Source organism: Saccharopolyspora phatthalungensis, from assembly GCF_014203395.1.
GTDB classification, from domain to species: Bacteria; Actinomycetota; Actinomycetes; order Mycobacteriales; family Pseudonocardiaceae; genus Saccharopolyspora; species Saccharopolyspora phatthalungensis.
Genome location: NZ_JACHIW010000002.1, coordinates 511,235 through 626,577, shown reverse-complemented (window position 1 = coordinate 626,577; position 115,343 = coordinate 511,235). Strand labels below are relative to the sequence as shown.

The 115,343-nt window shown below is 68.2% G+C and carries 71 protein-coding genes and 1 pseudogene (2 of these 72 running past the window's edge); 34 read left to right on the top strand and 38 right to left on the bottom strand.

Annotated features, from left to right (window positions below; translation table 11 throughout):
• The 4 genes from BJ970_RS29695 to BJ970_RS29680 form a co-directional block, all read right to left on the bottom strand.
• Positions 1-515 carry the 5' portion of an MIP/aquaporin family protein gene (locus BJ970_RS29695; RefSeq protein ID WP_184730367.1) on the bottom strand. The gene continues 379 nt to the left of window position 1, outside the view, so 515 of the gene's 894 nt are visible here — the first part of the coding sequence; it begins with the start codon at positions 513-515; its stop codon lies off the left edge, out of view.
• Between the two features lie 192 nt (positions 516-707).
• The gene (locus BJ970_RS29690; protein ID WP_184730365.1) at positions 708-2,294 is read right to left on the bottom strand and encodes a Na+/H+ antiporter; all 1,587 of its coding nucleotides are present in this window, start codon (positions 2,292-2,294) and stop codon (positions 708-710) included.
• 89 nt (positions 2,295-2,383) lie between these two features.
• Complete coding sequence (locus BJ970_RS29685) at positions 2,384-2,635, bottom strand: Smr/MutS family protein (protein ID WP_184730363.1); 252 nt, start codon at positions 2,633-2,635, stop codon at positions 2,384-2,386.
• Positions 2,636-2,763: 128 nt separating this feature from the next.
• On the bottom strand, positions 2,764-3,447 hold the full coding sequence (locus BJ970_RS29680; protein WP_184730361.1) for a M15 family metallopeptidase: 684 nt from the start codon (positions 3,445-3,447) through the stop codon (positions 2,764-2,766).
• Positions 3,448-3,718: 271 nt separating this feature from the next.
• On the opposite strand from BJ970_RS29680, the gene BJ970_RS29675 reads away from it, so the two are divergent.
• Complete coding sequence (locus tag BJ970_RS29675; RefSeq protein ID WP_246471890.1) at positions 3,719-4,165, top strand: cupredoxin domain-containing protein; 447 nt, start codon at positions 3,719-3,721, stop codon at positions 4,163-4,165.
• A gap of 28 nt (positions 4,166-4,193) precedes the next feature.
• On the opposite strand, the gene BJ970_RS29670 is transcribed toward BJ970_RS29675, so the two are convergent.
• A complete protein-coding gene (locus BJ970_RS29670) occupies positions 4,194-5,198 on the bottom strand; it encodes a LacI family DNA-binding transcriptional regulator (protein WP_184730359.1) in 1,005 nt (334 codons plus the stop codon).
• 120 nt (positions 5,199-5,318) lie between these two features.
• Between BJ970_RS29670 and BJ970_RS29665 the strand changes: the two genes are divergently transcribed.
• The 3 genes from BJ970_RS29665 (at position 5,319) to BJ970_RS29655 (ending at position 8,368) form a co-directional block, all read left to right on the top strand.
• A complete protein-coding gene (locus BJ970_RS29665) occupies positions 5,319-6,221 on the top strand; it encodes an amidohydrolase family protein (protein ID WP_312864539.1) in 903 nt (300 codons plus the stop codon).
• An 83-nt stretch (positions 6,222-6,304) separates the two neighbouring features.
• Complete coding sequence (locus tag BJ970_RS29660) at positions 6,305-6,817, top strand: cupin domain-containing protein (RefSeq protein WP_312864538.1); 513 nt, start codon at positions 6,305-6,307, stop codon at positions 6,815-6,817.
• A gap of 45 nt (positions 6,818-6,862) precedes the next feature.
• A complete protein-coding gene (locus BJ970_RS29655; RefSeq protein WP_184730357.1) occupies positions 6,863-8,368 on the top strand; it encodes an aromatic amino acid ammonia-lyase in 1,506 nt (501 codons plus the stop codon).
• A 12-nt stretch (positions 8,369-8,380) separates the two neighbouring features.
• Here BJ970_RS29655 and BJ970_RS29650 read toward each other — a convergent pair whose 3' ends face one another.
• Positions 8,381-9,778, bottom strand: a complete 1,398-nt coding sequence (locus tag BJ970_RS29650; protein WP_246471889.1) for a sensor domain-containing diguanylate cyclase — start codon at positions 9,776-9,778, stop codon at positions 8,381-8,383.
• A 23-nt stretch (positions 9,779-9,801) separates the two neighbouring features.
• Between BJ970_RS29650 and BJ970_RS39130 the strand changes: the two genes are divergently transcribed.
• Positions 9,802-9,927 (top strand): hypothetical protein, encoded by a 126-nt coding sequence (locus BJ970_RS39130; protein ID WP_281399646.1) that lies wholly within the window; start codon positions 9,802-9,804, stop codon positions 9,925-9,927.
• Between the two features lie 328 nt (positions 9,928-10,255).
• Here the strand turns inward: BJ970_RS39130 and BJ970_RS29645 are convergent, their stop codons facing one another.
• From BJ970_RS29645 to BJ970_RS29635, 4 genes are all read right to left on the bottom strand, one after another.
• Positions 10,256-11,029: an FHA domain-containing protein gene (locus BJ970_RS29645; RefSeq protein ID WP_312864537.1), complete on the bottom strand. Its 774-nt coding sequence runs from the start codon at positions 11,027-11,029 to the stop codon at positions 10,256-10,258.
• 126 nt (positions 11,030-11,155) lie between these two features.
• The gene (locus BJ970_RS29640; protein WP_184730354.1) at positions 11,156-12,949 is read right to left on the bottom strand and encodes a serine/threonine-protein kinase; all 1,794 of its coding nucleotides are present in this window, start codon (positions 12,947-12,949) and stop codon (positions 11,156-11,158) included.
• A gap of 353 nt (positions 12,950-13,302) precedes the next feature.
• Positions 13,303-13,437, bottom strand: a complete 135-nt coding sequence (locus BJ970_RS39125) for a hypothetical protein (protein ID WP_281399645.1) — start codon at positions 13,435-13,437, stop codon at positions 13,303-13,305.
• 351 nt (positions 13,438-13,788) lie between these two features.
• On the bottom strand, positions 13,789-14,814 hold the full coding sequence (locus BJ970_RS29635) for an Acg family FMN-binding oxidoreductase (protein ID WP_184730352.1): 1,026 nt from the start codon (positions 14,812-14,814) through the stop codon (positions 13,789-13,791).
• Positions 14,815-15,037: 223 nt separating this feature from the next.
• Here BJ970_RS29635 and BJ970_RS29630 point away from each other — a divergent pair, with 223 nt between their 5' ends.
• On the top strand, positions 15,038-15,646 hold the full coding sequence (locus BJ970_RS29630; protein ID WP_246471888.1) for an HdeD family acid-resistance protein: 609 nt from the start codon (positions 15,038-15,040) through the stop codon (positions 15,644-15,646).
• A 188-nt stretch (positions 15,647-15,834) separates the two neighbouring features.
• Complete coding sequence (locus tag BJ970_RS29625) at positions 15,835-16,788, top strand: nitroreductase family protein (RefSeq protein WP_221468312.1); 954 nt, start codon at positions 15,835-15,837, stop codon at positions 16,786-16,788.
• A 32-nt stretch (positions 16,789-16,820) separates the two neighbouring features.
• Here the strand turns inward: BJ970_RS29625 and BJ970_RS29620 are convergent, their stop codons facing one another.
• The 4 genes from BJ970_RS29620 to BJ970_RS29605 all read right to left on the bottom strand — a co-directional run bounded on the left by BJ970_RS29620 (position 16,821) and on the right by BJ970_RS29605 (position 19,902).
• Positions 16,821-18,014 (bottom strand): site-2 protease family protein, encoded by a 1,194-nt coding sequence (locus tag BJ970_RS29620; protein WP_184730350.1) that lies wholly within the window; start codon positions 18,012-18,014, stop codon positions 16,821-16,823.
• Positions 18,015-18,101: 87 nt separating this feature from the next.
• On the bottom strand, positions 18,102-18,545 hold the full coding sequence (locus tag BJ970_RS29615; protein ID WP_184730348.1) for a universal stress protein: 444 nt from the start codon (positions 18,543-18,545) through the stop codon (positions 18,102-18,104).
• A complete protein-coding gene (gene otsB / locus BJ970_RS29610; protein ID WP_312864536.1) occupies positions 18,542-19,402 on the bottom strand; it encodes a trehalose-phosphatase in 861 nt (286 codons plus the stop codon). Before otsB ends, BJ970_RS29615 begins: the two co-directional genes overlap by 4 nt.
• 92 nt (positions 19,403-19,494) lie before the next feature.
• Positions 19,495-19,902, bottom strand: coding sequence for an Hsp20/alpha crystallin family protein (locus tag BJ970_RS29605; protein ID WP_184730344.1), 408 nt, complete (start codon positions 19,900-19,902; stop codon positions 19,495-19,497).
• Between the two features lie 226 nt (positions 19,903-20,128).
• Between BJ970_RS29605 and BJ970_RS29600 the strand changes: the two genes are divergently transcribed.
• Both BJ970_RS29600 and BJ970_RS29595 read left to right on the top strand, forming a co-directional pair.
• Entirely contained in the window at positions 20,129-20,980 is an 852-nt protein-coding gene (locus tag BJ970_RS29600) for a universal stress protein (protein WP_184730342.1), read from the top strand.
• Positions 20,981-21,158: 178 nt separating this feature from the next.
• On the top strand, positions 21,159-21,779 hold the full coding sequence (locus BJ970_RS29595; protein WP_184730339.1) for a DedA family protein: 621 nt from the start codon (positions 21,159-21,161) through the stop codon (positions 21,777-21,779).
• Positions 21,780-21,819: 40 nt separating this feature from the next.
• On the opposite strand, the gene BJ970_RS29590 is transcribed toward BJ970_RS29595, so the two are convergent.
• Both BJ970_RS29590 and BJ970_RS29585 read right to left on the bottom strand, forming a co-directional pair.
• Positions 21,820-23,148 (bottom strand): MFS transporter, encoded by a 1,329-nt coding sequence (locus BJ970_RS29590; protein ID WP_312864535.1) that lies wholly within the window; start codon positions 23,146-23,148, stop codon positions 21,820-21,822.
• A gap of 183 nt (positions 23,149-23,331) precedes the next feature.
• The gene (locus tag BJ970_RS29585) at positions 23,332-26,100 is read right to left on the bottom strand and encodes a sensor domain-containing protein (RefSeq protein ID WP_184730334.1); all 2,769 of its coding nucleotides are present in this window, start codon (positions 26,098-26,100) and stop codon (positions 23,332-23,334) included.
• A gap of 473 nt (positions 26,101-26,573) precedes the next feature.
• Here BJ970_RS29585 and BJ970_RS29580 point away from each other — a divergent pair, with 473 nt between their 5' ends.
• The gene (locus BJ970_RS29580) at positions 26,574-27,761 is read left to right on the top strand and encodes a beta-ketoacyl synthase N-terminal-like domain-containing protein (RefSeq protein WP_184730332.1); all 1,188 of its coding nucleotides are present in this window, start codon (positions 26,574-26,576) and stop codon (positions 27,759-27,761) included.
• A 219-nt stretch (positions 27,762-27,980) separates the two neighbouring features.
• On the opposite strand, the gene BJ970_RS29575 is transcribed toward BJ970_RS29580, so the two are convergent.
• Positions 27,981-28,244: a GlsB/YeaQ/YmgE family stress response membrane protein gene (locus BJ970_RS29575; protein WP_184730330.1), complete on the bottom strand. Its 264-nt coding sequence runs from the start codon at positions 28,242-28,244 to the stop codon at positions 27,981-27,983.
• A gap of 189 nt (positions 28,245-28,433) precedes the next feature.
• Between BJ970_RS29575 and BJ970_RS29570 the strand changes: the two genes are divergently transcribed.
• Positions 28,434-28,802, top strand: a complete 369-nt coding sequence (locus BJ970_RS29570; protein ID WP_184730327.1) for a hypothetical protein — start codon at positions 28,434-28,436, stop codon at positions 28,800-28,802.
• Positions 28,803-29,147: 345 nt separating this feature from the next.
• Positions 29,148-29,582, top strand: a complete 435-nt coding sequence (locus BJ970_RS29565) for a cold-shock protein (RefSeq protein ID WP_184730325.1) — start codon at positions 29,148-29,150, stop codon at positions 29,580-29,582.
• 199 nt (positions 29,583-29,781) lie between these two features.
• Here the strand turns inward: BJ970_RS29565 and BJ970_RS29560 are convergent, their stop codons facing one another.
• The 4 genes from BJ970_RS29560 to BJ970_RS29545 form a co-directional block, all read right to left on the bottom strand.
• Positions 29,782-30,384 (bottom strand): phosphoribosyltransferase, encoded by a 603-nt coding sequence (locus tag BJ970_RS29560; protein ID WP_376775147.1) that lies wholly within the window; start codon positions 30,382-30,384, stop codon positions 29,782-29,784.
• Between the two features lie 201 nt (positions 30,385-30,585).
• Positions 30,586-31,143, bottom strand: a complete 558-nt coding sequence (locus BJ970_RS29555; protein WP_312864625.1) for a class F sortase — start codon at positions 31,141-31,143, stop codon at positions 30,586-30,588.
• A 161-nt stretch (positions 31,144-31,304) separates the two neighbouring features.
• Positions 31,305-31,463, bottom strand: coding sequence for a GVDTG sorting domain-containing protein (locus tag BJ970_RS29550; protein WP_184730321.1), 159 nt, complete (start codon positions 31,461-31,463; stop codon positions 31,305-31,307).
• Positions 31,464-32,466: 1,003 nt separating this feature from the next.
• Entirely contained in the window at positions 32,467-33,657 is a 1,191-nt protein-coding gene (locus BJ970_RS29545) for an RtcB family protein (RefSeq protein WP_184730319.1), read from the bottom strand.
• A gap of 260 nt (positions 33,658-33,917) precedes the next feature.
• Here BJ970_RS29545 and abc-f point away from each other — a divergent pair, with 260 nt between their 5' ends.
• Positions 33,918-35,555 (top strand): ribosomal protection-like ABC-F family protein, encoded by a 1,638-nt coding sequence (abc-f, locus tag BJ970_RS29540; RefSeq protein WP_184730317.1) that lies wholly within the window; start codon positions 33,918-33,920, stop codon positions 35,553-35,555.
• Positions 35,556-35,611: 56 nt separating this feature from the next.
• On the opposite strand, the gene BJ970_RS29535 is transcribed toward abc-f, so the two are convergent.
• The gene (locus BJ970_RS29535; RefSeq protein ID WP_312864533.1) at positions 35,612-36,463 is read right to left on the bottom strand and encodes an SAM-dependent methyltransferase; all 852 of its coding nucleotides are present in this window, start codon (positions 36,461-36,463) and stop codon (positions 35,612-35,614) included.
• Between the two features lie 290 nt (positions 36,464-36,753).
• Positions 36,754-37,758: an adenosine deaminase gene (gene add / locus BJ970_RS29530; protein ID WP_312864532.1), complete on the bottom strand. Its 1,005-nt coding sequence runs from the start codon at positions 37,756-37,758 to the stop codon at positions 36,754-36,756.
• A 433-nt stretch (positions 37,759-38,191) separates the two neighbouring features.
• Between add and BJ970_RS39670 the strand changes: the two genes are divergently transcribed.
• Positions 38,192-38,602 (top strand): cupin domain-containing protein, encoded by a 411-nt coding sequence (locus BJ970_RS39670; RefSeq protein WP_221468310.1) that lies wholly within the window; start codon positions 38,192-38,194, stop codon positions 38,600-38,602.
• A 48-nt stretch (positions 38,603-38,650) separates the two neighbouring features.
• Here BJ970_RS39670 and gnd read toward each other — a convergent pair whose 3' ends face one another.
• On the bottom strand, positions 38,651-40,090 hold the full coding sequence (gene gnd / locus BJ970_RS29520; protein WP_184730313.1) for an NADP-dependent phosphogluconate dehydrogenase: 1,440 nt from the start codon (positions 40,088-40,090) through the stop codon (positions 38,651-38,653).
• 302 nt (positions 40,091-40,392) lie between these two features.
• On the opposite strand from gnd, the gene BJ970_RS29515 reads away from it, so the two are divergent.
• Positions 40,393-41,106 (top strand): SDR family NAD(P)-dependent oxidoreductase, encoded by a 714-nt coding sequence (locus BJ970_RS29515; RefSeq protein ID WP_312864531.1) that lies wholly within the window; start codon positions 40,393-40,395, stop codon positions 41,104-41,106.
• Positions 41,107-41,165: 59 nt separating this feature from the next.
• Here BJ970_RS29515 and BJ970_RS29510 read toward each other — a convergent pair whose 3' ends face one another.
• Entirely contained in the window at positions 41,166-42,548 is a 1,383-nt protein-coding gene (locus BJ970_RS29510) for an HNH endonuclease signature motif containing protein (protein ID WP_184730309.1), read from the bottom strand.
• Between the two features lie 777 nt (positions 42,549-43,325).
• Here BJ970_RS29510 and BJ970_RS29505 point away from each other — a divergent pair.
• The 3 genes from BJ970_RS29505 (at position 43,326) to BJ970_RS29495 (ending at position 47,091) form a co-directional block, all read left to right on the top strand.
• Positions 43,326-44,183 (top strand): class I SAM-dependent methyltransferase, encoded by an 858-nt coding sequence (locus BJ970_RS29505; RefSeq protein ID WP_184730307.1) that lies wholly within the window; start codon positions 43,326-43,328, stop codon positions 44,181-44,183.
• A gap of 131 nt (positions 44,184-44,314) precedes the next feature.
• Positions 44,315-46,024 carry an NB-ARC domain-containing protein gene (locus BJ970_RS29500; RefSeq protein ID WP_312864530.1) on the top strand — a complete coding sequence of 570 codons (1,710 nt, stop codon included), beginning with the start codon at positions 44,315-44,317 and terminating at the stop codon, positions 46,022-46,024.
• Between the two features lie 113 nt (positions 46,025-46,137).
• Positions 46,138-47,091 carry an ornithine carbamoyltransferase gene (locus BJ970_RS29495; protein ID WP_184730305.1) on the top strand — a complete coding sequence of 318 codons (954 nt, stop codon included), beginning with the start codon at positions 46,138-46,140 and terminating at the stop codon, positions 47,089-47,091.
• Here BJ970_RS29495 and BJ970_RS29490 read toward each other — a convergent pair.
• Positions 47,075-48,943 (bottom strand): AfsR/SARP family transcriptional regulator, encoded by a 1,869-nt coding sequence (locus BJ970_RS29490; RefSeq protein WP_184730303.1) that lies wholly within the window; start codon positions 48,941-48,943, stop codon positions 47,075-47,077. The genes BJ970_RS29495 and BJ970_RS29490 overlap by 17 nt on opposite strands.
• A 338-nt stretch (positions 48,944-49,281) precedes the next feature.
• Between BJ970_RS29490 and BJ970_RS29485 the strand changes: the two genes are divergently transcribed.
• Positions 49,282-50,802 (top strand): amidase, encoded by a 1,521-nt coding sequence (locus BJ970_RS29485; protein ID WP_184730301.1) that lies wholly within the window; start codon positions 49,282-49,284, stop codon positions 50,800-50,802.
• A gap of 203 nt (positions 50,803-51,005) precedes the next feature.
• Here the strand turns inward: BJ970_RS29485 and BJ970_RS29480 are convergent, their stop codons facing one another.
• A complete protein-coding gene (locus tag BJ970_RS29480; protein WP_184730299.1) occupies positions 51,006-51,236 on the bottom strand; it encodes a hypothetical protein in 231 nt (76 codons plus the stop codon).
• A gap of 162 nt (positions 51,237-51,398) precedes the next feature.
• On the opposite strand from BJ970_RS29480, the gene BJ970_RS29475 reads away from it, so the two are divergent.
• Positions 51,399-73,265: a non-ribosomal peptide synthase/polyketide synthase gene (locus BJ970_RS29475; protein WP_184730297.1), complete on the top strand. Its 21,867-nt coding sequence runs from the start codon at positions 51,399-51,401 to the stop codon at positions 73,263-73,265.
• 79 nt (positions 73,266-73,344) lie between these two features.
• Positions 73,345-83,343: a non-ribosomal peptide synthetase gene (locus BJ970_RS29470; protein ID WP_184730295.1), complete on the top strand. Its 9,999-nt coding sequence runs from the start codon at positions 73,345-73,347 to the stop codon at positions 83,341-83,343.
• 7 nt (positions 83,344-83,350) lie between these two features.
• On the opposite strand, the gene BJ970_RS29465 is transcribed toward BJ970_RS29470, so the two are convergent.
• Positions 83,351-84,187 (bottom strand): transposase family protein, encoded by an 837-nt coding sequence (locus BJ970_RS29465; RefSeq protein WP_312864624.1) that lies wholly within the window; start codon positions 84,185-84,187, stop codon positions 83,351-83,353.
• A gap of 204 nt (positions 84,188-84,391) precedes the next feature.
• Between BJ970_RS29465 and BJ970_RS29460 the strand changes: the two genes are divergently transcribed.
• The 3 genes from BJ970_RS29460 to BJ970_RS29450 are packed head-to-tail and all read left to right on the top strand — an operon-like array spanning position 84,392 to position 89,185.
• Complete coding sequence (locus tag BJ970_RS29460) at positions 84,392-85,153, top strand: thioesterase II family protein (RefSeq protein WP_184730290.1); 762 nt, start codon at positions 84,392-84,394, stop codon at positions 85,151-85,153.
• A gap of 15 nt (positions 85,154-85,168) precedes the next feature.
• Positions 85,169-88,936 carry an SDR family NAD(P)-dependent oxidoreductase gene (locus tag BJ970_RS29455; protein ID WP_184730288.1) on the top strand — a complete coding sequence of 1,256 codons (3,768 nt, stop codon included), beginning with the start codon at positions 85,169-85,171 and terminating at the stop codon, positions 88,934-88,936.
• Between the two features lie 39 nt (positions 88,937-88,975).
• Complete coding sequence (locus tag BJ970_RS29450; protein ID WP_184730286.1) at positions 88,976-89,185, top strand: MbtH family protein; 210 nt, start codon at positions 88,976-88,978, stop codon at positions 89,183-89,185.
• Positions 89,186-89,308: 123 nt separating this feature from the next.
• Here the strand turns inward: BJ970_RS29450 and BJ970_RS29445 are convergent, their stop codons facing one another.
• Positions 89,309-89,515: a DUF397 domain-containing protein gene (locus BJ970_RS29445; protein ID WP_184730284.1), complete on the bottom strand. Its 207-nt coding sequence runs from the start codon at positions 89,513-89,515 to the stop codon at positions 89,309-89,311.
• Positions 89,478-90,323: a helix-turn-helix domain-containing protein gene (locus tag BJ970_RS29440; protein ID WP_184730282.1), complete on the bottom strand. Its 846-nt coding sequence runs from the start codon at positions 90,321-90,323 to the stop codon at positions 89,478-89,480. Before BJ970_RS29440 ends, BJ970_RS29445 begins: the two co-directional genes overlap by 38 nt.
• Positions 90,324-90,885: 562 nt before the next feature.
• Between BJ970_RS29440 and BJ970_RS29435 the strand changes: the two genes are divergently transcribed.
• The 4 genes and pseudogenes from BJ970_RS29435 (at position 90,886) to BJ970_RS40235 (ending at position 93,572) form a co-directional block, all read left to right on the top strand.
• Entirely contained in the window at positions 90,886-91,158 is a 273-nt protein-coding gene (locus BJ970_RS29435) for a phosphopantetheine-binding protein (protein ID WP_312864623.1), read from the top strand.
• Positions 91,159-91,214: 56 nt separating this feature from the next.
• Positions 91,215-91,424, top strand: coding sequence for an MbtH family protein (locus BJ970_RS29430; RefSeq protein WP_184730280.1), 210 nt, complete (start codon positions 91,215-91,217; stop codon positions 91,422-91,424).
• A gap of 766 nt (positions 91,425-92,190) precedes the next feature.
• Positions 92,191-93,173 (top strand): annotated as a pseudogene (locus tag BJ970_RS40240) (DUF222 domain-containing protein); the annotation flags it as partial.
• 120 nt (positions 93,174-93,293) lie between these two features.
• Entirely contained in the window at positions 93,294-93,572 is a 279-nt protein-coding gene (locus BJ970_RS40235) for a hypothetical protein (RefSeq protein WP_376775180.1), read from the top strand.
• On the opposite strand, the gene BJ970_RS29415 is transcribed toward BJ970_RS40235, so the two are convergent.
• Complete coding sequence (locus BJ970_RS29415; protein WP_184730276.1) at positions 93,565-93,747, bottom strand: hypothetical protein; 183 nt, start codon at positions 93,745-93,747, stop codon at positions 93,565-93,567. The genes BJ970_RS40235 and BJ970_RS29415 overlap by 8 nt on opposite strands.
• A gap of 209 nt (positions 93,748-93,956) precedes the next feature.
• Here BJ970_RS29415 and BJ970_RS29410 point away from each other — a divergent pair, with 209 nt between their 5' ends.
• Complete coding sequence (locus BJ970_RS29410; protein ID WP_184730274.1) at positions 93,957-101,519, top strand: WXG100-like domain-containing protein; 7,563 nt, start codon at positions 93,957-93,959, stop codon at positions 101,517-101,519.
• A gap of 55 nt (positions 101,520-101,574) precedes the next feature.
• On the opposite strand, the gene BJ970_RS29405 is transcribed toward BJ970_RS29410, so the two are convergent.
• Both BJ970_RS29405 and BJ970_RS29400 read right to left on the bottom strand, forming a co-directional pair.
• On the bottom strand, positions 101,575-101,748 hold the full coding sequence (locus BJ970_RS29405) for a DUF397 domain-containing protein (protein ID WP_184730272.1): 174 nt from the start codon (positions 101,746-101,748) through the stop codon (positions 101,575-101,577).
• The gene (locus BJ970_RS29400; RefSeq protein ID WP_184730270.1) at positions 101,745-102,602 is read right to left on the bottom strand and encodes a helix-turn-helix domain-containing protein; all 858 of its coding nucleotides are present in this window, start codon (positions 102,600-102,602) and stop codon (positions 101,745-101,747) included. Before BJ970_RS29400 ends, BJ970_RS29405 begins: the two co-directional genes overlap by 4 nt.
• 892 nt (positions 102,603-103,494) lie before the next feature.
• On the opposite strand from BJ970_RS29400, the gene BJ970_RS29395 reads away from it, so the two are divergent.
• Together BJ970_RS29395 and BJ970_RS29390 are read left to right on the top strand one after the other, a co-directional pair.
• Positions 103,495-104,490, top strand: a complete 996-nt coding sequence (locus tag BJ970_RS29395; protein ID WP_184730268.1) for an LLM class flavin-dependent oxidoreductase — start codon at positions 103,495-103,497, stop codon at positions 104,488-104,490.
• Positions 104,491-104,680: 190 nt separating this feature from the next.
• A complete protein-coding gene (locus tag BJ970_RS29390; protein WP_184730266.1) occupies positions 104,681-105,778 on the top strand; it encodes a tryptophan dimethylallyltransferase family protein in 1,098 nt (365 codons plus the stop codon).
• A 95-nt stretch (positions 105,779-105,873) separates the two neighbouring features.
• Here the strand turns inward: BJ970_RS29390 and sbnA are convergent, their stop codons facing one another.
• The 5 genes from sbnA to BJ970_RS29365 all read right to left on the bottom strand — a co-directional run bounded on the left by sbnA (position 105,874) and on the right by BJ970_RS29365 (position 112,634).
• Entirely contained in the window at positions 105,874-106,857 is a 984-nt protein-coding gene (sbnA, locus tag BJ970_RS29385) for a 2,3-diaminopropionate biosynthesis protein SbnA (RefSeq protein WP_184730264.1), read from the bottom strand.
• A gap of 73 nt (positions 106,858-106,930) precedes the next feature.
• Positions 106,931-107,965: a 2,3-diaminopropionate biosynthesis protein SbnB gene (gene sbnB / locus BJ970_RS29380; RefSeq protein WP_184730262.1), complete on the bottom strand. Its 1,035-nt coding sequence runs from the start codon at positions 107,963-107,965 to the stop codon at positions 106,931-106,933.
• 55 nt (positions 107,966-108,020) lie between these two features.
• A complete protein-coding gene (locus BJ970_RS29375; protein ID WP_184730260.1) occupies positions 108,021-109,013 on the bottom strand; it encodes a TauD/TfdA family dioxygenase in 993 nt (330 codons plus the stop codon).
• Positions 108,994-111,501, bottom strand: coding sequence for a non-ribosomal peptide synthetase (locus BJ970_RS29370; protein WP_184730258.1), 2,508 nt, complete (start codon positions 111,499-111,501; stop codon positions 108,994-108,996). The genes BJ970_RS29375 and BJ970_RS29370 overlap by 20 nt, the downstream gene beginning before the upstream one ends.
• A gap of 149 nt (positions 111,502-111,650) precedes the next feature.
• On the bottom strand, positions 111,651-112,634 hold the full coding sequence (locus BJ970_RS29365; RefSeq protein ID WP_184730256.1) for a TauD/TfdA family dioxygenase: 984 nt from the start codon (positions 112,632-112,634) through the stop codon (positions 111,651-111,653).
• Positions 112,635-112,855: 221 nt separating this feature from the next.
• On the opposite strand from BJ970_RS29365, the gene BJ970_RS29360 reads away from it, so the two are divergent.
• The 3 genes from BJ970_RS29360 to BJ970_RS29350 form a co-directional block, all read left to right on the top strand.
• Positions 112,856-113,836, top strand: a complete 981-nt coding sequence (locus BJ970_RS29360; RefSeq protein WP_184730254.1) for an ATP-binding cassette domain-containing protein — start codon at positions 112,856-112,858, stop codon at positions 113,834-113,836.
• 293 nt (positions 113,837-114,129) lie between these two features.
• Positions 114,130-114,915: an ABC transporter permease gene (locus tag BJ970_RS29355; protein WP_184730252.1), complete on the top strand. Its 786-nt coding sequence runs from the start codon at positions 114,130-114,132 to the stop codon at positions 114,913-114,915.
• A gap of 62 nt (positions 114,916-114,977) precedes the next feature.
• Positions 114,978-115,343 carry the 5' portion of a thioesterase II family protein gene (locus tag BJ970_RS29350; RefSeq protein ID WP_221468309.1) on the top strand. It continues 348 nt past the right edge of the window, so 366 of the gene's 714 nt are visible here — the first part of the coding sequence; the start codon lies at positions 114,978-114,980; its stop codon lies beyond the right edge, outside the window.

Below are 115,343 nucleotides of genomic sequence, written 5' to 3'. Positions count from 1 at the left end.
ACGATCTGATCCAGTAGTGGACCCCACCACGATCCGTCGAAGTACTTGGCGGGGAAGGTCGCGAAGATCGCGAACGTGTCCAACGACTGGTTACGCGGGAGGCCGGCTTTGGCGTTGAACGCGTCGATGGCCCAGCTGTACACGGAGTACACCAGTGCCGCGGCGACGAACGCGCCCACGACCTGGGCGACGACGTACGGCACGACTTTCGGCCACGGAAAGGCTCTCCGCACCGCGAAGGCGAGCGTTACCGCTGGGTTGATGTGCGCGCCGCTGATGCCGCCGGCGACGTATATGCCGAACACCACCCCGAACCCCCAGCCGAACGAGATGATCAGCCAGTTCGCGGGTCCGAATGCGTCGGACTGCCGTCCCGAGCCCGGCAGCCCCGCGACCGCGACCGCGACCGACGCGCACCCCAGCAGGATCAGTACGAAGGTGCCCAGGAACTCGGCGAGCAATTCGCCACCAAGCCCTTCTCGGTAGCCGCGGCGGCGTTGAATCCCCTCAGCCATTGTTGCTCCACGCGCCAGTGGTCTGCCCCCAACTGTGCGATCCGGCCGATGACGAACGGCCGGTCCGACACCCGGAGTGTAGGACTGGTGGCCGGAGTGTGCCGGGTGTGAGCACCCCGCCCTTGTCGGTTCTGTTACTGGAGTGGCAGTCGGGGAGGCAGGGATGGCTCCACGCGCGACCAGCAGCGGCGTTCAGATCTCCAGCCGCGCTTCCTCCAGGTCGAATTCGCGCACGAGACGGATCATCACGTCGTTCGATATCTCGCCTCGGTCGCGCAGGTTCACCACGATTGTCCGTTGCGTTTGCAGCACCACGCGGACCATCTGCTGGTAGGCGAGCGACCTGTCCTCGTACCCCTCGTCGTCGGTGATCTTGCCGGAGCGCGCGCCGAGTCGGCGCCTGCGGTACTCGTAGGCGAGGCGCATGCGATCGACGCTGTCGTCGCGAGTCCACTCCTGCTCGGCCAGTTCGTCGATCTGCACGAGCGCGGCGCGTGTCGCGGCCAACCGGGCGCGAAGTTCCTCGCGCTCCTCGGCGCCGCTGTCCGAGATTCGCAGCAGTCGGATGAGTGCGGGCAGGGACAGTCCCTGCACGACGAGCGTCGCGAAGATGACGGCGAAGGTCAGGAAGATGATCAGGTCGCGATGGCCGAACGGAACGCCGGTCCGGGTGGCCAGCGGCAGCGCGAGGGCGGCGGCCAAGGAAACGGCGCCGCGCATGCCGCTCCAGGCGATCACCAGTCGATAGCGCGCTCCGATGCGGCGTGCTCGTTGGCTCGGGCGCCAGTCGACTGCGCGGAGCAGGTACGGGACGATGAAAAACCAGGCCAGCCGGACCAGGATGACTGCTCCCGTCACCGCGAGCGCGTAGGAGACGAGAACGGTGACGGGGTAACCGGCCAGCCCGTCGATCGCGCTGCGGAGCTGGAGGCCGATGAGCACGAACAGCACCGCGTTGATCAAGAAGGTGAGGATGTCCCACAGCACCACTCCCTGCAAGCGGGTGCGCGCGGGGAGCGCGGGAACTCCGTGGACCCCGAGGAAGATGCCGGTGGTCACCGCTGCCAGCACGCCCGAGGCGCCGAGGGCATTGGCCGGGATGAAGGCGGCGTATCCGCTGAGCAGCGAGATCGTCAGGCTCACCTGGACGTCCGTGGTGTGGCGGCGGATCAGCGCGATGAGCCAGCCGACGGCCAGCCCGATCGCGATCCCGCCGGCGGCCCCCGCCACGAACGCCAGCCCGGCCCGGCCGAGCGAGAAGCTCTCACCGACGATCGCCGCCACGGCCAAGCGGTAAGCCACCAGTGCGGTGGCGTCGTTGAACAGCCCTTCGCCCTCCACCGCGCTGACGACCCGTCGAGGCACCCGCAGGCTCCGCATGACCAACCCGGCGGCGAGCGGATCGGTCGGCGACACGATCGCCCCGAGCGCGAAGGCGGCCGGCCACGACAGCCCCGGGACGAGGGCGTGCGCCAGCGCCGCCACCGCAACCATCGTCGCCAGCACCAGGCATACGGAACTGAGCACCAGCCCGCGCAGGTTTTGCCGCATGTCGCGGAAGTTCGCCGACAGCGCCGTCCAGTACAGCAAGGGCGGCAGGAAGACCACCAGCACGACATCGGGATCGAGTTCGAAGTGCGGGAGCCCGGGCACGAATCCGATTACCGCACCACCGAGCACCAGAACGATCGGATACGGGATCGACAACAGACGGGCCAGCGCCGCCAGTGCCGCTACCAACACCAGCAATCCGCCGATGAGGACTTCGGCGCTGCCCATGGCAACGCCAACGCGGCGCAGATTACCGAAATTCCACGTCGGCGCACGCGACGGAGCGCCGAGAGTAACGGGCGGCGACCACCGGGCTTTCAGAAGCGGACGAGCACTCGCCCTTCATTGCCGGGGTCGGCTTCCACGCTCCGGTAGAGCTTCTTGAGATGCGGCTGCTTCAACATCGCCAGAACTCGCCGCTTCAGCTTGCCGTCGCCTTTGCCGGGGATGATCTCCACCAGCTTGACCTTCTCCTGGGCCGCACGAAAGATCGCGCTGCGCACCGCCCGGTCGATATCCCGATCACTCCGGAAGACAGGATGCAGATCCACCGTCAACTTCTCGGGCAACGCGGCTCCCTGACCTCAAGGATCGATGACGGTGAACATGCTAAAGCCAGGCTGATCCGAACGGAATGGGGCTGGGGGCAGAGCAATGCGCACCAAGGGGCAAGGAGCAGACGGTCTGCGGGATGCGGTCAGGGCAGCTCGAAATGCTGGTAGTCGATGGGTGTCGTCCAATGGCCGCCCCAACGCCAGCCGCGGTCGGTGAAGGCCCGCACTGCCGGGTCGCCGTCGTGCAGCATGCCCGGGTCCCTACGAGTGCGATCCAGGTATTTTGCCGCGTTCTTCGGCTGGATGGCGCCGGTGCGGTCGACGTAGGGATTGACCAACGTGTTGATGTCGATCGCCCTGCCGTACGCGTGGAAGGACCACCGGCCGGTCCCGGGGATACCGCGACAGTTGAACGCCGACGTGTTGTTGTCCTCCATGCTCAACTCGTCGTCCGCGCCCGGGTAGTGGTCGACCGTCCGGATCTTCTCCACCGGGTAGCGGATCCGGTAGAGCTGCTCGAAGACGTCGATCACCTGTCGCACCCGGTCCTGGTTCACGACCAATTCGCCCGAGTGCGTCCGACCGTCGAAGCCGACGTGGCGGACCTCGACCCTCCGGAGCTGACCCGGCTCGACCGGGCACCCCGGATGCCACGTCGGCCCGAGACCGGCGGCCGTAACGGGTCGGACGGTCGCGCTGAAGTCCGATGGCGGCATGAAATCCGACGGAGGCTGCGCGCAGTGCAGAAGCGCTGAGCCGATCGCGAGCGCACCCACCAGTGCGCCGGACGGGCGCCCGATGAAAATCGATCCACGACGAGCCCGCATCGCTTACCCCTCAACCGGCGAAAGCGCTGACCTGCGCGGTCAACGCTACGCCCCGATGCCGCCCGCTTTCACTGCTGCCGCAGCTTCTTCAGTTGTAAGACTCTCAACTGCGGTTCCGCCTGGCACATCAGGAACATACGACACCATTCGAACGGCCCGCGGATTTACCCTGGACAAGCCTGCGAGGTCAAAACCACCGGGCCAGGTAATGGTTTTCTGTTTTTGCCACCGACTTTTCCGGCCCGATGCCGAGATCATGGGGGTTTGAGCAATGCTGATCAAAGTGAAGGAGAACTGGGTTCTCCGGAGGAAATCCGGCAGAGCAGGCCGGACGTTGCTGGGCGTGCTGCTCGGTGTGTTCGCGTTGGTGGCGGCCCTCTGTGCTGGCGCGTCGGCTGCTGTTGCGTCGTCGCCGGCTCCCCCGGGACCGGCGTTTGACGGCGGGCCGGGTGTCGTGACCGTCAGGATGGTCGAATTCCGGCTCCTACAGCCGGACTCCTTGCCGCCGGGCCTTTACACGTTCCGGGCCATCAACGCCGGGAGTGCGCCACACGCGCTGCAAATCGCGGGTCCGGGCGTGAGCGCGCGCACTCCCGTGGTCCAGCCAGGTGAGGCCGCCGATCTCACCGTGACACTGGGCCCCGGCCTCTACGACTTCTGGTGCCCGGTCGGCGACCACCGGGAGATGGGGATGCAACTCGACGTCAATGTCGGATGATCCCGCGCCCGAGCAGGATCTAGGGCATTCAGCGGCTTGGTTTGCAGACCGAGTCTCGGTGTTTCGGCTCGGGTGCGATGAGTTTGCGTCTGCTGCGCCGGTTCTTGTCGACCGCTTTGAGCACACGTTCGACGACCGCGTCGACAACGGTCTGCACGTCCCAGCGGTAGGTCGACAGCGCGGGCGTCAGGAGGCGGGAAACGGGGTGGTCGTCGTACCCGAGGACCGATAGATCGCGGGGAATGGCCAGTCCGAGACCGCGAGCGGCCTCGTAGACGCCGTAGGCCATCGAGTCGGTGAGGCAGAACGCCGCAGTGGGGCGGGGTGTCCCGGCGAGCGCGGTCCTCGCGACCTCGGCCGCGCCGGTCAGGTCGTTCGGGCACGGCACGATGCGCAGGTTCATGCGCAGTTCGTGCGCGACGTCATGGACGACCTTCTCGGCGGGCCGTTCGCGCAGCAGTTGCGGTCCGGGCGTCAACACCAGGATCTCGGCGTGGCCGGCGTCGCTGAGTGTTCGCAGCGCGTCGGTTACGCCGAGGTTGTTGTCGAACACCACCTCGGCGGCGGTGGACGCCCCGGGCAGCGGGTCGCCGATGGCGACGAGCATGGTCCGTTCGGCTGCTTCCGGCCAGTGCCGCGACGTCGGGTCCACCGGGATCGTGACCAGCGCGTCGACCCGTTGATCGAGGAGGTTTTTGGCGAGCATGGCTTCGCGCGCGGGATCGGCGGCGGAGTCCATGAACAGCGTGTTCCGGTCCTCGGCGAGGAACCGCCTGCCGAGCGTGGTGGCGAAGTGCTGCTGCCACAGGTCCTCCAGCGAACTGCACAGCACACCCACCATGCCGGTGCGCCCGCTGGCCAGCGCGCGGGCGACCGGATCGGCCTCGTATCCGAGGCGGTCGGCGACCTCCCGCACGCGCTGCTGGGTTTCCGGGGGCACCTGCAGGCCGCGGAGCGCATAGGACACCGCGGCCGGGGAGAGTCCTGTCTCCGCTGCGATGTCCTTGATCGTGGGCCGCTTGCGGCGTTGCACTCGAAAAGCCTAGCGCGTGGCCGCGCGGAGCAGCGGATGGGCATGTTCGGCTCTTGACCGCGCGAGCGCTGATACGTTTCACTGAATCCGTTCACTGAAGCGCTTCACATGGGTGTGGCCGTGTCTGGTTTGGTGATCGATGTGCACCAGCACTTGTGGCCCGGGGAGTTCGTCGACGCGTTGCGCGCACGTGCGGATCCGCCGCTGGTGCGGGGCTGGACACTGTATCTGGCGGGCGAATCGCCGTTCGAGGTGGACCCGGCCGACCACCGGCCGGCCGACCGCGCGGCGCGGGAAACCGGTGGCGGGGCGGAGGTCGCGCTCGTCTCGCTGTCCAGTCCGCTCGGCATCGAATGGCTGCCACCGGACGAAGCGGGACCGCTGCTGGACGCATGGCATCGCGGGGCGTTGGCGTTGCCGGAGCCGTTCCGGGCGTGGGCCGCTGCCAACGTGCTGGAGCCCGACGCGGGACAGGTGCGGGACGCGCTCGACGCGGGATGCGTCGGGTTGCAGGTCCCGGCCGACGCGATGCGGAAACCGGCTGATGTGGAACGCATCGCAGCGCTGCTAGCGGTGTGCGAACGGCGCGATCGGCCGGTGCTCGTGCACCCGGGCCCGGCGACGTGCCCGGCTAATGGCCTGCCCGGGTGGTGGCCGCCGGTCGTCGATTACGTGGCGCAGTTGCAGGCGGCGTGGTGGTCCTGGCACGTCGCGGGCCGCGCGCTGCTGCCGGAGTTGCGGATCTGTTTCGCCGCCGGGGCCGGCCTGGCGCCCGTGCAGCACGAGCGCCTGGTGGCCAGGGGAGGCGTGTTCGACCGCATTGATCCGTACGTCTTCGTCGACACCTCTTCGTACGGGCCGCGTGGTGTGGATGCGCTCGTCCGGGTCCTAGGGATTGACCCCCTCGTTTTCGGCAGCGACCGGCCTTACGCCGAGCCGGCCGAGCCGGGTCTGGGCGAGGCCGCCTCCCACGCCATCCGCTGTTCGAATCCGCGTCGTCTGCTCGAAGGAGGATTACCGTGATCGGCGAACCCCCTGCCCCTCCCGCGTCTGCGGCCCCCGTCGAGGATGTCGTGCCTGCGCGGCGCGCGTATCCAGTTCACGAAGTGACAGGCGGTTTCACGCTCCAGACGCTGCCCGGCCGTTGTCTCGACCAAGACGAGCTGCGTGGCTTGGTCGCGGAGCTGGCGCGTCGGCCGGAGTTGTGGCGGCACCACGTCGCGTTCAGCGAGGAGAAGCGGCATTACGTGTCGCTGCACCGGGACGCGCACGTCGACGTCTGGGTGCTGTGCTGGACACCGGAGAACGATACGGGCTGGCACGACCACGACATCTCCTCGTTCGCGGTCGCGGTGACCCGGGGCGCGCTCGTCGAGCACAACCTGGCCTTGGACCGGCCGAGCGTGGCGACCGAGGTCGCGGCGGGCTTCGTGTTCGGCTGCGGTCCCGAGCACATCCACCGGCTCACCGGCAAGCAGCGCCACAGCGTCTCGATCCACGCCTACTCCCCGCCGCTGTGGCGGATGGGGCAGTACGCCGTGACCGGCGGCGTGATCAGGCGCGTTTCCGTGTCATACGCCGAGGAACTGCGGCCCATCGACGACACCGCACTCGTTTGAGCCTGCTCGATGGCGTTGGGTGCGGAGCACGCGGAAGGGAGAGACATGACTGCGATCCAGGGGGCGGTGCCGACGATGCACGGTGCCCGCACCGGAAACGCGCACGCGGACCTCGTGCTCCTCGACGGAACGGCACTGTCCATTGAGGATGTCGTCCGGATCGCGGATCGCCGAGTCGCGGTCGGTGTGGCACCTGCTGGCTTGGACCGGCTCCACCAACGTCGGCTGACCGCGCCGGAGGCGGTCACGCGGCCGGTGTACGGGCGCACCACAGGTGTCGGCGCCAACCGTTCCGAAGCCGTGCCGGGGAGGCCGGCGCACGGGATGCGGCTGCTGCGTAGCCACGCCAGCGGGATCGGGAACGTGCTGCCCGAGCGGGACGTCCGCGCGATGCTGGCGGTGCGGGTGAACCAGGTGCTGTGCAGCGGCTCGGGCCTGCAACCCGCCATAGCCGAAGCGATCGTGCGGGCGCTCAACGCCGGGGCGTACCCGGAGGTCCACGAGCATGGCGCGGTCGGCACCGGTGATCTCGGGCCGCTGGCCGAGCTGGGACTGGCTCTCGCGGGAGAGGTCAGGTGGGCCGGTACCGGCCCAGCTCCGGATCCAGTCGTCCTGGCCGATGGCGATGCCCTGGCACTGATCAGCAGCAATGCCCTGACCATCGCCCAGGCGGCCCTTGCGGTCGGCGCGGTCCGCGGACTCCTGCACGCGACTGTTCCGGTCGCCGCGCTGACGTTACTCGCGGTCGATGGCTCGACCGAGCCGTTCGCACCAGAGGTGCACGCCGCGCATCCGCATATCGGTGCATCGTGGGTCACTGAGGAAATGCTGACGTGGTTCGGCGGCCGCGTAGCATGCGGGCATCGCGTTCAGGACCCGTTCGGACTGCGGTGCTTTCCCCAGGTGCACGGCCCCGCGCTGGAGGCGGTGGCGGACGCCGAATCGGTCCTGGCCGTGGAACTCAACACCGCCGGCGAGAATCCGTTGATCACGGCCGGAACAGTGCGCCACCACGGCGGATTCCACGCCGCCCGGCTGGCCCTCGCGTTGGACCGGTTGAGGCTGGCGATGCTTTCCACCGCACAGTTGTCGGCGGGGAGGTTGTCGATGCTCGCCGAACCCGAGATGACCGGACTGCGTTCCTTCCTGGCGTCCGGCCCGCCGGGCAGTTCGGGAATCATGATGCTCGAATACGGCGTGGGCTCCGCCCTGGCCGAGCTACGTGCGGCGGCGTTTCCCGCAACGCTTGGCCACATCGTGCTGTCTAGAGGGGCCGAAGAGCACGCGAGCTTCGCTTCCCAGGCGGCCAAGCAGATCCAGCGCGCCGAGGAAGCGTATCGGCTCGTCCTTGCCTGCGAACTCGTGGCCGCAGTCCGCGCGAACCGGTTGCGCGGCGCTAGCCCGGCACAGCCGGTGCGAGCCGTGTACGAGAGAGCCTGTCGCGTACTCGATCCAGATGTCCGGGACCGCCCGTTGTCAGCGGACGTCGCGGCCGCGGCCGCCCTCGTCGACGAGATCGCTGTGTTCGGGAGTTCAGCGTCTGTCCGTTAGCCGCCGGGGCCCCTACGGGGAGTGCTGCGAGGCCGGCTCGAAATGTGTTGTCCCGGTACAGTTTCCGGCGGAATTCGGCGAAATGCGCGGTTTCGGGGTCCGTGCCTCGGGCTCGACGCACGCCGTTCGCCCGCACCGACCGCTCGGGCAGTTCGCCGATGATGCCGTCCCTGTGCCGCGCGCGCCGTTCTTGCGCCGGTACATGTCGCGGTCGGCGTCGTGAAGAAGCTCCTCCGGTCGCGTGGTGGGATCGGCGGTAGTGGCCAGCCCGACGCTCGCCCGGACCCTCAGCCGGTAGTGCGGCGTTTCGCGTTCGGTCGCGAGACTCCGGGCGATGTGGTCCCGGAATTCCGTTGCCGCCTGAACATCGGACACCCGGCTGACGACGGCGAATTCGTCGCCGCCGACCCGGGCCACGGTGTCGCCCGGGCGCGCCGCGTTCAGCAGCTCGTCGGCGGCCGTGATGAGGAGTTGATCGCCGGCGGCGTGACCATGTGTGTCGTTGACCGGCTTGAGGTCGTCGAGGTCCGCGACGAGCACCGCGACCACGCCGCCGTCCCGCTTGAGTTCGGTGAGAACCTGCGTCAGGCGATCGGCGAGCAGAGCGCGGTTCGCCAGGCCCGTCAACGGGTCGTGCAGCGCCAGGTGGGCGAGCTGCGCGTCGGAGACGCATCGTTCGCTGAGTTCCTCGCATTGGCTGACCAAGTACGCCGGGCGGCCGTCGGCACCGGGAACCACGCTGGACCGGACGAGCACCCAGATCGGGCGGCCGTTCTTGTGCCGGTACCGCTTCTTCAAGCTGACCGTGGTCGCCCTGCCCGAAACGAGATCGGCGAGCGCCGCAGCCCCGCGTTCCTGGTCCTGGGCGTAGGTGATGTCGGAATAGCGCATCCCCACCATTTCCTGCCTGCTGTAGCCGACCAGGTCGCACCATGCGTCGTTGATGTCGGTCCAGTGTCCGTTGAGATCCAGCAACGCCATGCCGATGGGAGCGTTGTTGAACGCGCGGCGCCAGAGGGCGCTGAATGCCGGAAGATCGGTGGTCTCCTGGAACTGCGCGAGGAGGAAGCCCGGCTTGCCGTTGGCATCGTGGATCACCGATGTGCATTGGAGCACGCGGACGATGTCGGCGCTGGATCGCCTGAGGAGCCGCTCCCTGGTCATTCCGCCTTGTCGGCACAGGGCGGCACTAGTGTCCGGAGCCTGCCCCGAATTCGCTGCGATGGTGAAGTCGTCCAGCGGGCGGCGGATCAGGCTGTCCGCTTCATGCCCCAGCGCCCGGCAGAGCGCGTCGTTGACATGCATGAAGTGGCCGCGCAGGTCCAGCAGGGCCATCGGGACCGCGGCGTGATCCAGCAGCGTTCTCCACTGCGTGGCGAGGCCGGCCGACTCGGATTCGGAAGATCGCATCAGATATCCAGGGGATTGTCTTGATGGCGTTCTGCCTCGAGGCGGAAACGGTCTACCGTCGGTCCATCGCGTTCGCGCAGGAGTGCATCGAGGTCCGCGACGCGGTCGGCGCCTGGGTGACCGAGCACGCGAAAGCGACCGAGGGCTGACTGCCGCAGTGCGGTGTCGGGCCGCACGATGACGCACGTCAGCCGTTGACGCCGCGTGCGTGGGCAACCGCAGGTGGCACGGGGCGCTTGGTTTGCGAAACGAACAAAACGGGCGATTCGATGATGGCTGTATGGAGGCATGCCGACCTCGAGCGTCGGGGGTGTCGGGGTTGTGGCATTTACCCTCCGCAGGGTCGCACACATTGGCCGCGTGAGAACTACTGACTTACCTACCTAAATTTGCTGATCCGGAGCCCCCGCGGGCGCGTTGACAGGCGTGCTCGCCCCAGCGCTCGATCGCCTTGCAGGGGTGCCGGCCAGCCGCCGGTCATTGATCCAGCAGGCACAGGTCGGGGGGCACCAGAGTGCCGCCGCTCATCAGTTCGTGGATCAGGTTGTGGTTCAAGCTGTTGCCGACCGGCTCGCCCACTTCCTCCCGGGTGAGTCCGGGCACGCCGTCCTTGGACAGCCGGGCGCGGACCGCGACGACGTCGTGCTCGACCCGCTTGGCCGTCCACCCGGCGTCCGGGTCCAGTTCGGCGAGGTGCAGGGCCGCTTGCCGCCAGGACAACGGCTGCGGATGCGCCTCGTGCAGCAGGTACCGCTGGGCCAGGACGATCAGGATGAGCTTCTCGGTGGGGGAGAGCTTCCAGGTCTTGGGCGGCTGGGTGGGATCGTTGTGTCGCGACGTCGGTTGGAGCCCGTCCGGCCCCGCCACGAATAATTCCAGCAGGTGTTCGCGCTCGTTGGAGCCGCGGACGAACAGCGGTGTATACCCGGCCGCGAGCGGAACCGGCTCGTCGTCGGTGAAAAGCAGCCGGGAACCCGGTAGCCGGATCGGCAGCCGACCGGTGTTGTCGACCCACCAGCTGTCGTGGCGGTAGGTCAACAAGCCCTGGTGCCGGCTGATCCGCCGGTCGTTCTCGCCGATGCAGACGTGCACTTCCGGCCGGTTGCGACCGAACAGGATCGTGCGCCCGTCCCGCGGCCGGACCGTGATGCCGCCCGCGATCGCGAGGGCGTAGATGGTGCCCGGCACCGATGTCGGCACGCCGAAGGCCAGGCTGTCGTGTCCGGCTGGAAGCGGACGACCCCCGGCCACCTCAAGGTTTCCGTGCACATCGACCCCCGAAAGACGTCCGCTCCCAGCGTTGTCGCCGAGAGTGCCAGGCCCGGCCGGGAGCCCTCCCGAGCCCTGGTGTGTGGGCGTAGGCGGGCATTGCCGTGGTCATGTCGGCGGAAGTCCGGCGGCGGCGGGCTCGGCGAGGCTGGTGGCCAGCCCGCAGAGCTGTTCTGGAGGGCGATCGCCGGTGACCACGACGAGCAGCAGTTCGACCATCGGCTCCGCGTCCCGGGCGAAGTAGGGCCGGTGCACGACGCTGACCTGGCACGACTTGTCCCCGTAGCCATCGTGTTCGACGAAGGCCCGGTGCCCGGCGAGCCGGATCGGCCGCCCGTCGGCGGCGTTCAACGGCTGGTTCCGGTCGAAGCGGACGACCAGCGAGAGCGGGCTCGTGGTGCTCCTCCACCGGCACGTCCAGCCGCCGAAGCCGATTTGCGGGTTGATCGCATCGACACCGGGAAAACGGGTGAGCGCCTCGTTGTCGAGCACCGCACAGGCGTCCGCGTTGATCAGGGATGCGGGCTCCGGCGTCGCCCGACGCGGAATCTCACCCAGGGACGCCACCCGGACCGCGCTCGCGGTTGCCGTTTCGGCGATGCCGCAGAGGTCGGCCACGCCCTCGCCGTTCTGCTTCGCGCTGATCACGACCCGGAAGCGGTCGGGAAGCAGCAGCGTCCGCTCGCATTCATCGCCGGCCGCGGGCTCCCGCACGATGCCGATCTCGCCCGCCTGCTCGACCGGCCCCGGGAGAGCCGCATCCGTCGCATTGGCGAATTGCACCTTGAGGTCCACTTCGCTGCCGCCCGCTTGAACGATGACGTCGCAGCGGTCGAAGTTGCCATAGTCGGTGTCCTGGTCGGTTTCACCGAACCGGCCGAGGGCGGCCGGATCGGTGAGGGCGCAGGGATCCGCGGTGCGGGGATCGCCGAGACCGACCGGACGGCCGCGCGGCTCCGGGGCGGCGTTGTTCGCCGAGCGGAGCGAGAAATCGAACACCAGCCAGTCACCGACCGCCAGCATGGCCACGGCTGCGGCGGCCAACGCGGCCATCCGATACCGCCGACGCCGAGATGGGCGGCTCAGGCGGGTGCCGGCCGCTGTGCTGTCGGCGAGGTTTTCCAGCAGCTTCCGGGCTTCGGCGGCTGTCGGCCGTTTTGCGGGGTTAACGCGCAGCAGCTTGGACAGCACCGGTGCGAGCATCCCGGCACGGCATGGCGCGGAGACGTTACCGGCAGCCGCTCGGCGCAGCAGGATCAGCGGATTGTCGGCCGCTCCAAACGGCGATACGCCCTCGACGGCGGCGAACAGCGTGGCACCGAGCGAGAAGACGTCCGAAGCCTTCGTGGGCTCCTCGCCGTTGGCCACCTCGGGGGCGACGTAACCGGGAGTCCCCGTCAGCAGGCCGGTGTCGGTCAGCGTCACCTCGCCGTGCACGACACGTGAGATTCCGAAATCGCCGAGCTTGGCGCGATCGTCGTCGGTGACGAGCACGTTGCCCGGCTTGATGTCGCGATGCACGATGCCCCTGGCGTGCACCGCCTCCAGCGCGCCTGCGAGCTGGGCCCCGAGCCGAGCCACCCGCTCCGGGGGAAGCGTGCCGTGCCGCCCCAGATCCGGTGCCGGGACATGCTCCATGATCAGCCAGCATTCGGGGCCATCGGTGGCCACGTCGTACAACGTGACGACGTTCGGGTGGTTCGCCTGCGCCAGGATCTTGGCCTCGCGCCGCAGGCGCCTGATTCGCTCGACGCTGTCCTCGCTGTCGGGCGACAGGGCACGTTTGATCGCGACCGAGCGATCCAGCTCTTCGTCGACGGCCCGCCAGACCACCCCGTTCCCCCCGGAACCGATCGGCTCCGCCAGCCGGTATCGGCCGTTGATCAACTGACCGGGCCGCACGGCACCTCCGATGCTTGCGAGTTGCGCCCGCCTGATGCGCGAAACGGGGCCACCTTATTGCACCGCGCACCGGGTTCGGGACCGGTCCCGAAGAAAAACGCGGCGAAATCAATTAGTCGACTGGCGTGCGGTGGGGTTGCCGCGGATCAAGAGTTCGACTTCGCAGCGAGCGCGCGGTTCGGGCTCACCCGGATGGCGGCTGCCTTCACCGGGTCGAGTCGACCCGCGTCAGCAGGTCGTTTGCAGCGCTGCTCCAATGAGCGGTAGCTTCCGCTTGCGCACAAGCGAAAGCTACCGCGGAAAATTCGATTACGTGGTAAGGCTAGGTGTTTCAGCGGCCCAGAAGCTGAGGATTACCAGCGCCAGCCCCAGCGACCCCAGCGGCGCCGGTGGTGCCTGCGACCCCAGCGGCCCCAGCCGCCCCAGCCGCCGCCGTCGTCGCCCCAGCCCCGACCGCGTACGTTGCTGAAGATTGTGCTGATCTTCATCGTGATCCCTCGTTCGGTCCTGACGAGTGCGGTTATTTCTGTTGGATCGCAATTGCGATCGTGCTGCACAAAAAGCAACACCTGCGCGGTTCCGGAAGTCCGATGCTGCCGGGCCGGAAAGGCGCGATCATTTCCTCAATCCAGACCACGTCAATGCCTCATCGGCTTCTCGGTGCCGGCGCCTACTCCTCACCGTAGCTCGCAACCGGAGGACTCGACAACGACTACCGCATGGCCGAACACCGGGACGGTGAATGCCGGGCGTTGGTGGGCGATGGGAATTCTTCGCAAATTAATTTGTTCAAGGTGAGCCCTTCACCAGTCTCCACACGGTGGTGGTATCGGGAGTGCCTAATTGGTTCTGCCGGAAGGTGTCGCGGCCGGTGCGGGTTCGCACGTGACGACGTCTTCGAGTGGACGCCGTGGGGTGGCGCGCACCGGTGACCCGTAGCCGAAGCGCAGCACGGTTTGTGGCCACACCCAGCCGCCGAGCAGGGTGCGCAGCTCGGTCCGCGTCGCCGGAACCTCCACGACCTGGGACAGGAACGAAGCCGACAACCCGGCGTCGGTGGCGGTGAGCAGCACCCGCTGCATCGCCACCCCGGCCTGCAACTGCGCGGTCACGGAGTCCTGGAAGGACCCGAGCACGCAGATCAGCGGCTCCGGTTCGAAGTCCTTCCCCGCCACGCGGGGAGCCGCTTTTCCCGCGCCGTAATCGCGGAGCACCCACTCGTCCTGCGGTTCGGGCCGCGGGCCACTGCTGCGGACGGGCACCCCGTCGGAAGTGTCTGGGGCGCGCCCGACCCACTCCAGCCATTCGGCGACGAAGCCGGCGTCGGCCAACTGGGTCCGGTGCGCCCGGTGCAGGAGCCGCCGCAAGTCTGCCAACCGTGTCCCGTCCAGGATTGCCAGCCAGCCGCGTTCGCCTTCGGCGGCCTGTCGCAGCTGGTTGCGTAGCGGCGTCGGGACCGGTTCGGGAAGGAAAGGTCGGCGGTTCGTGTGCCGACGGGGAATCGCCGCCGCCAGCGCACGGTCGAGCGGCGTGGCAGGTCGCAATCCCGCCGGACGCACGGTTGCGAGCAGGTCCGGGTGTGTGCGGTCCGGGAGGATGCGCGCGTCCGGGTGCACCCCCGCTATTCGGATCGCCAGCCGCAGATTCAACAGGGCAGCCCCGCATGCGAGCAACAGCTCCCGGCGCTCGGGGTCGGCCGTCCGGATCCTGCGCTCGTTGTCCGCGTGCAACTCGATGGCGCGGGAGGTGCAGTGGAACCGCCAGGGCTGGCTGTTGCACAGCGACGGCGCGGCGACGGCCGCGAGCAGGGCCTTTCGAACCTGATCGGCAGTCAGGTTCCCGATGGGCGAGATGTGCAGGTTCATCGCGACCTCTTCGCTCGTTCCCCGTCCGCCGGCTCCAGCCTGCGAGACGGGGGGACGCCCGAAGTAGAGCCGATCGTCACCTCGACCCCAGGCACCCGGCGGGCTGGGGGCCGATCCGCCGGGGCCGTGGACGGCCCGGTTGGCTGGTTTGAGGTCGTTGGGCCCTTGGACCGTGTCGGGTCACCCCGCAACCTTGGGGAAAACGAGCTCAGGTGAGGTCACCATGTCGAACACATCGGAGCAGGTCGCTGCGTCTGCCGCCGAACCGCTGGCCCGGCTCGGGCGGTCCTGGGAATGGTTGCTGGCATTCGGGATCCTGACGTTGATCGCGGGCATCCTCGCGCTGGTGTGGCCGGGTCCGGCAGTCCTGACCCTGGCCATCATCTTCGGGGCCCAGCTGTTCGTGGGCGGGATCTTCTGGTTCGTCAAGGCCGTGAGTTCCTATCGGGAAGCCGGTTTCAGCCAGGTCCTGCTGGCCGTGCTGGCCATCGTCGCCGGTGTCGTCGTGTTGCGGTCGCCGTTGGCCGCCATCGCGGTGTTCCCACTGGTGCTGGGGCTGTTCTGGATCGTCAGCGGCCTCATCGAAACCTTCCACGCGGTTGTGCACGCGGACGTTGCGTCGCGGGGATGGGCGATCGCGTCCGGGCTGCTCAGCGTGCTCGCCGGCATCGCGCTGCTGGTTTATCCCGGCATCGGGCTGGTGACCCTGACCTACATTCTCGGCATTTGGCTGGTGGTGTACGGGGTCATCTCGTCGGTGCGAGCCGTTCGGATGCGCCCCCACGCGGCCCCTGCGGCTGCCCCGGCGCACCCGGGTCCGGCGCCCGCATAGCCGGAGATCGGTGTCCAGTCGGTATCGCGGGTGTCGAGCACGGTGGCGGATGTCCGCAACGTCCACAGTGGTGGAACCGACGATCATGCCCAGTCCGAAGATCGCCCTGCGCCCGGCTGGTACCGAGCGCGTTGTTGTGACCATCTCCCCTGGCCGAGGGCTTGAAACCCGGAGTAAGAAGGTGCCCGATGAGTGTCGCCAGGGCCGAGCAGTACCGGAGTCCACGCCAAGACGCGTGGTCGCGTGGTGAGGCAGCCGTGTTGGGAGAGGCAGTCCACTGTGCTCCTTCGGTGCACGATAGCCGTCCTTGGTCGGTGGAGATCCACGACCGGACCGCTGTGCTGCGCGAACGTCCGGTGGGGCCGTTGGCTCGGCACGACCCGCACGGGCGGGACCGGCGTATTTCGTGCGGTGCGGCGCTGACGAACCTGGTGCTGGCGATGCGCGGCCTGGCGTGGGCCGCGGACTTGGAGATCGCTGTCGCCGACGGACTGGTGACCGCGAGTGTCACCGGCACCCGGCGGGTCCAGCCGACCGAAATGGAGAACCGTCGACGTCGCGCGCTTTCCGACCGCCGAAGCCACCGGTACGCCTTCGATCTTCGGCCGGTCCCCGATGACGCCCGTGATGCCGTGCTGGAGGCATTGGCAGCGCCCGGGGTGACCGGTCGATGGATCTCGGATGCCGCCGAGGCGTTGTCCATCGCGCGATTGCTCGATTACGCGGCCCGCGTTTTCCGCGGCAACGCCGAGTACCAACGAGAGCTGGCGATGTGGACGACTCTGTACGCAGGCGCGGCCGGTTTGCCGCGGGCCGTGTTCGGCGCGGTGGGGCTGGCAGCGGTCGGGCTGACCACCTCCCGCACTCGCCTTCCCGACGAATCCCTGCTCACAGCGCGGATCCAGCAGGAGGCGGTGCTCGTCGTCGGCACCCGTGGCGACGAGCCGCACGACCACCTCCGGGCGGGCGAGGCGGTGGAGCGGGCGTGGCTGGAGGCCATCAGCCGAGGCCTGGCCGCCTCGGTCATGACGCAACCGCTGCACCTGGCGGAAGTCCGGACCGGGCTGGCCGCTGCGCTCGGATTGACGGTGGTGCCGCAAGTGCTGATGCGATTCGGCTACGCCGTCGTACCGGGGCGTTGATGGCTTACACCTACATCCCGTCCCGGCTGGGATCAGCGGGGGCGCTGTTGGCCCGGGTACCACCAGTTCGGCGGAGGTTGGCGAACCGCCGTCGGCTGCCCCGCCGCCGGTACCCCGATGTGCAGTCCGTGTTCGGCGGCGGCGCGGCTGATGTCCGATGGGGAGACGATGCCGACCAAGTGGCCCTCGTCGAATACGAGGATGCGGCCGTCGGTGGAGTCGGATAGCTGGGGGAGGACCGCCGCGAGGGGTTCCTCCGCTGTCGCGGTGGGAACTCGCTGTACCGGGCAGGCGGCCTCACGCAGCGTGGTCCGCGGTTGATCGCCGGCGGCGAGGCGACGGATGCGGCGGAGGGTGACCAGTCCGTCGATCCCGCCGTCCTCACCCCGCACCGGGAAGCTGGCATGCCCGTGTTCGCAACCCAGGAACTCGGCGACCGTCGTCCGGCCGTCGACGGTCTCGACCGGGTGCGACATCACATCGCGCACCAGAACTCCGGCCAGTGCCATTCCCACGCGTGCTTGCCGTTCCTCGGCGAAGGCCACATTCGCGATGAACAGCCCCAGCAGAACCCACCACAGCCCCTCGCCGCCTCGAACGATCAACTGCGCGAAACCGGCGGCGATGAGCAGGTAGCCGAGTCCGAGCCCGGCGCGCGCCGACCACACGGCCGCCTTGAAGCGGTCTCCGCGCCACATCCACAACGCGGCGCGCAGCACGCGGCCACCATCCAGGGGAGCAGCGGGAACGAGGTTGAACACAGCCAGCAAGGCGTTCAACAGGGCCAGGTAGGTCAGCGCCGCCACCACGAGGTCATCGATGCCCAGCCGGCTCACGACCCAGGCCAGCGCGCCGAACACCAGGGCGAGCCCGGCGCTGGTGGCGGGCCCCACCACCGCGACGCGGAGTTCGACGCCGGCACTTCGCGCTTCGCTCCGAAGCCTAGCGAGCCCGCCCAGCAGCCACAGCGTGATGCCTTCCACCACGAGACTGTTGCGGCGGGCCACGATCGCGTGCGCGAGTTCGTGCGCCAGCAACGAGCAGACCAGCAGAACGGCAGTGCTCACCCCGGTCACGGCGTACGCGAGCAGGGAGTGCCCGGGCAGGGCCAACGGCAGCTGGTAGGCGGCCAGCCCGACGGCGACGAGGGCGACGATGCCGACTACGCTCCAGTGCAGCCCGATCCGCACCCCTGCGACCCGCCCAACCGGGACCGTACCGCGCATGCCAGCCCCCGAAATCCGCCGGAATCAGCGTCGCCTCCAGTGTGCCTCGCCGCCCGGCCTTCCGCGCCTGGCACCGCCAAGCGGCGATCAGGCGCGCTGGGGCTCGCGGACGACTACCACCGGGCACCGGGCGTGATGCACGACGTACTGGCTGACCGAACCCAGCAGGGCCTCGGTGAATCCCCCGTGGCCCCGGTTGCCGACGACGATCAGGTCCGCCTGGGTCTCGTCTGCCGCGTCCAGCAACGCGCGTGCGGGATGGCCTTCCGCTATCTCCTTGCGCACCTGCACCGATGTCTTGTCGGCGGCGACCTCGTCGATCAAAGCGCTCAACTTCTTCGCCATCTCGTGCTCAAGGCCCTCGGGGCCGGGAACTTCCCAGTTGTAGATCATCGGCAGGTGCCACGCCATGATCGCGGTGATGCTCCCGCCGACCAGGCCCGCATGCCAGGCCGCCCAACCCAGTGCGGCCTTTGAGGCCGGTGATCCGTCCACGCCGACCACGACGGTGTACCGGTTTTCGTTGCTCATGGTTGCCTCCCCGACCATGTTCGGACCAACGATGCGATGCGGGCGAGCAGGCCGCCCAAGGCGAGGGGGTCCTCGACCGAGTAGTGGGCCCAGGTCAGGCGGTCGCCGTGTTCGGCGCTGCGGACCACGATGCCGATGCCGTCGTCATGGATCTCGTGCAGGGCGTCTTCGTCGGTGTAGTCGTCCCCGGCGAAGACGGGCATGGCGTCCTGCGCATTCAACCGGTCCAGTACCAAGCGCAGTGCTCGGCCCTTGTTCCAGTCGATGTTCGGCAGCAACTCCACCACCCGCCGGCCGTGCGTGGCCCGGAGCGTGGGCATCTCATCGCCGATCCGGTGCACGACGGAGATCACGTGATCGACCGCGTCCGGCCGGACGTTGCGGTAGTGCACGGCGAGTGCGAATCGCTTGCGGTCCACCAACGCGCCGGCCACCGGTTCCAGCTCGCACGAGAGGCGCCGCTCGGCCTCGTCGAGATCGGGCAAGGCTCGCTCGGCCGCTTCGTGCACGACCGACACGTTGCCGGGACCGACGAGTTCGAACCCGTGACTGCCCGCGTACCACAGCCCGTCGACGCGGATCCGGTGGCGCACGTCCTGCAGGTCCCGGCCGCTGAGCACCGCCACCGCGCAGTGCCGGACGAGCGTTTGCAGGACTTCCCGGGTTCGGACGGGCATCGTGGCCTTGGCCGGGTCGTCGCAGATCGGCGCGAGGGTGCCGTCGTAGTCCAGCAGCACCACCGGCGGCCGGCCTCGCAGGCGTCCGGCGATCTCGTCCCAGCTTTCCAGCCCGTCGGGGACCCGGGACAGGCGGCGCTGCGCACTGTGCCGGCGCGGATCGATGTTGGTGGCAGCCACGGTGACTCCATGCCTTGGCACGACGTGCTTGTGGGATACCCACCCGACGCGAAGGCGAAGGCGTGGCCGCCGTCCGCCACGCCTTCACCGGTTCATTTGCCCTTGCGCGCGACCGGGATTTCCTTGCTCCGCTCCGCTTCCTTCCGCGGAATGCGGATGCTGAGGATTCCGGCTTCGTACTCGGCCTTGATGTTCTCGGTGTCGCAACTGCTCGGCAGCAGCAGGGTGCGGCTGAACGAGCCGTAGTGGAACTCGCTGTGCTGGTCGGTGCGTTCCTCGTACTCGCGTTCGGCGGTGATCTTGAGCTGATTGCCTTCGACGTTGATGTGGATGTCCTCGTCTGGATCCATGCCGGGCAGTTCGCAGCGGACCACGAACTGGTTCTTGTCGGTAAAGGTTTCCACCCGCATCGCATGCCGTTCGCCGAACGGCCACTCGGTTTCGAACATTTGGAAGAGGTCGGGCAATCCTCGACTCGGCCGAGGCAGCATGCTGGTCATGGTGTCCTCCAGGCGACAGATGAACGTTGTCGGCGTCCGGCGTGCGAGCCGCGCCGACCCGTCGGTCGGCCGTTCGTGCCGGACGCATCGCGGGTACCCGGACGCGCTTGGCCGCGAAACCGGAGGGGGCCGCGAGCAGTGCTCGCGGGAACAACGACTCCGCTGAGGCCGGTCGACTTGTGCCGTGTCGGCGCCGTCGTACGGTCGAATGGGGGAGGGGGCGCACATGCGCAAGGCCCACATCGCGGGTGTCGATGGTTCCGAGTCGGCCTTGGCGGCTGTGCGGTGGGCAGCGGTCGACGCCGTGCTGCACCGCGTGCCGCTCCGGCTGATCTGCGTCGGACCGGACTCGCTTCCGGACCAAATCGGTGCCGGCGACGACACCGACCGTGCAGGCTGGCTGTCCACCGCAACGCAGATCGCCACTGACGCCGCCCCCGGGGTGGAGACGATCTCCGAGTTCCGCCGGGGAGTCCCGCACGCCGTGCTCGTCGAGGAATCCGAGCGCGCCCGCCGGGTCGTGGTGGGAATCCGGGGCCTCGGTGAACGTACCGGCCTGCCGGTCGGCTCCACCGCCGAAACGGTCGCCATGCACGCGAGGTGCCCCGTTGTCGTGGTGCGCGGCCGGGCACCGGAACCGGCCGAGACCAGCCCGATCGTCGTCGGCGTTGACGGATCCCGCGTCAGCGAGGCCGCGGTGGCCGAGGCCTTCGCGGAGGCCGCCGTCCGCCGGGTGCCGTTGGTGGCGGTTCACGTCTGGATCGACGTCGGCATCGAGCCCTGGTTGCCCCTCGATGATGATCGCGACTGGGCGTCGATCGACGAGACCGAGCGCTCGGTGCTCGCCCAACGTCTGGCCGGATGGCAGGAGAAATACCCGGACGTCGAGGTGCGTCGCGTGGTGGAACGGGACCGGCCGGTGCGCTACCTCCAGGTACACGGCGAGCAGGCGCAGTTGATCGTCGTCGGCAGCCGGGGCCGGGGCGGCATGACGGGGATGCTGCTGGGGTCGACCAGCCGGGCCCTGCTGCATATGGCGCCGTGCCCGGTGCTGATCGCACGACCGAACCCCCGTTGAACATTCACCGTGCGCGTCCCGGGGATCCGCATCCCAGGCCCAAAGGCCCCGGGTCGCCGATCGTGATGTGGCGCAGAATCATGACGAAAGTGGTCAGCGTGCTTCGATCTCGGGCGTCAGCGGTCCGACTCCCGGAGCACCCGGATGCGAGATCTGTTTGCCCGGCAAGGTGTCGACGATGCCAACATCCTTCTTCGACTGGGTCGAGCTCAGCGCGCCGCAGGAGAACGCCGGCGAGCCCTACGGCGTCTGGGCCTATTTCGCCGTGTTCGCCCTGGTGCTGCTCTCGTCGGCCGGGATGCCGTTCATCGGGACGTTCGCGGTCGGCGGCGGCGCGGTGCTGGCCAGCCAGGGCCACCTCGACCTCGCGGCGGTGCTCATCGCCGCGGTGCTCGGCGGAGAGGCCGGTGGGATCGTGGGCTATCAGATCGGCTTCCGGTGGGGGCGTCGGCTGATGGAGCGCCCCGGCCGTAGGCAGGAGCAACGACAGAAACTCCTGGCACGTGGCGAACGGCTCTACGAAACCTGGGGACGACTGGCGGTGTTCGTCACCACGGCGATGATCTCGGGCACCGCCAACATGAAGTTCACCCAATTCGTCGTGTGGAACCTGATCACGACGACCGCTTTCGTCCTGGCCGTCGGACCGGCTTCCTACGGCGCGGGCCGGATCGTCAGCGGTCACCACGATACGACCAGCATCCTGCTGCTGGTTTCCGGTCTGGTGGTCGCCGCACTGACGATCTGGATCGCGGTGCGCCACCGCCGCCGCAAGAAGCCGCTCGGCACGACCGTGTGAACACCCGGCACAGCTGTCCTCAAGCGCATGCCTGCGCCGGTCACCGGGCGTCGCCGGTCGTCACCTCGTCGGTCCTGCCGGATCTCTCGGGAGCTTTCACCGGGAGCATGGCCAGGAGTCCGATCAACAGGATCACGACGATGCCGCCCATGCCCGCACGCTGGCTTCCGGCCAGGGCGATGAAGCCGCTGAAGGCCAAGGGGCCGAGGAAGCTCACGGCTCGCCCGGTGGTGGCGTAGAGCCCGAACACCTCGCCTTCCCGCCCGGGGGTGGCGATGCGGGCCAGGAAGGTCCGGCTGGCCGACTGGGTGGGTCCCAGGAAGGTCGCCAGAATGAGGCCGCATACCCAGAACGCCGGCTTGCCCGGCAGCACCACGAGTGCCCCGCCCACGACGACCAGCCCGACCAGCGCCGTGACGATGACGGTCTTCGGGCCGAACCGGTCGTCCGCCCGTCCGCCGAGGAAGGCGCCCAGGCCGGCGACGAGGTTCGCGATGATCGCGAAGACCACCACCTCGCTGGCGGTGAAGCCGAACGAGCCGGCGGCGATCACGCCACCGAAGGTGAAGATCGCGGCGAGGCCGTCCCGGTAGATCGCGCTGGCGACCAGGAACCCCAACGTGCGCCGTTCGGTGCGCCACATCCGCGCCAGCCGTTTCCCGAGCACGACGTAGCTGCCCAAGAAGGCCCTTCGCAGCGGCTCACCGGAAGACTCCACCTCGGGGACGAAGAAGAACAGCGGAAGTGCGAACACCGCGAACCACACGGCCGCGAACAAGGCGACAACGCGGATGTTCATCCCGTCCTGGGCGGTCACCCCGAACAAGCCCACCTCGGGCTGCACGAACCCGATCAGCACGACCACCAGCGCGACGAGCCCACCGAAATAACCCATGCCCCAACCGAAGCCCGAGATGCGCCCGATCGTCGCCGGCGTCGAGACCTGCAGCAGCGTCGCGTTGTAGTTCACGGTGGCGAACTCGGAGAACACGCTGCCCACCGAGACCAGCACCAGCCCGAGCAGCAGGTACGACGGGCTGTCCTGGACGAAGAACAACCCCGCCGTGCTGGCCACCACCAGCGCGGTGTGCACCGCCAGCCACTGCTTGCGCCGCCCGCCGGCATCGCTGCGCTGACCGGTCACCGGCGCCACCAGCGCGATACACACGCCTGCGATGGTGAGCGCGAGGCCGAGGGCCTCCGACCCCTTTTTCGGGTCAGCGGCTACCGACTCGGTCAAGTACACCGTGAAGACGAATGTCAAGATCACGGTGTTGAACGCTGCGGAACCCCAGTCCCACAGCGCCCAGCTGATCACCCCATGCACGTCCCGACGAGCTCTGCTCGGGGTATTGACAGACCTAACCACGGCACGATCAGACCAGCTCATCCCGGGCGCAGCCAGTCGAAACCCGCAGCGATACAACCCGACGCGCCAAGAATGCTGGAAAAATATCCGGATGGTTGACGGGACGGGCGAGGGCGGGAGAAATGTGCGGGGCCGATGCCCGCCCGGGCCGCCGTCGCCGAATGGGCATCGAAGGAAGCCGGGTCACGCCGTTTTCTCCGGATGCGGCGGAATGTTGGGCGGGAAGAGCTCCTGGATCGAGGTGGGTTTGCCAAGGTAGTAGCCCTGCGCCTGGTCGCAGCCGAGAGTGCGGAGGATGGCGAGTTGTTGGGGCGTTTCGATCCCTTCCGCCACGACCTCAAGGCCGACGGCGTGGGCCATGGCGATGATGCTGTTGACGATTACTTCGAGCTCTTCGCTTTCGGCGAGGTCCGTGACGAACGTTCGGTCGATCTTGAGGATGTCCAGGGGCAGCTGCCGCAGCTGCGCCAGCGAGGAGTACCCGGTTCCGAAGTCGTCGATCGCCAGCCCGATACCGAGTTCGCGCAATCCGTTCAGGACGCGGGCGGCCGCCGCGGGGTCCTGCATGATCGCGTTCTCGGTGATCTCCAGGCACAGCGCGTGCGGCGGCAGACCGGAATCGGCGAGCGCTTGCTGCACGTTGGCCAGCAGGTCGGGATCTTCGAGCTGGCGCGGTGAGAGGTTCGCGTTGAGTTGCAGGTCGAGCTCGTGGCGCTCGCGTTCGTCGGCGAGCTGACCGGCCGCCGTGTGCAACATGTGCGCGCCGATCGGGTTGATCAGGTCGCTTTCCTCGGCCAGTGGGATGAATTCGGCCGGTGACACCGTTCCGTGCACCGGGTGCGACCACCGGAGCAGGCCCTCCACGGCGACCGTGCGGTCGACGCGCAGATCGACGACGGGCTGGTAGGCCACCCAGAGCTCGTCGCGTTGCACCGCATGGCGCAGGTCCTGCTCCAGGACCATGTGCCGCTGCACTCGTTCGCGGAGATCGACCCCGAAGAACGCGTAGCGCCCACCACCCTGGGTCTTGGCCTGGTACATGGCCACGTCGGCATCGCGCAGGACGTCCTGGCCGGACCGGGTGTCGTCGGCTCCGGAGACCACGACCCCGATGCTTCCGTTGACGTGCAGTTGCCTGCCCTGCACCCGGATCGGCTCGGTAAGCGCGCCGAGCAGGCGGTTGCCGAGCGCGCCCAGCACCTCGTGGTCGCTCTCGCCGTGGACGAGGACGACGAATTCGTCGCCGCCGAGCCGCCCCACCAGCGCCTCGTCGCGAGTCGCGCTCACCAGCCGGTTCCCGATGATGCGCAACACCTCATCGCCGGCGGCGTGGCCCAGGGAATCGTTGATGCGCTTGAAGTTGTCCAGGTCGATGAACAGCACCGCCACCGGGTCCGTCCGCGGCTGCGGATGCCCGAGGTGCCGCAGCACGAGCGTGCGGTTGGCCAGCCGGGTCAGCGGGTCGTGCGTGGCCTCGTACTCCAAGCGCTCCCGGGCGGCCCGGCTCTCGGTGATGTCGGTGAATGAGGTGACGACCTTGTGCGGCGGGCGGTCCTGCGGATTCAGCGTGCGGGCGGTGACCGCCAGCCACACGCTGCGGCCGTCGGCCCGGTCGAAGCGGACCACGCGCTGGTTCTCCGGCGCTCCGCTTCGCCTGGCCACCGCCGAGGGGCGGTCTTGCGGCCGGAGCTGTTCACCGGACTCGTCGAACATGGGCCAGGAAGCGGGGGAGGTGCCGACGATCTGTGACCCGGCCACACCGAGAATGCGTTCGGCGGCTGGATTGGCCGATGCGACGGTGCCCTCCGGTCCCAACACGATGACGCCCTCGTCGAGCGCGGCGACGACGGTGGCGAAATCCTGCTCGGCTTGCCGTCGGGCCGTCTCGTCGGCGCACACCAACACGAAACCGGAGTCCATTTCCGCCGCCGAGATCCCGATCACGAGGGTGGTGCCGTCCTGCCGACGGTGCAGGGCCTCGGTGACGCCGCCCCCGCCGAGCAGTGCTTCGGGCTGCAGCGGCGCGCCGACCAGCGCTTCGACGTGCCGGCCCAGCGCCTGATCCGCGGGTATGCCGTACACGGTCTCGGCGGCTGGGTTCCAACTCGTGACCACGCCGTCGCGGTCGGTGGCGATGATCGCGTTGTTGCTGTGCTCGACCAGCGCCGCCTGGTTGCGAAGCGCGGCCTCGGCAGCCTTTTGCGCGGTGACGTCGCGCCCGATGACCTGCACCGCCGGGCGCCCTTCCCAGGTGGTGTGCACCGCTATCAACTCGACGGGGACCGTGCCGCCGTCGATGCGCTGCAACGCGGCCTGCGAGCGCGGTGTCACGGCGCCCGGGGCTGCCAGCAACCGGATCCGCTCGCGCATCTCGGCAATAGAGTGGTGGGCGACGAAATCGGTGACCGGGCGCCCGAGGAGTTGCTCGCTGGATTCGGCGCCGAGGATGGAGCTCATCGCCGGGTTCGCGTACTTGACGAATCCGTCCTGGTGCACGCAGATCGCGTCGGGGCTGAGTTCGACGAGGAGTCGGTATCGGCCGGCGAGATCGGCCAGCGTCTGCCGGTCCCGGTGCAGGGCCGTCACCTCGCGGACCAGCCCGATCAGGCGGCCGGTTCGCTGGTTGCCGCGCAGCCGAGCGTGGAAACGGAGCAATCGCGTTTCGCCTTTGCGGGTCACGACAGGCTGCTCCAGGTCGAGGTCCTGCCAGAGCGCAGTCGTTGTCGCGGCCACCGTCCACGGCTCGATGAGCTTGCGCAACCGTGCGCGGATCTCGTCTTCGCTTGCGCCGGACATGCCCAGGAGCGAGTCCATGCCGGCGGCCCAGGTGAGGCCGCGATCGGCGAAATCGAACGTCCACGGGACGGCGCCGTGCGCGGACAGCGCGAGGTCCAGGAACTCGCGGCCGAGACCAGAGCCGCCCGAGAGCCCGTCCGCAGGATCAATTTCCATGATCCACCCAATGAAGAGACTTCACCCACCCAACTCCTCGCGTGGGCTACTCCGCCCGTCGTGGCCATAGCGCTGTGTCACCGACCCGGCTTAGAGCTTCCCATAAGGGCTGGTCATCAACCATTGGCGAGACCTCGCGCGCCGCGCGCACGGGTTACGGCCAGGCGAGCCACCCATCGTGAACCGGGGCCGGCGCGAAGGCGGGCGCGAAAGGTTCTGCACTGCTCCTCCTTTTGCCGATCTTCATTCACCTGTATGAGAGACTGCCAGAGTGCAAACACTGTGAGTATCGCAAATGCTCATGTTCTTCACTCTTGCGTGTAGCGACCGGATCTTCTCGCGCGAAAAAGTGACGTTAAGTAGTTCGATCTCGACAGCCCGCCGATGCTGCGGCGATTTCGTTCGATCGGGCTGGGCGCGCGGCGGTGCCGGTCGCCACCCACCGCCCTTCCCCGGTGCGGTGGCCGGATTGGATGATCGCAACCCAAGAAAGGTTGGCAATGGGCGCGCAGCAATGCGGAATCAACGGTATCGGCGCGGTGACCGGCTACGGCTGGGGCCGCGATGCCCTGTGGGAGGGCTTATCCGGCGGCAAGATAGCCGCCCGCTCGGTCCCGGGACATGGCCCCGACCGGGACCAGACGGCATGGGTGGCCAAGGTACCGGACGGCGGTGACGAGTTGGACGGTCCGAGCCGCTTCGCCAGGGCCATGCGAGGCGCCGCGCGCGAGGCGATCATCGACGCCGGACGCCGGGGCTGGCAGCCCGGACGCCGGGTGGGGCTACTGCACGCGGCAGTGCTCGGTGATCTGGAACTGTGGCGGGATTTCTATGGCACGCGCGGCTCCGACGCGTCGGTGCGCGACTACCTCGCGCTGATGCCCTCGACCCCGGTGTCGACGTTCATGCAAGAGTTCGGCTTCCACGGCCCGGCGATGAACGTCTCGGCGACCTGCGCCTCCGGCAATGCCGGCTTGCTCACCGCGAAGGCATGGCTGGACGCCGACGTGGTGGACGACGTGGTGTTCGTCGCCACCGACCTGTCGTCCACCCCGGAGACCGTGCTGCACTTCAACCGGCTCGGTGTCGCAATCACCGACACCGAGCCGCTACAGGCTTGCCGACCGTTCCAGGAGGGCAGCCGCGGCTTCATCATGGGCGAGGCGTCGGTGGGGATGGTCCTGTCGAAGCGGACGCGGAACCCGTACGCCCATGTGCTCGGCGGCGCGATGTCGCACGATGCCCACCACGTCACCTCGGTCGACCCGAAGCTGAGCGAACTGACTCGGTGCTTCGCCGAAGCGCTGGCAAGCGCGGGTGTGGACGCGTCGCGGGTGCGCTACCTCAACGCACATGGTCCCGGGACAAAGCAGTGCGACCGTGCCGAGGCCGCCGTGTTCGACGCGCTGTTTCCCGCCAAGGCCGAGCTCTTCTCGGTGAAGCCACTGGTGGGCCACTGCATGGGCGCGGCTTCCGCCGTGGAGATCTCCGCTACCGCGCTGGGATATGACCGCGGGCTCCTGCCCGCCCCGCCATTGGTCGCCCCCGGGCATCCGCGGCTGCTGGCCGGCCCCGCTGTGCCTGCCGACGGCCTCACGGTGAAGTCGTCGCTCGGACTGGGCGGCCACAACTCCGCGGTGGTGCTTGCACCTCCGGACTGAGTGGGGGAGCCCCGGTCGGCGGGCCGGGCGCGAATACCGCTGCACGAGAACTTCGTGCTCGCCGTGCGGCACACGCTCGCGCCCGCCGGCAGCCGTTCGACACCTGGATTGGGGCGCCGCATGCGCGACGCCCCGCGCTTGAGAGTCCACATGAGACGGTGACGAATTTTCGTTGGAACTTCGGCATGAACTGGAGCCGGAGCCGAATTGTCCGATGAGTCAAGCGTGCGTTCGGTGGAAGATCAGCCGGTAGATGAGCAGGAGAATCACCGATCCGACGATCGCCCAGACGAAGCTCATCAGGTTGAAACCCGTGACTCCCGCGGCACCCATGATCCTGGTGGCTATCCATCCGCCGAGCAGACCGCCGACGATGCCGATCAGAATGGTCACGATGATTCCGCCGGGATCACGGCCCGGTAAGATGAATTTGGCGATCACGCCGGCGATCAAACCGAACACGATCCAACTCAGAATTCCCATGGCGGCATCCTTTCCGACTCGGGTCTGCTCGTTGTGGTGCTCCCCGGATTCCCCGAACGGGCCGGATTCATTCATGCCTCGGTATCGGTACCCTCCTGCGTTCGTGCCGACGCCGGATTAACCTGGATGAACTGCGAGCAGCGCCGCTGGAGCGAAGGCAGCCTCCAGGGGTGTGGAAGGTGTTGAGCGATGGGTTCACCGTGGCGACATCCCATTGAAGGTGTGTATGCGGCGCGGGAAGCGCTCGACGATGCGGCGACCGTGCAGGCGCGCGGCGACCTGACCAGGGAGGACTGGCCTGCTTACGGCTCCGCGCTCATCGGCGTGTTGACCTCGCTCGATCACCTCACCCGGACGCTCGTCGAGCGGATAGACGAAGTGGATCGCGACCTCCTGTTCCAGCAGGCTCTCCGCGACCATCCGCACGAGGCACTGGACCGGGCGGTCGAGCACCTTCGCCACTTGCGCCGGGTGCTGGCGTCGGCCCTGACCGACGCGCAGGACTACTGGTCGGAGGCCAAGCACGTCCACGACGACACGGCCCACGGCCCGGAATGATCCCGGGCCGATGACCGGTCACCTCGTCAGCGGGCACGTTCCGGACCACTGTGGACTTTGCGGTACATCAAGGCGTCCGTGCTCATTGGGGAAGCAAATCCGGGCTAAAAGGCTCTGCTTCGCGACACGGCCTGGTGTTGGCCCCGATTTTCGGCAAAAGTACGGAAGTCGGGACGTTCGCGGGCCTTTGAATCAGGGAACCGGTCGGCGGGCCGACGGTAAGTGAAATCTGGTGAACTTTCGTGTTCGGTGGGAGTTCCGCCGCGGCTGTTGTCCAGCGGAACGGCTCGGGAGCCGAAGCGCTGGCGTTCTTGGGTTGCTGTGTTGGGAAGGTTGGGGTCTCAGGTGCTGACTGGTCGGATCGTTCGGTTCGAGGAAGAGCGCGGGTTTGGTTTCATCGCCCCGGAGGGCGGTGCCCAGGAGGACGTGTTCTTCCATGTCAACGGGGTCGATGGCGGCGAGGAGCCGCTTGCGATCGGTACCAAGGTGTCGTTCGAGGTAGTGGAAGGACAACGCGGGCTCAAGGCGTACGGTGTCCAGGTGGTGGGCGTCGGCGCTGTCAAGGCGGCCGAGTCCGCGAACCAGGTTGTCCCCGTCGCGTCGACCGCGACTCGGGTCGACGCGGAGGAACTGTGTGATGTCCTGACCCGGCAAGAATTGCGGAGCGAGGTGACCGAGCAGCTTCTTCAGGAACTTCCCGAGCTGACCGGTGCGCAGGTTCAATCGGTTCGCGACGGCGTTGTCGCTTTGGCCGGCAAACACGGCTGGCTCGTCGAGTAGGACGCACGAGCTTGGGCCCCCGTCGCAGGTGGGGCCCATGCCGCTCCTCCTAGCGCCTGTCTCCCCACAGCAGGAGGAGCTCCCGCGGGGCCCGGTCGTGGACAGAGCGGAATCGGTCCCCGCGGGAACCTTTACTCGACCGGCTACCCCGGAACTGCATTGCGCGGTAAGCGGAATTGCCAGTGCGGGAACCGGGTCGTCACGACCCACGATCAGCCTCTGGTGCGCGTTGGGGCTGGTCGGTCCGGTGCAGCAGCTCGACGACTTCGGCGTCGGGGGTCGGGGCGAAATCCCGGTACCACTGCCCGATGGCCATGAACCACCCCGGAGTCTCCAGGCACACCTGCTCGTCGGTCACCTCCTCCAGCCGTTCCAAGGCGTGTGGTGGAGCCACGGGCACGGCCAGCACCACCCGGGCGGCGCCTTGCTCGCGGGCTACCCGGCACGCGGCGTGCGCGGTGGAACCGGTGGCAATGCCGTCATCGATCACGATGGCAGTCCGGCCGGTCACGTCGGCCCGCGGCCGGTTGATGCGGAACAACCGCGCTCGCCGGTCGAGTTCGATCCGTTCGCGCCGTTCCACCTCGTCCAGGTCCTTCGCGCTGACCCCGGTCTTCCACAACACCTCGTCGTTGATGATGCGCACGTTGCCTTCACCGATGGCACCCATGCCGAGCTCGGGGTGGGTGGGAACCCCGAGCTTGCGCACCACGATCACGTCCAACGGTGCGTGCAGCGCCCGAGCCACCTCGAAAGCCACCGGCACGCCACCGCGAGGCAGTCCCAGGACGACCGCGTCCACCCCCCTGAGGTGCGATAACTGTTGCGCCAGTCGACGACCGGCGTCCCTCCGATTCTCGAACGGCAAGGCGGTGCACCTCCTCACCTGACTGCACCCCAAGGATGCTCCGCGGGCGAGGCGTGGACACAGAGGCGATCGGCACTCGGCCGTCGAGCGATCCCAGCGCATGCCTGTCCGCGCGCGGCAAGCCAGCACGGGCACTCAGGCCAGATGGCCGAACACGATCACGTTGTCCTCGTAGCTGCGCCGGGACTCGTCGAAATCCCCGCCGCACGTGATCAGCCTGATCTCGGGGCGAGTGACGTTGCCGTACACGGCGTCGGTGGGGAACCGGTTCTTGGCGACCCGGTCGATGCGGTCGACCAGATAGGTGACCCGTGATCCGTCCCTGCGACCGACGTTGATCCGGTCGCCGATGCGGAGGTCGCGCAGCCGGTAGAACACACCGGCCTCGGTGTACGAGTCGACGTGGCCCAGCACGACGAAGGGGCCGACCTCGCCCGCGCCCGGACCGGGTTGGAACCAACCAGCCTGCTTGGGTTTCTCGATCGGCGGTACTTCGACGGAACCATCTGGGGTTAAGCCCAGGGGCACGAGAGTAGATGTCACTCGAATGGCCGGTATCGAGATCCTGACCGGATAGGGATCGCCCGGAACCGGCCCAACCGGGCCGGCAGGTCCGGGCGCGTTCGCAGTCGCCGCGGTCGGTGGCTGCGTCGATCGCGCATCCGCCGGGCCGAAGTTCGCCGGGCTCGTCACCGCCAGCAGCAAGGTGAACCACACGGCTAGAAATGCGGCTCTCACGCTCCACCCCCGCCTCCGGTACTGCCTCCACGGCCAACGATGCTCCGCGGATTGGCGGCCATTCGTTCGGATAGGTGGTGTGCACTCCCGGAGTGCACACCACCAATCCGGCTCGATCAGCGCCGGGCCTCGGCACGCCGGCGCCGGTACACGTAAACACCACCAGCAGCCAGAGCGACGAGCGCCGCGCCACCCGCCGCCATCAGCGGGCCGGAAACGTCGGCGTCATCATGTGCCGTCGCTCCGCCACCGGCCGGGACACCGCCCACAGGCACCTGGGGAACCTGGGGGACCTGTGGCACCTGCGTCGGGACGGCGGGCTTGGCCGTCGGAACCTGGGTCGGCCTGGCCGTTGGCCGCTGCGTCTGCGCAGGTGCCTGCGTCTGAGGCGCGGGTGCCGCGGGTGCTGGCGCCGCTGGCGCTGGCGCGGGCGCGGGCGCCGGGGCGGGCGCCGGGGCGGGCGCCGGTGGAGGCACGGCCACCGGAGGCTTGAAGGGCGGCTTGCACTCTTCCGGTTTGCACGGCGGCGGTGGGCACTCTTCCGGCTTGCATAGCGGCGGCAGCCCTGGGCAGCCGTCCGATCCATCGCACTCGTCGGTCATGGACACCAGTGGTGGCGTCGCCAAATTCCCTTGGGCGTACACCACGGGAGTCAGGCCGATCGAAGTACCCAACACAAAGGCGGCAATCCCGCCAAGGCGAACAAGCGTTGAAGACACTCGGGCCTCCTTTTGATCAGTTGAGCGAGAATCCCGCGTCTGAGATCATTTTCGAAATCGCCTCGCGAGATCTGAAGGCGACTATTCGTAACGGTAAGCACGGTTATTCAGGTCGGCAGCCTTAGAAATGCATGATCATACGATCGTGGTTGTGTTGATATGTCCAATTGGGAATAATCATCACGCAAGGTGAGATCGACACCGTCGCTGCGTTACGGTAAGTCCCCTTGTTTGTTGATCGGCGCTGCGAAATCAGGGGACATCGTCACAGATCGTTACCCCCTCGAATAGGTTACCGCAGGCCGATCGTCCACATAGCTAGATCGAAATTAAAAAAGCGATCTTTAATCGCGAGATCAATTATTGGGCGCCGCCGGAAAATGACGTTGTCCGAAATGATCGAGTCGGTGGAAGACGCCGCATGCCATGGCTTCGTCGCCCGGCGGAATTTCTGGATCAATTCTGTTGGCCTAATTGCCACACCGGGGCCGCGAGACCGGCGGGCCGGTCGGCCGGGTGCCCCGGCAGGACGCACCGCGGTGCCGAGACACCCGACCGTTCATCCCTTGACGCACACGACCTGCTTCAGATGCGTGACCACCTCGACGAGATCGGTCTGCGCTGCGATCACCGATTCGATGTCTTTGTAGGCGGCCGGGATCTCGTCCACCACGCCGGTGTCCTTCCGGCATTCCACGCCGGCGGTCTGCGTCGCCAGGTCGGCGGACGTGAACGTCTTCCGAGCCTTGGTTCGCGACATGCGCCGACCGGCGCCGTGCGAAGCCGACTGGAACGACTGCTCGTTGCCGAGGCCGCGCACGATGTAGGATCCGGTGCCCATGCTGCCCGGGATGATGCCGAGATCACCCGCGCCTGCCCGGATCGCGCCCTTGCGGGTGATCAGCAAGTCGACCCCGTCGTAGTTCTCCTCGGCCACATAGTTGTGGTGGCACGAGATCGGCGTGTCGAACCCGGTCCCCGGCACCGTTTCGGCCAGGGCCCGCTGCACCAGGCTCAGCATCGTGGCGCGGTTGCGCGCCGCGTAGTCCTGAGCCCAGAACAGGTCCCGGCGGTATGCCCGCATTTCCGGCGTGCCCGCGACGAACACCGCGAGATCAGGATCCGGCAGGTCCGCGTTGTGGGGGAGGCGTCGCGCGATGTCGATGTGCCGCTTCGCGAGTTCGTTGCCGATTCCGCGGGAGCCGGAGTGCAGCATCAGCCACACGCGGTCGGCGTCCGGGCCGCCCTGCTCCAGGCAGACCTCGATGAAATGGTTGCCGCCACCCAGGCTGCCGATCTGTGCGCGCGCCCGGTCCTGCAAGTTCTGCACGCCCGGATGCAACTCTCCGAAGGCCGACCAGAACTCCTGCCAGCCGCCCCGGCCCGGCACGCGCGACGGTTTCACCGGCGTGCGGTGCATGGCAAAGCCGACGGGCACCGCCGATTCGATCCGCCGCCGCAGCCGACCGAGGTCGTCCGGCAGGTCGGCAGCGGTCAGCGAGGTACGCACCGCGCTCATCCCGCATCCGATGTCGACTCCGACGGCGGCCGGGGACACGGCGTTGCGCATGGCGATCACGCTGCCGACGGTCGCTCCCTTGCCATAGTGCACGTCCGGCATCACGGCCAGGCCGTGGACCCAGGGTAGGTTGGCGACGTTGTGCAACTGGCGCAGCGCGGCGTCTTCCACCGAGTGCGGCTCTGCCCACATCCGGATCGGTACCTTCGCACCCTCAACTGCCGCGTACATCGTTCTTCCTGCCTCTCGGGAACTTGGCGTACCAATGATCACGTGTTGCGGCGCGCCACGCCAGCGAATTAGTCGCCTTGAACACCGACCACGGTGCCCGCCGGTGATCTTCCGGCTCGGAGTGTCCTATTGGGACATTCGATGGTCTCGCCTCATGCGCGGCGGCGCAATGGTGGCTTACCCCGTCCCGACTATCCGGGCGGCTGTTGCTACGGTGGGAGACAAGGGGCCGGGAACGAGGGAGTTCAGAGGACGATTCCATGTCCGATGCGTTCATCAGCTGTTCGAATCTCTCCTTCTCCTGGCCGGATGACACCCCGGTCTTCCAGGACCTGTCGTTCACCACGGGCGGCGGCCGCACGGGTCTCGTCGCACCGAACGGGGCCGGAAAGAGCACCCTGCTCAAGTTGATCGCCGGCGAATTGCGCCCCAGCGGCGGAAGCGTGTCCGTCGAGGGGCTGGTCGGCTATCTTCCGCAAAGCCTGCCCTTCATCGGCGAGCTGACCGTGGCCGAGGTCCTGGGGATCGCCCCGGTGATCAAGGCGCTGCTCGCCGTCGAGTCCGGAGACGCGAGCGAGGAGCATTTCGCCACGATCGGCAACGACTGGGACATCGAGGAGCGCACCCGGGCGCAGCTGGAGCGGCTCGGCCTCGAAGACGTCACCCTCACCGGCCGCCTGCACACTCTCAGCGGCGGTCAGGTCGTCTCCCTCGGACTGGCGGCGCAGCTGTTGAAGCGGCCTGACGTCCTGCTGCTCGACGAACCGACCAACAATCTCGACCTTGCGGCACGCCGCAAGCTCCACGGCGTGCTGGAGGACTGGAGGGGCTGCCTGCTGCTGGTCAGCCACGATCGGGCGTTGCTCGACCGCATGGACCGCATCGCCGAACTCGACCGGGGCGAGCTGCGGTACTACGGCGGGAACTTCACCGACTACGAGGAAGCCGTGCGGGCCGAGCAACAGGTCGCAGCGAAGAACGTGCGCACCGCCGAGCAAGAGGTCAAGCGGGAGAAGCGGGAGATGCAGCAGGCCCGCGAACGGGCGGCGCGGCGGGCAGGCAACGCCGCTCGCAACATCAGCAACGCCGGCTTGCCGAAGATTGTCGCCGGGATGATGAAGCGCCGCGCGCAGGAGTCTGCGGGCAAGTCGAACGAGACGCACGCCGCACGGGTCGGCGCGGCCAAGGCCCGCCTCGACGAGGCCGGACGCGCCCTGCGCGACGACGAGAAGATCGCGCTGGAACTGCCCGGGACAAGCGTCCCGGCCGGACGCACCGTCTTCCTCGGCGAGGGCATGCGGGTCCGCTACGGCGAGCGGGACCTGTTCGGCGAGGACGGCGTGAATCTGACGATCCGGGGACCTGAGCGGATCGCGCTGACCGGACCCAACGGCGTCGGCAAGTCCACGCTGCTGCGCGTGATCAACGGCGACGTGGAACTGGCGCGCGGCGGTACCAAACGCGCCGACGGCCGCGTCGCCTACCTGTCCCAACGGCTGGACTTGTTGGACCTGCACCGCACCGTGGCGGAGAATCTGGCGGCGTTCGCGCCCGGGATGCTGGGGCCCCAGCGGATGAATCTGCTCGCCCGCTTCTTGTTCCGGGGCTCCGGCGCGCACCTTCCGGTCGGGGTGCTCTCCGGCGGCGAGCGGTTGCGTGCCACCCTGCTCTGCGTTCTTTTCGCCGAACCGGCGCCCCAGCTGCTGCTGCTCGATGAACCGACCAACAACCTCGACCTGGTCAGCGTCGGGCAGTTGGAAAGCGCGCTCAACGCCTACGAAGGCGCGTTCGTGGTGGTCAGCCACGACGAGCGGTTCCTCCGGCAGATCAAGGTGGATCGCTGGCTGCGGCTCTCCGACGGACAGTTGCGGGAGACGGCGGCTCCCGACCCAAACTAGCGCCTCGTCCAGGAACCTTGGTCCAAAGTGGATACGCTTTGTGTTCTAATGCGATGCTAGGGCTTTCTGCCGAGACCGCCGATGTGCAACTTGTGCGCGGAGTTGCCCGGATCGGGGACGTCGTTCCCGGGCCGCCATTCGTTGTTCGGCACGAGTCCGGGGTCGACCAGGTCGAGGTCGGCGAAGTAGCGGATCTGCTCATCCCACCCGCGGAAGCAGCGGCTTCCCATGCCGTGCTCGGCGAAGACGCGGGCCAGTTCGCGGGCGCGCGGCTCGCCGGTGTCGCACGTGTTCGACACCAGCAGGTAGCCGCCGCTGGGGAGCCGATCGCGAATGCTGGCGGCCACGTCCTCGGGATTGTCCTCGTCTTCGAGGTGCATGAGGATGCCGCTTAACAGCACCGCGAACGGCTCGGTGAAGTCGATGAACCGCTCGGTTTCCGGATGGTCGAAGATCGTATCCGGTTCGCGCAGATCCCCGTTGAGCACAGTCGTGGCGGTATCGTCGGCCAGCAGTGCCCGCCCGTAGGCGAGCACGATCGGGTCGTTGTCCACGTAGACCACGCGGGCCTCGGGGGCGATTTCTTGCGCGATTTCGTGCACGTTCCCGGCGGTGGGAAGTCCCGACCCGATGTCGATGATCTGCCGGATCCCGGCCTCGCCCACCAAGTACCGCACGGCTTGGCGGAGGAAGTACCTTTTCGCCCGCGCCAGCAGCGGCGTCTCCGGGACCACCTCGATCATGGCCTCGCACGCCGCACGATCCACCGCGAAGTTGTCCTTGCCACCCAGGAGGTAGTCGTAGACCCGGGCGATCGAGACCTCCTCGGTGTTGATGTCGACGAACTCGGGAGGCACACCAAGCCCGGAGTCGAGCAGTCGCTCCAGCGGCCCCCTGGGATCAGTCACTCCGCCCCGTCCATCCTCGCGACGGTCAGCTCGCCACGGTCAACTCATCACTCGATGTACAACACATCGACTCCGCCCCTTCTTTGTTACGGCGCCGCAAACCGGTCGTGTCACGCCGCGTCGTTGCCCCCGGACCGAATTGCGTTGAACGGCCTAGGATCGATGCTGCCTGTGGGTCTGCCCCACTGCTCCCGCCGGACGGCCGGTGTCGGTCGAGTGCGCTTCACCCGAAATATGGCGACTTTCTGCCAGCCGCGGTTACTGGACGGTGGATCCGGCCGGGTCGAAAGTCAGCACAACCGGTCCAGTTCGGCGCTGATCCGGTCTTTGACCGCCGGCGGCGCCCAGCAGGACTCGACGGCGTTGCGCTGTAGCCGGACGAGGTCGTGCCGGGTCAGTTCGAGGGCCCGTTGCACGGCGGCGAGATTTTCGCTTACGTAGCCGCCGAAGTAGGCGGGATCGTCGGAGTTGACGGTGACCTTCAGCCCGGCGTCGAGGAGTCGCTTGATCTCCGGGGCCTTCAGGCCGTCGCTCACCCAGCCGTTGGAGATCGGGCACGCGGTGAGCCCGATGCGGCGCCGCCGTGCCTCCGCCAGTAGCTCCGGGTCCGTCAGGATGTTCACGCCGTGGTCGATGCGGTCCACCTCGATCTCATGCAGGCACTGGCGGATGTGCTCGGTGGTGTTCTCCTGGTCCACGTCGCAGTGCATGGTCAGCAGGTAGCCCTCCTCGCGGGCGCGGTGGAACACCTCGGCGAACTTGCGCGGCGGATTGCCCCGCTCGTCGGAGTCCAGCCCCACGCCGACGATCCACTCCCGGTACGGCAGCGATTCCAGCAGAGTGGCCATCGCGAACTCGGGTTGGTAATCCCGCAAGAAGCACATGATCAGCTGCACATGCAGGTGCAGGAGTCGACGCCCATCGAGTTGCGCGCGGCGCAGCCCGCGAATGACGGTGTCGAACGCGACGCCTCGGCCGGTGTGCGCCTGCGGGTCGAAGAAGATCTCGGTGTAGCGCACGTTCTGCCCCGCGGCCTTCTCGAAGTACGCCCAGGCGAGGTCGTAAAAGTCCTGCTCGGTGCGCAGGACCCGCATGCCGTCGTAGTAGCCGGTGAGGAAGGACGGCAGATCGTCGAAGTCGTAGCTCGCCCGCAGTTCGGCCGCACTGGAGTACGGCAGTTCGATGTTGTTGCGCTCGGCGAGCCGAAACCTCAGCTCTGGTTCGAGGGTGCCCTCGATGTGCAGGTGCAGTTCGATCTTCGGCAACTTCAGGAGGAAATCGTCCAGGTCGCTCACGGTCCGGCTCCTCTCGGCGGGGTTCACGAGTTCCCGTCCTCGATGATCGCCGACCGGATCATCGGCTCGCTACGCTACGACACTCGTGCTCCCCGCCGGCACGCCACCAAAGGTGAGGATTAATCACCTCACGGGTGACATGGGTTGGGCTCCGTTTTCCCTGGTCGTCCGGGCCGTTTATGGTCTGCGTGGCAACCGTTCTGGCCGCTTCGGCGCTGGCTCGGAATCGCGTGGGCGGCGGGCCCATCGCCGCGACGCGGTTGCGCCGCGGGCAGCAACAGCCTGGGGGGAAAATGGAATTGAGCAATTCTACGCGGGGGACTGCGATCAACTTGGCCGAAATCGCAGGCATTTCGGGTCTTGGTCGGGTGGGCAGGCACTTGCCGGACCACGAACCGGGGTCGTCTCTCAGCCTGGAAAGGAAGGGATCGTCGTGAGCGGAGTCGCCGAGTTCGCCCAGTCCAGCCTCGCAACGGTGGTCCGGGTCGAAAAGCCGTGGGGCTACGAGGAGATCTTCGCCGTGGTGGAGGGCCGCTACGTCGGCAAGGTGCTGCACATTCGCGCAGGCGAGTCGCTTTCCATGCAGTACCACGAGAAGAAGGAAGAGACCATCGCCGTCCAGTCCGGTCTCGCACTGCTCGACCTTGGCCCGAGTCGGACGTCCTTGGTCCGGCTGGAGCTCGGTCCCGGCCAAACCGCGAGCATTCCGTCCGGGATCGTGCACCGGATCACGGCGGTGTCCGACACGGTCCTGCTGGAGGCATCCACGGCGGACCCGGGCTGGCAAGCGGACATCGTGCGCCTGGAAGACCGCTACGGCCGGACCAACACGACAACTCCGTGAGGGTGCGAGGGGCTGGCGTGCGCCAGCCCCTCCTGCGGTTGCTTCGGGCTACGCCGGCACCTCGGAGCGGTCTGCGCCCCACAGGGTGTGGAACGAGCCCTCGCGGTCGGTGCGCCGGTAGGTGTGGGCGCCGAAGTAGTCTCGCTGTCCCTGGGTGAGCGCGGCGGGCAGCCGCTCCGCGCGCAGCGCGTCGTAGTACGCCAGGGCTGCGGCGAAGCCCGGCGTGGGCACGCCCTGGTTGGTGGCCGCGACCAGCACGGCCCGCCAGTCCTCCTGGGCCGCCGCGATCTCCTGGGCGAACGTCTCGTCGGACAGCAGGCTCGGCAGGTCGGGCCGGGCGTCGTAGGCGGCGCGGATGCGATCCAGGAACGCGGCGCGGATGATGCAGCCGCCGCGCCAGATCGAGGCGATCGCGCCCAGGTCGATGTTCCAGTCGTACTCGGCGCTACCCGCGGCGATCTCGTGGAATCCCTGCGTGTACGACACGATCTTGGAGGCGTAGAGTGCCTGCTCCACTTGGTCGGCGAACGCGGCCGACTCGGACTCGCCCAGCGGCTTGGCCGTGGGCCCGGCGAGTCCTCGGGACGCTTCGCGCAGCGCGGTGTGGCCCGACAGGGAGCGGGCGAACACCGCTTCGGCGATGCCGGAGACCGGCACGCCCAGTTCGAGGGCGATTTGCACGGTCCAGCGGCCGGTGCCCTTCTGCTCGGCCTGGTCCTGGACCACGTCCACGAACGGTTTGCCGGTCGCGGCGTCGATGTGGGACAGGACCTCGGCGGTGATCTCGATCAGGTAGGAGTCGAGGCGGCCGGTGTTCCAGGTGCGGAAGATCTCGGCGATCTGGGCGGGGGAGTAGCCCGCGACATCGCGCAGTAGTTGGTAGGCCTCGGCGATCAGCTGCATGTCCGCGTATTCGATGCCGTTGTGCACCATCTTCACGAAGTGGCCCGCGCCGTCCGGGCCGACGTGTGTCACGCAGGGCGTGGCGTCGGCCGCCTTGGCCGCGATCTTCTCCAGCATCGGTCCGAGTGAGGCGTAGGACTGTCCGGAGCCGCCTGGCATGATGCTGGGCCCGTGCAGCGCGCCCTCCTCGCCGCCGGAAATGCCCGTGCCGACGAAGTGGATGTCCTGCTCGCGCAGTTCGCGTTCGCGGCGTCGGGTGTCGGCGAAGTGCGCGTTGCCGCCGTCGATGATCATGTCGCCCGGCTCCAGCAGCGGGGCGAACTCCTGGATCACCGCGTCCGTGGGGTCGCCAGCCTTGACCATGATGACGAGGCGGCGGGGGCGTTCGAGTGCGGCGACGAAGTCCGCGGCGGTCTCGGTCGCGATGAAGTCGCCTTCGTGGCCGAACTCATCGATGAGGGCCCGGGTCTTCGACGGGGTGCGGTTGTGCACGGCGACCGAGTAGCCGTTGCGCGCGAAGTTGCGGGCGAGGTTGCGGCCCATGACCGCGAGCCCGGTAACGCCGATCTGGGCTGACGTGCTCATACGAATGACTCCTATATATGTTGTGCGACGCTTGCGAGCTTGCGTCGCCGACGCGCTGCGGCGCCACCCGTCCAGTCTTGCGGACCGTGTGGCGCGACAGCGTGGCCCGCCAATTCTCGACCAGCGGCCGAGCTCGCGCACGGGTCGCAGGACCCCGGGCGTTGCGTCCCGGCTATGCCGAGCCGAGGGTCAGATCCGCGGGCCCGGTGACCCGGTAGCGGCGACAGTGGCGGGACGCGGCTAAGCGAACTATGGTCCGATCAAATGACAGATCTGTTCGCACTCAATGCAAGAACGCAGTCGTGACCGGCGGCGCGCAGGGCATCGGCGAGGCGATCGTGCTCGGCCTTCGCAACGCCGGGGCCCGGGTATTCATCTGCGACATCAACCCCGAGGTCGGCAATGCCACCGCCGAGCGGCACGGTGTGGAGTTCGTCCCCGCTGACGTCACCGACTCCGCTAGCGTGGAGGCCGCCTTCGAGCACGTCGCGACCGCCGCAGGATCGATCGACGTCGCGGTCAACAATGCCGGTATCGCGCACAACCACGCCAGCGAGGAGCTCTCCGACGAGGACTGGCGCCGCGTGATGTCGGTCAACCTCGACGGCGTCTTCTACTGCTGCCGGGCGGCGGGCCGGCGGATGCTCCGGCAGGAGGCGGGCAGCATCATCAACACCGGCAGTATGAGCGGCCACATCGCCAACCGCCCGCAACCCCAATCCGCCTACAACGCGGCGAAAGCCGGCGTCATCCACCTCACGAAGTCGCTGGCCGGGGAATGGGCCGGCCGCGGCGTGCGGGTCAACTGCGTCTCTCCCGGCTACGTCGGCACCGAGCTGACCAAGCGCGGGATGAGCAACGAGGAGTGGCGCCGGGCCTGGATCGACGGCACCCCGATGAGCCGGGTCGCCGAGCCCCGGGAGATCGCTCCCGCGGTCGTCTTCCTCGCCTCCGAGGCGAGCAGCTACTGCACCGGCACCGACCTCGTCGTCGATGGCGGCTACACCGTCTGGTGACCCCGCCCCGCCCCGCCCCGCTCTGCGTTCACATGTAGCCGCGAATTCCACGGCGGCGGTCAGCTGGCTGCCGCTTCGGGACGCGAGCGGCGCGTTTCGCCCGCCGGGTCCCGTTGGGTGGGGATGAGGTCCCGGAGGTGTTGGCGGTGCTGGGCGGGCAGTGCCTTGCCGCCTGGTCGTGGTCTTCGGTTGATGTCCACGGTGGGTGGTGGGATGAAGACGGGTCTGCCCTCGCGCATCTGGATTTCCCATCGGTGGTTGTGCACGGTGCGGTGGTGGTGGCCGCATAGCATTGTCATGTTGGCCAGTTCGGTGGGGCCGCCGTCGATCCAGCTCACGACGTGATGCGCGTCGGGGGTCCCCGGCGGCCGGTCGCAGCCGGGAAAGGAACAGCTGCCGTCGCGTTGGAGTAGCGCGGCGCGCAGGTGCGCGGGTGCGGTTCGCCTGGCCCGGCCGAGGTCCAGGGGCAGGCCGTCTCCGTTGAGAACCATGGGCAGTACTTCGCTGTCGCAGGCGATGCGCCGCGCGTTCTCGGCGGTGATGGCACGCCCGGTGTTCAGCGTGCCGGGCATGCCCTGCTCATCGGGGAAACCCAGCCCGCGTTTGAGGTCTTCGAAGTCGATGGTGATCGTCAGGTGCGGCCGTTGCCCACCGGCACGCGGTATCCCGTCGGAGTCGGTGGCCAGATCGAGCAGCGCGGCGAAGCCGTCGGCGTTGCGCTGCCCGGCGCTGCGAGGGTCCTTCTCCCCGCCGGTTTGCGGGCACGGGGCGGCCAGCGGCTCGATGAGCGCAACGAATTTCGCGCCGGTCTCGCGGTCCAGCCGGGCCTTGATGACCGTCATCCCGTCACGGGAGGTCGCGTAGTGCAGTTCCCGGGCCTCGTGCTGGTCGGCTTCGTCGTGGTAGGCCCCGTCCTGGTCGAGTAGATACCTGATTCGTTCGGCGATTGTCTCCAGTTCACGCGGCGGCATCTGGCGGGCGTAGCCGGCCAGGGTCGCCTCGACCTCCCCCACCCGGTGACAACGGGCGTACTCGGGCAGCCGGCGAATGCCCGCCACGATCACCCGCGCATGCTCAAGATTGATCGCGCCTTCGGACAGGGCGGCGGCGGTCTGGGGAAGCTCGGCGGGCATCGTCTCGCCATACAGCGAGGCCCGGTCCTCGACGTTGCGGGCGACCGTCACCCGGGTTGTGGCGTCGCGGTGGTCGATGTTGAGCAGTTCCCGCAACCACACCTGCATCGACCTCGCGCCACGCTCGGCGTGCAGCCCCCGCCGGTCGGCCTCGGCGATGACCTGCAACTGCTCCATCATCACCACCCGCATGCTCTGCTCACAGCGCTGAATCCGGGCGATGAGCTCGGCATCCGAGCACGACACCACAGACGACCGTGAAGACATCATCTCCACGCTCGCATCCCGGGTGTCCGTCAACGGTGCCATACCCTCATTCTCCCAGATTCGAACACCCATTCGCACGCATTCCAGCATCGCTTGATCAGGTGAAAACCCCCACCAAAACCCCGAAAACCCCCACCCAGCAACAAAAACCCTCCACCACACGCCGAAGGCGCCCGCCAGCACGACCGATCAAACCCTCACGGAACAACCCCAAGCCGACCGGGCACCAGCCCCAGCCACGACCGAATCCGCCACCCCGGGAACTCAACCCGCCGGTTGCGCCAGCCCAGTCCGGGGCCATCCCCGCGATACAAAGCCGAACCGGGGTTGTGGGCCGGATGTCAAGCCTGAAACCTCGAAGAGGCGGCCGCCAGGCCGGGCTTGACCTCCGGAACACAGCCCCCACACTCCACCGATCGCGGGGATGGCCGATCCAACACGGAACCTCCCACAGCCCCAACCCCCTCGAAACGCGCGCAAACCATGCCAAGCCGCCCGCGAACCATGGCAACCCGGAACCTCCCCCAGCCCCAACCCCCCGAAAGGCGCGCAAACCACGCCAAGGCGCCCCCAACCCATGTCAACACGGAACCTCCCACAGCCCCAACCCCCTCAAAAGGCGCCCATTCCTGCGAAAGCCCGCCCGTAAATCATCTCAAGGTGCCCAAAGCCCTACGTGCCCTCGATCACCCGGCCAACGGTCCATCCGAAAGTGAACTCAGTCCAACAAAGCTGATCAAAGAACCTTGACGATCCGTGATCGGGGGTACAGTTCCTCGTCGCGTCGTCTCCCGAGAGGAGACCGAACAAGGGGGACAGATGAACGAGTGCGCCGCAGCGCACGTTGACCCGTCCAACGCCGATCAGCTGCGTGCTTGGGACGGCGATCAAGGCGAGTACTGGACGGCACGCGCCGAACGCTTCAACGAAGGCGTCGCCGGCTACCACGACCAATTTCTCGCCGCAGCAGCGATCCACGACACTGCGAACGTCCTCGACATCGGGTGCGGCAGCGGGCAGACAACCCGAGATGCGGCCCGATGCGCTACTGCGGGCACCGCACTCGGGGTGGACCTGTCCTCCCGCATGATCGAACTCGCACGCGGGCTGGCGGAGCGGGAGCGCGTAGCGAACGCGACGTTCCACCAGGCCGACGCCCAGGTATATCCCTTTCCCGACCGATACTTCGACGTCGTCATCAGCCGGCACGGCGCGATGTTCTTCGGCGACCCCGTGGCCGCGTTTACCAACATCGCTCGTGCCACGCGCCCCGGCGGGCGCGTCATCCTGCTGACCTGGCAGGCGTTTGAACGCAACGAATGGATGAGCTCCTTCCGCACGGCGCTGGCCGCCGGTCGTGAATTGCCCCACCCGCCGCCCAGGGGACCGGGCCCGTCTTCCCTCAGCGACCCCGACCAAGTCCTGGAACTGCTGACCTCCGCCGGGCTCGGTGACGTGCGACTCAAAAGCCTGACCGAGCCGATGTACTTCGGCCGCGACGTCGACGACGCCTGTCAGTTCATTGCCGGCCAGTTCGCCTGGATGCTCGACGGTCTCGAAGCCGGCACCAGACAACGTGCACTCGACAACCTGCGGGCCAGCATGACCGATCACCAGACCGATCGCGGCGTGCTCTACGACTCGGCGGCGTGGCTCATCGAGGCCGGACGTCGCTGACCTGACCGCTTGGTGGCGGGAATTCGGTCCAATCTCAATCCGGACGTCGTTTCCGGGCATGGGTTTCGCGCGGCACGCTAAGATCGTTCTCGGACGTCGCATTGGGCCTGGTGGGATGGGGTGGGTGGCTCGTGGGCGAGGAAGCCGAGACCCGTAACGAACAGAGCGGGACGGTCAACGGCCCGGTTGCGCAGGTGGGTGCCGTTTACGGCGGAATTCATTTCGGCGGGCAGCCTCGGGATCCGGCGGTGCCGTGGCAATTGCCGCCGGCCGTGGGGTCCTTCGCCGGGCAGGCCGACGAATTGGCCGCGCTGAACGCGATGGTGGACGACTCCGCCCGCGTGGTGGTGGTCTCGGCGGTCGAGGGGACCACGGGCATCGGCAAGACCGCCTTGGTGGTGCACTGGGCGAACCGGATGGCGCAGCGCTTCCCCGACGGGCAGCTTTACGTGAACCTGCGCGGCTCCGACCCCGCCGGCTGGCCGGTGCGGCCGGCCGATGTACTCAGGAGCTTCCTGGAAGCGTTGGGGGATAACAAGATTCCGTCGGATGTGGCGGCCCTGGCGAGCCGGTACCGCACGCTGCTGGCCGGTAAGCGGGTGCTGGTGGTGCTGGATGACGCGAGGGACGCCGAACAGGTACGGCCGCTGCTGCCCGGCGGCTCGAACTCCTTCGTCGTGGTGACCAGCCGCAGCCAGCTGACCGGCTTGATCGCCGAGGGCGCCCGCTCGCTCACCCTGGACGCGCTCAGCGCGGACGAGGCGCGGGAACTGCTGGCCCGTCGGTTGGGGGACGATCGGCTCGCCGCCGAAGGGCAGGCCGTTGATGAGCTGATCGAGCTGTGCGGACGGCTGCCGCACGGCTTGAGCGTCGTCGCGGCCCATGCGGCCAACGCCCCGCTTTCCGCCCTGGCGGCCGAGCTTCGGAGCGCGGTCGGGCATTCGGCGGATGGCAACCTGACCTCGAAGATGGCCGCGGTGCTCGACTGGTCCCGGGCGAAGGCGGAGCCATCGGTCGACCCGGACTGGCGTAGCCGGGTCGGCGTCCCGGCCTGGGTCCGCAGCCCGAAGGTGCTCTTCGCGGCGGCCGTGGCGGTCGCGGCGACCGCATTGCTCGTGTCCACCGGGATGATCGTCGCCTCGGGCTTCTTCGGGCTCGGGTACTTCGTTATCCGGTTCGCCCTGCTCTTCGCCGGGCTCGTGCTGATGGAGCGTCCCGACCGCAGGGCGGCGATCGGCTCGGGGCTGGTCGTGGCGAACGCGATCTATTTCCTGGTGGACGCGCTCGTCTCGATCCACGGGTCGGCGGACGTCTGGGGATGGCTGGAGTTCTTCGCGGTGATCGCGTTCACGGTCTCGTTGGTCGCGCGGCTGGCACCGTTTAGCGCCGTGCCGCGCCGCGCACGCATCGTGCCGCCTACCCGGCGCCCGCTCGCGTATGCCGTGCTGGGGGCGGCCGTCGCCCAGTTCATTCTGCTCTTCGCCGGGATCCCGACCGAATACGGCAGCGTGACCATCATGGGTGGCGTCGGTGCGTTGGCGGCCCTGCTGCCCGTGGTCGCGATCGGGGGCCTGTGTGTGGCCACCGCGCTGACCGAGGCCGGGGACGAATCGCAGCGTGTCTTCGTCGCCTCGACGGTCATCGCCTACCTCGGTCCGGAATTGCTGCTCATGCTCGGTTCGTTGCTGCTGGGGAAGTTCAGCTATCTCGGCGGTGGGTTTTGGTCCGACGGCGAGATTTCCGGCTCCTGGGGAGGTTTCGCGATCGCGCAAGCCGTTGCGGCGGCCGCGCTCATGGCCTCGACCCTGGTGGTGCTCCGGCGTGCCGCCGAGTCGTCCTGACGATCGCCACCGGCTCGGGCGCCGTCGATATGGCGGGAATAACGGGCGGTGCCAGGCTGCATCAGCCGTGTGCAGACGCGGTGCGTCGCAGTCGTCGGATGGAGGAAGGTGTCATGGCAGCGCCGATTTCGATCCCCGCCGCGCAGCGCGGTGATCTCATCTCGCTGGTGGACCTGGATCTGCTTGAGATCAGGGAGATCGTGCGCCGCGGGGTCGGGTTCGCCCGCCGCGAGTATTCCGGCGAGCCGCTGGCCGGGGCCGTGATCGGCATCTACTTCCGCAAGACCTCCACCAGGACGCGGACCGCGTTTTCCGCTGCGGCGCTGCGGCTGGGCGCCCGGATCATCGGCTACGGCCCGGACGATCTCCAGCTCAACACCGGGGAGACGATCGAGGACACCGCGCAGGTGCTGTCCCGGATGCTCGACGGGCTGGTGTGCCGAACCGCCGGAAGCACGGCCGAACTGCGGGCGCTCGCCGAGCCGTCGGGCATGTCGGTCATCAACGCGATGAGCGCCCACGAGCATCCCACCCAGGCGCTGACCGACCTCACCACGATCCAGCGGCACCTCGGCGGAATCGACGGTACGCGGGTGCTCTACGTCGGCGAGGGCAACAGCACCGCCGCGGCGCTCGCGCTGTCGCTGACCCGGTTCGAACGCACCGAACTGCACCTGCGGACCCCGCCCGGCTACGGGCTCGAACCGCACGTCCGCGAACAGGCCGAACGGTATGCCAAGGAGTCCGGTTCGACACTGCGGGAAACGCACGACATGTCCGAGTTGCCCCCGGCGGTCGACATCGTCTACACGGCGCGGTGGCAGACCACCGGCACCAGCAAACCGGATCCCGACTGGCGCGCCGTTTTCGCCCCGTTCCAGGTCGACGAGCAGTTGCTCGACGGGTATCCCGCGGCGTGGTTCATGCACGATCTGCCCGCGCACCGGGGCGAAGAGATGACCGCGGCCGTGCTCGACGGGCCGCGGTCGATCGCCTTCGATCAGGCGGGGGACAAGATGCACAGCGCCATGGCGGTGCTGGAGTGGGCGCTCACATCGCGAATCTGAGCTCCGGTTTGCCCACCAGGCGGGGCGAACGGGCGGTCTCGGCCGTCCGCACCTCGCCGCGGTCCAGTTCCGCCGCGAACACGCGCAGCAGCGGCTGGAACTCGTAGCGGACCTCGTCGGTGTCCACCCCGGGAACGCCTTCCAGCAGGTGCGCGTCCACCAGGCTTTCGATGAGGTGCTCGGCCTCGCCGGGATCCAGTTGCAGAAGGGTGCTCGCGTCGTGCAGGCTGAACTCGGCGGTCTTCAACCTGCCCAGCAGGCGGAACATCCGCGCCACCTCGGGGCTGAGCCGCTGGTAGCTGGACTGCAATCGGCCGCGCAGGCGCTGTTCCCCGTGCTCCAGGTGGTCCAGTCGGGTGTGCGGGTCGCTGAGCCGGTTCGCCAGCCGCTGGATCGTCCAGTGCGGCTTGGCGATGAGCTTGGTCGCCGCGATGCGCAGCGCGGCCGGCAGCCGGCCGCACAGCTCGGCGAGTTCGGCGACGGCGCGCGGCGCCGCCTCGGCGCGGCGGCCGATGAGCGTGCCGAGCAGATCCACCGCCTCCGGGTGGCCGATCGGTTGCAGCCGCAACCACAACGCGCTGGCGACCAGTTCGCCGAGCTGGCTGCGGCTGGTGACCAGGGCTTTGCTCGGCGATCCGGACGGCAGGACGTGTTCGATCTGCTGGTAGGACGCGACATTGTCCAGCAGCACAAGGGTTTTCCGCTCGCGCGCGAGGTTCTGGTAAAGCGTCGCCGCCGTGTCCAGATCGGATGGGATGTCCGTTGCGGGGACGCCGAGTTGGCGCAGCAACTGGTGCAGCGTTTCCTGCGCGTCCGACCGCGCGGGCGGGCGGCAGCATTCGTGCAGGTTCGCGTACAGCACACCGCCGGGGAACTCGTCGGCCATCCGGTGCGCCCAGTGCACGGCCAGCGCGCTCTTGCCGATGCCGGCGCTGCCGGTGATCAGGCCGACGTTCGCCTGCCGCATGGTGCGCAATTCGTCCAAGGTGGACAGTTCGGTTTTCCGGCCGCCGAAGGGGACGATGTCGGAGGGGGCGGCGTTGGCCGCCGTTGCGGTGGGCGGAGTGCTGCGGCGCTGCCGTTGCGGTTCGCGGACCGACGGGTCGTCGTTGAGGATCGCCTCGTGCAGTTCCTGCAGGACCGGGCCGGGTTCCAGGCCGATCTCGTCGATGAAGTACTGGCGGCCCTGGCGGAACGTCTCCATCGCCTCGGCGCGTCGCCCGGCGCGGTACTGGGCGAGCATGAGCTGGGCACGGGTCTGTTCCCGCAGTGGCTTGTCCTCCACGAGCGCGGTCAGCTCGCTGATCAGCTCGCGGTGCCGGCCGAGCTGGAGGTGCAACGCGGTGCGTTCCTCCTGGACCGCGAGCTTCTGCTCTTCGAGCCGCTCGACCTCGATCTCCACCAGCGCGGAGTTGATGTCGCACAGCGCGCGGCCCCGCCACAAGGCCAGCGCCTCGTCGTAGCGTTCGGTGGCTTGGCGGATCTCGAGCCGGTTGGCGAGCGTGCGAGCCTCGGCGACCTTGGCCCGGAAGGACAGCAGGTCGATCTCGTGCTCGGCGCGGCGCAGCATGTAGCCCGGCGACGAGGTAAGCAGCACGTCGTCGCGCAGCCCAAAGGATCTGATGGTCTTCCGCAATTCGGCGACGCAGATCGCGACCTGGGTCCTGGCTGTCGCGGGGGGATGCCCGTTCCAGATCGCTTCCGAGATCCGGTCGATGGAGACGACCCGATCCGCATTCAGCAGGAGCATGGCCAGTACGATCCGCTGCCGCGGACCGCCTATCGCAATCCGCTGTTCATTGAACTCCAGGCGCAAGGGCCCGAGCAGGCCAAATTCGAGACGATCGGTCATGAAGTCTTCTTCCTGTTGCCGACGCGCGGTAGGCAACTTTTCCGGTGCCCAACGCAATCCCCCCAACGCGGTCCCCCCAAACGCGATCCCCTTGAGTGCCTTGGCAGGCACGACGTGCACCCTATCGGGTAATCCTGAGTACCCGTTGGCCTATTGACGACGTCCGTCGCCGACCGGTTCCATCGGCCGATCCGGACACTCCGCATGTTTCGGGCGCATTTCATCGGGAGTAGCGGGGCGACCTGGGTAGACGCCTGCCCCAGTTAAGGTCGCGGGGTTTCGAGAAATGGCGTCCCGATAAGACTTCGATAACGAGCCGAAAGGGAAAGTGGGCGAAAGTGGCGGCGAGCGAAGCGGTCGAGCGTGCGGCACTGGCCGAGGCGACCATCGCCCAAATGCAGGCGGGGATGGCCGCCGGGTGGCTCAGCGCGGCGGAGCTGGTGCGGTTCCACCTCGACCGAATCGACCGGCTGAACCTGCGCGGCCCCGAACTGCGCGCGGTGCTGGAGACGAACCCGCAGGCAGCGGAGATCGCCGCGCAACGCGACACCGAGCGCCGACGCGGCGAACTTCGCGGACCGCTGCACGGCATTCCGGTGCTGGTGAAGGACAATCTTGAGACCGCAGACCGACTGCGGACCACCAACGGCAGTACCGCGCTCCTCGGTGCGCGCCCAGAGCGGGACGCGACGGTGATCGCGAAACTGCGCGCGGCGGGCGCGATCGTGTTGGGCAAGACGAACAAGAGCGGCTGGATCAGCGGTTCGGCCGGCTGGAGCCCGCGCGGCGGCCAGGGGCGCAATCCGCACCGGCTGGACCGTTCGCCGCACGGATCGAGTTCCGGATCCGCCGCCGCCGTGGCGGCCGGGCTGTGCGCGTTCGCGCTGGGCACCGAGACGATCGGGTCGATCCTCGGCCCGGCCGGCGTCAACGGCGTGGTCGGTCTGAAACCGACCGTCGGGCTGACCAGCCGGGCGGGCATGATCCCGGGCGTGCCGAGCCTGGACACCATCGGTCCGCTGTGCCGCAGCGTCGCGGATGCCGCCGCCGTGCTGGGCGTGCTCACCGGGGTGGACGGCCGCGATCCGGCGACCGCGGCCGGCACCGGTCGTTTCCGCGCCGACTACCGGGAACTTTTAGAACAGAATGCGCTGGCCGGGACCAGGATCGGGGTTCCGAGAGAGGCGTTCTTCGGCTACGACGATCACGCCGACGCCGTTGCCGAAGACGCGATCCGGGTGCTGGCGGCGGCGGGCGCGACCATCGTCGACCGCACCGAAATCCGGAGCCTGCCGCAGATCATGTCCGACGAAAGCCTGATGTTCGCGCAGTTGCAGGAGGTCAAGCACCACCTCGACGCCTACCTGGCGGCGACGCCGGGCGAGCACCCGCGCAGCATCGCCGAACTCATCGCCTACAACCGCGAGCACGCCGACACCGAGATGCCGCACTTCGGCCAGGAGACGCTGGAAATGGTCGACGGGCTCAGCGGGGACCTCGCCGACCCGGATTACCTGGCCGCCTTGACGACGCTGCGGAGGTTGTCCCGCGACGAAGGCATCGATGCCGTCCTGCGCGAACACCGCCTCGACGCGCTGGTGGCCCCGACCGGCGGACCCGCGTGGAAGGTGGACCTGATCAACGGCGACCCGCCCGCGCGGGGCAGCGCGCTCGTCCCCGGGCTGGCGGGCTACCCGGCGATCAGCGTCCCGGCCGGCGCGGTGCGCGGACTGCCGATCGGCGTCACGTTCTTGGCCGGCGCGTGGGGTGAATCCGTGTTGCTCCGGATCGGATATGCCTTCGAGCGGACGAACCCGGCGTGGTTCCCGCCCGCATTCGAACCGCCCAGTGTCGGCTGAGGGTTTTGAGGGTGTTTCAAGAGCGGTTTGCGTAGCGGTGCGGGTAGCGGAACCTCAGACGCCGCCTGGGCTCCGGGATCCCCGACTGATGTATGCCCAATACACGGCGCTGGGGCTGTCCTCGCCAGGCGACGCCTGAGAACCCCCGGCGGTGCAGGCTGAGTCCCACACCGCAAGCGGCTACGCCGCTTATAAAACAGACCCTAGGCCGCTTCGGTCAGCATCCGCCTGAGTTCGGCGATTTGCGTGTTCAGCGCGGTCAGTTCATCCCGCATTTCCCGGGTCTCGGCGGCGAGCCGCGTCGTTTGTTCGGTTTTCGCCTGGTATTCCCGGGTGAGCCGGATCCGCTGGATTCGCGCGTATCCGACCATGCCGAGAAGCAGGGTTGCGGATGCGATCAGCAGCGAGATGATGCCGGTGTCCAGATTTTCCATTCCAGTCCTTCCGCCGGGACGGTCTCGCGCATGCTACGCCCTCGTTCGGCCACCTCCGGATCATGCCTGTGCGCAGCGGAAATACGCACGATAACGACCCGAAAATTGTGGTGGTTAGCCTTCGCGGGAAAGCGAGGATTGTGTTTTGAGGAGTGGGCTGGCATGAATGATCCGGCGAAGTGCGGCCTGAATGGGCATGCCACCCTGGCGGAGCTGGTCGAGCGGAGTGCGCGGCGCGCCCCGGATGCGATCGCGGTGCGCTTCGGGTCGCGGCGGCTGCGCTACCGCGAGCTCAACGAACGGGCGAACCGCCTGGCGCACCGACTGATCGCGCTCGGCGTGCGGCCGGGCGACCTGGTGGCGCTCGCGCTGCCGCGCACGCCCGAGCTGATCGTGAGCCTGCTCGCGGTGGTGAAAGCCGGTGCCGCATACCTGCCGGTCGACCCGGAATACCCGGCCGAGCGGATCGCCTTCATGCTGGCCGATTCCCGGCCCGCGCTGGTGCTGACCACCGACGAGGTCAAGCCCGTCCTCCCGCACTCCGACGCGCCGGTCGCGATCGTGGGCGAGGCAGCCGACGCGGAGCACTCGCCGTCGGATCCGGAATCGCTTGCGACACCGCACCATCCGGCATACGTGATCTACACCTCCGGTTCCACCGGACGCCCCAAGGGCGTCGTCGTGCCGCACGCTGGCGTGGTCAACCACATGTGCTGGCAGGCCGAGACGTGGGGGCTGCGCGCCGACGACCGGGTGCTGGCCCGCACCGCGATCAGCTTCGATGCGGCCGGTACCGAGATCTGGCTGCCGCTGATCGTCGGCGCTTCGCTGTGCCTGGCCCCCGCCGATGTGGTCCGCGACCCCGAGCGGCTGATCGACTTCGTCGAACACCACGAGGTGACCGTCGCGCAGTTCGTCCCCTCGCTGCTGGCCGTTGCCGCGGGCGTCGAGCTCGGGGCGCGTTCGCTGCGGCTACGTCTGGTATTCGTGGCCGGTGAGGTGCTGCCGCCCGCGTTGGCCGCTCGCGTGGTCGAGACCTGGAACGTGCGGCTGGCGCACCTCTACGGGCCGACCGAGGCGTCCATCGACGTCACGTACTGGGATTACGATCCGGCCATCGGATCCCGCCCGCTGCCCATCGGCCGTCCACTGTGGAATACCCGGGTGCATGTGCTGGACGACCGGCTGCGCCCGGTGGAGCCCGGCGAGCAGGGCGACCTCTATGTCGCGGGGATCCAGCTGGCACACGGCTACCTGCACCGGCCCGGCCTGACCGCGCAGCGGTTCCCGGCCGACCCGTACGGCGCGCCGGGCGAGCGCATGTACCGGACCGGCGATCTCGCCCGCTGGAACGGTACCGAGCTGGAGTTCCTCGGCCGCGCCGACGACCAGGTCAAGATCCGCGGCTTCCGGATCGAGCTCGGTGAGATCGAGTCGCTGCTGTCCGGCTTCACCGAGGTGGCGCAGGCGGCCGTGACGGTGCGCGAGACCCCGGCCGGGGACCGCGCCATCGTCGGCTACGTTGTGCCGCGCGCAACGATCGCGCTGGACGCTCTGCGTCGGCGAGTGGCGGCGGCCCTGCCCGAGCACATGGTTCCGGCGTCGTTCCTCGTTCTTGACCAGATGCCCTTGGCGCCCAACGGAAAGGTCGACCGGCGGTCGCTGCCGGACCCGTGGTCGGCCGTCGACGGGGGACAGGCACCGCGTGACGGGCGAGAAGCGGCGCTGTGCGAATTGTTCGCCACCGTGCTCGGGGTGGCCCGGCTCGGCGTCCACGACAGCTTCTTCGAACTCGGCGGGCATTCGCTGCTGGCCACCCGGCTGGTCACCGGTATCCGGGCCGGGCTGGCGGTCGAGGTCTCGGTCCGGGACGTTTTCGAGGCTCCGACCGTGGCGGCCCTGGCCGAGCGCCTGGCCGCCGCGGAACGGATCACCACTCCGGCGGCACCGGTCGCCGAGGACTCCGCGCTTTCGGCCGCACAGCAGGGTTTGTGGTCGCTGCACCGGCTGGAGGGACCGAGCGCCACCTACAATATTCCGCTGATCGTGCGGCTCGACGGCACGCTGGACCAGCGAGCGCTGCGCCAAGCCGTGCAGGATGTGGCCGCGCGCCACGAGACGCTGCGGACGATCTTCCCCGAAGACGACGGGCGGCCGTACCCGAAGGTCGAGCCCGCCGAGGTGGACGTCGAATTCCTCGACGTCGATGCGGCTGTGCTGGAACAGGAACTCGCCCAGCAGGCGCGTTATGCCTTCGACCTGCAGACCGAGATCCCCTTCCGGGTGCGGGTGTTGTCGGCGGGACCGCAGCGGCACGTCGTCCTGCTGCTGATGCACCACATCGCCGCAGACGGCTGGTCGGAGCGTCCCCTGGTGCGCGACCTGGCCGACGCCTACCAGGCACGCCTGGCAGGGGAGGTCCCGAAACTGCCCGCGCTGCCCACCGATTACGGCGCGGAAATGCGCCGCCGGCGCGCGGCGCTCGGCACGGAAGAGGCAACGGACAGCCCGCTGGTACGACAAACCCGATTCTGGGCGGAGCAGCTTGCGGAGCTGCCGGAACTGGTCGAGCTACCCGCCGACCGGCCGCGCCCGGCCGCCGCGACGCACCGCGGCGATGTGCTCCGGGTCCGGCTCGACGCCGAGCTGCACCGGTCGCTGGCCCAGCTCGCCAAGTCCACCGGCACCAGCATGTTCATGGTGGTGCAGGCGGGCTTGGCCGCGCTGATGACCAGGCTCGGCTCGGGCGAGGACATTCCGCTGGGCACCCCGGTGGCCGGGCGCGATTCGTCCGATGTGGACGATGTGGTCGGGTACTTCGTCAACACGCTGGTGCTGCGCACCCGGACGCACGGCGACCCGTCGTTCCGCGCATTGCTGGGCCGGGTTCGGGAGACCGATCTGGCCGCGTTCGCCAACCAGGACGTGCCGTTCGACCGGGTCGTGGAGGCTGTCAACCCGGCCCGCTCGTTGTCGCACCACCCGTTGTTCCAGGTCATGCTGACCTTCGAAACGCTCGCCGAAGCCCGCCCGCGGTTCCCGGGCGCGCGCGCCGAGGTGGACGAGGTGCCGATCGGCGTCGCCAAATTCGACCTGGACCTGCGACTGCGCGAGCATCACGGCGAGGCGGGCACGCCGGAAGGCGCCGACGGGATCATCGAGTACAGCACGGATTTGTTCGACCGCGACGGCGTCGAGTTGCTGTGGGAGCGGCTGGCCCGGATCCTGCGCTCCGCCGTCCGGAACCCGGATGCCCGGCTCACCGAACTCGACCTGCTCGCCCCGGACGAGCGCACGCATGTCCTCGGCCCCGAGCAGATCGCCGAGCAGATCACGGTGCGCGGCATCCGGTTGGATCCGGCCCGCGTGCGAGACGAACTGGCCGCGCATCCAGCAGTCCAGGACGCCGTGGTGATCGGCCTCGAAAACCGCCTGGTCGCCTACGCGGTCGCAGGGGGAGCACGGGTCGCGGACCTGCGGGGCTACCTCGAACGCCGCGTTCCGTCGTACCTGGTGCCCGCCGATTTCGTCCTGCTGGAAGCCCTTCCGCGCGATGCCGAGGGCGCCATCGACCGAGACCGGCTGCCCGCCCCGATCGCCGACAAGGCAGCGCGCGAACCGCGAACCCCGCAGGAGGCGCGGCTCGCGGAGCTGTTCGCCGAAGTGCTTGGGGTGGCCGACATCGGCGTCGACGACGGGTTCTTCGACCTGGGCGGGGACAGCATCGTCGCCATCCGGCTCGTCAGCCGCGCACGCAAAGCGGGCCTGCTGATCACGCCCCGGGACGTGTTCGAACATCGGACTGTTGCGCGGCTCGCCGCAGTCGTTGCCGAGGACACCGGCGAGACCAGTGCCGTCGCGGTCTGGGACGCGCATGGCGAGGTGCCGCTGACGCCGATCATGCGCACGTTGCTGGAGCGTGGCGGGGACATCGACGGCTACTTCCAGTCCACGGTGTTGCGCGCGCCGGCGGACATGACCGAAGAGCACCTTACCCTCGCGGTCGAGGCGGTCGTGGCGCACCACGATGTGCTGCGCATGCGCTTGGCGTCGGACAGGCTGGTCATCTCGCCGGAGGCCGGCACTGGCCCGGTGCATCGCGTGCAAGTCCGGGAGCGCGACCTCGACGAGGCAGTCGAGCGGGAGACCGCGAAGGCGCAGGCGCGGCTGGATCCGCATGCCGGGCGGATGGTGCAGGTCGTGTGGCTGGACGCGGGCAACGAGCCCGGCCGCCTGCTGGTGCTGGTGCACCACCTCGCCGTGGACGCCGTTTCCTGGCACGTCCTCAGCGGCGACCTGCGTGCCGCGTGGGAGGCGGCCCGCGCCGGGCGCCCGGTGCGGCTCGACCCGGTCGGCACGTCGTTCCGGCACTGGGCGCACGTGCTGCGTGCGGCGTCCGGATCCCGGCAGGCCGAATTGCCGATGTGGACGGGCGTGCTCGCCGAGCAGTCGAATCCGCTCGGCGAAATCAGCCTCGATAACGCTCGCGACGTGCGTGGCACCTCCCGGACGGTGACACGCGAGCTGCCGGCGGAACTGACCCGGGCGCTGCTGACCGACGTCACCGCGTCGATCCGGGGCCGGGCCAACGAGGTGCTGCTGGCGGGCTTGGCCGCCGGGCTCGCCGAGGTGCAACACCGCTGGGGCACCGGCGAATCCGCCGTCGTGGTCGAACTCGAAGGCCACGGCCGCGAGGAGATCGCCGAACGCCTCGACCTGTCCCGCACGGTCGGCTGGTTCACGAGCGCCTACCCCGTCCGGCTGGAGTCGGGGGTGCGGCGGCTGGAGGAACTGGCCGATGCCCGGACCCGCGCCCGGGTGCTCAAGCGAATCAAGGAACAGCTGCGCGGCGTGCCGGACAACGGCATCGGCTACGGCGTCCTGCGTGACTCGCTGCCCGCCTGCACTCTCAACTATCTCGGGCAGATCGGGTTCAACTATCTCGGCCGGTTCAGCGTCGGTGAGTCCACTGAGGACTGGGCGACGGTCGGCGAGGTCCTGGGCGGCGGAGCCGATGCCGGACTGCCGCTGTCCTACCCGCTGGAGATCGACGCGGTCACCGAAGATCACCCGTCCGGCCCGCGACTGAAGGTCACCTGCACCTGGGCGGGCGCGCTGCTCGACGAAGCACGCGTCGGCGAACTGCTGGAAGCGTTCTTCGCGGCGCTGCGGCTGCTCGGCGAGCAGCGCACCGGCGCCGGTCTCACCCCGTCCGATCTGCCGCTGGTATCGCTGTCGCAGAGCCAGATCGAACAGCTGGAGCAGGACGGGCCCGTCCGCGACATCCTGCCGTTGGCGCCATTGCAGGAGGGCCTGCTCTTCCATGCCCTCTACGACGATCAGGCACCGGATGTGTACGCGGTGCAAGAGGTCTTCCGGGTCGACGGCGAACTCGACGCGGCGGCGCTGCGCGAGGCTGTGGCCGGGCTGCTGCGCAGGCACGACAATCTGCGCGCCGGGTTCCGCTATTCGGGCCTGCCGCGTGCGGTGCAAGTCGTACCGGATGAGGTCGAACTTCCCTGGCATGAGGTCGATCTGTCCGATATGGACGATCAGCTCGCGGCGGTCGCCGACCTGACCGCCGCCGACCGGACCCGACGGTTCGATCTGACCAGGCCGCCGCTGCTGCGCTTCACCCTCCTGCGCCTGAGCGCGCGGGAACACCGGCTTGTGGTTACCAATCACCACATCCTGTTCGACGGCTGGTCGATGCAGTCCCTGCTCGACGAGTTGTTCGCGATCTACCGCAGCGCGGGCGGGGAGCTGCCACGGGTCACCCCCTACCGTGACTACCTGGCCTGGCTGGCGGGCCGGGACCAGAGCGCAAGCGTTGCCGCGTGGCGCGACGCGCTGGCGGGAGTCGCCTCGCCGACGCTGCTCGGTGCCGGTGGCGCGGGCAGCACCGTGGTCACCCCGGAACAGGTCATGCTCGACCTGCCCGCCGACTTCGCCGACCGCCTCCAGCAGTGGGTCCGTGGCCGGGGACTGACGCTCAACACCGTGGTCCAGGGCGGTTTCGGACTGCTGCTGGCCCGCAATCTCGACCGCGAGGACGTGGTCTTCGGCAGCACGGTCGCGGGCCGCCCGTCGGAGCTGCCGGGCGTCGAATCGATGATCGGCATGTTCATCAACACCGTGCCGGTGCGCATCCGGCTGCGCGCCGAGGAGTCGCTGGGCGAGTTGCTGGCGCGTATCCAGGACGAACAGTCCCGGCTGTTGGACCACCACTACCTCGGCCTCAACGAGATCCAGCAGCTGCTCGGCACCGGCGAGCTCTTCGACACGCTCACCGTGATCGAGAACTACCCGCACGAACCCGGCCAGTCCTGGTCCCCGGCACCCGGCATCGACATCACCGGGCTGGAAGACCACGACGCCACGCACTACCCGCTGACCCTGTCGGTGATCCCCGGGCAGACGGTGCGCCTGCGGTTCGAGTTCCGGCCCGACCTTTTCGAGCGGGCGAGCATCGAGCGGCTTTCGGCGCAGATGTTCGCGCTGCTGCGCGCGATCGTCGACGAGCCGGACCAGCGAGTCGGCGGAACCGGTGTGCTGGCCGAGGGTGAACGAATCCAGGCGGTCGGCGCGGCGGATATCGCCGTGGCACGCCAGCAGCTGGCGCGGGCGCCGCGCACTCCGCAGGAAGAGATTCTGTGCGGGCTGTACTCCGACGTGCTGGGCGTGGCCGAGGTCAGCATCGACGACAGCTTCTTCGAGCTCGGCGGGCATTCGCTGTCGGCGATCCGGCTGCTGAGCAGGCTGCGTTCGATGTTCGGCGTGGCGCTTTCGCTGCGGCACCTGTTCGAGAAGCCGACGGTCGCCGCCCTGGTCGAGGAATTCGGCACCGCGGACGACACCCGGGTGGCGCTGGAACCGTTCTCCCGGCCGGACCCGATGCCGCTGTCCTTCGCGCAGTGGCGGCTGTGGTTCCTGCACCGCTTGGAGCAGGACAGCGCGACCTACACCGAGCCGCTGCTGCTGCGGCTGTCGGGACCGCTCGACACCGAGGCGCTGCGGGCGGCGATCGCCGACGTGGTCGGCCGGCACGAGACGCTGCGCACGATCTACCCGGAGACCGACGGCACGCCGCACCAGCTGGTCCTGGACGCCGAACAGTCCATTCCGGACATCGAGTTCGTCGACGCTGATGAGGCCGGACTCGCCGAGCACCTGCGCGACCTCGGCCGCTACAGCTTCGAGCTGTCCAGCGAGCTCCCGTTGCGAGTCTGCCTATTCGCGCTCGGCGAGCAGGAACACGCGCTTCTCCTGCTGCTGCACCACATCGCCAGCGACGGCTGGTCCGATGCGCCGCTGAGCCGAGACCTTTCAACCGCGTACGCGGCGCGGCTGCGCGGCGAAGTCCCGCAGTGGCGTCCGCTGCCGGTGCAGTATGCGGACTACACGCTGTGGCAGCGCGAACTGCTCGGGGACGAGAGCGATCCGCAGAGCCTGGTTTCGCAGCAGTTGGCGTTCTGGTCGGAAAACCTCGCGGGGCTGCCGGAACGGCTGGAGCTCCCGACGGACCGGCCGCGCCCGGCCGTCGCGTCGTACCGGGGCAGCGAGGTCGAATTCGAGATCGGCGCGGACCTGCACCGCGGCCTGGTGGAACTGGCGCGGCAGACCGGAACCACGCTGTTCATGGTCGTGCAGGCCGGGCTGTCGGCGTTGCTGACCAGGCTCGGCGCGGGCACCGATATCCCGCTCGGCAGCGTGATCGCCGGCCGTTCGGACGAGGCGCTGGAAGAGCTTGTCGGTTTTTTCGTCAACACCTTGGTACTGCGCACGGACACCTCGGGACGGCCGACGTTCCGGGAACTCCTTGGCCGGGTGCGCAAGAACGACCTCGCCGCCTACGCCCACCAGGACGTGCCGTTCGAGCGGTTGGTGGAGGTGCTGAATCCGGCCCGGTCGTTGTCGCACCACCCGCTGTTCCAGGTCATGGTGCTGTTCCAGAACAACGCCGAGGCGGAGCTGGACCTGCCCGGGTTGCGCGCCAGCTTCCACGACATCGGCGCGGGATCGTCGAAGTTCGACCTGGACTTCGACTTCCGGGAGGACTACGCCGAGGACGGCACGCCGCTGGGCATGGCCGGTCTGATCGAGTACGCCACCGACCTGTTCGACCACGACACCGTGGCCGCGATGGGTCAGCGGCTGGTCCGCTTGCTGACAGCGGTGGTGGCCGACCCGGAGCGCCGCATCGACGACATCGACCTGCTTTCGGCCACCGAACGCCGCGCACTGCTGCCGGCTGCGCAGGACAGCAACGTCGAGGCCACCACGATTCCGGCGCTATTCGAAGCGCAGGCGCACCGGACCCCGCACGCCACGGCGCTGGTCTTCGAGCACCATCGCCTGACCTATGCCGAGGTCAACGCGCGAGCCAATCAACTGGCGCGGGTGCTTGTCGAGCACGGCGTTTGTGCCGAGAGCGTCGTCGCGCTGGCGCTGCCACGCTCGGCCGAGCTCGTCGTGGCACTGCTCGCGGTTCTCAAGGCGGGCGGCACGTATCTGCCGGTGGATCCCGGCTACCCTGCGGACCGGATCGAATTCATGCTCTCCGACGCCGCGCCGACGATCCTGCTCACCGACGCGGCGAGCACCCTGGACACCGACGTGCCCCGCCTCGTGCTGGACGACCTAGACCTGCCCGGCCGGGACGCGAGCGACCTCGGCGACATCCGGAGCGTGTGCCCGGACAACGCGGCCTACATCATCTACACCTCCGGCTCGACCGGCCGCCCGAAGGGCGTGGTCGTGCCGCACCGCAACGTGCATCGCCTGCTCGCCGCCACCGACCACTGGTTCGGCTTCGGTGAACGGGACGTGTGGACGCTGTTCCATTCGTATGCCTTCGATTTCTCCGTGTGGGAGCTGTGGGGCCCGCTGCTGCACGGCGGCTGCCTGGTCGTGGTGCCGCACGTAACCAGCCGCTCGCCCAAGGAGTTCCTGGAACTGCTGGTCCGCGAAGGGGTCACGGTCCTCAACCAGACCCCGTCGGCGTTCTACCAGCTCGCCCAGGCCGATCGGGAAAACCCGGAGCTGGGTGACCGGCTGGCCCTGCGGCAGGTGATCTTCGGCGGCGAGGCACTCGAACCCGCCAAGCTGGAGGGCTGGTACGAACGCCACGCCGAGGACGCGCCGCGGCTGGTGAACATGTACGGCATCACCGAAACGACGGTGCACGTCACCTATTTTCCGCTGGAATCCGCGCACCTCGCCGACCCGTGCAGTCCGATCGGCGAAGGCATCCCGGACCTCGGGTTGTATGTGCTCAACGACGCTTTGCAGCCGGTGCCGCCCGGAGTGTCCGGTGAGCTGTACGTGTCCGGTGCCGGGTTGGCGCGCGGATATCTCGGCCGGGCCGGGCTATCGGCACACCGGTTCGTCGCCGACCCGTTCGGCCGACCCGGCTCCCGGATGTACCGCAGCGGCGATCTGGTGCGGTGGAACAACAAGGGCGTGCTGGAATACCTCGGCCGGGCCGACGACCAGGTCAAGATCCGCGGCTTCCGGATCGAACTGGGCGAGATCGAGGCGCAGGTGCTGGCGTACCCGGCGGTGGCCCAGGCCGCGGTGATCGTCCGGGAGGACAAGCCCGGCGACAAGCGCCTGGTCGGCTACGTCGTCTCCGCCGAAACGATCGATCCGGGCGATGTGCGGCGTCGGGTCGCAACGGCGCTGCCGGAGTACATGGTGCCCTCGGTCGTGGTGCAGCTGGACTCGTTGCCGTTGACCGCCAACGGAAAGCTGGACCGCAAGGCGCTGCCCGCCCCGGACCTGTCCGCGCTGGCCGGTGGCCGCGCCCCGCGCAACCAGCGCGAGGAGATCCTGTGCGGGCTGTTCGGGGACGTGCTGGAGGTCTCCGGGGTCGGCATCGACGACAGTTTCTTCGACCTCGGCGGCCACTCGCTGCTGGTCACCAGGCTGGTCAGCCGTATCCGTTCGGCCTTCGGCGCGGAGCTGCCGTTGCGCGCGCTGTTTGAGACGCCAACGGTCGCGGGACTCGCCGAGCGCCTGGACGGCGCGGAGGGCGCGCGAGTGGCGCTGCGGCCGATGCCGCGTCCGGAACGGATGCCGCTGTCGTACGTGCAGGAGGGCCTGTGGTTCTTGTCGCGGCTGGAAGGCCCCAGCGCGACCTACAACGTGCCGCTGGTCCTGCGGCTGACCGGCGATCTGGACATCGCCGCCCTGCGCTCGGCCTTCGCTGACGTCGTCGCGCAGCACGAGTCGCTGCGGACGCTTTTTCCGGAGCACAACGGCATTCCGCACCAGGTCGTACTGGCGCCGGAGCAGGCGCGGCCGGTGCTTGAAGTGGTCGAGATCGACGAAGCGGAGCTGGCGGAGGCACTGCGCGAGGCGTCGAGGTACCACTTCGACATCACCGCCGAGCTGCCGATCCGCGCGTCGCTGTTCTGCTTGGGCGGCGACAGATACGCGTTGTTGCCCCTGATGCACCACATCATCAGCGACGGCTGGTCGGAATCGCTGCTGGGCAACGACCTCGCCACCGCCTATGCCGCTCGTAGGCGCGGCGCGGCACCGGTGTTCGAGCCGCTGCCGGTGCAGTACGCGGATTACACGCTGTGGCAGCGGGAACTGCTCGGCGAGGTGGACGACCGGGACAGCGCGATCAACCGGCAGATGGCGTTCTGGGCCGAGGCCCTGCGCGGCCTGCCGGAGAAGATCGAGCTGCCGACCGACCACCCTCGCCCGGCGGTGGCGACCTACCTCGGCGACGAGGCACCGTTGCGCCTGGACGCCGAGCTGCACCGGGCCATCGACGAGGTGGCGCGCAGCACGAACACGACGCAATTCATGGTGATCCAGGCCGGTGTCGCGGCGTTGCTGACCCGGCTGGGGGCGGGGACCGACATCCCCATCGGCACGCCGGTCGCGGGTCGCACCGACGAGGCGCTGGAGGACCTGTTCGGGTTCTTCGTCAACACGCTGGTGATGCGGACCCGGACGCACGGCGACCCGTCGTTCCGCGAATTGCTGGACCGGGTCCGGGAGACCGACCTCGCGGCGTTCGCGCACCAGGATGTGCCGTTCGAGCGGATCGTGGAGGCGGTCAACCCCACCCGGTCGTTGTCACACCATCCGCTGTTCCAGGTGATGCTGACCTTCGAGAACTTCGACGAGGTCGAGGTCGAGCTGCCCGGGCTGGAGGTGGAACTCGACGACGTCGTCGCCGGGGTGGCGAAGTTCGCGATGGACATCCGGTTGCAGGAGCGTTACGCCGCAGACGGCGCGCATGCCGGAATCGTCGGCGAGATCGAGTATGCGACCGACCTGTTCGACCGCAGCACGATCGACGCCTTCGGCGAACGCCTGCTCCGGCTGTTGCGCAGCGCCACCGCCGACCCGGATCGCTGCCTTGGCGACCTGGATGTCCTGGCAGCCTGGGAGTTCCCGGCCGAGGGCACCCGGCGGCTGGTGCTGGACGAAGCGCAGCGCCCGTTGCCGCCGGGCGTGGTCGGCGAGCTTTACCTGGCCGGCGAGAACGGTCTGGTGGCCACCGGTGATCGCGCCCGCCGCCGGGGCGACGACATCGAGATCGTCGCTCGCAAGGGGCGCTGGGTGCGGGTGCGCGGGATCGATGTATCCCTCGACGAGGTCGAGCGCATCCTGTCCGAGGCCGCGCCGGTCGCGGTGACTATCGACGCCGACGGGCAGGTGAACGCCTACACCACCGATCCAGTCGCGGTCGGCGCGCACGCCGAAGCCGCGCTGCCGGAATACCTGGTGCCCTCGCGTTACCTTACGCTCGAAGCGATTCCGGTGGACGCGGCGGGGGAGACCGACTACGCGGCGCTGCCCGCGCTGTCGCGCCGCCCGGACCGCAAGGGGCCGCGTTCGCCGCGCGAGGAGATCCTGTGCGGGCTGTTCGGCCAGGTGCTCGGCCTGGATCGCGCGGTGTCGGTCGACGAGAGTTTCTTCGAGCTGGGCGGCCAGTCGCTGTCCGCGATCCGGCTGCTCAGCCGGATCCGTTCGGCCTTCGGGGTGCAGCTCTCGGTGCGGGCGCTGTTCACCGAGCCCACGGTGGCCGGTGTCGTCGGACGCCTCGACGAGGCGGCGGCCACGCCGCGTGTCCCGCTGAGCGCCAAACCGCGCCCCGAACGGATCCCGCTGTCGTTCGCGCAGCAGCGGCTGTGGTTCCTGTCCCGGTTGGAAGGGCCCAGCGCCACCTACAACGTGCCGCTGGTCCTGCGGCTGACCGGCGAGCTCGACCCGGTCGCTCTGGAGTTGGCGATCGAGGACGTCTTCAACCGGCACGAGAGCCTGCGCACGATCTTCCCCGAGGTGGACGGCGAGCCGCACCAGCTCGTGGTCGACACCTTCCCGGGGCTGCGTGTCGTCGAAGTCGCGTCCGAGGGACTGGACGCGAAGCTGGCCGAGGAGTCGCGGCATAGCTTCGACTTCACCGCGGAATGCCCGTTGCGGGCCACGTTATTCCAGGTCGGCGAGCGCGAGCACGTACTGCTGCTGTTGCTGCACCACATCGCCACCGACGGCGGCTCGGAGGAGCCGTTCGCCCGCGACCTGTCCAGGGCCTACGCCGCGCGGCGGCAGGGCAGCGCCCCTGAGCTTCCGCCTCTTCCGGTGCAATACGCCGACTACACGCTGTGGCAACAGGATCTGTTCGGCAGCGAAGACGACCCGGACAGCTTGGTGTCCAAGCAACTCGCGCACTGGCGGCAGGCGCTGGCCGACCTGCCGGACCATCTGGAACTGCCCACCGACCGGCCCCGGCCCGCCGTTGCTACCTACGAGGGCGACGAGCTCAACTTCGTCATTCCGGCCGAGCTGCACGCGGATCTGCTGGAGCTGGCGCGCAAGACCGACACGACGCTGTTCATGCTCGTGCAGGCGGCGCTGGCCGCGCTGCTGACCCGGCATGGCGCGGGTACCGACATCCCCATCGGCACGCCGGTCGCCGGGCGGTCCGACGAGGCGTTGGAGGACCTGGTCGGCTTCTTCGTCAACACCTTGGTGCTGCGCACCGACACGGTCGGCGACCCGACGTTCCGGGAACTGCTCGGCCGGGTCCGGGAGACCGACCTGTCCGCGTTCTCGCACCAGGACGTGCCGTTCGAACGGCTCGTGGAGGAGCTGAACCCGCTTCGCACGCTCGGTCATCACCCGCTGTTTCAGGTGATGATGGTGTTCGAGAACGACGCCGAAAGCAGCTTCGCCATGCCGGGGTTGCGGGCGGAGTTCCTTGATGTGGACATGTCCGCGGCCCGGTTCGACCTGACCTTCCACCTCCAGGAACGCGCCACCGCAGACGGCGCCCCCGCCGGCGTCGGCTGCGACCTGGAGTTCGCGGTCGACCTGTTCGACCGGGCGACCGTGGAGAAGCTGTCGCAGCGCTTCCGGAAGCTGCTCGAAGCGCTCGTCGCCGACCCCGATGCGCGTCCGAGCGAGGTCGAGTTGCTCGACGACGAGGACCGGGCCATCGTGCTGCCCCCGGTCGTCGCCCCGGAGCGGTCCGGCGAGATCGCGGTCGTGGGCGTTGAACCTTCCATTGTGGAGGGTGGCGTCGCGCCGCCGGAGGACCTGTCCGGTAGCGCCTCGGACCTGCTCGGCTGGCTGGACTGGGACGAGATCGAGGAAGTGGTCCTTTCCCGCGAACTGTTCGACCAGGTGTGCCGGGTGGCGCTGGAGCAGGAGTTCGTGCCCGAGAAGCTGACGCGGGTCGTCGGCTTCGGCTCGGACGGGCCCGCTGAGCTCGCCGCCTTCCGGGAGCGCTTCCCCGCCCTTGCGGTCGAATTCTGGCGTGGCTGGCCGGAAACCGGAGTCGCCACGATCGGCGAGCGGGGAGCCGAACGACCCGCGCCTGGGGCGGCGGTTTACGTGCTCGACGAACAACTCCGGCTGGTGCCGCCTGGCGTCTTCGGCGAGGTCTACGTCAGTTCCGCCGACCTCCGTGACGGCGTCGAGAACCCCTTCGACACGGCCGGTTCCCGGATGTTCCGGACCGGGGAGCGCGCCCGGTGGCGCAACAACGGACTGCTGGAATTCCACGTCGAGGAGCTGGCGACCGAGGTGGTGCACGAGGACCGCCAGCTCACACCCGAGGAAGGTACCCTGCGCGCACTGTTCGCCGAGGTCCTTGGCATCGACGAGATCGGCCTGCACGACAACTTCTTCGCCTTCGGCGGCCACTCGCTGCGCGCCACGCGGCTTATCGGCCGCATCCGCGCCGCCTTCGGCGTGGAGGTTCCGGTGCGGGCGGTCTTCGAATCGCCGACCGTCGCGGGGTTGGCCGCCCAGCTCTCCGGCGTCGGCGACGCCCGCCCGGCATTGGGCCGGATGCCGCTGCCGGAGCGGGTTCCGCTGTCGTTCGCGCAGCGGCGGTTGTGGTTCCTCTACCGCCTCGACGGTCCGAGCCCGACCTACAACATCCCGCTGGTGCTGAAGCTGTCCGGCTCGGTGGACGCCGCGCAGTTGCGCCTGGCGTTCGCCGACGTGGTGGCCAGGCACGACAGCCTGCGCACTCTTTTCGTCGAGACCGACGGCGTGCCGCACCAGGTGGTCGTGGACCGCGAGCCGGCGTTCGAGTCGGTGCCGACGACGGCAGTGGACGCGGATCTGGTCGAGGCCGCGCGGTACTCCTTCGATCTCGGCACCGAGCTGCCGGTCCGGGCGACGTTGTTCGGCGAGGACGACACCACGCACACGCTGCTGGTGCTGCTGCACCACATCGCCGCCGACGGCGCTTCGACCGAGCCACTGCTGCGCGATCTCGCGGCGGCCTACTCCGCCCGCATCGGCGGTGGCCTCCCGGATTGGGAGCCGTTGCCGGTGCAGTACGCGGACTACACCGTGTGGCAGAGCGAACTGCTCGGCGACGAGGAGGAGCCGAGCAGCCTCGCCACCGCGCAGGTGGACTTCTGGCGCGAGCGGCTGGCGGGCATCCCCGACCGGCTCGACCTGGCCACCGACCGGCCACGCCCAACCGTCGCGTCCTATCGCGGCGGCGCAGTCGACATCCGGTTCGACGCCGATCTGCATCGGTCCATTGTGGAGCTTGCGGCGGCTCGTGGGGTGACGGTGTTCATGGTGTTGCAGGCCGGTTTGGCTGCGGTGTTGTCGCGGTTGGGTGCGGGTACGGACATCCCGATCGGTACTCCGGTGGCGGGTCGTTCGGATGCGGCGCTGGAAGATTTGGTCGGGTTCTTCGTGAACAACCTGGTGCTGCGCAACGATTTGTCCGGTAATCCGGCCTTCGATGAGTTGTTGGGTCGGGTGCGGGAGACGAACCTGGCGGCGTATGCGCATCAGGATGTGCCGTTCGAGCGGTTGGTGGAGGTGCTGAACCCGGCCCGCTCGTTGTCGCACCACCCGCTGTTCCAGGTCATGATGACCGTGCACGACTCGGGGGCCGACGATCGCGGCATGCCGGATCTGCGCGCGGAAGTGGAGGGCCTGGACACCGGCTCGGTCACGATGGACCTGTCGCTGGAACTGCGGGAAACCTTCGACGCGACCGGCAACCCGGATGGCATCGAGGGCGACCTGGAGTTCGCCGCCGACCTGTTCGACCCGAGCACGGCGGCGGCCATCGTCGAGCGCTACCAGCAATTGCTCCGCGAAGCCATCGGGGCCCCGCAGCGCGCCATCACCGAACTGGAGGTGCTTTTCAGCCGCGAGCAGGAGCAGCTACTCGCCTGGAACGACACGCATCGCGCCGTTGCCGACGAGACGTTCGCGCAGCTGTTCCAAGCCCGTGCGCAGGAACGGCCGGAGGCGACCGCGCTCGTCACCGCAACGCAGCGGCTCAGTTACCGGGAGCTCGACCAGCGCGCCAACCGGCTGGCCAACCACCTGCTCGGTATCGGTGCGCACGCCGAGACGATCGTGGCGGTGGCGCTGCCCCGGTCGCCGGAACTGCTGGTGACATTGCTGGCCGTGGCGAAGGCCGGTGCGGCGTACCTGCCGATCGACCCGACCCACCCTGCGGAACGGCTGACGCACATCCTGCGCGACGCCGTCCCCGCGATCCTGGTGACCGATCAGAACACCCAGGTACCTGCGCCGGACGCCACGCAGCGGCTGGTCCTCGACACGGTGGATCTCGCCGCGGAAAGCCCGGAAGACCCTGCTGTGGTGGGTGATCCGCAGCACCTCGCGTATACGATCTACACCTCCGGCTCTACGGGCCGCCCGAAGGGCGTGCAGGTCACGCGGGCCAACCTGGACAACTTCCTGGCGTCCATGCGCGAGGACACCGGGCTGACCGGCGACGACCGGATGCTCGCGGTCACCACCGTGTCGTTCGACATCGCCGCGCTGGAGTTGTACCTGCCGCTGGTGGTTGGGGCGTCGGTCGTCCTCGCCGACGAGGACACCGTGCGCGACCCGCGCGCCCTCGCCGCACTGATCGACCGGACCGGCGTCAGCCACGCGCAGGCCACGCCGTCGCTGTGGCAGGCGATGGTGCTCGACGCGCCGGAGCGCCTGCGCGGCCTGCATATCCTGGTCGGTGGCGAGGCGCTGCCGGCGGCGCTGGCCGATCAGATGCTTGAACTCGGCGCCCAGATCACGAACCTCTATGGCCCGACCGAGACCACGATCTGGTCGGCCGCCGCACCGATTGACCACGTCGATGGCGCGCCGCCCATCGGTCGACCGATCTCGAACACCACCGTGCACGTCCTGGACGCCAACCTGCGTCCGGTCCCGGTCGGCGTGCTCGGCGAGCTCTACATCGGCGGCCACGGTGTCGCGCGCGGTTACGCCAACCGAGCCGGCCTGACCGCCGAACGGTTCATCGCGGACCCCTTCGGCGCTCGCGGGCAGCGGCTGTACCGGACCGGAGACCTCGCCCGCTGGCGCAAGGACGGCACGCTGGAATACGTCTCCCGGGCCGACGATCAGGTCAAGGTGCGCGGGTTCCGCATCGAACTGGGCGAGATCGAGGCATGCCTGGCCGAGCACCCCGATGTCGCACGGGTCGCGGCGGCGGTGCGTGGTTCGGACTCCGACAAGCGCATCGTCGCCTACCCGGTGCCGGAACCCGGCGCGGTGCCAGACATCGGCGCGCTTCGGGAGTTGGCGCGTCGGCGGCTGCCCGAATACATGGTGCCCTCGGCGTTCGTGGTGCTAGACGAACTGCCGTTGACGCCGAACGGCAAACTGGACCGCAAGGCGCTACCAGAACCGGACTTCTCCGGCACCGGCCGGGCACCGCGCAACCACCGCGAGGAGGTCCTGTGCGGGCTGTTCGCCGAGGTGCTGGGTGCCGGTGAGGTCGGCATCGCGGACGGATTCTTCGAGCTGGGCGGCCACTCGCTGCTGGCGACCCGCCTGATCAGCCGGATCCGGGCGGAGTTCGGCGTCGAACTGCCGATCCGGGAACTGTTCGTCAACCCGACCGTCGCGGGCCTGGCGGGCGTGCTGGACGCGGCGGGTGGCGCGCGTTCGGCGCCGGTCGCCGGACCTCGCCCGGCGCGGGTGCCGCTGTCGTTCGCGCAGTACCGGCTGTGGTTCTTGCACCGGCTCGAAGGGCCGAGCGCGACCTACAACATGCCGTTCGTGCTGCGGATTTCCGGTCGGCTGGACGCCTCCGCGCTGCGCGCGGCGTTCCATGACGTGGTGGGCAGGCACGAAAGCCTGCGCACCGTATTCCCCGACGCCGACGGCACGCCATATCAACTCGTGCTGGCAGCGGAGGAAGCGGCGGCCGAGTTCACCGTTCGCGAGGTCGCGCCCGAGGAGGCCGAGCGCGAACTGGCGAACGCCGCGCGGTCGACCTTCGAGATCGGCTCCGAACTGCCGATCCGCGCCACGCTGTGGCGAATCGGGGCCGATGAGCACGTCTTGTTGCTGCTGATGCACCACATCGTCGGCGACGGTTGGTCGCAGGGACCGTTGCTGCGCGACCTGTCCGAGGCGTACGAGGCCCGCCATGACGGCCGCGCCCCGCAATGGACCGAACTGCCGGTGCAGTACGCGGACTACACCCTGTGGCAGCGGGATCTGTTGGGTTCCGACGAGGACCCGACCAGCGTGCTGTCCCGGGAGATCGAGTTCTGGCGGGCGAACCTGGCCGGCCTCCCGGATCGAATCGAGTTGCCCACCGATCACCCGCGCCCGGCGGTCGCCTCGCATCGCGGCGACCTGATCGAATTCACCTTCGACGCCGATCTGCATCGGTCCATTGTGGAGCTTGCGGGGGCTCGTGGGGTGACGGTGTTCATGGTGTTGCAGGCCGGTTTGGCTGCGGTGTTGTCGCGGTTGGGTGCGGGTTCGGATGTCCCGATCGGTACTCCGGTGGCGGGTCGTTCGGATGCGGCGCTGGAGGATCTGGTCGGGTTCTTCGTGAACAACCTGGTGCTGCGCAACGATCTTTCGGGCAATCCGTCGTTTGATGAGTTGTTGGGGCGGGTGCGGGAGACGAATCTGGCGGCGTATGCGCATCAGGATGTGCCGTTCGAGCGGTTGGTGGAGGTGCTGAACCCGGCCCGGTCGTTGTCGCACCACCCGCTGTTCCAGGTCCTGCTGGACCTCCAGGACAACGGCGGCGACGTGCAATTGGCCGGGCTGCCCGCCGAGGTCGAAGGCGCCGAAACCGGCGTGGCCAAGTTCGACCTCTCCTTCAGCCTCGAAGAGGGCGCCGACGGTGTCGAAGGCATCGTCGAGTACGCCACGGACCTGTTCACCCGCGATACGGTGCGGACGATCGTCGAGCGCTTCGAACGGCTGCTCACCGCCGTCGTGGCGGACCCGGGCCACCGCATCGACGACGTCGACCTGCTCGGTGCGGCCGAACGCGACCGCATCCTGACCGAGTGGAACGACACCACCCATCCGGTCGAGCCGCGCACCTTCCCGGAGCTCTTCGCCGACCAGGTACGCCTGCGGCCGGACGCACCGGCGGTGGCGTTCGAGGACATCACCCTCGACTACGCCGAACTGGACCGGCGCGCCAACCAGCTGGCGCACTGGCTGATCACGCGCGGTGCCGGGCCGGAACGACTCGTCGGCGTCGCGCTGCCGAGGTCGGCCGAGCTGGTGGTCACCCTGCTGGCGGTGCTCAAGACCGGGGCGGCGTACCTGCCGATCGACCTTTCCTATCCGCCGGAACGCATCGAGTACATGCTCGGCGACGGCCGTCCCGAGTTCGTCATCACGGACCTGGCCAGCGCCGATTCCCTCGCCGACACAGGTGTTCGGCTGGTCGTCCTGGACGGCGCGGACACCTCGGCGGCAGTGCCCGGGATGCCGACCACCGAAATCACCGCCGCCGACCGAGGAGCGTTGCCCCCGGCCGCTGCGGCGTACGTGATCTACACGTCGGGCTCGACCGGCCGCCCGAAGGGCGTGGTCGTGACGCATGGCGGCATCGCGAGCATGCTGACCGCCCAGCGCGAAACCCTTGGTGTGGACGGCACCAGCCGGGTGCTCCAGTTCGCGTCGCTGAGCTTCGACGCGGCGGCCTGGGAAATGTGCATGGGCCTGCTGTCCGGGGCCTGCCTCGTGCTGGCTCCCGCACACCGGCTGCTGCCCGGCGACGCGCTCGCCGAACTCGTTGCGCAGCAGCGGATCACGCACCTGACGCTGCCGCCGACAGCGCTCGGCGTCCTGCCCGACGATGCGCTGCCGCCGGGTACGACGCTGGTCGTCGCGGGCGAAGCGTGCCCGCCGGCACTGGTGGGGAAGTGGTCGCCGCAGCGGCGGATGATCAACGCCTACGGGCCGACGGAGACCACGGTGTGCGCGACGATGAGCGCGCCGCTGTCCGAGGAGATCGCGCCGCCCATCGGCCGCCCGATCACCAACGCCCGGGTGTACGTGCTGGATGCCGGATTGCGCCCGGTGCCGCCCGGGACCATCGGCGAGCTCTACGTCTCGGGTGCCGGGCTGGCGCGGGGCTACGAGAGCCGCGCCGGGCTGACCGCGCAGCGGTTCGTCGCCAACCCGTTCGGTGCGCCGGGCGAGCGCATGTACCGGACCGGCGACCTGGCGAAGTGGACCCCGGACGGCGAGCTGGAATACGCTGGTCGCGCCGATCACCAGGTGAAGGTGCGCGGTTTCCGCATCGAGCTCGGAGAGGTCGAGGCCGCGCTGGGCCGGCATCCCGGCGTCGCCCACAGCACCGCTCTGGTGCGGGAGGACAGTCCCGGGGACAAGCGCCTGGTCGCCTACGTCGTGCCCGAGGGCGATCGCCCGGAGCCATCCGAGCTGCGTGCGCTTGCCGCGAACGGGCTGCCCGATTACATGGTGCCGTCGGCGTTCGTGCTGCTCGATGAGTTGCCGCTGCTGCCCAACGGCAAGGTGGACCGCAAGGCGCTGCCCGCGCCGGACTTCACCGTCGGCTCGGGCACGGCACCTCGGACCCGGCGCGAAGAAATCCTCTGTGGACTCTTCGCGGAGATCCTGCGAGTGCCCTCGGTCGGCATCGACGACGGGTTCTTCGAACTCGGCGGGGACAGCATCCTGTCCTTGCAGCTGGTGTCGCGGGCCCGCCGGGAGGGCCTGATCATCGGCCCGCAGGAGGTGTTCCGTTGCCGCACCGTCCGCAAGCTGGCGGCGGTCGGCGCGGAGGAGCAGGTCGCGGAGGAGGCCGGTGCCGGCGTCGGGGAGTTCCCCGCGACACCGATCATGCACTGGCTGCGCAAGCACACCGAGCACTTCGCGGGCTTCAACCAGTCGATGCTGCTCAGGGTTCCCGCCGACCTCGGTGCCGAGCGGCTGGCCACGGCGGCGCAGGCACTGCTGGACACCCACGATGCGCTCCGGCTTCGCCTGAACCCCGGCTGGCGGCCGGAAGTGCTGCCGCCAGGCGCGATCCACGCCGCCGACCTCATCGAGCGGGTCGACGTCGCGGGGCTTGGCGAGGCTGCGCTCACTGAGGTTGTCGCCAGGCGCGGCGACGCTGCTCGTGACGGGTTGTCCCCAGCGGACGCGGTGGTGGTGCGGTTCGTCTGGTTCGACGCCGGACCGCGAGCGGCCGGGCGGCTGCTGGTAATCGTCCACCACCTCGCTGTCGACGGGGTGTCGTGGCGCATTCTCCTGCCGGACCTCGCGGTCGCGTGGCACACCGGCGGCAGCGGGATCGAACCGGTGCGAACCTCGGTTCGCCGCTGGGCACAACGCCTGGTTGACGAGGCAGCACGCCAGGAACGCATGCGCGAACTCCAGCTGTGGAAGAACGTGCTGGGAACGCCGGGGACCGGTCCGCAACCGGGAACGGGTCCGCAGTCGGGAACCGACGTCGCGGAACTGGACATCGCACTGTCCACAGCGGACACCGAAGCGCTGCTTACGACGGTGCCAGCCCGATTCCACGCCGGAATCGACGATGTGCTGCTGATCGCGCTTGCCATCGCCGTGCTGCACGTCCGCCGCGCCGACCGCGACCCGGGGACGGCCGTGGTGGTCGACGTCGAGTCGCACGGCCGGGAGCCGGTTGTGGACGGCGACCTGTCGCGCACCGTCGGCTGGTTCACCAATCTGCACCCGGTGCGCCTCGATCCGGGACCGGTCCGCACCGACGAACTACTCACCGGCTCGGCCGCGCTCGGCCAGGTCGTCAAGCAGCTCAAGGAACAGCTCCGCGAGATCCCGGACAACGGCATCGGCTACGGCCTGTTGCGCTACCTCAACCCGCAGACCGGCGAAGAACTGGCCGGATATCCGGCGCCGGAAATCGGTTTCAACTACCTGGGCCGGTTCCCGGGCGGGTCCGAGGAACACGACTTCGCGGTCGCCGACGACCTGCCCGTGCCGTCCGGGCGTGACCCGCGGATGCCGTTGCCGCATGCGGTCGAGGTCAACGCCAGCACCGAGGACAGCGCCGACGGACCACGCCTGACCGCGACTTGGACGTGGGCGACCTCGCTGGTCGACCGGTCCCGCGTCGCGGACCTCGCCGACTGCTGGGCGGCGGCGCTGCGTGCGCTGGTCCGGCACGTCGCGGACCCGAACGCGGGCGGGCACACCCCGTCGGACCTGTCGCTGGACACCTTGACGCAGGACGAGATCGACGAGCTCGAAGCTGAGCTGGGGCTGGAGTGACCGCCCACAACAACGAAGAACGAACCGACTGGCGACCACAGCCAGGAACCCGCGGCCGGGATTTCGGATTGGAGTTTCGATGAGCCCGTCGAGGCTGGAAGACGTACTACCGCTGTCCCCATTGCAAGAGGGGCTGTGGTTCCACGCCCTCTACGACTCCGATGCCGACGAGGTCTATAACACCCAGCTCGTGCTGGAACTGGCCGGCGACGTTGACCCGGAGCGCTTCCGGGCGGCGCTGCGGGTGCTGCTGGCGCGGCACGCGAACCTGCGCGTCGGTTTCCGGCAGCGCAAGGGCGGCCAGCCGATCCAATACGTGGTGCGCGACGTCGAGCCTGCTTGGGAGGTCGTCGACCTGCCCCCGGCGGAGCTGGCGTCGTTCCTGGCCGCCGACCGGGCGCGCCGCTTCGACGTGCGCACCCCGCCGCTGTTGCGATGCACGCTCGCGCGCCTGCCGGACCGGACCTCCCGGCTGGTGATCACGAACCACCACCTGCTGCTCGACGGCTGGTCGGCCCCGTTGCTGATCAACGAACTGTTCGCGCTCTACCGCAGCGGAGACGCGAGCGGACTGCCCCCGGTCACCCCGTACAAGGACTACCTGCGCTGGGTGTCCGAACAGGACCCTGCGGTCTCCGAGCGGGCCTGGCGGAGCGCGTTGGACGGGCTGACCGAACCGACCCGCGTCGCTGAGCCAGGGCGCGCTCCCCAGCTGCCGGAACGGGCCTGGCTGGAGCTGCCCGCCGACGGGATCGACGAGCTGTGCCGACGGCGCGGCCTGACGGTCAACACCCTGGTCCAGGGCGCCTGGGCGGCCGTGCTGGGGCAACTGACCGGCCGTCAGGACGTGGTGTTCGGCGCGACCGTTTCCGGGCGGCCGCCGGAGATCCCCGGCATCGAGACGATGATCGGCCTGTTCATCAACACGCTGCCGGTGCGGGTCCGGCAGGATCCGGCCGCGCCGCTGATCGACAACCTCGTGCGGCTCCAGGACGAACAGTCCGCGCTGCTGTCCCACCAGCACGTGAGCCTCGCCGAATTGCAGCGCGGCGTCGGGGCCGGGCCGCTTTTCGACACGCTGCTGGTGTTCGAGAACTACCCGCTCGATTCGCTGGCCGACGAGGAGGAGAACGAGCCGCGCATCACCGGCGTCGAAGGCGGGGGAGCGACGCACTACCCGCTCGGCCTGATCGTCGCCAAGACCGGCACGACCCTGCAATTCCGGCTCGACCACCGGCCGGAGGAGTTCGACGCCGAGCAAATTCTCCAACGCCTGCGATGGTTCCTGACCGCCGTGGTCGACGACCCGGACCAGCCGTTGGGACAAGTAGAGCTGCTGGACGAATCCGAGCGGCACCGGCTGCTGCGCGAGTTCAACGACGACGAAACCGCCCCCGAAGGCCCGAGCCTGGTCGAGCGGTTCCAAGCGCGGGTCCGGCAGACACCGGATCATCCGGCCGTCGTCCACGCCGGCGGCACAGTCACTTACCGCGAGCTCAACGAGCGGATCAACCGGTTCGCACACCACCTCATCGCCCGCGGTGTCGGGCCGGGCAGCCTGGTCGGGGTCGCCGTGCCCCGGTCCGCCGAACTGGTCACCGCCCTGTTCGCGGTGGTCAAGACCGGCGCCGCCTACGTTCCGGTGGAGCCCGACCACCCCGCCGAACGCATCGAGTACATCTTGCGCGACGCCGGTCCGGATCTGGTGCTCACCACAAGCGAAGTCCGGCTTCCCGCGCAGAACACGCTGTTCTTGGACGAGCCGCTGCCGGAGTACCCGGCCGTCGATCCCGGTGTCCGGGTCGGCGGTGCCGATCCGATGTACGTGCTCTACACGTCGGGATCGACCGGCCGTCCGAAGGGCGTGGTCGTGCCGAGGAGCGCCGTGCTGCACCGTCTGGTCGGCATGCAGCGGGAGTACCGACTGGACGCCGATGACCGCGTGTTGCAGAAGACTCCGGCCGGTTTCGACGTCTCGGTCTGGGAATTCTTCTGGCCGCTGACCGAGGGTGCCACGCTGGTGCTGGCGGCCGACGGCGGGCATCGCGACGTCGACCACCTCGTGTCGGTGATTCGCGAGCATGAGGTAACGACCGTCCACTTTGTACCGCCGGTGCTGCGGATGTTTCTGGAAACCCCGCAAGCGGCGGCATGCACCTCGCTGCGCCGGGTCTTCACAGGTGGCGAATCCCTGCCTGCCGACCTGCAACACCGGGTCTGGCCGACGTTGCAGGCCAGGCTGCACCACCTCTACGGCCCGACCGAGGCCACCATCGACGTCACCTGCTTCGACTGCGACCCCGACGACGTCCAGGATCCGGCCCCGATCGGCCGGCCGGTGCCGGGTGCCCGGCTGTATGTGCTCGACGCGGCGCTGCGTCCGGTTCCGGTAGGTGCCATCGGCGAGTTGTACCTGGCCGGAACGCAACTCGCCCACGGCTACCACCGGCGTACCACGCTGAGCGCGGAACGCTTCGTCGCCGATCCCTTTGGCGCGCCGGGCAGCCGGATGTACCGCTCGGGCGATCTCGCCCGGTGGCGCGCCGACGGCGTGCTGGAGTTCGCCGGGCGGGTGGACGACCAGGTCAAGGTGCGCGGCGTGCGGATCGAACTCGGCGAGATCGAGGCCGTCGCCCGCGAACACCCCGACTGCAACCAGATCGCGGTGGTGGTGCTCGGCGAGCCGGGGCGGGAGCGGCTGACCGCCTACGTCGTCGGCCCGGCCGGACTGCTGCGCGAGCACCTGCGGCGAAACTTGCCGGACTACCTGGTGCCGACGTCGTTCGTCGAGCTCGACGCGTTGCCGTTGACCGCCAGCGGCAAGCTCGACCGCAAGGCCCTGCCCGCCCCGGACGAGGAGTTCTCCGACCAGGGTCGAGCGCCGCGCTCCCTACGCGAGGAAATTCTCTGCGGACTGTTCGCGGAAGTGCTCGGCGTCCCGCGCGTGCACGCCGACGACAGCTTCTTCGAACTGGGCGGGCATTCGCTGCTCGCGACCCGGCTGATCAGCCGGGTCCGGGCGGCTTTCGACGTGGAACTGTCGGTGCGCACGGTGTTCGAGTCGCCGACGGTGGCGAGCCTGGCCGCCCGGCTGGACGGCGCCGCCGAAGCCCGGCCCGCGGTGCGACCGGCGCCGCGCGACGAGCGCATCCCGCTGTCGTTCTCCCAGCAGCGGCTGTGGTTCCTCCAGCAGCTCGAAGGCCCGAGCGCCACCTACAACGTCCCGATGACGCTGCGGCTTTCGGGACCGCTGGACCGCGACGCGTTGCAAGCAGCGATCAGCGATGTCGTGGACCGGCACGAGAGCCTGCGCACGGTGTTCCCGGCGGTCGACGGAACCCCGCACCAACAGGTGGTCGAGCAGCGCCCGGCGCTGCGCGTGCACGACGTCGACCGGCTCGAAGTGCAGCTCGCCGAAGCGGTGCGCGAGCCGTTCGACCTCGGCGTGGAACCACCTCTGCGGGCGAGTCTTTTCGTGCTGGATCCCGAAGAACACGTGCTCTTGGTGCTGCTGCACCACATCGCCAGCGATGGCCGGTCGAGCGGCTTACTGGCACGCGACCTCGCGACCGCCTACGCGGCCCGCTGCGAGGGGTGCGGCCCGAACTGGTCGGCGCTACCGGTGCAGTACGCCGACTACGCGCTGTGGCAACGAGAACTGCTCGGGCGCGAGGACGACCCGGAAAGCCTGGTGGCGCGGCAACTCGGCTTCTGGCGCGAACAGCTCGATGGCGTCCCGGCGGAGTTGAAGTTGCCGACCGACCGGTCCCGCCCGGCCGTGGCCACGAACCGGGGCGACGGCGTGGAATTCGAGCTCGGCCGCGCCGCGCACCGCGCGCTGGCGCGGATCGCCCGGGAGAACCAGGCCAGCGTGTTCATGGTGGTCCAGGGCGCGATCGCGGCCCTGCTGACCCGGATGGGCGCGGGCAATGACATCCCGCTGGGCACCTCGGTGAGCGGCCGGGGTGATGAGGCGCTGGACGAAGTGGTCGGGTTCTTCGTGAACACCCTGGTGCTGCGCACCGACACCACCGGCGATCCGGGCTTCCTGGAATTGCTGGCCCGGGTCCGGCGCACCGACTTGGCCGCCTACGCGCACCAGGACGTGCCGTTCGAGCGGCTGGTGGAGGTGGTCAACCCGGTCCGGTCGATGTCCCGGCACCCGCTGTTCCAGGTCATGCTGGACTTTCACCGCGACGAACACGCGGAGTTCGAACTCGCCGGGCTCGTCGTGGAGCGGGAGCGCAGCGGCACGGACATGGCCAAGGTCGACCTGACCTTCCACGTCGAAGAGTCCTATGCCGCCGACGGCGATCCGGGCGGGGTGCAGGGCGTGCTGGAATTCGCCACCGACCTGTTCGACCGCCGCAGCGCCGAGGCCATCGCGGCGCGCCTGGTCCGCGTTCTCGAAGCGGTGGCGGCCGATCCGCGCACCTCGATCGGCGATCTGGACATCCTGCCCGACGACGAGCGGGATTTCGTGCTGCACGAGTGGAACCGCACCGGCCACGAGGTCGTTGCGGCGACCCTGCCCGAGCTGATCGAGCAGCAGGTCCGCCGCACGCCGGACACGCCCGCCGTGGCCTTCGGCGACACCGTGCTCGACTACGCCGAGCTCAACCGCCGGGCGAATCGGCTTGCCCGGCTGCTGATCGCCCAAGGGGTCGGCCCGGAGCGGTTCGTCGCCATCGCGCTGCCGCGCTCCGTGGAGCTGGTGGTCGCGCTGCTCGCGGTGCTCAAGACGGGCGGGGCGTATCTGCCGCTGGACCCGGCGCATCCGGCTGAGCGGATCGAATTCATGCTCGACGATGTCCGCCCGGTGCTCGCCCTGACCGACCGGGATTTCGCCGGTCGGCTGCCCGGCAGTACCCCGAGGCTGCTGGTCGACGAGCTCGATCTGTCCACAATGGAGACTACAGATCCGGTCCGGGAGCTGGCCGACCGCAACGCCGCGTTCGTGATCTTCACCTCTGGTTCCACCGGCAGGCCCAAGGGCGTCGTCGTCCAGCACGACTCGCTCAACCAGTACCTGTCGTGGGTCCGCTCGGCGTACCCCGCGGTGGCCGGGCGCGCGCTGGTGCACTCGCCGGTGTCTTTCGACCTGACCGTGACCGGCCTGTTCGCGCCGCTCACCACGGGTGGCTGCGCGCAGCTGGTCGAGCTCGACGAATCCGCGCGGCTGACCGAGCAACCCGCGTTCGTCAAGGCCACGCCGAGCCACCTGCCGGTGCTGCTGACGCTGCCGCCGGAGTGCTCGCCGACGCAACAGCTCGTGCTGGGCGGGGAGTCGCTGATGGGCGAGGTGCTGGAGCAGTGGCGGGCCCGCCACCCCCGCGCGACCGTGATCAACGAGTACGGCCCGACCGAAACCACCGTCGGTTGCACCGAATACCGGATCGAACCCGGCGACCCGGTGCCCACCGGAGTGGTGACGATCGGTCGGCCGATTTGGAACACGCAGATGTACGTGCTGGACGCGGCGCTGCGCCCGGCCCCGGTCGGCGTCGAAGGCGAGCTTTACATCGCCGGCGACCTGGTTACCCGTGGCTATCTGAACCGGCCCGGCCTGACCTCGGCCAAGTTCGTGGCCAACCCGTACGGTCCGCCGGGTTCCCGGTTCTACCGGTCCGGCGACATCGCCCGCTGGAACGCCGACGGCATGCTCGAATTCGTCGCGCGGGTGGACGACCAGGTGAAGATCCGTGGCTTCCGGATCGAGCTCGGCGAGATCGAAACCGTCCTCAACCAGCACGCTTCCGTCCGGCATGCCGCCGCGATCGTTCGCGAGGACACGCCCGGCGACAAGCGCTTGGTCGCCTACGTCGTGCCCGAGGGCGGCTGCGATCCGGGCGCGTTGCGCGAGTATGCGTCCGAGCGGCTGCCTGAGTACATGGTTCCGGTCGCGTTCGTGCTGCTGGCCGAGCTGCCCTTGACCGGTAACCGCAAGTTGGACCGCAAGGCCCTGCCTGCCCCGGAGTTCGCGGGCGATGCCGACGGCCGTGGCCCCCGCGACGCCCGTGAGGAAGTCCTCTGCGGGCTGTTCGCCGAGGTGCTGGGCGTGGACTCGGTCGGCATCGACGACGGGTTCTTCGAGCTCGGCGGGCACTCGCTGCTGGCCACCCGCCTGATCAGCCGAATCCGGGCGGAACTCGGCGTGGACCTGGGAATCCGCAGCCTCTTCGAGTCGCCCACCGTCGCCGGCATCGCCGAAGCGCTCGGCACCGCCGAACCGGTCCGCGCGCCGCTGGTGCCGGTGCCGCGACCCGACCGGATCCCGCTGTCCTTCGCGCAGCAAAGGCTGTGGTTCCTGTATCAGCTGGAGGGGCCGAGCCCGACCTATAACATCCCGCTGCTGCTGCGGATTTCCGGCGAACCGGACTTTGCGGCGTTGCGCGCTGCGGTCGAGGATGTCCTTGCCCGGCATGAAAGCCTGCGCACCATCTTCCCGGACGTCGACGGCACGCCGTACCAGCAGGTCCTTGACCCCGCTCCGGTTGTCATCCACCAGACCGGCGACGTGGACGAGGCCGCCCGGTACCCCTTCGACCTGGCGCGTGAGGCCCCGATGCGGGTCGCGGTGTCCCAGACGGGACCGGGAGAACACGTGGTGCTGGTGCTGCTGCACCACATCATCGCCGACGGCGGATCACAGGGGCCCCTCGTGCGCGACCTCGCGGCCGCCTACACCGCACGGGTCGCGGGCAACGCGCCGCAATGGACCTCGCTACCCGTGCAGTACGCGGACTTCACCTTGTGGCAGCGAAAAGTCCTCGGAGACGAGCACGACCCCGCCTCCAGCGCTGCGCGGCAGCTGGCGTTCTGGCGCGAGACCCTGGCCGGAGCGCCGGAGCGGATCGAGCTGCCCACCGACCGTCCCCGGCCCGCCGTCGCGACGTATCGCGGCGACGCCCTGGAATTCGCCGTTGACGCCAGGACACATGCCGCGCTGACCCGGCTCGCGGCGGCGCACGACGCCACGTCGTTCATGGTCCTGCATGCCGCGCTGGCGGCGCTGCTGACCAAACTCGGGGCGGGGGAGGACATTTCGATCGGCACCGCGGTCACCGGTCGCGGCCAGACGGAACTGGACGAGCTGATCGGGTTCTTCGTCAACACCCTGGTGCTGCGGACCGACACCTCGGGCGACCCGGGATTCGTCGACCTGCTCGCCCGGGTCAGGCAGGCGGACTTGGCGGCATACGCGCACCAAGACGTCCCGTTCGAGCGGCTGGTGGAGGCGATCAACCCGGCCCGGTCGCTATCGCATCACCCGCTGTTCCAGGTCGCGTTCGCGTTGCAGGGCGACGATGTCGTCGCCGAACCGGAGTGGCCGGGGCTGCGCGTTGAGGTCGAGGGTGCGGGCGCCGGTGCCGCTAAGGTGGACCTCGCGTTGAGCCTGCGGGAGAACCGCGACGCCGACGGCCAACCCGCCGGGATCGACGGTGTCGTCTCGTATCGAACCGATCTGTTCGAAGAGATCACCGCGCAATCGATCGCCGACCGCTTCACCGCGCTGCTCGTGCAGATCGCGGCCGATCCGCACCGACGAGTGTCCACTATGGATGTCCTGACTGTCGAGGAGCGCCTGGCGCTGTCCGCCGAGCTCACGCAGCCGTGCGACCAGCCGACCTTCCCGGAGCTGTTCGAGCGGCAAGCGGACCTGGTGCCCGGCAATGCCGCCGTCGAGTTCGACGGCGGGGGGTGGACCTACGCGGAGCTCAACGAGCGGGCCAACCGGTTCGCGCACCACCTGATCGCCCTGGGCATCGGCCCAGGTGACGTCGTCGCGCTCGCGCTGCCGAAATCGGGCGAGCTGATCCTGGCGATCATCGCGGTCCTCAAGGCGGGCGCGGCCTACCTGCCGGTGGACGTCGAGTACCCGAGCGAGCGGATCCGGCACCTGCTGGCTGACGCCACGCTCGTCGTGTCCGCCACCGATGTGGCGGTGCCCGGCGCGCCGCTGCTGCTCGATTGCTACCTCGAAAGCCGGGGCTTCGCGGATCAGCCCATCACGAACCCGACCGACACCGACCGGGCGGCGCCACTGCGGGCCGCCTCGGCGGCCTACGTCATCTACACCTCGGGCTCGACCGGAGTGCCCAAGGGCGTCGTGGTCTCGCACGCCGGTTTCGCCACCCTGGCCGGGAACCAAGTCCGCAACTACGGGGTGCGCGGCGACAGCCGCGTGTACCAGTTCGTCTCACCGAGCTTCGACGTGTCGGTGGCAGACCTGTGCATGGCGCTGCTCTCGGGCGGGTGCCTGGTGGTCCCGCAGCGCACGACGACCGGCGCGGAACTGGCCGCAGAGCTGGACGGCAAGCGGATCTCCCACCTGCTCATCCCGGCGTCGGTGCTGGCCACGGTGCCGAAAGTGGAGCTGCCGCACCTGCGGTGCCTCATCACCGGCGCCGAGCCCTGTCCGGCGGAACTGATCGAGTTCTTCGGCCGCGACCGGACCATGATCAACGCCTACGGCCCGACCGAGGCGACCGTGGAGGTCACCTGGGCGCATTGCCGAACCGACATCCACCCGGCACCGATCGGCCGACCGCTGGAAGGCGTTGCGGCCTACGTCCTCGACTCCTACCTGCGGCCGCTGCCGGCCGGCGTGGTGGGGGAGTTGTACGCCGCCGGGCCCGGACTCGCGCAGGGCTACCGGGGCCGGTTCGGGCTGACCGCGCAGCGGTTCGTCGCGAACCCCTACGGTCCGCCCGGGTCCAGGATGTACCGGACCGGTGACCTGGCGCGCTGGCGCGCGGACGGGCGGCTGGAGTACATGGGGCGCGCGGACGACCAGGTGAAGATCCGCGGATTCCGGATCGAACCGGGCGAAATCGATTCCGTGCTGGCCGCGCACCCCGATGTCGAACAGGCGCGGGTGGTGGTGCGTGAGGACCGGCCGGGTGATCTGCGGCTCGTCGGCTACGTGGTCTCGTCCGCCGCGCCGACGGAGCTGCGGGCGCACGCCCGCGACGTGCTGCCGGACTACATGGTGCCGTCGGCGATCGTGGCGGTCGACGAATTCCCGTTGAGCCCTAACGGAAAACTCGACCACACCCGCCTGCCACGGCCCTGCGCGCCCACCGACACGGCCACCAGGAAGCCGCGCTCGCCGCGCGAGGAACTGCTCTGCGACCTGTTCGCCGAGGTGCTGGGACTGGAGTCGGTCGGCATCGACGACGGCTTCTTCGAACTCGGCGGACACTCCCTGATCGCGACCCAGCTGGTCAGCCGCATCCGCGAGGTGCTGGGTGCGGAAATCGGGGTCCAGACGGTGTTCCGCGCGTCCACGGTGGCCGAGCTCGCCGAAAGGCTCGACGAGGGCGGCGATCGCTTCGACGTCATGCTCACCTTGCGCGGCGGCGAGGGGATGCCGCTGTTCTGCATCCACCCGGCCACCGGTCTTTCCTGGTGTTACTCGGGGCTGCTGCGGCACACCGACATGCCGCTCTACGGCCTGCAACTGCGCGGCATGGACGGTCGCGACGCGCTGCCGGAAAGCTTGGAGCGGCTTGCCTCGGATTACGCCGACCAGATTCAGAAGGTCCGCCCGCAGGGGCCCTACCACCTACTCGGCTATTCCCTCGGCGGCAACATCGCCCACGCCGTGGCGGCTGAACTCCAGTCACGCGGCGAGCAGGTGGGAGTGGTGGCGCTGCTCGACTCCTCGACGGCGGATGTCGGCTTGGACGAACAGGAAGTCCTGGGACGCCTGTTCGACGATGTGGTCGGAGACCCCGAGTGCGGCGACTCGTCTCAGCAGCGCTCTCGCATCGCGGCGGCGCTGCGCGACGGCGTGCTCAACGCCCTTCCGGCCGAGCACCTTCCGTCGGCGGTGGATGCGATCGTCAACGCCGTCCGCATCTCGGCGGGTCACTGCCCGAGAGTCTTCGATGGGGACATCCTGCTGGTGACCTCTCGCTCGAACCCCGATCTCCAGCCGGAATGGACACCGCACGTCACCGGCCAGGTGCGGGTGGAGCGAATCGACTGCACCCATGACGAGATGCTGGACCCGGCACCGCTGGCGGAGATCGCACGCCTGGTCACTTCCCTGTGGAGAAGCGATTTCCATTGAGGTGATCTCAGTGGATTTTGCCGTGTTCGTGGCGGGTGAGGGTGAGCGCGGCTTGGACGATGGTGGTGATCTTGCGGGGGCTGGCGGTGATGTGTTGGAGGGTGCGCCAGCGTTGGGTGAGCAGGGCGAAGCCGCGTTCGCAGAGTGCGCGTAGGCCTCTGAGCAGGGCGTTGTAGGTTTTGTTGTCGATATCCAGTGGGCAGCCCTTGGGGGCGCTTTTGCTGTGTTTGATCGGGGTGAACACCCCGATGCCGGAGCCCTGGAATCCGCCGTCGCCCAGGGTCGGTAGGTCGAGTTCGGAATAGGCCCAGTACAGGGCGCCCAGGACGTGCTCTTGGGCGCTGGTGCTGTCGTGGATGCTGCCGGGTTCCACCGGTGAGGTCCACAGTGGGAATCCGGTGGGGTCGGTGATCATCAGGACGTTGCCGCCCTGGGTGTGGTGTTTGCCGGAAAACCACCGGTCGATGAGGATGCCGTTTTTGTTCTCGGTGGTTTCGCCGAGGCGGTCGGTGCTGAACAGTTTGCCGTCCACCATGACGTAGGCCGCCCCCTGCCCGGCGGCGTCTTCGAGTGCTTCGTGCAGATCAGGGGCCTGATCGGCGAGGACGTCGATGACCTCGTCGATATAGCGGTACCCGGTGGCGCGGCCGATGTTGTTGTCCCTGGCCAGTTTCGGGATCGGGGTGCGGTCGAGGAACCACCGCAGCCCCAGAACCGCCTGTTTGAACGGGGTCAACGCCCGTCGCCCGCGCGGGGTGAGGCGCCGGCGGCGTTCGGCGGCCAGCAGCCGCGACAGGTAGTGGGTGAGTTCGTCGTCGACATCGAGCGTGGCAGTATAGGTAATCACGTGGGGTCCTTGGTAACGAAGACGATCTTGTAGCGAGACCTTCTTCTACCAGGACCCCACGTCCTGTCTTCACAACCCCCTGCTCACAAGCCTCCCGCACCCCGCCCCCATTTCTCTGAGATCACCTCATTGAAATCGCCCGGAATGGGCGGAAAGGGGTGCGATATTGGCCTGATAAGGCGTCTTTCTAAGGTCGAGACCATGCCCGACTCGTTCACCGTCGAGTCGCCGTTCGTGCGCCGGGCCCGGCGCACCGATCGGCGGTTCCGGCTGTTCTGCTTCCCGCATGCCGGTGCCGGCGCGGCGGCGTTCGCCGAGTGGCCGGAGCACCTGCCACCGGAGGTCGAGCTGACCGCGCTCCAGCTGCCCGGCCGGGAGGACCGGATCGGTGAACCGCCGCTGACGGACTTCGCGGTCGCGGTGCGCACGCTGGGACTGACGATGCGTCCCTACCTACAGGGCTCGTTCGCGTTCTTCGGGCACAGCGGCGGCGCGCTGCTGGCCTTCGAACTGGCCAGGGCGCTGCGCAAACGAGGCGGACCGCAGCCGGCGCACCTGCTGCTCAGCGGCCAGGTCGCGCCGGACGAACCACCGGTGGCCGAGCCGATCCACGCGTTGCCGGACGACGAGTTCATCGCTGCGCTCCGTGCTCTCGGCGGCACCGCGCGGTCGGTCGTCGACGATCCCGAGCTGATGCGCGTGTTGCTTCCCGCGTTACGGGCGGACTTCACCCTCGGCGAGCACTACGAGTTCCGCCCCGAACCGCCGCTTGACTCCGCGCTCACGGTGCTCGGCGGGCGCGACGACGAGCGTGCTCCTGAGGACGCGATGCGGGCGTGGCAGAAACAGACCAGCGGTGCTTTCCGGATCCGCATGTTCCAGGGCGGCCACTTCTACCTCAATGACCAGGTCGCGGAGCTGACCGAGGAGATCGGCCGGGTCCTCCTCGGCGGAAAGCAGTAAGGAGGGTCCGGCTCGATGTCGAGCGAGTTGATGGCGGATCTTGCCGAAGCGGTCCGGGCGCAGCCCGGCGTCGCCGATGTCGCCTGCGCGGTCCGAAAAGAGGCGCGGACGGTGCGCACCGAGCAGGCACCGACCGCCCCCGAGCCGGTCCCGGAAACGGGGAGCGACGGCTTGCCGCTCGCAGAGGTGCACGGCGGCGAACTACCGGCTGATCCAACCGCGCCCAAGACGCTGGCGCAGGCGTTGCGGCTGGCCGCCGAACTCGCGCCGGACCGGGGCACGGTCTTGCTCACCGCAGAAGGCGGTGAGAGCTTCCAGAGCTATGCCGAGCTGTTCACGGAGGCGCGAGAACTGCTCGCCGGGTTGCGAAAAAAGGGCCTCCTGCCCGGCGATTCCGTGCTGTTCCAGTTCGCCGACAACCGCAACTTCGTTACCGCGTTCTGGGCGTGCGTGCTCGGCGGATTCGTTCCGACGCCGTGCGGCGTGCCGCTCGGCTTCGACCGGGAGAACGCGGGCACCCGCAAGCTGCGCAACGCGTGGGAACTCCTCGAACACCCGGTGGTCCTGACCGACAGCGGACTGCTCGACGCGGTCAACGGGCTCGGCCAGAGCTGGCACGCGGAATTCACGGCGTACTGCAACGAGGAACTGCGCAAACCTTCAGCACAGCCCGACCTTTTCCCGGCCGAACCGGACGATCCGGTCGTCCAGCTGCTCACCTCGGGCAGCACCGGCGTGCCCAAGTGCGTCCGGCACGCCAACGCCAGCATCGTCGCCCGGACGCTGGCCAGCGCCGCAGCCAACGGCTTCGACGAGCACGACGTGTCGCTGAACTGGATCCCGTTGGACCACGTCGGCGGCGTGATCATGCACAACGTCGGCAACGTGGTGCTGCGGAACCACCACGTCAACGCCGAAACCGATGCCTTCCTGGCGGATCCGCTGGTGTGGATGGACTGGGTGCACCGGTTCCGGGTGACCAACACCTGGGCCCCGAACTTCGCGTTCTCGCTGTTCAACGACAACGCCCACCGGGTCGCCGACCGCGACTGGGACCTGTCCTGCCTGCGGCATATCTGCAACGGCGGCGAAGCCGTGGTGACCCGCACCGCGCAGCGGTTCCTGGAGGTCCTGCGCCCCTTCGGGTTGCCCGCCGACTCGTTGCTGCCGACCTTCGGGATGTCGGAGATCGCCTCCGGAACCATCTACTCGACGCTCTCCGGCGACGATCCGACACAGGGCACCATCAGCGTCGAGAAGACCTCGCTAGGCGGCCGGTTGCGGGTGGTCGAGCACCGGGACACCCCCGAGGTGATCACCTTCACCGAGGTCGGCAGGCCACTGCCGGGTTTGCGGATGCGGATCGTCGACGACCGGAACCGGCCGTTGCCCGAGGACCACGTGGGGCGGTTGCAGTTCTCCGGCAGCACGATGATGACCGGCTACTACCGCAATCCGGAGGCCAACCGGAAGTCCTACACCGAGGACGGCTGGTTCAACAGCGGCGACCTCGGCTTCATCCACGACGGCCGGCTGACATTGACCGGCCGGGACAGCGACCTGATCGTCGTGCAGGGCGTCAACTACCTGAACTTCGACATCGAGTCGATCGTCGAGCAGGTGCCCGGCACCGAGGTGACCTTCGTGGCCGCGTGCGGCGATTCCGGGGCCGGTGCCGAAACCGAGAAGCTCGTGGTCTTCTTCGTACCGACCTCGCCGGACGTGGCAGGCACGGTGACGCGAATCAAGGCGCGGCTGGCCGATGAGATCGGTCTCCAGCCGCACCTTGTCGTCCCGGTCGAGCGCAGCCGGTTCCCGAAGACCAACAGCGGGAAGATCCAGCGCTCCCAGCTCATCGCCGACCTGCACGCGGGGAAGTTCGACGACGCCTTGCGCGATCTCGTCGACGCGCCGGACGAGCCGGTGGACAGTTCGGAGTGGTTCTTCGAACGGGTGTGGACCGAGCAGTCCATTGTGGAGACCGATCGCGCCGAGGGCGTCCGCGTGCTGTTCGCCGACGAGGAGCACGAGCAGCGATTCGGCCAGCACACCGTGGTCGTGGTGCCGGGAACGCGATTCTCCCAAAATGACGGGCGTTTCTCCATTGACCCCGAGAACTCGTCGCACTACCACGACCTGTTCGCGGCGGTGCGCCAGCAGTTCGGTCCCGTCGACACCGTCCTGCACGCCTGGGCAGCCGCGCCGAGCCCGAACCTGGACGCCGGGCTGCGCGCCGGTCCGTACTCGGTGCGGCTATTGCTCGCCGAGTTGGCGTCCGGCGCGGACGGCCCCGCCGTTCTGGTGTTCACGGCCAATGGGCTGTGGGTTCGGGAAGGCGACGCCGTAGACGTGCCCAAGTCGGCCTTGCCGGGGCTGGTGCGCACGGCCGTTGCCGAGGGCACGGTGCCGTTGCTGCGTCAGGTGGATCTGCCCGCTGAAAACCCCGAGCGGTGGGCCGGGATCGTCCGGTCCGAGCTGGCGGCCGCGCCCGATGCCGACGTGGTCGCGCACCGAGCAGGAATCCGGCTGGTGCCGAGGTTGCGCCCGGTGCCGCTGGACCTGGACGGCGCCCCGGACCTGGTCCAGGGCGGGGTGTATGCGATCACGGGTGGTCTCGGCGGCATCGCGTACCAGATCGCCGAATACCTGCTCGCCACCTACCAGGCGCGACTGCTGCTGATCGGGCGCAGCCCGATCAGCGAGGGTTCTGTGAAGGCGGAGCGGCTGGCCGACCTGCGAATGCTCGGCGAGGTCGAGTACCGGTCGCTCGACATCGGCGACACGGCCGCGCTGCACAGCGCCGTCGCGCAGGCCGAGCGGCGGTGGGAGCGCCCACTGTCCGGCATCCTGCACCTGGCCAGCAATGACGTGTCGCAGCAGTGGGCCCGCCTGGAGGAGCACACGGTGGCTCGCGCCTCGCGCATCGAGTTCGCCGAGACATACCGGGCGAAGGTGCACGGCACGATGGCCATCGCCGAGGTTCTGCGGAACCGGCCGGACACGCTGCTGGTGCTGTTCTCCTCGGTCAACGGCGAATTCGGCGGCAGCTCCTTCGGCGCGTACTCCTCGGCGAACAGCTTCCTGAACGGCTTCGCGGATTACTGGGGCCGCGAGCAGGGCCGCCCGGTACGTTGCTTGTCGTGGAGCATGTGGACCGGCAGCGGCATGAACCAGGGCAGCCCGTCAGCGGCGGCGGCCTCGCGGGGTTTCGTGCCGATCGACGACGCCGGCGGCCTCGCTTCGCTGCTGGCGGCGCTCGGCCAGGAACGCGTCAACCTGCTGATCGGCCTGGACCGGCGCAACGAGCACATCGTCGCCGAACTCGCGCCGGAACACCTGCGCAGCACGGAGATCGTGGTGGCCTACAGCGGCGACGTGGTGGAGGAGCAGGTGCTACGGACGCAGGCGGCGTCGGTGCTCGCGCGCAGCGAGGTGCCGGTGCGGTTCACGCACGTCGCGCAGATCCCACGGGATCCGGCCGGGGCGGTCGATCAGGCGGCGCTGTTGGCGGTGGCGCGGGCGGAGTCGCAGCGGGGACGGCGCAAGTACGCCGAGCCGGAGACCGAACTGGAGCGAAAGCTGGCCGCGATCTGGGGCGACGTGCTCGGTCACGAGCGGATCGGCCGGGACGACGCGTTCTTCGAACTGGGCGGCAATTCCCTGCGCGCGGCGCAACTCGTCGCCCGGATCAACGGTTCGCTACCGATGCGCGTGGCGGTCCACCAGCTCTACGACCACCCCACGGTCGGCCGCCTGGCCAAGGTGCTCGAAGCGTCGCGCTAGGCGAATGACCGGTCAGCTCAGGAGAGAGGAAACAACCAGATGACGAACCCGTTCGAGGACCCCGAGGGCCGCTACGTGGTGCTGGTGAACGACGAAGGCCAGCACTCCCTGTGGCCGACGTTCGTCGAGGTCCCGGCCGGCTGGACGAAGGTCCACGGCGAAGACACCCGGGACGCCTGCCTGGCCTACGTCGAGGAGAACTGGACGGACCTCCGCCCGAAAAGCCTCATCGAAGCGATGGGACGCTGATGCCGAAGGACCGTCGATTTCGCGCGAAATCGACGGTCCCGCCCCAGGGCTGGTGGCGATTTCGCGCGAAATCGCCCCCACCCCCAGGGCGACCGACACCCGATCAGGGGCCCGGAGGAGTCGCTAGCGCCTGAAGCGCCCGTCTTTGATCGCCTGCACGAACGCAGCGACGTCGACCGCGAGCGCCGGGCCGTTCGGGTCCTTGGAGTCCCGAATCAGGCCACGCGGCCTAGATAACTCGACACACGTTTGCAGGTTCTGGCTTCGGCTGGATTTCTGCCAAAGGTAACGGTCATTCACTGCGTACCTCCACTCTCTTGATCGCTTCATGAAGCAAAATCCTGGACTGCCTCACGTCCAGAGCGCTCTCGGCGACCTGATCCACCGCATGCTGGTAAGCCGTGATGTCGCCGTATTCGTGCAAGAACAGTCCCGAACGTCGATTCTCCAGCACTACCACAGGGTCGAGCTTGTACTGCTTGATCAGCAAGAAGCCGCCTTCGAGCGAGGGATTCCATCCGCTGCTGTGCGGCACGATTCGGCAGACGATGTTTGGCCGTTTGCTCATGTCGAGCAGATACTTCAACTGGTCGAGCATCGTGTCACGGCCTCCGACAGCTTGGCGGAGGGCTCCCTCGCCCACCAAGGCGAGAAAGTGAGCGGGTCTGTCTCGGGTGATGACGTCCTTGCGGCCGATCCGGATTGCGGCGCGGGTTGCGATCTCCCCGGCCGGAACACCGCCTCCGGACATGATTGCTCGGATGTAGCCGCTGGTCTGCAACAACCCGGGTATCAGCAGCGGCGCTACTTCGGTGATCTCTGAAGCGTTCTGCTCGTAATCGACCAGCGCCGAGAGTTGCTGTTTCTGATCCGGCAGTCGGGTCGCCACCCATTGCGGGGCGTCGGTACCGTAAGCGAGGGACACGATTTCCTCGTACCTGTCACCGAGGACGCCCAGCGCGGTGAGTATCTGCGCGACTTGCTCGGGTTTTGGTGTTCGTTCGCCCGTCTCCCAGCGCGACAGGACTCCGGCGTCGCGGCCGAGCATGGATGAGAACTCGCGCAGTTTGAGCCCTCGATCTTCGCGGGCCTGTCGCAGGGCACCACCAAGTGCACGTGCTTTTGGTGTTCTGGCCATCTATCGGCTCCATGTCGTCGACGGCAACCGGCTAACGAGTGCTACGCCAGCGTCACATTACTCGTTGCGATCATGGTAACACTTTGCGTTAGTTGTCACCGTTGTCGGATCCTGGGACAACAACCTCGATCAGCGATTAGTCCCAAGTCGGAGGTGTCATGTCCGAACTGGAGGAGTGGCCACGGTGGCTTCCTTCGCCTGGATTGCGAGCACTGGAAACACATTTCGTACCGCACCCCGGCCAGCACGGTGTGTGCGGCGCTGAGGTGATGTGGGCGGACGTCGGGCATCCGACGACAACTCGTCCACGTTGCGCCTGGTGCGTGCGAATCGCCAAGGCGCAGACCCGGCTGCGGCATCCGTCGAACTCGGCTCGGCGGCGGGTTCGGCCGAAACCGGGTGCTGGGCGGGTTCGGGAGTGCGTGAAGCGCAATCACGTTCGGTGACTTACTCAACCATCGGTCCATTGCGGCCGGCCGACGAAAGGGGCTGCCATCCGGCCACAAGCTATGCCTCCGCCCGATCCTGTTCCCTTGTAAAAGGTCAGGCCGCGCTGTTGGCGGTGGCGCGGGCGGAGTCGCAGCGGGGGCGGCGCAAGTACGCCGAGCCGGAGACCGAACTGGAGCGAAAGCTGGCCGCGATCTGGGGCGACGTGCTCGGTCACGAGCGGATCGGCCGGGACGACGCGTTCTTCGAACTGGGCGGCAACTCCCTGCGCGCGGCGCAACTCGTCGCCCGGATCAACGGGTCGCTCCCGATCCGTGTGGCGGTTCACCAGCTCTACGACCACCCCACGGTCGGCCGCTTGGCCAAGGTGCTCGAAGCGTCGCGCTAGGCGAATGACCGGTCATCACAGGAGACCGGTCATCTCAGGAGAGAGGAATCAACCAGATGACGAACCCGTTCGAAGACCCCGAAGGCCGCTACCTGGTGCTGGTCAACGACGAGGGCCAGCACTCCCTGTGGCCGACATTCGTTGAGATCCCGGCCGGCTGGACGAAGGTCCACGGCGAAGACACCCGGGACGCCTGCCTGGCCTACGTCGAGGAGAACTGGACGGACCTCCGCCCGAAAAGCCTCATCGAAGCGATGGGCCGCTGACGCCGAAGGACCGTCGATTTCGCGCGAAATCGACGGTCCCGGCGCGGGGCTGGCGGCGATTTCGCGCGAAATCGCCCTCACGCCCAAGGTGACCGAAACCCAAGCAGGGTTCCCGGCTAGTGCTCGAAGCGCCCGTCCTTGATCGCCTGCACGAACGCGGCGACATCGATCGCGAGTGCCGGGCCGTTCGGGTCCTTGGAGTCCCGGATCAGGCCCCGCGGCCTAGATATTAATAAGTTGGACGGTGTGGAGTCCGCGGCCTGAGGGATTCCGGGCGCCTTGACGTGATTCGCCGCGCCTTTCGAGGGGGGTTGGGGCTGTGGGAGGTTCCGTGTTGGATGGGCCATCCCCGCGATCGGTGGAGTGTGGGGGCTGCGTTCCGGAGGTCAAGCCCGGCCTGGCGGCCGCCTCTTCGAGGTTTCAGGCTTGACATCCGGCCCACAGCCCCGGTTCGGCTTTGTATCGCGGGGATGGCCCCGGAGTGGGCTGGCACATCGGGCAGGTCGCGTTGCGGGGCGGCGGATTCGGCCGTGGCTGGGACTGGTGCCGGTCGGCTTGTGGTTGTTTCGTAAGGGGTTTTGATCGGTCGTGATGAGGGGCGCCTTCGGCGTGGCGTGGAGGCGTCTTCGGCGTGACGTACGGGCGTGTGCTGAGGGGCGCCTTCGGCGTGTGGTGGAGAGTTTTTGTTGTGGGGTAGGGGTTTTCACCTGATCAAGCGATGTTGAAAAGCGTGCGAATGGGTGTTCGAATCTGAGAGAATGGAGGCATGGCACCGTTGACGGACACCCAGGATCCGAACGTGGAGATGATGTCTTCGCGGTCGTCTGCGGTGTCGTGCTCGGATGCCGAGCTCATCGCCCGGATTCAGCGCTGTGAGCAGACCATGCGGGTGGCGATGATGGAGCAGTTGCAGGTGATCGCCGAGGCGGACCGGCGGGGGCTGCACGCCGACCGTGGCGCGAGGTCGATGCAGGTGTGGTTGCGGGAGCTTCTCAATATCGACCACCGGGATGCCAAGACTCGTGTGAAGGTCGCCCACAACGTTGAGGACCGGGCCTCGTTGTATGGCGAGACGATGCCCGCTGAGCTTCCCGAGACGGCTGCTGCTTTGTCGGAGGGGCGATCAGTCTTGAGCACGCGCGCGTGATCGTGGCGGGCGTGCACCGGCTCCCGGAGTACGCCCGTTGCCACAGGGTGGGGGAGGTCGAGGCGACCCTGGCCGGGTACGCCCGCCAGGTGCCGCCGCGTGAGCTGGAGACAATCGCCGAACGGATCAGGTATCTGTTCGATCAGGACGGGGCCTACCAGGACGAAGAGGGCCAGCACGAGGCGCGGGAATTGCACTACGCGACCGCTCGGGACGGGATGATGGTCATCAAGGCCCGGCTGGACCGCGAGACCGGGGCCAAATTCGCCGCGCTCATGGAACCGCTGGCCGCACCGTGTCCGGAATTCGACGGGGAGAAGGACTCTCGCAGCGTCGGGCAGCGCAATGCCGACGGCTTCGCCGCGTTGCTCGATCTGGCCATCGATTCCGATGGGGTGCCGCGTGCCGGTGGGCAACGGCCGCACCTGACGATCACTATCGACTTCGAGGATCTCAAGCGCGGGCTGGGCTTCCTCGACGAGCACGGCATGCCCGGCACCCTCAACACCGAACGCGCCATCACCGCCGAGAACGCCAGGCACATCGCCTGCGACAGCGAGGTACTGCCGATGGTCCTCGACGGCGACGGGCTTCCCCTGGACGTCGGCCGGGCCAAGCTGACCGCACCCCCGCACATCCGGGCCGCGCTGCTTCAGCGAGACGGTGTCTGTTCGTTTCCCGGTTGCGACCGGCCGCCGGGAACCCCCGACGCCCACCACCTCGTGAGCTGGATCGATGGTGGCCCCACCGAACTGGCCAACATGACAATGCTCTGTGGCCACCACCACCGCGCCGTGCACAGTCAGCGGTGGGAGATCGAGATGCGCGACGGCAGACCCGTCTTCGTCCCACCGGCCACAGTGGACGTTAATCGAAGACCGAGACCGGGCGGCAAGGCGCTGCCTGCCCAGCATCGCGAACACCTCCGGGACCTCATCCCCACGCCGCGGGACCCGGCGGGCGAAACGTGCTGGGCGCGTTCCGAAGCGGCGGTCAGCTGACCGCCGCCGTGGACTTCGCGGCTACACTGACCCGCCATCCGACCGCCCAGCACAGCCCACCCCTGCACGGCCGCAGCCAGCCGTCAGGAGGCATTCGTACCGCTGCGGCGCAGTGCCCGGCGGGCTCGTCCGGCACCAGCCGGGTCAGCAGGTGAAGATCGGGTAGATCACTCACCAACTCTGGCGACAGCTGTGGCGGTTCTCGGTTTCAGCGCTCCGCGAAGCTTGTAGATGAGCCCTTTTGCTGGGTTTTGAGAGTTAAACGCGCAAGAATTATGGTGCGTGTCGGGGTGCATGGTGTAACGGGCGGGATGTCTGACTCATAATACTGGCGCGATGGTCGTTTCGGCCTAGTCCGAGTGTGTGAGCTGATTGGGTGGTTTGGTGTCTGTGCTGGTGCCGGAGGAGGTGCGGCGGCTTTTTCAGGTGTTGACGGGTGAGGATATGACGGATGCGGATGAGGATGCGTTGTTTGCGGTGGCGGAGCGGTTGGAGTCGGGTGCGGTGGCGGTGGAGGTGTTGGGTCCGGTGGTGGGGGAGGTGGTGGGGCGGGTGCGGGGTGGGTTTTCGGGGAAGGCGGCGGATCGGTTTGCGGATCGTTTGGCGGGGTTTGTTCCGGTGTTGGAGTCGGGTGGTGTGGGGTTGCGGGAGTTGGCGGGGTTTGTGCGGAATCTGGCGTTGCAGGTGCAGTATTTGAAGTTTGTGACGGTGGGTGGGTTGGTGTTGTTGGTGGCGGAGGTGGCGTGGGCGGTGGCGATGGCGGGTCCTACGGGTGGGGCGAGTATGGCGTGGTTGGCGGCGCGGTTTGCGGTGATGCGGTTGGTGTTGTCGCGATGGTGGGGTCAGTTGTTTATGCGGTTGGCGATGGCCCAGATCGTAGGGATCGGGCTTCAGGTGGTGATTGATGGCGGGGCGCAGGGTGTGCAGTTCGCGTTGGGGACGCGGAAGAAGTGGGATGGCGATCTGACCACGATGGCGGTGGGGGTGGGGGCGTTTACCGGGCTGTTGGTGGTGCCGCTCTCGGCGTTGGGCAATGTGGTGGGTAACGCGGTCACCAAGGTGTTGGTGCGGGGTCTGGGTGATGGGATCGATGTTGAGGTGTTGGCGGCGGCGGCGCGGCAGGTGGCGGAGAAGCACGCGCAGCAGTACTCGGTGGCGTCGATCGCGCGCTTCGCCGATGTGGTGTCCAAAAATCTCGATGACTATACGGGGATGTCGGTGCGGGCGATGTGGGCGGCGCGGTTTGGTCATGGGCTGGGGGAGTCGCTGGAAGAGGGCTTGACCGAGATGCTGGGCGAGGCCGGGTACGGCGCGATCAGCGGTCAGGGGGCGCAGTGGAATCCGTTCTCGTTCACCGCCGGGTTGTCTGAAGCGGTGGGTTCGGGAATGGGGAAGTTGACGGGGTTGGCGGTGCGGGGCGAATTGACTCCGGCGGGGCGGGCCCGGGATGCCGGTGGGGAGAAGGATCCCGGCAGCACAGAATCGGACACGTCAGAGGAGTTGAAGTCCGATTCCGGCTCGCAGCTGAGGGAAAAGCCTGGCGCTCCGAGCAGCGCGACCGACGTGCACGTCACAAAGCAATTGCCGAGTTCCGAAGCAGTAACCACCGACCTGAAACCGGGTCCGGGCTCGATTGGCACGGGTCCGGATTCGTTGCGGGACCAGGACAGGCCGGGCACGCCGCCCCCACAGTACAGCCCGCCCCAGGGCGACGAGATTTTCCGCAGCGATGCGTTGAGTTCCGACGGTACGACAGGGGCGGCGGATTCCCGTGTCGGTATGCCCCCTGCTTACAGCCCGATTACTGGCGATGACCACGCCGGATTCGCATCGTCTGACGCGCAGAGCACCGGTCGTAGCGGCACTGGGCAGCATCGGGGTGGCTCCTTGGTTTCCGATGGTGCGGCCACGTGGGGGGAGTCCGGTGCCAGCACACCATCGGCACCTAGCCCGGACGTTGCCGGTAACCCTGATCTAACGTCTGCTGTGGACGGTACGGGTGCGTCTGTGGCGCGTTCGGCTCCGGAGTCGGTACCGGGTTCCCCGAACCCCGTCCACTCGGCGAGTACTGGCAGTGCCGCCAAGGGCGGGGATCCTGATCTCGATTCGCCATCCAACGATGAGGTGGTTTCCGCGTCCTACTCCGAAGCCATGTTGCCGGGACAGGAGGCCGCGTGGGATGGAGCGACCAAGTGGGCCGGTTCGGGGCTGGATGTTCTGGCGCGTTCGTCGACGACTGTTCCTGCGGGGGCAAGCGAGGGGGCGGGTGCGGAGACGGCTGATCGTGGCGTTGTACCGGAGTGGACGGCACCGGATCTCCGTAGGGAAGTTCAATGGGCTCGGTCGGTGGGTGGGCCGCGTGCAGCGGCGGTGCAGATTGTGCAGGGCACGCATGATGTGGTGGCGCTGGCGCGGGAGGACGCGGAGGTGTCGTTGGATGATGTGGTGGCCTTGGTTGCGGCGAAGGTTGATGAGGTGGGTCGTGCCGCGGCGGTGCGGTTTTCCCTGGAGTTGGCGGCCAGGCTTGATACCCGAGGGACGGGGCTGGGGGTTCGCGCCGGAGCGGAGCCGAGCTTTCCGGACGAGATTGCGGTGTTTGAGGATTCCACGGGCAGCGGTCAGGCCGCTGGTGTGATCGGGGAGTCGGCGGATGATCCCTTGCCCCCGGGGCCGGAGCCGACCGCTGAGTCTGCACTGGATGGGATGGATGTCGGGGGGCTGGGGCCGGCCGATGGCGCGGGGCTGGGTAGTGCGGAGTGGGCGGAGTCGGTCCCAGAGTCGGGTTTCCCGATTTTGCCGGAGATTGCGGGCGCCGGTGGGTTTGGTGAGGTGGGGGCTGATGGGGGGCTGTCTGGAATTGAGCCTTGGTCGTGGGGTGTTGATGAGATGCCGGGTTCGGGTGGCCTTGATCTGGCGGCGGGTGCTGGGGATGTGAACCTGGTTGAACTGGAATTCTTCGACTTCGATGTGGGCGTGGCTGAACTTGATAATGGGGCGGTGGATGCGCTGGCGGAAGGTGCTGCGACGGCGCTGTGGGCGGAGTCGGTGCCAGAGTCGGGTTTCCCGATTTTGCCGGAGATTGCGGGCGCCGGTGGGTTTGGTGAGGTGGGGGCTGATGGGGGGCTGTCTGGAATTGAGCCTTGGTCGTGGGGTGTTGATGAGATGCCGGGTTCGGGTGGCCTTGATCTGGCGGCGGGCGTTGGGGATGTGAACCTGGTTGGACTGGAATTCTTCGACTTCGATGTGGGCGTGACCGAACTTGATAACGGGGCAGTGGATGCGCTGGCGGAAGGTGCTGGGAATTCGCGGCGGTTTGAGCGCGAACCGGAAGCGAAACGCGTACAGGAGGCGGCGCGGGTGGAGGCGCGTCGTGCTCGTGATGCGGGTGAGCCCTACATCGCTCTAGCGCTGGGGCAGAAGTTCGGCAAGAGCAAGGAATGGGGGCGGCTGCGGCTTGGGGAAATCCGGGATGAGGGCGGTGCGACCAGTTTGGCTTCGCGGGGGCAGGAGCTGGCGGATGTGCGGGAGGCGGCGCGGGTGGAGGCGCGTCGTGCTCGTGATGCGGGGGAGCCCTATACCGGTGCTGCGTTGGGGCAGAAGTTCGGCAAGAGCACGGCGTGGGGGCAGCAGCGGCTTGTGGAAATCCGGGATGAGGGTGGTGCGACCAGTTCGGCTGTGCGGGAGCGGGAGGTGGAGCGGTTCCGGGAGGTGGAGCGGTTGCGGGAGGCGGCGCGGGTGGAGGCACGTCGTGCTCGTGATGCGGGGGAGCCCTATACCGGTGCTGCGTTGGGGCAGAAGTTCGGCAAGAGCACGACGTGGGGGCAGCAGCGGCTTGCGGAAATCCGGATTGAGGGTGGTGCGAGACGGTCGGATTCGCTGGAGCGGGGGCTGGATTCACGGTCGGCGGCTCTGGTGTTCGGGGAGTCCGTAGGCAGTGGTGAGGTCGGTAGTGCGGCGGACGATTCGTCGTGGGCTGTGGGGGATTCTGGCGGTGGGGGGCTGGGTTCGATTGCGGTGAGCAGTGGTCGTAAGCGGGGTCGTGATGAGGATTCGGGAGACGAGGGTGCGGGGCGCAGGCCGGTGGGGCGTGTGGGTGGTGCGGTGGATCGGGCGGCTGAAGTGGTAAACGCGGCCGGAGTGTTTGATGGGGTGGGCTTGGGTAGTGCGGAGGTGGTGGATGAGGTGGCGGGTGCTGAGGGGTGGTGGGCTCGTGGTGGTGTGTCGGCGGAGGGGGCTGTGTCGGCGGATTTGTTCGATGTGGAGTGGGCGGAGTCGGGCGGGGAGGAGGGTTTTGCGGTTATGCCGGAGTTTGTGGGTGCGGATGATCGTGGTGTGGGGGCGTGGGGTTCGTTCGTCGAGGGTGCTGAAGTGTTGCCGGTGGGATCCGGTGATGAAGCGGCGGATTCGGACCTGGGAGCGGTGGAGGAGGTCGGGCGGCCGGGACGAGCCGAGTTGGTGAACGAGGCGGCGCGGGTGGAGGCGCGTCGTGCTCGTGACGCGGGTGAGCCCTATTCCGGTGCTGAGTTGGGGAAGAAGTTCGGCAGGAGTACGTCATGGGGGCATCAGCGGCTTGGGGAAATCCGGGATGAGGGCGGTGCGACCAGTTCGGCTGTGCGGGAGCGGTTGCGGGAGGCGGCGCGGGTGGAGGCGCGTCGTGCTCGTGATGCGGGTGAGCCCTATACCGGTGCTGCGTTGGGGAAGAAGTTCGGCAAGAGCGAGTCTTGGGGCAAGGCTCGGATTGCGGAAATCACGAGCGGTGTGGCCCAGCGAGCCTTGCGGGAAAATGAGCTGGAGTTGGCGCGAGAGCGGGAGGCAGGGCGTGCGGAGGCGCGTCGTGCTCGTGATGCGGGTGAGCCCTACACCGCTGCGGAATTGGGGGAGAAGTTCGGCAAGAGCAAGGCGTGGGGTGGGCGGCTGCTCGCGGAAATTAGGGCTGAGGGTGGTGCGACCAGTTCGGCTGTGCGGGAGCGGGAAGGGGACCGGTTGCGGGAGGCGGCGCGGGTGGAGGCGTGTCGTGCTCGTGATGCGGGTGAGCCCTATACGGGTGCTGCGTTGGGGGAGAAGTTCGGCAAGAGCAAGGCGTGGGGGCAGCATCGGCTTGGGGAAATCCGTGATGAGGGCGGTGCGACCAGTTCGGCTTTGCGGGGACAGGAGTGGGCGGACGCGCGGGTGGCGGCGCGGGTGGAGGCGCGTCGTGCTCGTGATGCGGGTGAGCCCTATACCGCTGCTGCGTTGGGGGAGAAGTTCGGTAAGAGCGTGGTGTGGGGTTGGCGGAGGCTTGCGGAAATCCGGATTGAGGGTGGTGCGAGACGGTCGGATTCGCTGGAGCGGGGGCTGGATTCACGGTCGGCGGCTCTGGTGTTCGGGGAGTCCGTGGGCAGTGGTGAGGTCGGTAGTGCGGCGGACGATTCGGCGGACTTGTCCGATGTGGAGTCGGCGGAGTCGGGCGGGGAGGAGGGTTTTGCGGTTATGCCGGAGTTTGTGGGTGCGGATGATCGTGGTGTGGGGGCGTGGGGTTCGTTCGTCGAGGGTGCTGAAGTGTTGCCGGTGGGATCCGGTGATGAAGCGGCGGATTCGGACCTGGGAGCGGTGGAGGAGGTCGGGCGGCCTGGAAGTGCCGAGTTGGTGAACGAGTCGGCGCTGGTGGAGGCGCGTCGTGCTCGTGATGCGGGTGAGCCCTATACCGGTGCTGCGTTGGGGGAGAAGTTCGGCATGAGCTCGGCGTGGGGCAAGGCTCGGATTGCGGAAATCAGGGGCGGTGTGGCCCAGCGAGCCTTGCGGGGAAATGAGCTGGAGTTGGCGCGAGAGCGGGAGGCAGGGCGTGCGGAGGCGTGTCGTGCTCGTGATGCGGGTGAGCCCTATACGGGTGCTGCGTTGGGGGAGAAGTTCGGCAAGAGCACGGCGTGGGGGGAACATCGGCTTGGGGAAATCAGGGATGAGGGCGGTGCGACCAGTTCGGCTTTGCGGGGACAGGAGTGGGCGGACGCGCGGGTGGCGGCGCTGGTGGAGGCGCGTCGTGCTCGTGATGCGGGTGAGACCTATACCGCTGCTGCGTTGGGGGAGAAGTTCGGCAAGAGCACGGCGTGGGGACAGCAACGGCTCGTGGAAATCCGGGATGAGGATGGTGCGACCAGTTCGGCTGTGCGGCAGCGGGCGGGGGAGCGGTTACGGGAGGCGGCGCTGGTGGAGGCGCGTCGTGCTCGTGATGCGGGTGAGCCCTATACCGCTGCTGCGTTGGGGAAGAAGTTCGGCAAGAGCACGGCGTGGGGACAGCAACGACTTGCGCAAATCCGGGATGAGGGCGGTGCGCGACAGTCGGATTCGCAGGAGCGGGGGCTGGATTCACGGTCGGCGGCTCTGGTGTTCGAGGAGTCCGTGGGCAGTGGTGAGGTCGGTGGTGCGGCGGCCGAGCCGGCGGACGATTCGTCGTGGCATTTTGATTTGGCTTCGGGGTTGTGGTCCTTTGGTGCGGCCGTGGGGGATTCTGGCGGTGGGGGGCTGGGTTCGATTGCGGTGAGCAGTGGCCGTAAGCGGGGTCGTGATGAGGATTCGGGAGACGAGGGTGCGCGGCGCAGGCCGGTGGGGCCTGTGGGTGGTGCGGTGGATCGGGCGGCTGAAGTGGTAAACGCGGCCGAGGTGCTTGATGGGGTGGGCCTGGGTAGTGCGGAGGTGGTGGATGAGGTGGATCGTGGTGTGGGGGCGTGGGGTTCGTTCGTGGAGGGTGCTGAAGTGTTGCCGGTGGGGTCCGGTGATGAAGCGGCGGATTCGGACCTGGGAGCGGTGGAGGAGGTCGGGCGGCCGGGACGAGCCGAGTTGGTGAACGAGGCGGCGCGGGTGGAGGCGCGTCGTGCTCGTGACGCGGGTGAGCCCTATTCCGGTGCTGCGTTGGGGAAGAAGTTCGGCAAGAGCAAGTTTTGGGGGCGACTTCGGCTTGGGGAAATCCGGGATGAGGGCGGTGCGACCAGTTCGGCTGTGCGGGAGCGGGAGGTGGAGCGGTTGCGGGAGGCGGCGCGGATGGAGGCGCGTCGTGCTCGTGATGCGGGTAAGCCCTATACCGGTGCTGCGTTGGGGGAGAAGTTCGGCAAGAGGTCGGGGTGGGGAAACCATCGGCTTGCGGAAATCCGGGCTGAGGGTGGTGCGACCAGTTCGACTGTGCAGGCGCGGGCGGATGTGCGGGAGGCGGCGCGGGTGGAGGCGCGTCGTGCTCGTGACGCGGGTGAGCCCTATACCGGTGCTGCATTGGGGGAGAAGTTCGGAAAGAGCAAGTTTTGGGGGCAACTTCGGCTTGCGGAAATCAGGAGCGGTGTGGCCCAGCGAGCCTTGCGGGGAAATGAGCCGGAGTTGGCCCGCGAGCGGGAGGCAGGGCGTGCGGAGGCGCTTCGTGCTCGTGATGCGGGTGAGCCCTACACCGCTGCGGAATTGGGAAAGAAGTTCGGCAAGAGCAAGGCGTGGGGTTGGCGGCTGCTCGCGGAAATTAGGGCTGAGGGTGGTGCGACCAGTTCGACTGTGCAGGCGCGGGCGGATGTGCGGGAGGCGGCGCGGGTGGAGGCGCTTCGTGCTCGTGATGCGGGTGAGCCCTATACCGGTGCTGCGTTGGGGAAGAAGTTCGGCAGGAGCTCGGCGTGGGGCAAAATTCGGCTTGCGGAGATCAAGAATCAGGGCGGTGCGACTCGGTCGGATTTGCAGGGGCAGGAGCGGGCGGACGTGCGGGAGGCGGCGCGGGTGGAGGCGCGTCGTGCTCGTGACGCGGGCGAGCCCTACACCGTTACGGGGTTGGGGAAGAAGTTCGGCAAGAGCGCGGCGTGGGGTTCGCTGCGGCTTCAGGAGATCAGGAATGAGGCGGGTAGTTCTGCGGGTGAGGCGTCGGGCGCTGCGGGTGGTGTAGACGAGATCACCGAGCGCTTCCCTCGACGGTCCCGGCGCGGGGGTGGTGGCGATTTCGCGTGAAATCGCCACCACATCCAGGTTGATCGACACCCGAGCAGGGTTCCCGGAAGAAGCGCTAGTGCTCGAAGCGCCCGTCTTTGATCGCCTGCATGAACGCGGCGACGTCGACCGCGAGCGCCGGGCCGTTCGGGTCCTTGGAATCCCGGATCAGGCCCTGCGGCCGGGATAACTCGACGCAGTGATCATTGCCGCTGTAGCTGCTCTTGTGCCATCGAGTCGGGTTATTCATTCCTTGCCCTCCATCTGTTTGATCGCATCGAGGATGAACGCGGTTGATTCTTCCGGGCTGATCGCCGCGCGCCGTATCTCGCCTGCCGCTCGTTTGTAGGTCATGACGTCATCGTTCTCATGCAGGAACACCGACGACTTGTGGTGCTCGATGGAAACGATCGACGGGGACTCTGCGAAGTTGTAGATCACGAACGGGCCCATCAGTCCTGGGTGCCAGTTGTCGCCGAGTGGAACAACCTGAAGCGTCATGCCCGCTTCTCGGCTTACAGCGACTAGATGGCGCAACTGTTCGACCAGGACGTCGTTTCCGCCGATTCGCTGGCGAAGTGCGGCCTCGCCGACCAGCAGCAGGTGATCCGCTGGGTGGCCGTCTCGGTTAACCAATTGGTTCCGGCGATCGAGCCGGAGGTTTACCCGCGACGATATCTCGGCGCGGGAAAGGGTGTCGTTGCTCCCGATAACGGCGTTGGCGTATTCGGATGTCTGCACCAGGCCAGAAATGATCAGCGGGCACCAGTCGAAAATCTCGACGGTTGTCCGCTCGCATTCAAGTATGCCTGCGAGTCGGTCCGAAACGCCCGCGCCTGCGGCGAGCCAGTTCGGCTCGCTCGCACTCTTGGCGAGGTCGAGGATCTGATGCCGGCGTCGGCCGGTCACTCGGAGGATTGCTAGCAGTGCCGAGACATCTTCTGGCACAGGTACGCGCCGCCCGTTCTGCCACTGCGAGATGGTCGAGTGCGACTTGTCCAGCAGCCGAGCTGCTTGCCGCGCGGTGAACCCCGACTCTGCCAAGGCACCTCGCAGCGCGGCGGCAAGCACTCGGGTCCGCGGCGTACCTGCGGTGTCGCCCACGTTCCATATCTTACGGCGTCCGTGATCCATCGATTACCACCCAAACGGTTGAGGGCAGTGGACTTGTGGTCTCAGCCCGTGACCAGGAATGAATTGACGCAGACGGCTTGTGACCGGTGGGAGCTCGATCACAGCCAGCTTACGCCAACGTCGATCTTGGAGGTCTCATGGGCGAACCGGAGGAGTGGCCGAGGTGGCTTCCATCGCCTGGATTGCGGGCACTGGAAACACATTTCGTGTCACGCCCCGGCAAATTCGGTGCGTGCGGCGCTGAGGTGATGTGGGCGGACGTCGGGCATCCGACGACAGCTCGGCCACGTTGCGCCTGGTGCGTGCGAATCGCCAAGGCGCAGACTCGGCTGCGGCATCCGTCGAACTCGGCTCGGCGGCGGGTTCGGCCGAAACCGCACGCTGGGCGGGTTCAGGAGTGCGTGAAGCGCAATCACGTTCGATGACTTACTCATCATCAGTCCATTGCGGACGGTCGACGGAATGGGCCGCCCACCCGGCAACAAGCTCCGCCCTCCGCCCGATCCTATTCTCATGTAAAAGGTCAGGTCGCTGACGCTGCCTGATTCCCGCGGACTGGGTCGGTGCGGCACCTCCCCGACACCGCGCCGATCCACCCGGTAGCCGAGTGGTTCCCCTGACTTCCACTCGGCTACCGGGATCCAAAGTGTCCGTCGGCAATAGTCAGACCCGAGAACCGAACCGAGAAGGTCATGGGCAAAGTGGGCTGGGTTACAGGTTTTTACCAGGCCAAGATCGCAAAAACATGGGGTCCGGTGGGATGGGACAACATGTGCATCTGGGAAGCCAGGTCTGCCCCGGCCTGCCCTCAGTGGGCGGGAAGTCTCGGTAGATTAGGCCGATCGAATTACCCTCGAAAGTTATGAGGACTTCGATTCGCGTCAACAACGATCTGAGTGACGAGGAGCTTACCCAGCTGGTGTTGGCGGCGGAGGCGGTCGGGGTCGACCAAGTGTGGATTTCGCATGATCTCATGTTGCGCTCGGCACCCGTGCTCGTGGGTGCGTTGGCGGCTCGCACGGAGCGCATTCAGCTGGGCATCGGCATCATGAACCCCTATACCGTGCACCCCACGGAGATCGCGATGGTGGCCGCGACCGCACAGGAGATCTCCGGTGGCCGCTTCCTCCTGGGACTGGGCGCAGGGGCCATCGATTTCCTCGCCTGGGCCGGACTGGAGCGTCGTCGCCCGATGACGACAACGCGGCAATCGGTAGCTGCGCTGCGGGCCCTGCTGGGGCACGACGACGTCTCGGAGGAAGACCTGCCGGACTGGTGGGGAGAGTCCTCTTTCCTCCGCTTCGCCATTCCGCGACCGGTACCTGTCTACGTTGGCGCGATGGGGCCTCAGATGCGAAGACTGGCCGGGCGGGTCGCAGATGGGGCGCTGCCCCTGCTTTCCCGGCCGGAGATGTTCACCGAGGCACGCGGCGACGTTTTGGCCGGAGTGCACGATTCCGGCCGCGACGCCGCGCGGTTCGACTTGCCGGCGTGCGTGTGGGTGTCTCTCGGCGACCGTGCGGAGGCACGCCGAGTAATGGCGGAGAAGCTCGCGTACTACGGACCATCGCTGTCCGAGGTCCAGTTGGCCCCCGCGGGACTGGAACCCGCCGACTTTCAACCGGCAGCCGACCTCGCTCGTGCCGGAGACCTCGATGCGGCCGTGGCACTGATCGATGACCGCATGCTGTCGCTGGGCATCGCCGGGTCCCCTGATGAAGTAACTGCCCGCTGCCTTGAACTTCGCGCTCTCGGCGCCGAACACATCTCCTTCGGCCCACCACTCGGTCCCGATCCGGCCACCGCAATCGAACTACTGGGGCGGGAGGTCATACCAGCGCTGCGCGCGGCGCGTTGACCAGAATTTCCTTGTTCCGCCAGCAATCCGATCCGCTAGCGAGCAAGCCTCGGGAAACACCAACGGTGTCCCACGCGGCTTGCCTGCTGCCATGCGGTAATCGACCGCAACACGCGGTGGCAATCACGCTGGCGGGGCTTTGTTTTGTCCGAATCCTACCGAAAAACCATTCAGTCTGGAGGAACTTCGAGTGACGGCCCGTAACACGACGACCTGGTGGCCCATCGTCGCGGAGCATCGCCCGACAACGTACGTCGAGGTCCTGCGAAGACATCTTCAGTATCTGGTTTCACACCCAGATATCGGGAATTCCACCTCGGAACAGGCTATCGACACGGTTTGCGAAACGGTAGGCCCGTGGGCGACGGAAGACCTTGCCGCCTTCTCCGGATGGAAGGCATGGGCCGCCAACGATGGCGCACCCGTTGAGTTTTCGTTCGCCTTCACCCGCGCCGGATCCCAGGTGCGGGTTGGATACGAACCGTCGGAACTTCGCGCGACGGGTCGGGCGTACGCGGGGGAAGAAGATCTGCGCCGGTTGGCCAAGCTGCCCCAGGTGGACCTTCAGCGGTTCGATGCGGTGCGCGACCTGTTCATCCGCGAAGGCGTCCGGAATCCGTTCATGGTGGCTACCGCGCTGTCCTCGAACAAACCGCCCTTGTATAAGGGGTATCTGTATCTTGAGTCGACCGGTGAGCCGGCACTTGCCGCCGTCTCCGAAGCCCTTGACCGCCTGGGGTTTCGGCACCAATGGCAGCAGGTGCTCGAATCCCTGGGTACCAGCGCCTTCACCGACGGCGTGGTCGAGCCGGCCCTGATCGCGCTGGACCTGGATCCCGCTCCCGAAGCGCGCGTGAAGGTCTACCTGCGGCAGCTCAGCGGTGATCTGAACGATGTTGAGCGGGTCTCGTCCACGGCGGCCGATTACCAGCAGGGGTTGTACCGCCAGATTCTGACTCAGTTGATCCCCACTCCCTTTGATGAGTGGGACAAGCAGCCGATGACCTGCCTCGCGCTGCGCAGCACGGCAGACGCACCCACGGTGGCCACATACTGCCCGTTGGAGCCCAATTTACCCAACGACGCCGAATCAGCCGCAGCTATCGAAAGACTCTTCGCCGCCGCAGGCGTCCCCACGAATTCGTGGGACGCCGTCAAGCAGGCCATCACCGGCACGAAGGCACAGACCACCCGACGCATCAACTGGGTCTCATTGAAGAATGCGGATGATCCGGTCATTACGGTGTATGCCGGTCTGCACGGAACCGAAGTCGGCGCGGCCGAGTAGGTGCCGACGGGGGCGCTGAACCCGACCAGGATCAAGGCGTACTGCTCGATGAGCGGCACGAAATCTCATCGAGCGGTGCGGCCGACCGACGGGGGTCAGCCACGGGCGGCTACCTCGTCGGGCAGGCCAACGGGACCGGTTCGGTAGACCTGGTGCACCCAGCTCGGCTGGTACAGCGAGTCGAGGTAGCGTTCACCGAAGTCCGGGGCGATCGTCACCGCCGTGACGTCCGGTCCCGCGTCGTTGGCGGCCAGCCACTGCGTCGCGCCGCTGATGACGGTGCCGGTGGAGCCACCGAACAGGAAACCGCGCCGGGCCAGCCGATGGCAGGTGCGGACCGTGTCGATCTCCTCGACCAACACCACGTCATCCACGAGAGATTCATCGAGCAGGGCCGGTCGCACCCCGGTGCCCAGCCCGGGGATCATCCGCGGCGCCGGCGGCCCCCCGAAGGTGACCGAGCCGACCGCGTCGATCGCGACGACCCGCACGGTCGGCCGGAACCGCTTGAAGTACCGGGCGCACCCCATCAGCGTGCCGGTGGTCCCGGCGCCCACGAACAGCACGTCGAGCATGGGGAACGCCCGGTCTATCGAGGGCGCGGTGGTCCGGTAATGCGCCGACCAGTTATCCGGGTTGGCGTACTGGTTTAACCACACGTACCGGTCATCATCGTCACAGAGCTCGCGCACATGGGAGATCCGGGCGGCCAGGTACCCGCCGTCGGGATCCGGCTCGGTGATGGTGTGCACCTGAGCGCCCAGCGTCTCCATCAATTGCTTGGTGGCGAGGTTGCACCGCGAATCGGTCACACACACGAACTGGTAGCCCTTGCTCGCGGCGAGCACGCTCAGCGCCACCCCGAGGTTGCCCGACGAGGACTCCACCATGATCGAGTCCCGGCCGAGCGCCCCGGACCGCTCCGCGGCCGCCACCATCGCCGCCGCCGCTTTCAGCTTGATGGACCCGGCGAAGTTGAACCCCTCGCACTTCAGGTACAGCGGTATCCCGAAGCTGGGCCGGAGGTCGACGTACAGGTCGTCCTCGTTGAACTCGTGCGGCTGCGAGATGATGGGCACCGGGCTATCTCCGTGTTGTGCGAAACGAACCTGTTTGCGGGTGCGCGGGTCGGCGCAAACCGGCCGCCGGCGCTCAGCCGTAGCGGCGGAGTTCGGAGAAGAAGTCCGGGACGACCGTGGGTTCGCCGTGGGCCGTGACTTCGTCGTAGATGTACTTGCCCACCGCCAGGTCGAGCACGCCCAGGCCGAACGGCGAGAACACCACCGGGCGGTCGGTGGGCACCTTGAGTTCCCCGGCGAGCACGTCGTTGATCGTGCCGTCCAGGAAGTCCCGGTTTCCGGTCCGCTGCTCGGCGAGGTGCGGCGAGGTGTCGGCCTTCAGACAATGCTCCACATCGTCGACGACGTTCATCGACGACAGGATGATCTCCGGCGACAGGTCGCGCAGGGACACGTGCAGTACCAGCGGGTTGTGCTCGAACCAGGCCGGGTCGTGCACGTGCGGCGTGCCCGTGACGGTCGCGAACACCACGAGGTCCGATGACCGGATCAGCGCCTCGGCGCTGTCGTGCACGGTGATCCGCGCCCCGTCCTCGACACGGTCCAAATAGGACTTGAAGCCCGCGGCGTGCTCGGCGGACAGGTCGTGCACGCCGATCTCGTCGAAGGCCCAGTCGGTCGCCTGCAGGTAGCTGTGGATGTAGCGGGCGATGAGGCCGACGCCGATGAAGCCGACCCGGCGCGGCCGGCCCCGGTCCCGGCTCAGGTGGTCGGCGGCCAGCGCGGCCGACGCGGCCGTGCGGGTGGCGCTGATCACGGAGCTTTCCAGGCAGGCGAACGGGTATCCGGTGTCGTGGTCGTTGAGCACCAGCACCGCCGAGGCGCGCGGAATGCCGGCCGCGACGTTGTCCGGGAAACTGGAGATCCACTTGATCCCGTCCACCGCCGAGTCACCGCCGAGCGAGGCGGGCAGCGCGATGATGCGGGAGGTGGGCCGGTCGGGGAAACGCAGGAAGTAGGACGGCGGGTTGACCGTCTGGGCCGCGCCGTGCAGCCGGTAGGCCGCCTCGACGATGTCCACTACCTGCCGCTGCCGCCCCTCCAGCGCCTTCTGCACCTGAGCGCCGGAGATCACGGTGAAAGCGGGGACGTTGGCTGATTCGGGCATGCTGAAAACTCCGTTTGCTGGTCTGCGAAGGGACGAACCGCACCCGCCGATGCGGTCAGGACGGTGTTACGGTCGGAAAGCAGTCTGCCAGCCGAACCGGTTCGCCCATCGCCACCAGCACCTCGCGGGCGCCCTCGTACGGCTCGCGGCTGTGCGCCCGCGCGATGTTGTCGACCAGCATCAGGTCCCCGGTCTGCCACGGTTCCCGCTGCGTGTGCTCGTCGTAGACCTTGTTGAGCAGTGCGATCACGTCGTCGCCGATCGGCTCGCCGCCGCCGAAGCGGCTGTTGAACGGCAGCCCGTCCGGGCCGAACTCCATCACCAGGTAGTCCCGCACCTCGGGGTCGATCGTCCATTCGTTGAGGAAGGCGATCTGGTTGAACCACACCCGCTTGCCGGTCTTCGGGTGGGTGATGATGGCCGAGCGGCGCTGCTTGGTCCGCAGCCCGTCCATCTCGTCCCACGCGAACTCGATGTGATTCTCCCGGCAGTAGCGCTCCACGACCGACCGGTCCTCCGTGGCGAACGCCTCCTGCCACGGCACGCCGACCAGCTCGTTGTAGTTGCGGACCAGCTGCCAACCCTCGCGCTCGAACCGCTCGACCAGGTCCGAGGGCAGCGCCTCCAGCACCGCAGCGGCATCCGCCACGCCGGTCACGCCGCCCGACTGCGGCGCACCGAGGCAGGAGAACAGCATCAGGCCGGGGAACTCCAGCGTGTAGCTGAGCTCGTGGTGCATGCACATCGGCTGGTTCGGCGGCCACTTGGAAGAGGAGTAAATGCCGTCCTCGTAGATCCAGCGCGGGGCGAACGCCTCTCGCTCCGGCATCAGCGGCGCGGCGAGTTCCCGGGCCACCTGGCCGAAGCCGGCCGCGTCGGTCAGCGGCAGGCCGCGCACCAGGAGCGCGCCGTGCTCGTCGACCAGCGAGCGCAGCTGGTCTCGGTGCTCGGCCACCCAGGACGGGGCCTCGGCGATGTCGCCGACACGCAGGATCGCCGGTTTGTCCGCGGCGGGGGAGACGTCTAGCTCAGTGGCTGGTGCGGGCATCGGTCGTCGCCTTTCGGGGGTGCGGAGGGTCAGCGGGTCGCTCCAAGATTCCGGGGCGGGTCTCGGTCCGGCCGTCGATGATGGCGGCCAGGTCGGCGAGCACCGGATACCCGGTCATGTCCTTGAGCGAGATCGTGCGGTCCAGCTTGATGATCAGCTTGACAGCGGACAACGAGGTGCCGCCGCGCTCGAAGAAATGGTCGGTCCGCCCGATCTCGGCGAACGGGACGCCGAGCACTTCCGCCCACTTCGCCGCGAGTCGGTGCTCCGTGGGTGTCTGCGGCGGCTGGTACTCGGTCTCCTCGCTCGCGCGGTCCGCGGCGAGCTTGGTGAGCGCCTTCTTGTCGGTCTTGCCGTTGTCCGTCAGCGGCAGGGACTCGCAGTGGTGGAAGTGCTCGGGAATCATGTAGTGCGGCAGGGTTCGCCGCAGGAAATGCTTGAACTCGTTGTCGGCGAGCCGGTCCGGGCCGGTGTAGAACGCGACCAGATGCTTGTTGCCGCCGGAGTCCTCGGTCACCACCACCGCGCCGTCGCGCACGCCGGGCGCGCGCAGCATCTGGTTCTCGATCTCGCCGATCTCGATGCGGAAACCGCGGATCTTGACCTGCGCGTCGCGGCGGCCCAGGAACTCGACCTTGCCTTCCGGCAGCCAGCGGCCGAAGTCACCGGACCGGTACAGCCGGTGCCCGGGACGGTGCGGATCGGTCAGGAACGCGGCCCTGGTGCGCTCCGGGTCGTTGATGTAACCGCGCCCGACGCACACCCCGGAGAAGACGATTTCGCCTGGTGCGCCAAGGGGAACCGGCTGGAGGTCCGGGCCCACGATGTAGACGTGCGTGTTGTGCACCGGCGGCCCCAGCGGCACCCGGTCGCGAACCGGAACCGCCGTCATCACCTCGTGGTTGGTGTCGTCCGAGGTCTCGGTGAGGCCGTAGACGTTCGCCAGCTTCAGGCCCGGGTACGTCGCGAACCAGCGCTGGGTCAGCTCTTTCTTCAGCGCCTCGCCGGTGACCGAAACGCACTGCAAATCGGGCAGTTCCCGCGGCGAGTCCTCCAGGTAGGAGAGCACGGTCTCCAGGTACGACGGCACCAGCTGCATGATCTGCACGCGCTGCTCGGCGATCTGGTCGACGAACCGCTGCACGTCCAAGATCACGTCCTGCTCGACGAGCACCGTCCGGCCGCCCACCAGCAGCGCGCTGACCAGCTGCCACAGCGAAATGTCGAAGCATTGCGGGGCCGTCTCACTGACCACCGCGCCCTCGGGAATGCCCAGGTCGTCGATCTTGGCGAAGAGATGGTTGAGCATCCCCGCGTGCTCGCACATCGCGCCCTTGGGCTCGCCGGTGGAACCCGAGGTGAAGTAGACATAGGCGAGCTGATCGGCATCGACCGGCACCTGCGGGTCGGTGGTGTCGCCGGTGATCTCGCGCAGCGGCAGCACCTCGGCGCTGATGTCGGCGCCGGCCAGGTTTGCGGTGCGTCCGACTTCGGCCAGCACGTAACGGCATTCGCTGCGGCGCAGCGTCCGGCCGATGCGGTCGGACGGGAAGTCCGGCTCGACCGGCAGGTAGCAACCACCCGCCTTGAACACGCCGAGCACGGAGGCCATCCAGTCGAGGTTGCGATCGGTCACGACCGCGACGACGTCTTCGCGCTGGAGGCCGCGCGCTAGCAGGGCGTGCGCGATCTGGTTGGCTCGCTCGTTGAGCTGCTGGTACGTCCACGTGCGGTCTCGGTGGACGGCCGCGATCGCGGCGGGGTGGCGGCGGACCCGATCCTCGAACAGCTCGTGCATCCGTCGGTCCGGCAGTTCGCGACGTGGTCCGGCCAAGCCGGTGAGCTGTAGCCGCCGTTCTTCGGCCGACAGCAGCGAGCCGTCGGCGTGCGGGGCGTCGGGGTCGGATGCGATCAGGTCCAGCGCCGCGAGGTAGTACCCACCGAGGCGTTGAACCTGCGCGTCGTTCAGCCGATCGGTCCGGTACTCCAGCCGCAGCAGGTTCGACTGCGCGGTGAAGCTCACGACAAGCGCGAAGTCCTCGACTCCGGCGGGAGTGTCGGTCACATCGAGGACGGTGTCGAACAGCCGAGACGGAAGTTCGGCCAGCTCCGCCGGGAGGTTCGCCCGGATCTCGTTCTCCACGCGCCGGATCCGGTGTACGAGGTCTCGCCAGGAACCGTCGGGTAGAGCCAGCGAGCAGGGCACCGGGGAGCCGGCGACGTAGCCGGTCACAACGTGCGGTTCACCGGTGACGGCGGCCAGCACCTTCACGTGCGCGGCCAGCACGATGGTGCCTACCGGCACGCCGAGTGATTCGGCGACCTCCCGGATTCCGGCCGCCGTGGCTGTAGGCAGCTCGCGTTCGTGCAACCCGATGCCCGGTGCCGGTTCGGCGGCCGGGTCGTGCCAGTGGGGGATCGGCGTGCAGGCGCCGCTTTCCAGCGTTCTGGCCCAGAATGCGCGCCGCTCGGCGGATGACCGGTTCAACCGAGGCTCTCCCTCCACTCATGACTGGCCCCGCGACGCTAACCGCGCCGCCTTTTACCTCGTTATCGGAACTGTTTCCGCCTGAGCGGTGGTTTCCCGATTTTGCCTAAAGTTGGGACATCCCACCCCGCAAGCGGCTACCACCGCTGTTAGTCGAGCATGTATCCATCGGCGTCGCGATGGCGGCGCGAGGCGCGGAGGTCGGCCAGCGAGAACGTGCGCTGCAACCACCGGTCCCTGCCGTCGTAGCGCGGCTCGAACGCGGTGCGCCCGTGCACCGTGACACGGTTGTCCACAATGGCCATTGATCCTGGCGTGAGGTAGTGGGTGTGCGCATGGTCGGCGAACAGCTTCTGCAGCTCGTCGATCGCCGCGCTCGCGCGTGTAGTCAGTGGTTTGGTGGCCGAGAAGTCGATCTGGAGGTCCGGGTCATCGGACGCACCGGACAGCACGGCGTGCGGCGTCGGATCACCGGCCGTGGCACCGAACGACGGCGGCGGTTCGGTGACGAACTCGGCGCTGAACAACGCCTCCCGAGCCGGGTCACTGAGCAGGTCGAAGACCTGCCGGATGCAAGCGGTGCGCAGACCCGCGACGCCCTCGTGGTCGGACCGCAGGCAGGACAGCATCACGAAGTCGGGTCGGTGCGGGTGGAAGGCGTTCTCGGTGTGAAACGACAGCAGCACCGAACCGGCATTGCCCTGGAACTCCTCCTTGCCCGGAACCGGCACCACGTCCTGCACCAGCGCACCCGATTTCTCCGGGCGGAACGAGGCCGGATCGCCGAGCCCGGCGGCGAACATCATCAGCACCGCGGCCGGCACGGTGGCGGTCCGCTGCACCGAACCGTCTTGGGTCGGGGTGTCCGGCACGCCGTCGGGGCCCAGCGGCAGACCGCCGACCACGAGCGCCCCAGTGGTGCCGGTGTCGCGGCGGAACCGCCGGATCGTGGTGCGCAGCGTCGCGGGCAGGTCCTCCCATGCTTCCCGCGCCGCCGAAACCCAGGTTTCCTCGTCGACCCGGCCCTGGGCGACGGGGAGCAGGCCGAGTGCGACCCGTTCGACCTCCCGCGCGACGGGCGGCTCGATCGTCGCCGTCTGCGCCGGGACTTCAGTGCGGACTGCCATCGACATGATGCACCAACCTCCGGTTCAGCTACGATCGCCGGTCTGCATTCGCGGCGACGCGGCAGCGAACTTAGGCATGCCTGCTTTTGCGCCGATATTGAATCCTTTTCCGATAATGCTCCGATAAGTGGTCCGACTAGGCTCCGGCGGCGGAAGCCGAAGCATCCGACTGGGGGTTTTAGTCTCATGTGGACCGGGAGAGGCCGCCGGCCGCGGGATCCGGCACCATGACGGCGGCGGTCCACGTCGAGGGGCTGGTGAAGGAATTCGGCGATCGCCGGGTGGTCGACGGCGTCGACCTGACGATCCCGGAAGGCACCGTGCTCGGCCTGCTAGGGCCCAACGGCGCGGGCAAGACCACCACCGTCCGGATGCTGGCCACGCTGATCAGGCCGGACGGCGGCCAGGCCCGCATCGGCGGTTACGACCTGGTCAAGCAGGCCAACCAGGTGCGCAGGCTGATCGGCCTGACCGGCCAGTACGCCTCGGTGGACGAGGGCATCTCGGGCCGGGAGAACCTGTACATGATCGCCCGGCTGCTGGATCTGCCGCGCCGCCGTGCCCGGGAACGCGTCGACGAGCTGCTGGAGCAGTTCGACCTGGTCGACGCGGCGTCCCGGCCGGCGGGCAAGTACTCCGGCGGAATGCGGCGGCGGCTGGACCTGGCCGCGAGCATGGTCGGCGACCCGGCGCTGCTGTACCTGGACGAACCGACCACCGGACTGGATCCGCGCAGCCGGAACAACCTGTGGGATTCCGTGCGCGAGCTGGTGGCGGACGGGACCACGGTGCTGCTCACCACGCAGTACATGGAGGAGGCCGAAGCGCTGGCGGATTCGATCATCGTGATGGACAAGGGGCGGGTGATCGCCTCCGGCACGAGCGCCGAACTGCGCGCCAGGGTGGGCGGGCAGGTCCTGCGCATCCGCACCGCCCGGCCGGAGCACCTGGAGCAGCTGGCCCGTCGGCTCACCGCCATGAGAGTCCGGAATTTCCGGGTGGATCGGGAGAACCGGCTGGTCTCGGTGCCGATCGTCACCGAGGCCGAACTCACCGGGATGATCCACCTGCTGGCCGCCTCGCGGCTGCCGATCGCCGGGGTGGACACCCACCTGCCTAGCCTGGACGAGGTGTTTCTGACCTTGACGGACAAGCCGCGCGAACCGGCCGATCCGGACGCCACAATCGTCTTGCAGAGGGTGTTCTGATGTCCGCGCCGACCGGCGGCCCACCGCATGGATACCAACCCAGGCCGCCGGGCCCCCCATCCGCACAACCGCGCCCACCGGGGCCTGCGGAACCGGTCTGGCCCGCCGAAACTCCCCAGTGGCCCCAAACAACAGAGTGGCCCCAAACAACAGAGTGGCCCCAAACTCCCGAGTGGCCCCAGCCCCCGCTGCGCTCCGGGCCCCCACCGGCGAACCCGCGCCAGCCCAGCCGTCGGCCCGAGCCACACCCCACCGCCCACCAGCCTCCGCGGCCGCCGTCGAAGCTGTCGCGGATGCGGCAGGTATCGGGCCGCATCGGCCCGCGCGCCGCGCTCCGGCATACCGGCGCCATCGCGCGGCGGAACCTGCTCCAGGTGCTCAACGACCGGGGCGCGATGCTGGACGCCACATTGATGCCGATGATCTTCACGCTGATCTTCGTGTACGTCTTCGGCGGTGCGATTGCCCATGACCAGGCCGACTACAAGCAGTACTTGCTGCCCGGGATCATGGTGCAGACGGTGTCCTTCGCCTCCCGGCTCACCGGCGTGACGCTGAACGTGGACGCCAGCCGAGGGGTAATGGACCGGCTCCGCGCGCTGCCGATCGCCAGGTCGGCGGTGCTGTCCGCGCGGATCTGTGCGGACATGTGCCGAATGCTGCTCGGCCAGGTGGTCATGTTCGTGTTCGCGCTCGTCATCGGCTTCCGGGTGCAGACCGACGTACTGTCCACATTGGCCGCTATTGGGGTTCTGCTGGCCTACGGATTCGCGCTGTGCTGGATCTCGGCGTTCATCGGGTTGGCGCTCAAGAGCCCGGAGACGGTGCAGTCGGTGGGGTTCATCTGGACGATCCCGTTGCAGTTCGGCAGCTCGATGTTCGTGCCGTTGGAGACGATGCCAGGCTGGCTGCGGGCTTTCGCCCAGGTGAACCCGACGACGCTGGTCACCGACACCTGCCGGAACCTGCTCCTGGGCGGCCCGGTGGCGCCATCGGCGGTCGGCGCGTTCCTCTGGATCGGCGGGATGCTAGCGATATTCGTGCCACTGTCAGTGTGGAAATACCGGCGGTATACCTAAACACGTCGTGCGATGGTCCCGCGCTGAGCGGTCTTGACCGGCACTGAGAAGAGGAGGACGAGTTGGCGGCAGCGATCCGTCTGTTCTGCTTCCCGCACGCGGGCGGCGGCACAGCAGCGTACTGGCCGTGGGCGGGCACACTGGGTTCGGAGATCGAGGTCGTGCCGGTGCCGCTGCCCGGCCGTGAAGCCCGGATCGCCGAGCCAGCGCACCGGCGCATGGACAGTTTGGCGGAGCAGATCACCCGCGAGCTCGCGCCGTCCTTCGACCGGCCCTACGCCTTCTTCGGCCACAGCATGGGCGCCGCGCTGGCCTGGGAGATCGGCCGCCGGTCCGCGCCATTGGGCGTGATCGCTTCGGCTCGGCGGGCACCACAGTTGCCGACCCGCCGGCGGCTGATGTCGGAACTACCCGACGAGCAGTTCATC

Bases quoted from the DNA above. Each gene is read 5' to 3' on its own strand.
- BJ970_RS29580 (WP_184730332.1), top strand. From the start codon at position 26,574: ATGATCGCAACCCAAGAAAGGTTGGCAATGGGCGCGCAGCAATGCGGA.
- BJ970_RS29495 (WP_184730305.1), top strand. From the start codon at position 46,138: ATGGCAGCGCCGATTTCGATCCCCGCCGCGCAGCGCGGTGATCTCATC.
- BJ970_RS29545 (WP_184730319.1), bottom strand. From the start codon at position 33,657: ATGTACGCGGCAGTTGAGGGTGCGAAGGTACCGATCCGGATGTGGGCA.
- BJ970_RS29430 (WP_184730280.1), top strand. From the start codon at position 91,215: ATGACGAACCCGTTCGAAGACCCCGAAGGCCGCTACCTGGTGCTGGTC.
- BJ970_RS29470 (WP_184730295.1), top strand. From the start codon at position 73,345: ATGAGCCCGTCGAGGCTGGAAGACGTACTACCGCTGTCCCCATTGCAA.
- BJ970_RS29405 (WP_184730272.1), bottom strand. From the start codon at position 101,748: ATGAATAACCCGACTCGATGGCACAAGAGCAGCTACAGCGGCAATGAT.
- BJ970_RS29605 (WP_184730344.1), bottom strand. From the start codon at position 19,902: ATGACCAGCATGCTGCCTCGGCCGAGTCGAGGATTGCCCGACCTCTTC.
- BJ970_RS29510 (WP_184730309.1), bottom strand. From the start codon at position 42,548: ATGGCACCGTTGACGGACACCCGGGATGCGAGCGTGGAGATGATGTCT.
- BJ970_RS29475 (WP_184730297.1), top strand. From the start codon at position 51,399: ATGAATGATCCGGCGAAGTGCGGCCTGAATGGGCATGCCACCCTGGCG.
- BJ970_RS29615 (WP_184730348.1), bottom strand. From the start codon at position 18,545: ATGAGCAACGAAAACCGGTACACCGTCGTGGTCGGCGTGGACGGATCA.
- BJ970_RS29600 (WP_184730342.1), top strand. From the start codon at position 20,129: ATGCGCAAGGCCCACATCGCGGGTGTCGATGGTTCCGAGTCGGCCTTG.
- BJ970_RS29630 (WP_246471888.1), top strand. From the start codon at position 15,038: ATGTCGAACACATCGGAGCAGGTCGCTGCGTCTGCCGCCGAACCGCTG.
- sbnB (WP_184730262.1), bottom strand. From the start codon at position 107,965: ATGCCCGAATCAGCCAACGTCCCCGCTTTCACCGTGATCTCCGGCGCT.
- BJ970_RS29505 (WP_184730307.1), top strand. From the start codon at position 43,326: ATGAACGAGTGCGCCGCAGCGCACGTTGACCCGTCCAACGCCGATCAG.
- BJ970_RS39125 (WP_281399645.1), bottom strand. From the start codon at position 13,437: ATGAAGATCAGCACAATCTTCAGCAACGTACGCGGTCGGGGCTGGGGC.
- abc-f (WP_184730317.1), top strand. From the start codon at position 33,918: ATGTCCGATGCGTTCATCAGCTGTTCGAATCTCTCCTTCTCCTGGCCG.
- BJ970_RS29450 (WP_184730286.1), top strand. From the start codon at position 88,976: ATGACGAACCCGTTCGAGGACCCCGAGGGCCGCTACGTGGTGCTGGTG.
- BJ970_RS29365 (WP_184730256.1), bottom strand. From the start codon at position 112,634: ATGTCGATGGCAGTCCGCACTGAAGTCCCGGCGCAGACGGCGACGATC.
- BJ970_RS29440 (WP_184730282.1), bottom strand. From the start codon at position 90,323: ATGGCCAGAACACCAAAAGCACGTGCACTTGGTGGTGCCCTGCGACAG.
- BJ970_RS29620 (WP_184730350.1), bottom strand. From the start codon at position 18,014: ATGCGCGGTACGGTCCCGGTTGGGCGGGTCGCAGGGGTGCGGATCGGG.
- BJ970_RS29585 (WP_184730334.1), bottom strand. From the start codon at position 26,100: ATGGAAATTGATCCTGCGGACGGGCTCTCGGGCGGCTCTGGTCTCGGC.
- BJ970_RS29650 (WP_246471889.1), bottom strand. From the start codon at position 9,778: ATGCGATCTTCCGAATCCGAGTCGGCCGGCCTCGCCACGCAGTGGAGA.
- BJ970_RS29675 (WP_246471890.1), top strand. From the start codon at position 3,719: ATGCTGATCAAAGTGAAGGAGAACTGGGTTCTCCGGAGGAAATCCGGC.
- BJ970_RS29460 (WP_184730290.1), top strand. From the start codon at position 84,392: ATGCCCGACTCGTTCACCGTCGAGTCGCCGTTCGTGCGCCGGGCCCGG.
- BJ970_RS29575 (WP_184730330.1), bottom strand. From the start codon at position 28,244: ATGGGAATTCTGAGTTGGATCGTGTTCGGTTTGATCGCCGGCGTGATC.
- BJ970_RS29455 (WP_184730288.1), top strand. From the start codon at position 85,169: ATGTCGAGCGAGTTGATGGCGGATCTTGCCGAAGCGGTCCGGGCGCAG.
- BJ970_RS29655 (WP_184730357.1), top strand. From the start codon at position 6,863: ATGACTGCGATCCAGGGGGCGGTGCCGACGATGCACGGTGCCCGCACC.
- BJ970_RS29480 (WP_184730299.1), bottom strand. From the start codon at position 51,236: ATGGAAAATCTGGACACCGGCATCATCTCGCTGCTGATCGCATCCGCA.
- BJ970_RS29355 (WP_184730252.1), top strand. From the start codon at position 114,130: ATGCGGCAGGTATCGGGCCGCATCGGCCCGCGCGCCGCGCTCCGGCAT.
- BJ970_RS29375 (WP_184730260.1), bottom strand. From the start codon at position 109,013: ATGCCCGCACCAGCCACTGAGCTAGACGTCTCCCCCGCCGCGGACAAA.
- BJ970_RS29570 (WP_184730327.1), top strand. From the start codon at position 28,434: ATGGGTTCACCGTGGCGACATCCCATTGAAGGTGTGTATGCGGCGCGG.
- BJ970_RS29445 (WP_184730284.1), bottom strand. From the start codon at position 89,515: ATGAAGCGATCAAGAGAGTGGAGGTACGCAGTGAATGACCGTTACCTT.
- BJ970_RS29635 (WP_184730352.1), bottom strand. From the start codon at position 14,814: ATGAACCTGCACATCTCGCCCATCGGGAACCTGACTGCCGATCAGGTT.
- BJ970_RS29690 (WP_184730365.1), bottom strand. From the start codon at position 2,294: ATGGGCAGCGCCGAAGTCCTCATCGGCGGATTGCTGGTGTTGGTAGCG.
- BJ970_RS39130 (WP_281399646.1), top strand. From the start codon at position 9,802: ATGGCGTTCTGCCTCGAGGCGGAAACGGTCTACCGTCGGTCCATCGCG.
- BJ970_RS29595 (WP_184730339.1), top strand. From the start codon at position 21,159: ATGCCAACATCCTTCTTCGACTGGGTCGAGCTCAGCGCGCCGCAGGAG.
- BJ970_RS29360 (WP_184730254.1), top strand. From the start codon at position 112,856: ATGACGGCGGCGGTCCACGTCGAGGGGCTGGTGAAGGAATTCGGCGAT.
- BJ970_RS29395 (WP_184730268.1), top strand. From the start codon at position 103,495: ATGAGGACTTCGATTCGCGTCAACAACGATCTGAGTGACGAGGAGCTT.
- BJ970_RS29625 (WP_221468312.1), top strand. From the start codon at position 15,835: ATGAGTGTCGCCAGGGCCGAGCAGTACCGGAGTCCACGCCAAGACGCG.
- BJ970_RS29490 (WP_184730303.1), bottom strand. From the start codon at position 48,943: ATGACCGATCGTCTCGAATTTGGCCTGCTCGGGCCCTTGCGCCTGGAG.
- gnd (WP_184730313.1), bottom strand. From the start codon at position 40,090: ATGAGCACGTCAGCCCAGATCGGCGTTACCGGGCTCGCGGTCATGGGC.
- BJ970_RS29680 (WP_184730361.1), bottom strand. From the start codon at position 3,447: ATGCGGGCTCGTCGTGGATCGATTTTCATCGGGCGCCCGTCCGGCGCA.